The sequence below is a fragment of the Pseudomonas gingeri genome (assembly GCF_013386165.1).
In the GTDB taxonomy this organism is placed as follows: Bacteria; Pseudomonadota; Gammaproteobacteria; order Pseudomonadales; family Pseudomonadaceae; genus Aquipseudomonas; species Aquipseudomonas gingeri_C.
Map to the genome: position 1 here is coordinate 410014 of NZ_JACAOS010000003.1, position 114986 is coordinate 524999.

At 60.5% G+C, this 114986-nt stretch carries 100 protein-coding genes, 2 pseudogenes and 1 riboswitch (2 of these 103 only partly in view); of the genes and pseudogenes, 55 read left to right on the forward strand and 47 right to left on the reverse strand.

What is annotated here, in order from left to right:
* Positions 1–6473, forward strand: partial view of an amino acid adenylation domain-containing protein gene (locus tag HX866_RS06310; protein ID WP_371319222.1) — the 3' portion only. The gene continues 11305 nt to the left of window position 1, outside the view; 6473 of the gene's 17778 nt are visible here — the last part of the coding sequence; its start codon lies off the left edge, out of view; its stop codon occupies positions 6471–6473.
* Between the two features lie 78 nt (positions 6474–6551).
* On the opposite strand, the gene HX866_RS06315 is transcribed toward HX866_RS06310, so the two are convergent.
* A complete protein-coding gene (locus HX866_RS06315) occupies positions 6552–7601 on the reverse strand; it encodes a LacI family DNA-binding transcriptional regulator (RefSeq protein ID WP_177091922.1) in 1050 nt (349 codons plus the stop codon).
* A 183-nt stretch (positions 7602–7784) separates the two neighbouring features.
* On the opposite strand from HX866_RS06315, the gene HX866_RS06320 reads away from it, so the two are divergent.
* The 5 genes from HX866_RS06320 (at position 7785) to tauA (ending at position 12580) form a co-directional block, all read left to right on the forward strand.
* Positions 7785–8882: a fatty acid desaturase family protein gene (locus HX866_RS06320; RefSeq protein WP_177125970.1), complete on the forward strand. Its 1098-nt coding sequence runs from the start codon at positions 7785–7787 to the stop codon at positions 8880–8882.
* Between the two features lie 42 nt (positions 8883–8924).
* Positions 8925–9245: a MocE family 2Fe-2S type ferredoxin gene (locus HX866_RS06325; RefSeq protein WP_177091924.1), complete on the forward strand. Its 321-nt coding sequence runs from the start codon at positions 8925–8927 to the stop codon at positions 9243–9245.
* 18 nt (positions 9246–9263) lie between these two features.
* Positions 9264–10505 (forward strand): NAD(P)/FAD-dependent oxidoreductase, encoded by a 1242-nt coding sequence (locus tag HX866_RS06330; RefSeq protein ID WP_177138563.1) that lies wholly within the window; start codon positions 9264–9266, stop codon positions 10503–10505.
* A 1-nt stretch (position 10506) separates the two neighbouring features.
* A complete protein-coding gene (locus tag HX866_RS06335; protein ID WP_177138565.1) occupies positions 10507–11367 on the forward strand; it encodes a sugar phosphate isomerase/epimerase family protein in 861 nt (286 codons plus the stop codon).
* Positions 11368–11593: 226 nt separating this feature from the next.
* Positions 11594–12580 carry a taurine ABC transporter substrate-binding protein gene (gene tauA / locus HX866_RS06340; RefSeq protein ID WP_177138566.1) on the forward strand — a complete coding sequence of 329 codons (987 nt, stop codon included), beginning with the start codon at positions 11594–11596 and terminating at the stop codon, positions 12578–12580.
* A 27-nt stretch (positions 12581–12607) separates the two neighbouring features.
* On the opposite strand, the gene HX866_RS06345 is transcribed toward tauA, so the two are convergent.
* Positions 12608–13105, reverse strand: a complete 498-nt coding sequence (locus HX866_RS06345; RefSeq protein ID WP_371319223.1) for a MarR family winged helix-turn-helix transcriptional regulator — start codon at positions 13103–13105, stop codon at positions 12608–12610.
* Positions 13106–13160: 55 nt separating this feature from the next.
* On the opposite strand from HX866_RS06345, the gene HX866_RS06350 reads away from it, so the two are divergent.
* Positions 13161–14666: an FAD-dependent oxidoreductase gene (locus HX866_RS06350; RefSeq protein ID WP_177102328.1), complete on the forward strand. Its 1506-nt coding sequence runs from the start codon at positions 13161–13163 to the stop codon at positions 14664–14666.
* A gap of 64 nt (positions 14667–14730) precedes the next feature.
* Here HX866_RS06350 and antC read toward each other — a convergent pair whose 3' ends face one another.
* The 3 genes from antC to antA are packed head-to-tail and all read right to left on the reverse strand — an operon-like array spanning position 14731 to position 17678.
* Entirely contained in the window at positions 14731–15762 is a 1032-nt protein-coding gene (antC, locus tag HX866_RS06355) for an anthranilate 1,2-dioxygenase electron transfer component AntC (protein WP_177138568.1), read from the reverse strand.
* Between the two features lie 18 nt (positions 15763–15780).
* Positions 15781–16272: an anthranilate 1,2-dioxygenase small subunit gene (antB, locus tag HX866_RS06360; RefSeq protein WP_177102324.1), complete on the reverse strand. Its 492-nt coding sequence runs from the start codon at positions 16270–16272 to the stop codon at positions 15781–15783.
* Between the two features lie 2 nt (positions 16273–16274).
* A complete protein-coding gene (gene antA, locus HX866_RS06365) occupies positions 16275–17678 on the reverse strand; it encodes an anthranilate 1,2-dioxygenase large subunit (protein WP_177138570.1) in 1404 nt (467 codons plus the stop codon).
* Positions 17679–17945: 267 nt separating this feature from the next.
* On the opposite strand from antA, the gene HX866_RS06370 reads away from it, so the two are divergent.
* Positions 17946–18956 carry an AraC family transcriptional regulator gene (locus HX866_RS06370; RefSeq protein WP_177091932.1) on the forward strand — a complete coding sequence of 337 codons (1011 nt, stop codon included), beginning with the start codon at positions 17946–17948 and terminating at the stop codon, positions 18954–18956.
* Between the two features lie 16 nt (positions 18957–18972).
* Here HX866_RS06370 and HX866_RS06375 read toward each other — a convergent pair whose 3' ends face one another.
* Positions 18973–19326 (reverse strand): DUF1640 domain-containing protein, encoded by a 354-nt coding sequence (locus HX866_RS06375; protein ID WP_177125975.1) that lies wholly within the window; start codon positions 19324–19326, stop codon positions 18973–18975.
* 339 nt (positions 19327–19665) lie between these two features.
* On the opposite strand from HX866_RS06375, the gene HX866_RS06380 reads away from it, so the two are divergent.
* Complete coding sequence (locus HX866_RS06380; protein ID WP_177102318.1) at positions 19666–20721, forward strand: HoxN/HupN/NixA family nickel/cobalt transporter; 1056 nt, start codon at positions 19666–19668, stop codon at positions 20719–20721.
* A 12-nt stretch (positions 20722–20733) separates the two neighbouring features.
* Here the strand turns inward: HX866_RS06380 and HX866_RS06385 are convergent, their stop codons facing one another.
* The 3 genes from HX866_RS06385 to HX866_RS06395 are packed head-to-tail and all read right to left on the reverse strand — an operon-like array spanning position 20734 to position 23304.
* Complete coding sequence (locus HX866_RS06385; RefSeq protein ID WP_177125976.1) at positions 20734–21948, reverse strand: pyridoxal phosphate-dependent aminotransferase; 1215 nt, start codon at positions 21946–21948, stop codon at positions 20734–20736.
* Between the two features lie 28 nt (positions 21949–21976).
* The gene (locus HX866_RS06390) at positions 21977–22639 is read right to left on the reverse strand and encodes an RraA family protein (protein WP_177102314.1); all 663 of its coding nucleotides are present in this window, start codon (positions 22637–22639) and stop codon (positions 21977–21979) included.
* Positions 22636–23304: an RraA family protein gene (locus HX866_RS06395; protein ID WP_177091936.1), complete on the reverse strand. Its 669-nt coding sequence runs from the start codon at positions 23302–23304 to the stop codon at positions 22636–22638. Before HX866_RS06395 ends, HX866_RS06390 begins: the two co-directional genes overlap by 4 nt.
* A gap of 105 nt (positions 23305–23409) precedes the next feature.
* Here HX866_RS06395 and HX866_RS06400 point away from each other — a divergent pair, with 105 nt between their 5' ends.
* Positions 23410–24303, forward strand: a complete 894-nt coding sequence (locus HX866_RS06400; RefSeq protein ID WP_177091937.1) for a LysR family transcriptional regulator — start codon at positions 23410–23412, stop codon at positions 24301–24303.
* Positions 24304–24452: 149 nt separating this feature from the next.
* Entirely contained in the window at positions 24453–25292 is an 840-nt protein-coding gene (locus HX866_RS06405) for an alpha/beta fold hydrolase (RefSeq protein ID WP_177138572.1), read from the forward strand.
* Positions 25293–25369: 77 nt separating this feature from the next.
* On the opposite strand, the gene HX866_RS06410 is transcribed toward HX866_RS06405, so the two are convergent.
* The 3 genes from HX866_RS06410 to HX866_RS06420 are packed head-to-tail and all read right to left on the reverse strand — an operon-like array spanning position 25370 to position 26987.
* Positions 25370–26080, reverse strand: a complete 711-nt coding sequence (locus tag HX866_RS06410; RefSeq protein WP_177091939.1) for an SDR family NAD(P)-dependent oxidoreductase — start codon at positions 26078–26080, stop codon at positions 25370–25372.
* Positions 26081–26124: 44 nt separating this feature from the next.
* Positions 26125–26775: a DsbA family oxidoreductase gene (locus tag HX866_RS06415; protein ID WP_177102310.1), complete on the reverse strand. Its 651-nt coding sequence runs from the start codon at positions 26773–26775 to the stop codon at positions 26125–26127.
* Positions 26772–26987 (reverse strand): tautomerase family protein, encoded by a 216-nt coding sequence (locus HX866_RS06420; RefSeq protein WP_177091941.1) that lies wholly within the window; start codon positions 26985–26987, stop codon positions 26772–26774. Before HX866_RS06420 ends, HX866_RS06415 begins: the two co-directional genes overlap by 4 nt.
* Positions 26988–27188: 201 nt before the next feature.
* Here HX866_RS06420 and HX866_RS06425 point away from each other — a divergent pair, with 201 nt between their 5' ends.
* The 3 genes from HX866_RS06425 to HX866_RS06435 all read left to right on the forward strand — a co-directional run bounded on the left by HX866_RS06425 (position 27189) and on the right by HX866_RS06435 (position 30958).
* Positions 27189–29078: a sensor histidine kinase gene (locus HX866_RS06425; RefSeq protein ID WP_177138574.1), complete on the forward strand. Its 1890-nt coding sequence runs from the start codon at positions 27189–27191 to the stop codon at positions 29076–29078.
* A gap of 192 nt (positions 29079–29270) precedes the next feature.
* Positions 29271–30509 (forward strand): porin, encoded by a 1239-nt coding sequence (locus HX866_RS06430; protein ID WP_177091943.1) that lies wholly within the window; start codon positions 29271–29273, stop codon positions 30507–30509.
* Positions 30510–30520: 11 nt separating this feature from the next.
* A complete protein-coding gene (locus HX866_RS06435) occupies positions 30521–30958 on the forward strand; it encodes a substrate-binding domain-containing protein (protein WP_177102696.1) in 438 nt (145 codons plus the stop codon).
* 4 nt (positions 30959–30962) lie between these two features.
* On the opposite strand, the gene HX866_RS06440 is transcribed toward HX866_RS06435, so the two are convergent.
* Complete coding sequence (locus tag HX866_RS06440; RefSeq protein ID WP_177138576.1) at positions 30963–33335, reverse strand: bifunctional diguanylate cyclase/phosphodiesterase; 2373 nt, start codon at positions 33333–33335, stop codon at positions 30963–30965.
* A 468-nt stretch (positions 33336–33803) separates the two neighbouring features.
* Between HX866_RS06440 and HX866_RS06445 the strand changes: the two genes are divergently transcribed.
* The gene (locus tag HX866_RS06445; protein WP_177138578.1) at positions 33804–34754 is read left to right on the forward strand and encodes a hypothetical protein; all 951 of its coding nucleotides are present in this window, start codon (positions 33804–33806) and stop codon (positions 34752–34754) included.
* A 164-nt stretch (positions 34755–34918) separates the two neighbouring features.
* Here HX866_RS06445 and HX866_RS06450 read toward each other — a convergent pair whose 3' ends face one another.
* The 4 genes from HX866_RS06450 to HX866_RS06465 form a co-directional block, all read right to left on the reverse strand.
* Positions 34919–35968 (reverse strand): hypothetical protein, encoded by a 1050-nt coding sequence (locus HX866_RS06450; protein ID WP_177138580.1) that lies wholly within the window; start codon positions 35966–35968, stop codon positions 34919–34921.
* 327 nt (positions 35969–36295) lie between these two features.
* Positions 36296–37951: a HEPN domain-containing protein gene (locus HX866_RS06455; RefSeq protein WP_177138583.1), complete on the reverse strand. Its 1656-nt coding sequence runs from the start codon at positions 37949–37951 to the stop codon at positions 36296–36298.
* A gap of 529 nt (positions 37952–38480) precedes the next feature.
* Positions 38481–38924 carry a hypothetical protein gene (locus tag HX866_RS06460; RefSeq protein ID WP_177138585.1) on the reverse strand — a complete coding sequence of 148 codons (444 nt, stop codon included), beginning with the start codon at positions 38922–38924 and terminating at the stop codon, positions 38481–38483.
* A 743-nt stretch (positions 38925–39667) separates the two neighbouring features.
* Positions 39668–41125 (reverse strand): amidase, encoded by a 1458-nt coding sequence (locus HX866_RS06465; RefSeq protein ID WP_177138587.1) that lies wholly within the window; start codon positions 41123–41125, stop codon positions 39668–39670.
* Positions 41126–41290: 165 nt separating this feature from the next.
* Between HX866_RS06465 and HX866_RS06470 the strand changes: the two genes are divergently transcribed.
* The gene (locus tag HX866_RS06470) at positions 41291–42181 is read left to right on the forward strand and encodes a LysR substrate-binding domain-containing protein (protein ID WP_177138589.1); all 891 of its coding nucleotides are present in this window, start codon (positions 41291–41293) and stop codon (positions 42179–42181) included.
* Positions 42182–42250: 69 nt separating this feature from the next.
* Here HX866_RS06470 and HX866_RS06475 read toward each other — a convergent pair whose 3' ends face one another.
* Both HX866_RS06475 and HX866_RS06480 read right to left on the reverse strand, forming a co-directional pair.
* The gene (locus HX866_RS06475; RefSeq protein WP_177138590.1) at positions 42251–42715 is read right to left on the reverse strand and encodes a cupin domain-containing protein; all 465 of its coding nucleotides are present in this window, start codon (positions 42713–42715) and stop codon (positions 42251–42253) included.
* 177 nt (positions 42716–42892) lie between these two features.
* Positions 42893–43795 (reverse strand): LysR family transcriptional regulator, encoded by a 903-nt coding sequence (locus HX866_RS06480; protein ID WP_177102286.1) that lies wholly within the window; start codon positions 43793–43795, stop codon positions 42893–42895.
* 117 nt (positions 43796–43912) lie between these two features.
* Here HX866_RS06480 and HX866_RS06485 point away from each other — a divergent pair, with 117 nt between their 5' ends.
* From HX866_RS06485 to HX866_RS06505, 5 genes are read left to right on the forward strand one after another with little or no spacing between them, the layout of a single operon-like run.
* Positions 43913–45103, forward strand: a complete 1191-nt coding sequence (locus HX866_RS06485) for a CaiB/BaiF CoA transferase family protein (protein WP_177138592.1) — start codon at positions 43913–43915, stop codon at positions 45101–45103.
* A 14-nt stretch (positions 45104–45117) separates the two neighbouring features.
* Complete coding sequence (locus tag HX866_RS06490; RefSeq protein ID WP_177091966.1) at positions 45118–46086, forward strand: hydroxymethylglutaryl-CoA lyase; 969 nt, start codon at positions 45118–45120, stop codon at positions 46084–46086.
* Positions 46083–46478 carry a VOC family protein gene (locus HX866_RS06495; protein ID WP_177138594.1) on the forward strand — a complete coding sequence of 132 codons (396 nt, stop codon included), beginning with the start codon at positions 46083–46085 and terminating at the stop codon, positions 46476–46478. The genes HX866_RS06490 and HX866_RS06495 overlap by 4 nt, the downstream gene beginning before the upstream one ends.
* Positions 46475–47416 carry a D-2-hydroxyacid dehydrogenase gene (locus tag HX866_RS06500; RefSeq protein WP_177125890.1) on the forward strand — a complete coding sequence of 314 codons (942 nt, stop codon included), beginning with the start codon at positions 46475–46477 and terminating at the stop codon, positions 47414–47416. The genes HX866_RS06495 and HX866_RS06500 overlap by 4 nt, the downstream gene beginning before the upstream one ends.
* Positions 47417–47447: 31 nt before the next feature.
* On the forward strand, positions 47448–48764 hold the full coding sequence (locus HX866_RS06505; RefSeq protein ID WP_177138596.1) for a dicarboxylate/amino acid:cation symporter: 1317 nt from the start codon (positions 47448–47450) through the stop codon (positions 48762–48764).
* A 31-nt stretch (positions 48765–48795) separates the two neighbouring features.
* Here HX866_RS06505 and HX866_RS06510 read toward each other — a convergent pair whose 3' ends face one another.
* Positions 48796–49143, reverse strand: a complete 348-nt coding sequence (locus HX866_RS06510; protein ID WP_177138598.1) for an antibiotic biosynthesis monooxygenase — start codon at positions 49141–49143, stop codon at positions 48796–48798.
* 155 nt (positions 49144–49298) lie between these two features.
* On the opposite strand from HX866_RS06510, the gene HX866_RS06515 reads away from it, so the two are divergent.
* Both HX866_RS06515 and HX866_RS06520 read left to right on the forward strand, forming a co-directional pair.
* Positions 49299–50153 carry an AraC family transcriptional regulator gene (locus tag HX866_RS06515; protein ID WP_177091971.1) on the forward strand — a complete coding sequence of 285 codons (855 nt, stop codon included), beginning with the start codon at positions 49299–49301 and terminating at the stop codon, positions 50151–50153.
* Positions 50154–50556: 403 nt separating this feature from the next.
* Complete coding sequence (locus tag HX866_RS06520) at positions 50557–52176, forward strand: methyl-accepting chemotaxis protein (protein WP_177091972.1); 1620 nt, start codon at positions 50557–50559, stop codon at positions 52174–52176.
* A 76-nt stretch (positions 52177–52252) separates the two neighbouring features.
* Here the strand turns inward: HX866_RS06520 and HX866_RS06525 are convergent, their stop codons facing one another.
* Positions 52253–54310 (reverse strand): carbon starvation CstA family protein, encoded by a 2058-nt coding sequence (locus tag HX866_RS06525; RefSeq protein WP_177138600.1) that lies wholly within the window; start codon positions 54308–54310, stop codon positions 52253–52255.
* A gap of 162 nt (positions 54311–54472) precedes the next feature.
* Here HX866_RS06525 and HX866_RS06530 point away from each other — a divergent pair, with 162 nt between their 5' ends.
* Complete coding sequence (locus tag HX866_RS06530; protein WP_177138602.1) at positions 54473–55834, forward strand: cache domain-containing protein; 1362 nt, start codon at positions 54473–54475, stop codon at positions 55832–55834.
* A 33-nt stretch (positions 55835–55867) separates the two neighbouring features.
* Positions 55868–56500 (forward strand): response regulator, encoded by a 633-nt coding sequence (locus HX866_RS06535; RefSeq protein ID WP_177091975.1) that lies wholly within the window; start codon positions 55868–55870, stop codon positions 56498–56500.
* A gap of 36 nt (positions 56501–56536) precedes the next feature.
* Here HX866_RS06535 and HX866_RS06540 read toward each other — a convergent pair whose 3' ends face one another.
* On the reverse strand, positions 56537–57445 hold the full coding sequence (locus HX866_RS06540) for a LysR family transcriptional regulator (RefSeq protein ID WP_177091976.1): 909 nt from the start codon (positions 57443–57445) through the stop codon (positions 56537–56539).
* A gap of 101 nt (positions 57446–57546) precedes the next feature.
* On the opposite strand from HX866_RS06540, the gene HX866_RS06545 reads away from it, so the two are divergent.
* From HX866_RS06545 to atzF, 13 genes are all read left to right on the forward strand, one after another.
* Positions 57547–59070, forward strand: a complete 1524-nt coding sequence (locus HX866_RS06545) for an MFS transporter (RefSeq protein WP_177138605.1) — start codon at positions 57547–57549, stop codon at positions 59068–59070.
* Between the two features lie 45 nt (positions 59071–59115).
* Positions 59116–59808: a DUF6875 domain-containing protein gene (locus HX866_RS06550; protein ID WP_177091978.1), complete on the forward strand. Its 693-nt coding sequence runs from the start codon at positions 59116–59118 to the stop codon at positions 59806–59808.
* Between the two features lie 44 nt (positions 59809–59852).
* Complete coding sequence (locus HX866_RS06555; RefSeq protein ID WP_177138607.1) at positions 59853–61250, forward strand: tryptophanase; 1398 nt, start codon at positions 59853–59855, stop codon at positions 61248–61250.
* A 31-nt stretch (positions 61251–61281) separates the two neighbouring features.
* Entirely contained in the window at positions 61282–62535 is a 1254-nt protein-coding gene (locus HX866_RS06560) for an acyl-CoA dehydrogenase family protein (RefSeq protein WP_177138609.1), read from the forward strand.
* Between the two features lie 24 nt (positions 62536–62559).
* A complete protein-coding gene (locus HX866_RS06565) occupies positions 62560–64008 on the forward strand; it encodes a 4-hydroxyphenylacetate 3-hydroxylase family protein (RefSeq protein ID WP_177138611.1) in 1449 nt (482 codons plus the stop codon).
* A 120-nt stretch (positions 64009–64128) separates the two neighbouring features.
* Positions 64129–64926, forward strand: a complete 798-nt coding sequence (locus HX866_RS06570) for an SDR family NAD(P)-dependent oxidoreductase (protein ID WP_177139266.1) — start codon at positions 64129–64131, stop codon at positions 64924–64926.
* A 187-nt stretch (positions 64927–65113) separates the two neighbouring features.
* Positions 65114–65215: riboswitch (guanidine-I (ykkC/yxkD leader) on the forward strand.
* 61 nt (positions 65216–65276) lie between these two features.
* Positions 65277–66359, forward strand: coding sequence for a putative urea ABC transporter substrate-binding protein (locus HX866_RS06575; protein WP_177091982.1), 1083 nt, complete (start codon positions 65277–65279; stop codon positions 66357–66359).
* Positions 66360–66386: 27 nt separating this feature from the next.
* Entirely contained in the window at positions 66387–67202 is an 816-nt protein-coding gene (locus HX866_RS06580) for an ABC transporter permease (RefSeq protein ID WP_177138613.1), read from the forward strand.
* Positions 67199–67963 (forward strand): ABC transporter ATP-binding protein, encoded by a 765-nt coding sequence (locus HX866_RS06585; protein ID WP_177091984.1) that lies wholly within the window; start codon positions 67199–67201, stop codon positions 67961–67963. Before HX866_RS06580 ends, HX866_RS06585 begins: the two co-directional genes overlap by 4 nt.
* Before the next feature lie 25 nt (positions 67964–67988).
* A complete protein-coding gene (locus HX866_RS06590; protein ID WP_371318798.1) occupies positions 67989–68711 on the forward strand; it encodes an urea amidolyase associated protein UAAP1 in 723 nt (240 codons plus the stop codon).
* An 11-nt stretch (positions 68712–68722) separates the two neighbouring features.
* Positions 68723–69352: an urea amidolyase associated protein UAAP2 gene (locus HX866_RS06595; protein WP_177125883.1), complete on the forward strand. Its 630-nt coding sequence runs from the start codon at positions 68723–68725 to the stop codon at positions 69350–69352.
* A 182-nt stretch (positions 69353–69534) separates the two neighbouring features.
* Positions 69535–73194 (forward strand): urea carboxylase, encoded by a 3660-nt coding sequence (uca, locus tag HX866_RS06600; RefSeq protein WP_177138615.1) that lies wholly within the window; start codon positions 69535–69537, stop codon positions 73192–73194.
* A gap of 28 nt (positions 73195–73222) precedes the next feature.
* Entirely contained in the window at positions 73223–75031 is a 1809-nt protein-coding gene (gene atzF / locus HX866_RS06605) for an allophanate hydrolase (protein WP_177138617.1), read from the forward strand.
* A gap of 407 nt (positions 75032–75438) precedes the next feature.
* Here atzF and HX866_RS06610 read toward each other — a convergent pair whose 3' ends face one another.
* Genes HX866_RS06610 through HX866_RS06625 form a run of 4 tightly spaced genes read right to left on the reverse strand, consistent with a single transcriptional unit; the run spans position 75439 to position 78127 of the window.
* Entirely contained in the window at positions 75439–75918 is a 480-nt protein-coding gene (locus HX866_RS06610) for a nuclear transport factor 2 family protein (protein WP_177139268.1), read from the reverse strand.
* Positions 75840–76379: a nuclear transport factor 2 family protein gene (locus HX866_RS06615; RefSeq protein ID WP_177138619.1), complete on the reverse strand. Its 540-nt coding sequence runs from the start codon at positions 76377–76379 to the stop codon at positions 75840–75842. The genes HX866_RS06610 and HX866_RS06615 overlap by 79 nt, the downstream gene beginning before the upstream one ends.
* A gap of 15 nt (positions 76380–76394) precedes the next feature.
* Positions 76395–77231, reverse strand: a complete 837-nt coding sequence (locus HX866_RS06620) for an SDR family NAD(P)-dependent oxidoreductase (protein ID WP_177138621.1) — start codon at positions 77229–77231, stop codon at positions 76395–76397.
* The gene (locus HX866_RS06625; RefSeq protein WP_177091991.1) at positions 77228–78127 is read right to left on the reverse strand and encodes an NAD-dependent epimerase/dehydratase family protein; all 900 of its coding nucleotides are present in this window, start codon (positions 78125–78127) and stop codon (positions 77228–77230) included. The genes HX866_RS06620 and HX866_RS06625 overlap by 4 nt, the downstream gene beginning before the upstream one ends.
* Positions 78128–78348: 221 nt before the next feature.
* Between HX866_RS06625 and HX866_RS06630 the strand changes: the two genes are divergently transcribed.
* The 5 genes and pseudogenes from HX866_RS06630 to pcaQ all read left to right on the forward strand — a co-directional run bounded on the left by HX866_RS06630 (position 78349) and on the right by pcaQ (position 82260).
* Positions 78349–79239 carry a LysR family transcriptional regulator gene (locus tag HX866_RS06630; RefSeq protein ID WP_177138623.1) on the forward strand — a complete coding sequence of 297 codons (891 nt, stop codon included), beginning with the start codon at positions 78349–78351 and terminating at the stop codon, positions 79237–79239.
* 12 nt (positions 79240–79251) lie between these two features.
* Positions 79252–79392 carry a hypothetical protein gene (locus tag HX866_RS06635; RefSeq protein WP_177091993.1) on the forward strand — a complete coding sequence of 47 codons (141 nt, stop codon included), beginning with the start codon at positions 79252–79254 and terminating at the stop codon, positions 79390–79392.
* 63 nt (positions 79393–79455) lie between these two features.
* Positions 79456–80216 (forward strand): annotated as a pseudogene (locus HX866_RS06640) (LLM class flavin-dependent oxidoreductase).
* A gap of 114 nt (positions 80217–80330) precedes the next feature.
* Complete coding sequence (locus HX866_RS06645) at positions 80331–81341, forward strand: 5'-nucleotidase (RefSeq protein WP_177138625.1); 1011 nt, start codon at positions 80331–80333, stop codon at positions 81339–81341.
* Positions 81331–82260 carry a pca operon transcription factor PcaQ gene (gene pcaQ / locus HX866_RS06650; RefSeq protein ID WP_177138627.1) on the forward strand — a complete coding sequence of 310 codons (930 nt, stop codon included), beginning with the start codon at positions 81331–81333 and terminating at the stop codon, positions 82258–82260. The genes HX866_RS06645 and pcaQ overlap by 11 nt, the downstream gene beginning before the upstream one ends.
* A gap of 3 nt (positions 82261–82263) precedes the next feature.
* Here the strand turns inward: pcaQ and HX866_RS06655 are convergent, their stop codons facing one another.
* The 4 genes from HX866_RS06655 to HX866_RS06670 form a co-directional block, all read right to left on the reverse strand.
* Positions 82264–83262 (reverse strand): bile acid:sodium symporter family protein, encoded by a 999-nt coding sequence (locus HX866_RS06655; protein ID WP_177138628.1) that lies wholly within the window; start codon positions 83260–83262, stop codon positions 82264–82266.
* Positions 83263–83352: 90 nt separating this feature from the next.
* Positions 83353–84429, reverse strand: coding sequence for a flavin monoamine oxidase family protein (locus HX866_RS06660; RefSeq protein ID WP_177091997.1), 1077 nt, complete (start codon positions 84427–84429; stop codon positions 83353–83355).
* 84 nt (positions 84430–84513) lie between these two features.
* Positions 84514–84855 carry a carboxymuconolactone decarboxylase family protein gene (locus HX866_RS06665; RefSeq protein WP_177092141.1) on the reverse strand — a complete coding sequence of 114 codons (342 nt, stop codon included), beginning with the start codon at positions 84853–84855 and terminating at the stop codon, positions 84514–84516.
* A gap of 18 nt (positions 84856–84873) precedes the next feature.
* Positions 84874–85647: an SDR family NAD(P)-dependent oxidoreductase gene (locus HX866_RS06670; RefSeq protein WP_177091998.1), complete on the reverse strand. Its 774-nt coding sequence runs from the start codon at positions 85645–85647 to the stop codon at positions 84874–84876.
* 156 nt (positions 85648–85803) lie between these two features.
* Here HX866_RS06670 and gcvA point away from each other — a divergent pair, with 156 nt between their 5' ends.
* Positions 85804–86712, forward strand: coding sequence for a transcriptional regulator GcvA (gcvA, locus tag HX866_RS06675; protein WP_177138630.1), 909 nt, complete (start codon positions 85804–85806; stop codon positions 86710–86712).
* On the opposite strand, the gene HX866_RS06680 is transcribed toward gcvA, so the two are convergent.
* From HX866_RS06680 to HX866_RS06690, 3 genes are all read right to left on the reverse strand, one after another.
* Positions 86692–87339 (reverse strand): cupin domain-containing protein, encoded by a 648-nt coding sequence (locus HX866_RS06680; RefSeq protein ID WP_177125869.1) that lies wholly within the window; start codon positions 87337–87339, stop codon positions 86692–86694. The two genes, gcvA and HX866_RS06680, sit on opposite strands and share 21 nt — an antisense overlap.
* Positions 87340–87342: 3 nt before the next feature.
* Complete coding sequence (locus tag HX866_RS06685) at positions 87343–88086, reverse strand: SDR family oxidoreductase (protein ID WP_177138632.1); 744 nt, start codon at positions 88084–88086, stop codon at positions 87343–87345.
* Positions 88087–88210: 124 nt separating this feature from the next.
* Positions 88211–89293, reverse strand: coding sequence for an alginate lyase family protein (locus HX866_RS06690; protein WP_177138634.1), 1083 nt, complete (start codon positions 89291–89293; stop codon positions 88211–88213).
* 125 nt (positions 89294–89418) lie between these two features.
* On the opposite strand from HX866_RS06690, the gene HX866_RS06695 reads away from it, so the two are divergent.
* Positions 89419–89835, forward strand: a complete 417-nt coding sequence (locus tag HX866_RS06695) for a DUF1801 domain-containing protein (protein WP_218179665.1) — start codon at positions 89419–89421, stop codon at positions 89833–89835.
* Between the two features lie 45 nt (positions 89836–89880).
* Here the strand turns inward: HX866_RS06695 and HX866_RS06700 are convergent, their stop codons facing one another.
* Positions 89881–90507, reverse strand: coding sequence for an isochorismatase family cysteine hydrolase (locus HX866_RS06700; RefSeq protein WP_177138638.1), 627 nt, complete (start codon positions 90505–90507; stop codon positions 89881–89883).
* Positions 90508–90607: 100 nt separating this feature from the next.
* On the opposite strand from HX866_RS06700, the gene HX866_RS06705 reads away from it, so the two are divergent.
* Positions 90608–91102: a winged helix-turn-helix transcriptional regulator gene (locus HX866_RS06705; RefSeq protein WP_177138641.1), complete on the forward strand. Its 495-nt coding sequence runs from the start codon at positions 90608–90610 to the stop codon at positions 91100–91102.
* Here HX866_RS06705 and HX866_RS06710 read toward each other — a convergent pair.
* Complete coding sequence (locus HX866_RS06710; protein ID WP_177138643.1) at positions 91057–92322, reverse strand: MFS transporter; 1266 nt, start codon at positions 92320–92322, stop codon at positions 91057–91059. The two genes, HX866_RS06705 and HX866_RS06710, sit on opposite strands and share 46 nt — an antisense overlap.
* 73 nt (positions 92323–92395) lie before the next feature.
* On the opposite strand from HX866_RS06710, the gene HX866_RS06715 reads away from it, so the two are divergent.
* Entirely contained in the window at positions 92396–93088 is a 693-nt protein-coding gene (locus HX866_RS06715) for an ArsR/SmtB family transcription factor (protein ID WP_177092007.1), read from the forward strand.
* Positions 93089–93096: 8 nt separating this feature from the next.
* Here the strand turns inward: HX866_RS06715 and HX866_RS06720 are convergent, their stop codons facing one another.
* On the reverse strand, positions 93097–93816 hold the full coding sequence (locus HX866_RS06720; RefSeq protein WP_177092008.1) for a CerR family C-terminal domain-containing protein: 720 nt from the start codon (positions 93814–93816) through the stop codon (positions 93097–93099).
* 99 nt (positions 93817–93915) lie between these two features.
* On the opposite strand from HX866_RS06720, the gene HX866_RS06725 reads away from it, so the two are divergent.
* The 3 genes from HX866_RS06725 to HX866_RS06735 are packed head-to-tail and all read left to right on the forward strand — an operon-like array spanning position 93916 to position 98022.
* A complete protein-coding gene (locus tag HX866_RS06725; protein WP_177092009.1) occupies positions 93916–95022 on the forward strand; it encodes an HlyD family secretion protein in 1107 nt (368 codons plus the stop codon).
* A complete protein-coding gene (locus HX866_RS06730; RefSeq protein ID WP_177138645.1) occupies positions 95015–96601 on the forward strand; it encodes an MDR family MFS transporter in 1587 nt (528 codons plus the stop codon). Before HX866_RS06725 ends, HX866_RS06730 begins: the two co-directional genes overlap by 8 nt.
* Positions 96598–98022, forward strand: coding sequence for an efflux transporter outer membrane subunit (locus HX866_RS06735; protein WP_177138647.1), 1425 nt, complete (start codon positions 96598–96600; stop codon positions 98020–98022). The genes HX866_RS06730 and HX866_RS06735 overlap by 4 nt, the downstream gene beginning before the upstream one ends.
* A gap of 65 nt (positions 98023–98087) precedes the next feature.
* Here the strand turns inward: HX866_RS06735 and HX866_RS06740 are convergent.
* From HX866_RS06740 to baeS, 5 genes and pseudogenes are all read right to left on the reverse strand, one after another.
* A pseudogene (locus tag HX866_RS06740) lies at positions 98088–98309 on the reverse strand (Lrp/AsnC ligand binding domain-containing protein); the annotation flags it as partial.
* A 7-nt stretch (positions 98310–98316) separates the two neighbouring features.
* Positions 98317–99768: a YncE family protein gene (locus HX866_RS06745; protein ID WP_177138649.1), complete on the reverse strand. Its 1452-nt coding sequence runs from the start codon at positions 99766–99768 to the stop codon at positions 98317–98319.
* A gap of 51 nt (positions 99769–99819) precedes the next feature.
* Positions 99820–100248: a DUF305 domain-containing protein gene (locus HX866_RS06750; protein WP_177102219.1), complete on the reverse strand. Its 429-nt coding sequence runs from the start codon at positions 100246–100248 to the stop codon at positions 99820–99822.
* Positions 100249–100367: 119 nt separating this feature from the next.
* Positions 100368–101042, reverse strand: a complete 675-nt coding sequence (locus HX866_RS06755; protein ID WP_177138651.1) for a response regulator — start codon at positions 101040–101042, stop codon at positions 100368–100370.
* Between the two features lie 2 nt (positions 101043–101044).
* Complete coding sequence (baeS, locus tag HX866_RS06760) at positions 101045–102463, reverse strand: sensor histidine kinase efflux regulator BaeS (protein WP_177092015.1); 1419 nt, start codon at positions 102461–102463, stop codon at positions 101045–101047.
* A 113-nt stretch (positions 102464–102576) separates the two neighbouring features.
* On the opposite strand from baeS, the gene HX866_RS06765 reads away from it, so the two are divergent.
* The 4 genes from HX866_RS06765 (at position 102577) to HX866_RS06780 (ending at position 108620) form a co-directional block, all read left to right on the forward strand.
* Positions 102577–103767 carry an efflux RND transporter periplasmic adaptor subunit gene (locus HX866_RS06765; protein ID WP_177138653.1) on the forward strand — a complete coding sequence of 397 codons (1191 nt, stop codon included), beginning with the start codon at positions 102577–102579 and terminating at the stop codon, positions 103765–103767.
* A 2-nt stretch (positions 103768–103769) separates the two neighbouring features.
* A complete protein-coding gene (locus tag HX866_RS06770) occupies positions 103770–106910 on the forward strand; it encodes an efflux RND transporter permease subunit (RefSeq protein ID WP_177138655.1) in 3141 nt (1046 codons plus the stop codon).
* Positions 106907–108301: an efflux transporter outer membrane subunit gene (locus HX866_RS06775; RefSeq protein ID WP_177138657.1), complete on the forward strand. Its 1395-nt coding sequence runs from the start codon at positions 106907–106909 to the stop codon at positions 108299–108301. Before HX866_RS06770 ends, HX866_RS06775 begins: the two co-directional genes overlap by 4 nt.
* A gap of 100 nt (positions 108302–108401) precedes the next feature.
* The gene (locus tag HX866_RS06780) at positions 108402–108620 is read left to right on the forward strand and encodes a PLD nuclease N-terminal domain-containing protein (RefSeq protein ID WP_177138659.1); all 219 of its coding nucleotides are present in this window, start codon (positions 108402–108404) and stop codon (positions 108618–108620) included.
* Positions 108621–108768: 148 nt separating this feature from the next.
* On the opposite strand, the gene HX866_RS06785 is transcribed toward HX866_RS06780, so the two are convergent.
* The 3 genes from HX866_RS06785 to HX866_RS06795 all read right to left on the reverse strand — a co-directional run bounded on the left by HX866_RS06785 (position 108769) and on the right by HX866_RS06795 (position 111080).
* Positions 108769–109905 (reverse strand): hypothetical protein, encoded by a 1137-nt coding sequence (locus HX866_RS06785; RefSeq protein WP_177138661.1) that lies wholly within the window; start codon positions 109903–109905, stop codon positions 108769–108771.
* Positions 109906–110059: 154 nt separating this feature from the next.
* Positions 110060–110425 (reverse strand): hypothetical protein, encoded by a 366-nt coding sequence (locus tag HX866_RS06790; protein WP_177138663.1) that lies wholly within the window; start codon positions 110423–110425, stop codon positions 110060–110062.
* A gap of 226 nt (positions 110426–110651) precedes the next feature.
* Positions 110652–111080 carry a winged helix-turn-helix transcriptional regulator gene (locus HX866_RS06795; protein ID WP_177102690.1) on the reverse strand — a complete coding sequence of 143 codons (429 nt, stop codon included), beginning with the start codon at positions 111078–111080 and terminating at the stop codon, positions 110652–110654.
* A gap of 113 nt (positions 111081–111193) precedes the next feature.
* Here HX866_RS06795 and HX866_RS06800 point away from each other — a divergent pair, with 113 nt between their 5' ends.
* The gene (locus HX866_RS06800; RefSeq protein ID WP_256261387.1) at positions 111194–111961 is read left to right on the forward strand and encodes an SDR family oxidoreductase; all 768 of its coding nucleotides are present in this window, start codon (positions 111194–111196) and stop codon (positions 111959–111961) included.
* 84 nt (positions 111962–112045) lie between these two features.
* On the opposite strand, the gene HX866_RS06805 is transcribed toward HX866_RS06800, so the two are convergent.
* From HX866_RS06805 to HX866_RS06815, 3 genes are all read right to left on the reverse strand, one after another.
* Positions 112046–112714 (reverse strand): HD domain-containing protein, encoded by a 669-nt coding sequence (locus HX866_RS06805; RefSeq protein WP_177092024.1) that lies wholly within the window; start codon positions 112712–112714, stop codon positions 112046–112048.
* Positions 112715–112743: 29 nt separating this feature from the next.
* Positions 112744–113514, reverse strand: coding sequence for a nuclease-related domain-containing protein (locus HX866_RS06810; protein ID WP_177138669.1), 771 nt, complete (start codon positions 113512–113514; stop codon positions 112744–112746).
* Positions 113515–113895: 381 nt separating this feature from the next.
* Positions 113896–114986, reverse strand: the 3' portion of a protein-coding gene (locus HX866_RS06815; RefSeq protein ID WP_177138674.1) for a protein kinase domain-containing protein. The gene runs 346 nt beyond the window's last position; 1091 of the gene's 1437 nt are visible here — the last part of the coding sequence; the start codon falls outside the window, past its right edge; its stop codon occupies positions 113896–113898.

Genomic DNA, 114986 nt, shown 5'->3' on the forward strand with positions numbered 1-114986 from the left:
CAATCCTCGCCCGGCGCGGCCTGGATACCCTGGTCGGTTTGCTGGCGATTCTCAAGGCCGGTGCCGGTTATGTGCCCATCGATCCCGCTCACCCGGACGAGCGTGTCGTCTACCTGTTGGACGACAGCGCGCCCGTGGCGGTGTTGACCCAGCACGGGTTGCTGGGACGACTACCCGAACTGGCGGTGCCGGTGATCGCCCTCGACCGACCAAGCTGGCGGGAACAGGCGGACAATCCGCAAGTGTCCGGGCTGACACCTGGGCACCTGGCTTACGTCATCTACACCTCCGGTTCCACCGGGCAGCCCAAGGGGGTGATGGTCGAGCATTGCACCCTGGCCAATCTGGTGCATTGGCATTGCCAGGCCTTCGATTTGCGCGCCGGTAGCCACACTGCCAGCGTCGCCGGTTTTGGTTTTGATGCGATGGCCTGGGAGGTCTGGCCAGCCCTGTGTGCCGGAGCCGTGTTGCATCTGCCACCGGCTGAGGTCGGTAACGAACAGATCGACGGATTGCTCGATTGGTGGCTGGCCCAGCCGCTGGACGTGGCCTTCCTGCCGACGCCGGTGGCTGAATACGCCTTCAGTCGTGACTTGCAGCATCCGACCCTGCGTACGCTGCTGATTGGCGGCGATCGTCTGCGCCAGTTCCCTCGCGACCCAGGGTTTACCGTGATCAACAACTACGGCCCGACCGAGGCCACGGTGGTTGCCACCTCGGGCCGGCTGTTGCCGGGCGGGGGGCTGGATATTGGTAAACCGATCGGCAATACCCAGGTTTACTTGCTGGATGAACAGCAGCAACTGGTGCCGTTGGGCGTTGTGGGTGAGTTGTATGTGGCCGGTACCGGCGTGGCCCGGGGTTATCTGAATCGTCCGGAGTTGACGGCTGAGCGTTTCCTGCGTGATCCGTTCAGTGCCGATTCACGGGCGCGGATGTACCGCACCGGCGACCTGGCACGCTGGAACGCCGATGGCACCTTGGACTATCTGGGGCGCAATGACGACCAGGTGAAGATCCGTGGCGTACGTATCGAACTGGGCGAGATCGAAAGCCAACTAAGTCAGCTGTCGAGCATCGAAGAAGCACTGGTGCTGGCCCGCGAAGACGAACCGGGCCAACCCCGACTGGTGGGTTATTTCACCGAACGTGCCGATGTCGCGCCGCTGGCGCTGAGTGAGTTGCGCACGGCGTTGCTGGCGCGGCTGCCGGGTTACATGGTGCCGAGCGCCCTGGTCCGGCTCGATGCCTGGCCGCTGACCGCGAATGGTAAAGTCGATCGCCGTGCCTTGCCCGTCCCTGACTGCGAGGCGTTGTTCACGGCTGAATACCAGGCGCCACAAGGCGAGCTGGAGATTGCCCTGGCCGAGATCTGGAGCGAGTTGCTGCAAGTCGAGCGGGTAGGGCGCCACGACCACTTCTTCGAATTGGGTGGGCATTCCCTGTTGGCCGTGACCCTGGTTGCGCGCATGCGCCGCCTGGGCCTGGAGGTCGATATCCGCGTGCTGTTCGCCCAGCCGACCCTGGCCGCCCTGGCCAGTGCCGTGGGCAGCGGTCCCAAGGTGCAGGTGCCGGCCAACCGGATCGACTCGGATTGTTCGCGCATCACCCCGGACCTGTTGCCGTTGGTGGCGCTGGACCAAAGGGCGATCGACAAGATCGTCGCCAGCGTGCCGGGCGGTGTGGGCAATGTTCAGGATATCTACCCGCTGGGGCCCCTGCAGGCGGGCATCTTCTACCACTACCTGTCATCCGGCGATAGCGATCCTTACCGTCTGCAGGCACGTTTCGCCTTTGCCGACCGCGCTCGCCTGGAGGCTTTCCGCGACGCCTTGCAGCAGGTGATTGTCCGCCACGATGTGTTGCGTACGGCGTTGTGTTGGGAGGGCCTGGAAACACCGGTGCAGGTGGTCTGGCGTCAGGCCCGATTGCCGGTCAGCGAGGTGCCGTTGGAGGCGTTGGACCACGCTGAACCCCTGGATCTGACCCAGGCGCCGCTGCTGCGCCTGGTGCATGCCGATGACCCGGCCAACCGGCGTATCGTCGGCGTGCTGCTGTTCCATCACCTGATCATGGACCATATGGCCCTTGAGCTGTTGAGCCACGAACTGCAAGCCGTGCTGCTCGGCCAGGAGGCGCAACTGCCGGCGCCGGTGCCTTATCGCAACTACATCGCCCAGACCTTGCTGGGGCCGGGCGATACGGCCCACGAAGCGTTTTTCCGCGAACAGTTGGCGGATATCGACGAGCCGACCTTGCCTTATGGCCAGGCGTCATTGCCGGGCGCTGAGGTTCCGGGTGAGGCCCGGCAACGGCTGGATGCGCTTCTGTGCCGGCGTGTTCGCGAGCAATCCCGCAACCTGGGCGTCAGCGCTGCCAGCCTGATGCACCTGGGCTGGGCCCGGGTACTGGGGCAGTTATCCGGGCGCGACCAGGTGGTATTCGGCACCGTGCTCCTTGGCAGGCTGCAGGGTGGCGAAGGGGTGGAGAGGACCCTCGGGGTGTTTATCAATACCTTGCCGCTGCGCATCGACCTGGGCGAGCAGACGGTACGCGACGCGGTGTTGCAGACCCATCAGCGACTGACCGGCCTGCTGACCCACGAGCAGGCGCCGCTGGCCCTGGCCCAGCGTTGCAGCGCCTTGCCGGCGGGTGCGCCCTTGTTCAGCGCGTTGTTCAACTACCGGCATAGTGCTTCGCCTGCTGAAGGGAGCGACAAGGCCGCCGGTGCGGCTTGGCAGGGTATCGAATTGCTGCAGGCCAACGAGCGCAGCAACTATCCGCTGACCCTGAGTGTCGACGACCTGGGCGAAGCGTTCGACCTGACGGCGCTCAGCGCACCGGGCGTCGATGCGCGGCGCGTCTGTGCCTACCTGGCCTGTGCCCTGGAAAGCCTTTTGGACGCATTGGAACAAGCGCCGCAGACCCCGGTCGAGCAACTGGGCATTCTTCCTGGCGTGGAGCAGGCGGAATTGCTGGAGGGCTTCAATCCCCATGGGGTCGAGTACGCGTCGGGGATGACGATCCATCAGCGCATCGAGCAGCAAGCGCTTGAGCGGCCTGATGCCGTGGCGGCACAAGTGGGCGAAGAACGCCTGAGTTATGGCGAACTGAATCGTCGTGCCAATGCCCTGGCCCATCATCTGATCGACCTCGGTGTGCGCCCCGATGACCGTGTGGCGATCCTCGCCCGGCGAGGCCTGGAGACCCTGGTCGGTTTGCTGGCGATCCTCAAGGCCGGAGCCGGTTACGTGCCGATTGACCCGGCACACCCGGATGAGCGGGTCGGCTACCTGCTTGAAGACAGCGCGCCCGTGGCGGTACTGACCCAACACGGATTGTTGGCGCGTTTGCCCGAGTTGGTGGTACCGGTGATCACCCTTGATCGACCTGATTGGGCGACGCCAGCGGACAACCCGAGGGTGCCCGGGCTGACACCGGCACACCTGGCCTATGTCATCTACACCTCAGGCTCCACAGGGCAGCCAAAAGGCGTGATGGTCGAGCACCGCACCCTCAACAATCTGGTGGATTGGCATTGCCAGGCCTTCGACTTGCACGCCGGCAGCCACACCGCCAGCGTCGCCGGTTTTGGTTTCGACGCCATGGCCTGGGAGGTCTGGCCGGCGTTGTGTTCTGGCGCCGTGCTGCATCTGCCGCCGGTCGAGGTTGGTAACGAACAGCTGGATGCGTTGCTCGACTGGTGGCTGGCCCAGCCGCTGGAGGTGGCCTTCCTGCCGACGCCGGTGGCCGAATACGCTTTCAGCCAGGAACGGCAGCACCCGACGCTGCGGACCTTGCTGATTGGTGGCGACCGTCTGCGGCAGTTCAACCGCGACCCGGGTTTTGCCGTGGTCAACAACTACGGCCCGACTGAAACCACGGTGGTGGCCAGCTCCGGATTGATGGATGTTGACGCCGTCCTGCACATCGGTAAACCGGTGACCCACGCCCGACTTTACGTGCTGGACGAACGCCGTGAGCCGGTGCCTTTGGGCGTGCCCGGCGAGTTGTATATCGGCGGTGGCGGGTTGGCTCGCGGCTATTTGAACCGTCCGGAGCTGACTGCCGAGCGCTTCCTCGACGACCCCTTCACCGAGCAGGTCGATGCACGGATGTACCGCACCGGCGACCTGGTGCGCTGGCTGGCCGACGGCACCCTGGAGTACCTGGGGCGCAACGACGACCAGGTGAAGATTCGCGGCATGCGTGTCGAACTGGGCGAGATCGAGCGGCAACTGTCCCTGTGTCCGGGTGTGGCCGAGACGGTCGTCGTCGCCCATAGCCTGGAGCAGGGCGCGATACGTCTGGTGGCGTACTTCACGCGTCAGGACCTCTCGCTCGACGCTGGCACTTTGCGGCAGCAACTGCTGGCACGTTTGCCGGAGTACATGGTGCCGAGTGCTTATGTCGGTCTCGATGCGTTGCCTCTGACCCAGAACGGCAAGGTCGACCGCCGGGCCCTGCCGGTGCGGAATCTGGAGGCTATGGCGACCGCCACCTACCAGGCACCGGCCACGGCGCAGGAAGAACAGGTGGCCGGGCTTTGGGCCACGGTGCTGGAGGTCGAGCGGGTCGGTCGCCACGACAGCTTCTTTGAACTGGGTGGCCATTCCCTGTCGGCGATCCGTCTGGTTAGCCTGATGCAGCAATCCGGGCTGGCGCTGACTTTGGCCGAGTTGTTCCAGCACCCAAGTGTCGCGATGTTGGCGGACTTGCTTGAGCAACGCTCATCAGTACCGGCCCCAGAGCGGGAAGTGGTCACGGTGCGTGCGGGCGGCAGCGAGCCGCCGCTGTTCCTGGTCCATGACTTCACGGGCCTGGACAGCTATTTTCCGGTGCTGGGTATGCATCTGGAGGGCGATTTCCCGATCTATGGCCTGCCGGGTACCCAGCTGGATCAACCACAGCCAAACACCCTGCAAGGTCTGGCGGCACGCCTGGTCGAGCGCATTCGTACCGTGCAAGCCCATGGCCCTTATCGCCTGGCGGGTTGGTCATTCGGTGGGGTATTGGCCTACGAGGTCGCGGCGCAACTGCTGGGCATGGACGAAACGGTGAGCTTCCTGGGCTTGATCGACACCTATGTGCCGCATCTGACCGACCAGGGCAAGGCGCGTTGGCAAGGGCCGGACCTGCTTGAGCGGCAATTGTTGATGCACTGCACCGCGCACTGGAAGACCCAGGGTGCTGCGGGCGTCGCACCGCTGGCCTGCCTGGCGTGGATACAGGGGGGACCGGCGCTGCCGGGCTTCGAGGCGCTGCTGCGACTGTGCCGTGACGAGCAGTTGCTTTATCCGGAACTGGCCCAGGCGACTGACTCGCAACTGCGGCATTACCTCGAACGTGAGGTGGCCCATGGGCACGCCCTGGCTCACTACCGTCTCGAGCCGATCGGCCTGCCGGTGCAGTTGTTCTGTGCGCAGCAACGCGAGCAGGCTCCGGCCGGCACCAGCCCGACCCTGGGTTGGGCCGAGGCCTTGTCGTCCGGGCAGGTGCATTGCGTCAGTGTGCCGGGTGATCACCAGAGCATGATGCAGACACCCCATGTGCAGGTGCTGGGCCAGTCCATCAGCCAGGTATTGAGCCGCGAAGGGAACACGTCCGATCCGACGCCCGGGTATCAGCCGTTGCTGGCGATCCAGAGCGGACAGGACGCTCAGGCACCGCTGTTCTGCGTACCGGGTGCTGGCGACAGTGTGACCAGCTTTATCGGCCTGGCCGATGCACTGGGGCACGAATGGCCGGTGTATGGCCTGCAGCCGCGGGGGTTGGACGGCCGCGGCGTTCCCCATAGCCGAGTGGAAGCGGCGGCCGTGTGTCATGTGCGGGCCATCGAGGCGCTGTATCCGCAGGGCCCGCTGCACCTGGTTGGACATTCCTTCGGTGGCTGGGTTGCGCATGCCATGGCGGTGATGTTCGAGGCGCGAGGGCGAGAAGTCGTTTCAGTGACCTTGATCGACAGCGAAGCGCCCGGTGACGAGGCGCTGTGCGGCAAGCCTTACACCAACACGGAGGTGCTGGAACGATTGATTGAGGCGTTGCAGTTGTCCAGCGGCAAATCGCTTGATCTGGAGCCCCAGGCTTTCGCCGAGGCCGATCACGACCGCCAATTGCATGTGTTGCAGGCGGCCATGGTGCGGGTCGGCCTGTTGCCACCGCGCTTGGCGCCGCAGGCGTTGCAGGGGATTGTCCATACATTCGGCAGCGCCTTGCGCACCCGGTACCGACCGGTCCCGGCCTACACCGGCCGGGTCGGTCTGGTGCGGGTGGCTGACCCGAGCCTGGACGTTGCCGCCAACCAGCGCGAGCACGCGGCCATGGCGGTGGGCTGGCAGCGCTTGTTGCCGCAGTTGGCGTTGTGGGATGGGCCGGGAAACCACTTCAGCATCCTCAAGACGCCCGACGTCTACAGCCTGGCCGCCTGGTGGTATGACGGGCAGGAGGTCGGAACCGAGCAAACCCTGTCCTGATACCTCAAGGGTGGTGGGCGCAAGCATAACCGGCCTTCGGGTCGGTTATCGGGCGTCTGCTCGACCTGAAAAAGCCCGTCAGCTTCGGGCGTTCTCCGAGGTCATGATCTGCAAGGGCACGTGGATCCTCTGGCGCAGCGGATCGAAGTCCGGTTGGGTTTGCAGTGCCACCATCAGTTCGATCAGTTCCTGCCCCAGCAACTGGGGTTGGGAATCGATCACCAGGCTGATCAGGCCTTGCTTCAGTGCTTGTCGCGAACGTTCGGTGGACTCCGGCAGGATGCTGCACAAGGTCGGTGGCCGGGGTTGTTGCGCCAGTGCACTGATGATCCCGTCGCCCCCGCCGCCGACCACGCACAGGCCGCGCAGATCGTCATGGCGCGCCAGCAGGTCGAGGGCGACTTCCTCGGTGAGATCGTTGTTGTCCAGGTTGATCACCGCCTCGAGCATTTTCAGCCCCGGCGCATGCTCTGCCAGATAACTGCGCAGCCCGTCGATACGGGCCTGGTGCCCAAGAAAACGGTGCCCACCGAGCAGGGCGGCGACGCTTCCCCGGTGCGCGCCGCAGGTGTGCGCCACCAGCCAGCCCATGGTGCGTCCCACTGCGTGATTGTCCTGGCCGACATAAGGCTCCTGTGCGGCTTCGTCGATATCCGAGAGCAACGCGACCACTGGTACGCCGGCCGCGCGGATCTGGCTGAGGCACGCGTTGATCAGCGGATGAGCGAAGCTGACCACCGCCAGCCCGTCGCATTGCACCGCCAGTTGTTCGATCTGGGCCACGATGGCTGCGGGGCTGCGGTCGAGGATGTAGTCGAACTGGCAGCTCAGGTTGGCCTCGGGCTGACGTTGCGCCGCAGTACCGATGGCTGTTGCAAGGTTGCCGTAGAAAGCCTGGGCGGTGCCGAGCAGGAGAATGCCGAAACGGTAGCTGGGACGTCGTTCGCGGATGCGTTGGCCAATCAGTCGGGCGGCGAAATAGCCGACGGCCTCGGCCGCCTGGAACACCCGTTCAGCGGTGTGTGGATTGACCGGCGCGCGGGCGTTGAGCACCCGGTCGACGGTGGCGACACTCAGGCCGGCCTGCTCGGCGACCGTAGCGATGGTGGGGCGTACACGCGGGTTCATGACGGGCCTCAAGAGTGCCTTGATAGAAAACTATCAAGCGCTACAGGGACCGGATGATAGCTTGATAGTGAATGGGCGCAAGGGATTGAGGGGGATTTTCCGGCTGCTTATATTTTCCCACAGCGATGTGATCCCACATCCAGGCAAGCGCCAGAAATCACCCTGCTTGCGGAGAATAAGAAGATGCTCGAACCCAGCGCGACCTTTACCCATGCCTCCCGTCCTGCACCCCGTGACTATCGCCTGACCGGCCCCGAAGCCGCTCGTGCGGTGGAAAAGGGCTTGGCCTCGGCCCAATGGTATCAATCGCCGATACCGCGTAAGCGCCTCAAGGAACTGATGCAGCGCCGCGACGGTCCGGCCTTGCGCGACACCGCGATCTGGTTGCTGGCCCTGGCGGCGACGGGGTGGGGCGGATACTGGTTCTGGGGTTCCTACCTGTGCATTCCGTTCTTCTTCGCCTATGGCGTGCTGTACGGTACGGCCGCCAATGCCCGTTGGCACGAAGCCGGGCATGGCACCGCTTTCAAGACCCGCTGGATGAACGATGCGGTCTATCAGTTGGCGAGCTTCATGATCATGTTCGAACCCCATGTCTGGCGCTGGAGCCATGCCCGGCATCACACCGATACCATCGTTGTCGGACGCGATCCCGAGATCGTCGAGCCGCGGCCACCCAGCCTGCCGAAGATGTTCCTCAACCTGTTTGCCCTGCCGCATGCCGGCAAGACGCTGTGCTCGGTGGTGCGGCATGCCCTGGGACGGATGGAGGCCCAGGAGAAGACCTTCATTCCCGAATCCGAGTGGCCCAAGGTCATCGCCTGCGCCCGTATCTGGCTGGTCATCTATGGCCTGGTGGTGGCAACTGCGTTGTCCCTGCACAGTGTGCTGCCCTTGATGTTCATCGGTCTGCCGACCTTGTACGGCGGTTGGCTGTCCTACCTGTTCGGCCTCTCGCAGCACGTGGGCCTGGCCGAGGACACCCTGGATCATCGCAGCAATTGCCGCACGATCCATATGAATCCGTTGCTGCGCTTTCTCTACCTGAACATGAACTATCACCTCGAGCACCACATGTACCCGATGGTGCCGTACCACGCCCTGCCACAGTTGCACGAGGCGATCCGCAACGATTGCCCACCGCCTTACAACAGCCTGCTTGCGGCGTTCAGGGAGATCCTCCCGACGATCTGGCGCCAGCGCAAGGACCCCGGTTATTTCATTCAACGACCTGTCCCACAGCCTGCACAGGCTCCAGCCCGGGACTTGGTCGCCAGCTGATACCGGCACCTTCCTTCATTCAGAACAACAAGAGAGATACTCATGACAGATCAATGGATCGACGTATGCGCCGTGGACGATATCGATGAAGAAGATGTCATCCGCTTCGACCATGCCCAACACAGCTATGCGGTGTACCGTTCGGCCAGCAGCGAGTTTTTCGCCACGGATGGCCTGTGCACCCATGAGTCGATTCACCTGGCCGATGGGCTGGTGATGGCGCATGTCATCGAGTGCCCCAAGCACAATGGGCGTTTCGATTACCGTTCCGGCAAGGCCTTGGGGGCACCGGTGTGTGTCAACCTCAGGACCTACCCGGTGCGGGTCGAGGCGGGTCGGGTGTTGTTGGCGATTGCGCGCTGAACGCACGGAGGCTCAGGCATGAATATTGGCAACGCTCCACTGGTCATCGTCGGCGCCGGGCATGCGGGTGGCCGGGCCGCCTTGACCTTGCGCGCTGAAGGTTACTCCGGCCGCCTGGTCCTGATCGGCGATGAAACCCATCCTCCCTACGAGCGTCCGCCGCTGTCCAAGGGGTTGCTGTCGGGCGCTCAGGCCCTGGCCGATTACAGCCTGAGCGACAGTGCGCAACTGCTTGGGTTGGAGATCGAGCACCTGGCGGGTCGCGCAGTTCAGCACCTGGATACCCAAGGCCATCGATTGCAACTGGCCGACGGTGGCTGGTTGCCCTATAGCCGCCTGCTGCTGGCCACCGGCGGTCGGGCGCGGCGCCTGCCCAACGTACCCGGGCGTTGGCGCAATGTGCTTTACCTGCGGACCCACGATGAAGCTATGGCCCTGCGTGCAGTCCTGGTTCCGGAGACTCGGGTGGTGATTATCGGCGGAGGATTTATCGGGCTTGAAGTCGCGGCCAGCGCCCGGGCGCTTGGCTGCAGCGTGAGCTTGCTCGAAGCCGGTCCACGCCTGGCCGGGCGGGTGCTGCCGCAACGGTTGTCCGATGCCTTGCTGGCGTTGCATCGAGGCCAGGGTGTGGACGTCCATCTGGGGGTGGCGATCGAGGCGGTGGAGGGCGCAGGACAGGCCGAAGCGGTCCGCCTGGCGGATGGCCGGCGGCTGCCCTGTGATCTGCTGCTGGTAGGCATCGGCATGCAACCCAACAGCGAGTTGGCCAGTGCGGCGGGACTTGAGGTCGGACAAGGTATCCGCGTCGATGCGCAGTTGCGCAGCAGCGCGCCGGACATCTATGCCGCAGGGGATGTCTGTGAGTTCCGCTTGCATCCACAGGGGCCTTTTCAGCGCCAGGAGACGTGGCACAACGCCGAGGCCCAGGGCCGTCATGCGGCGCTCAACTTGCTGGGTGCCGAGCAGCCCTTCGAGGTCATTCCCGGTTTCTGGTCCGATCAGTACGACTGGGGACTGCAAACCGTCGGGGTGATTGCCGGCGCCGAACCGAGCGTCAGTCGGCCGCTTCCAGGGGGCGCTTTCCTGTTGTTCTACCTGGATGCCGAGCGGCGTTTGCAGGGCGCCTGTGCCTGGGGACCGGGTAACAGCGGCGCCAGGGACATCAAGTTGTGCGAGCGTCTGATCGCCAGTCGAATCCCCCTTGACGGGCATCTCCTGGCTGATTCCGGCGTACCTCTCAAACCCTTGTTGCGGAGTTGATATGCGTGAATTCCTGGTGTTTCAGTCGATGTGGGCAATGCTTGACCATCGTGGGCAATTCGACCAGCCCCTGGAGGCGCAACTGGAGCGAATTGCCGTCGCCGGCTTTGACGGTGTCACCGATCATTTCTGGGTCGGGCAACACGCGGCGCGCCTGAGCAGTGCTGCCCGGGGGCTGGGTTTGCAGATCGAAGGCCAGGCCTTTCCGCGCACCGTGGATGACCTGGCGGCGACGCTCGATGTCGCTTGTCGCCATGGCTGTCATCACCTCACCTTGCAGGCGGATGTGCGTCCGCGAACCCTGGCCGAGGCGGTTCGGTTGGTCGAGGGCTGGCAGCGCCTGGCCGAACAGGTGGACTTTCCGATTCTGCTGGAAACCCATCGTTATCGGCTGACCAGCGACCTGTTGTTCACGCTGGACCTGCTCGCCGAGATGCCGGACCTCCAGTTGCTGGCTGACCTGTCCCACTATGTCGTCGGCCGCGAACTGCCGGAGCCGGCAACGGTCGAGGACAACCAGCAGATTCAGACGATCCTGCGCCATAGCTGGGGTTTCCATGGGCGGGTCGCCAGTTGCGAGCAGGTCCAGGTGCCCTCGGGATTTGCCCAGCATCGGCCTTGGCTTGAGCTTTTCCTGGGTTGGTGGCGCTATGGGATCGAAGACTGGCTGAGCCGGCCGGACACCCCGGCCAGCTTGTCCTTTACCTGTGAGCTGGGGCCACCGCCTTATGCCATGACGGGCGCCGATGGCCTGGAGATCAGTAACCGCTGGGATGAGGCGCTGATGCTCAAGGAGCGGATACGTCAGGTGTGGAATGACAGTCTCCAGCCTCAGCACAATGCCCGTCGGCTCAACCCGTGAACAGGAGGTGCAGGGTAGGGCGACAGTGAGTTGCCGGTGGGGGGACGTCGGTTTTGAATTCTCTAAGCTAATTCTAAAACGGTATTTAAAATATATCCTTTAGAACGATTAGTCTGGTTTTACCACGCCACCTTGCGGTAACGACCAGACGTTCAGCACCTGTATTGCTTGCGCAGCCGTCCCGCGAAAAGTGGAGTCCCCCTTCAATTCGCAGGTCCATCATCTTATGAATGCCCTATCGTTTAGCCGTAAATTGATCACCCTGTTGGGGGTTGTCGGTATTTCCCTGAGTGCCCACGCGGCTGACTTGACTATCGGCTATATCACCGGCATCGACCCGACCAAGCTGCCCATCGCCGACGGCACGTTTGACAAGGCCATCGGTGAAAAAATCAGCTGGCGTCGCTTCGATGCCGGTCCGGCGGTGATTGCGGCGTTGGCCTCCGGCGACCTGCAGATCGGCAACCTGGGCTCAAGCCCTTTGGCGGCCGCTGCCTCGCGTAAACTGCCTTTGGTAGCCTTTATCGTCACCTCCCAGATCAAAGGCTCCGAGGCCCTGGTGGTCCGCAATGGCAGTGGCATCAACGGTCCTCAGGACCTGATCGGCAAGACCATCGCGACACCGTTCGTTTCGACTTCCCATTACAGCTTGCTGGGTGCGCTCAAGCACTGGAATCTGGACCCGAGCAAAGTGAAGGTGGTCAATTTGTCGCCGGCGGAAATTACCGCTGCCTGGAAACGCGGCGATATCGACGGTGCCTTTACCTGGTCGCCGGCACTGGGGGAAATTCGTAAAACCGGGACGATCCTCACCGATGCCGGTGAAGTATCGAAGTGGGGCTCGCCCACCTTCGAAGTCTGGGTCGCACGCAAGGACTTCGCCGAAAAACACCCGGAGATCCTGAAGAAGTTCACCCAGGTGAGCCTGGCCGCGATTGCTGATTACAACGCCCACAAGGCGCAGTGGACCCCTGACTCCGAACAGGTCAAAACCATCGCCCGCTTTACCGGCGCCAATCCGGCCGATATTCCGGAACTGCTGGAAGGCTCGCATTTTCCGGACGCTGCCGAGCAGAAATCCCCGGAGCTGTTGGGCGGTGGTACGGTTAAAGCCGTGGCACAAACCGCTGAGTTCCTGAAGGAGCAGGGCAAGATCGAGAGCGTGCTGCCGGACTACTCGCCTTATGTCAGCGACAAGTACATCGCGGAGTAAGCACGCTGTCGTTGACCATTACCTCGATCATCCGACGTTCACCTGGTCAGTTGCACCATCATCCTTGATGTCGTCAGCAAACTTGCGCATCAGGCGCACCAGGTCTGCCACATCCTGGTCCTCCCATTTTGCAAAAATGGCCTGCCCGAGCCTTTCACGGGCTTCATCGATCCGATCGGTCATCACCTTGCCTTTCTCGGTGATGACCGCTTCACGGACGCGACGATCATTCGCGTTCGCCTTGCGGTCGACCAGGGCAAGACTTTCCAGTTTCGCCACCTGCCGACTCACCGTGGTGTAGTCGCGTCCCACGCGATCAGCCAACTCGACCACGCCAATAGGGCCTAACCGCTCAACCAGAACCAGCAACGGGAACAGCGCACCCTCTAGGGAGATGCCGGCCTCTCGGACCATCGCTTCGTCGCGTTGAGGGCGGTTCATGATACCCACAATCTCAACCAGCGAGGCGTGAAGCTCGCGAATCTGAAGGTTAATATGTGTATTTTGCACATTTTTTCTTGACACTATTTTCCCTCCGGGATAACACTTATATGTGCAAATTACACATATCGAGGTCGAGATGAAAGTGCAATCTGAAGTGGATGTACTGATTTGCGGTGCGGGGGCGGCCGGTCTGACGTTGGCGATTGACCTGGCACGCAGGGGGATTTCTTTCCGCCTGATCGAGAAGATGGACGCCCCCTTCGGCGGTTCCCGTGGCAAGGGCATTCAACCCAGGACCCAGGAAGTGTTCGAAGACCTCGGCATTCTCGATCGGATCGTCGCGGCGGGCGGGGGATATCCCCTTCAGCGGCACTACCGCGAGGATGGCGGTTATACCGATTCCGATCTTATGGAGCGCAACGAGCCGACGCCGGGCGAGCCCTATCAGTCGCCGCTGATGGTGCCGCAGTTCCTCACCGAAGGCGTGCTGCGCGAGCGTCTGCTCGAACTGGGTCAGCGGCCTGAGTTCGGCTGCGAGCTGGTGGGTTTCGAGCAGGATGCGCAGGGTGTTACGGCGCGTCTTTGCGGCTCGGGCGGTGAACAGAGCCTCCGTGCGCGCTGGCTGGTGGGCACTGATGGCGGTCGCAGTTTTGTGCGTAATACGCTCGGGGTCGATTTTCCGGGCAAGACCCTTGGCGTTCGCGCTGTTGTCGCCGATGTGCTGCTGACGGGTCTTGCACCTGATGCCTGGCACTGCTTCAACGATGGCGACATGCAGCGGCAGATCTTCCTGTGCCCGCTTGCCGGGACCGAGATGTTCCAGATACAGGGGCCGATACCGCTTGATGTCGACGTCGACCTGGGTGCCCAAGGGCTGGAAGCCATGGTGGCTGAGCGCACAGGACGCAACGATATTCACATCCAATCCGTGTCCTGGGCCTCGGCGTACAACATGAACGCACGACTGGCCGATCATTACCGCGTCGGTCGCGTGTTCCTCGTCGGGGATGCCGCGCATATCCATCCGCCAACCGGCGGTCAGGGGCTCAATACCAGCGTGCAGGATGCCTACAACCTGGGCTGGAAGCTTGCGGCGGTCGTGCAGGGGGCGTCCGATGCACTGCTTGATACCTACGAGGAGGAACGTCGGCCGGTGGCGGCAGCGATGCTCGGTCTGTCGACAAGGCTTCTGGATGCCCAGACACAAGGCAACATGCGCCGTGGACGCGAGGTGCAGCAACTCGATATCGGCTATCCCGAATCCTCACTGGCGTTGGCAGCGGCTGTGGCGGTCAACGGCGGCCTGGTTGCCGGCGACCGTGCGCCGGATGCACCCGTGCGCGGGGCTGGCGGACAATCGACCCGGTTGTTCGACGTGTTCCGAGGCGGGCACTGGACGTTGCTGGGTTATGAGGTTGAGCGTGATTCGGTGCAACCACGCCCGGGCCTGCATATCCATACGTTTGGCCCCCATGGCGACCTGTTCGATACGGGAGGCCACTTCCGTGACGCGTATAACCCAGCCGTTGGCGATTGGCTGCTGGTGCGTCCGGACGGCTACATCGGCGCGATGGTCGCGGCCGGGGAGGTGGCGCTGCTGGAGGCCTACCTCGACTGTCGTTTGGCGCGCCTCTGTGCTTGATAGATCGGTACCTTGCCCTGCACTTCGGCGTAGTGCAGGGCCGTCGCTCAGCGCTGACCAGGAATCAGACCCCTGAGTTACTGTCGATGAACTTCTCGTAATACAGATGAAAACCGTCGATACCCTGGTCGCTGAGCCACGTCTTGACCGCTTCTACCATCGGTGGCGGGCCACACAAATAGATGTCGAACGGGTGGGTGTTCATGGCCTGGCGGTCGAAGTGTTCGGGAATTCGTCCAGTCTTGCCTGGCCATTCCGACGACGGCTGGCTGACGACCAGGTGATACTCGAAACCTTCGATCCGGCTTCGATAGTCCGCCAGGCGATTCAGCTCACACAGATCCGTGTGCTGATTGACGCCGTAGAACAACTGCACCGGCTGCTCGCATCCGCCTTTGTCGGCAATCTCGTCGAGCATGCCGAGAAACGCCGACAGGCCCGTGCCGCCCGCCACCATCACCAGCGGTTTGTTGACCTGCCGCAGATAGAAACTGCCCAGCGGGGCCTCGAACTCCAGCGCTTGCCCGGGCTCGCAACGCTCGCGGATAAAGTTGCTCATCACCCCATCCGGTAGCAGCCGGATAAGAAACTGCAACTGGTTGCCAGGGTTGGGGCGGTTGGCGAACGAATAGGAGCGCCAGGCATCGGTGCCAGGCACCTTCAGGCGCGCGTACTGGCCGGGCAGGAAGTCGAGCAGCCGTTCGCTGGAACCGGCATCGACATGCAGGATCGCCGTGGTGCTGGAAACCTGTTCAACCTTGGCGATGACAGCCTGTATACGCTGGGTGGCGCCGGCATTGCACAGGCTTGAATCGAAGTCGAAGTAAAAGGACGCCGCGGACTGCACGCGGGTCTGGCAGGAGAGCATCTTGCCTTGCGCCAGGTCGGTTTCGCTGAACACTTCGTCGTCGACGTAGTCCTGGGTGTACTGGCCGGATTCGCAGCGCCCCTGGCACGTGCCGCAGACGCCCTCGCGACAGTCCAGGGGAATGTTGACGCCGTTGCGCAGGGCCGCGTCGAGCAACAATTCGTTGGCCTTGACCTCGAAAAACGAGGTCTTGCCATCGGCAAAATTGAAAGCCACTTTGTGGTTCATTACCGCGTACTCCGTGACTTACAAATGGTAGAAATCGAGCACTGAATTGATCGTGTCGTTGAGCAGCAGCACATGCTTGCGGGCAATCTTCCAGCTCTCGCCATCGGGCCGCAGGCGGTAGGTGGCGCGGCCGTAGAACTGTTCGGAGGTGGCCATGCGGTAGTACAGCGTCTGCCAGTTGACCTTGACCTCCAGTTCGTCGTTTTCCAGCGCCGCGATGCGAATATTGCTGAGCATGTGCAAGGTGCGCGGCATCGGGATGGTCGAGGCGGCCTTGCCAGTGCGCAAGCGGAATACCCGGTCTTCCAGGCCGCCCCGGTTGGCGTAGTAGATCAGCGACATGCCCTTCTTCGGGTCAGTGGTGTAGACGTGCTCCGAATCCCATTGCGGCAGGTGAAACTCGCTGTCCTCGCTGAACAGGTCGAGGTAGGCGTCCCAGTCCTGGGCATCGCAGAGTTCGGCCTTGCGGTAAAAGAACTGTTCCACACGGTATTGCAGTTGCGAATTCATGGTTACACCTCACGCAGTTGCAGGGGTTGCTCTTCGGCGGCCTTGCGCGCCAGGCCTTCCAGCAGGAAGCGCTGCCAGTTGCTGTGCTGGTTGACGTAGAGCCCTTCGTGGGTGAACTCGGTGCCGGTCAGGGCCGGTTCGATGCCGAGGGTTTCACTGTTGCGGGTCGGGCCCGTGAGCCATTTGTCATGGCCTCGGGAGATATCGCTCCAGCGCTCCAGGCGGGCCTGGAAGCCACGTTGGGCCTCACGGAATTCCACCAGGTCATCGGGGGTGCCGAGGCCGGAGACGTTGAAGAAGTCTTCGAACTGGCGAATACGGTTTTCGCGATCGGCATCCGACTCGCCTTTGACCCCCAGGCAGAAGCTGTGGATCTCGGTCTTGTTCCAGGCCAGCGGCCGTATGATCCGCAGCTGCGAGCTGATCTGGTCGAGAAAGAACATGCTCGGATAGACGTTCAGGTTGCGCAGCCTATGCATCATCCACTCGGCCTTGTCCTGGCCATGTTCCTCCACCAGGCGCGGCATGATGGTGGCGTAGCCAGGGCGCACCGCCGGGTTGGGCATGTCGCTGAACAGCAGGCTGTGACCATTGTGGAAGGAGAACCAGCCGTCGTCGGTCTCGGCGTCGCCGGCGCCGAGCTTGCTGTAGTCCAGGGTGTCGCCCGAGGCGGCGCCTTTTTCGGCGTTGACCTGCTGGCGATGTTGCACCGTGGCGACGTAGTTGTAGTGCACGGTGCTGACGTGATAACCGTCCAGGCCGTTTTCGTTCTGCAGTTTCCAGTTGCCGTCATAGGTGTAGGACGACTTGCCAGGCAGCACTTCCAGTTCGCCGGTGGCCGATTGCGCCACCATCATGTCGAAGAACACCTTGGCGTCGCCCAGGTAGTCTTGCAGGCTGTCGCTGCCATCGACGTCGAGGCTGACGAAGACAAACCCCTTGTAGCTTTCGATACGGGCTTTTTTCAGTCCACGGGTAGCCTTGTCGAAATCCTCGGGGTATTCACCCGGCGCCTTGACCTTGACCAGGCGGCCGTCGCTTTTGTAGCACCAGGCGTGGAAAGGGCAGGTGAAGGTCGACTGGTTACCCTTGCCGACGCGGGTCAAGGTCGTGCCGCGGTGCTGGCAGGCATTGATCAGGGCGTTGAGGCGGCCTTCGCCGTCACGGGTGATGATCAGTGGCTGGCGACCAGCACGCAGGGTCATGAAGTCGTGCTTGTTGGCGATTTCGCTTTCGTGACAGGCGTAGATCCAGTTCTTCTCGAAGATCAGTTCCATCTCGAGATCGAACAGTTCAGGTTCGGTGAACATTTCCCGGGCGATACGGTAGATGCCCTCCACCGGACGGAAGTCCAGGCATCCCTGGATGAAGGTCTGCCATTGGGCGACGCTTTTCGAATAGTGCATGAGTCGGTACCTGTTTCATCGGGCGAATCGGTACCGGTATTAAGAGTGGGCGCAGGCTTTCGGTCTATCCGCATAGTTGGCGAAGGTAGTCCGGAAATTTTGTGGCCGGTAATCGCACACTAAATATGAGAAAGAGGGGCGTCTGCTCACGGGGAAACACCCGCCGCCCGCCTATTATGTAAGGATGACTTGGCGCGGGGATTGCTTCTGTACCCGCGAACGTGCCGTCAGAGCGCGTACCGATAACAGCCTTGTTGAGTAACGCCGATGAGTAGCAAATCCGAACATCATTTTCGCGATATCCACGCCGATCGCTTCGATCTGGCAGGGGCGCACTCATGGATGTCGGCGATCTGCGGCCCGCATTTACTCTATGCGAGCAAACCCCACAGCATCCAGTTCCACCACAGTGGCAACGTGCTCAAATCGATGTCGACCACCCTGGGCATCATCGAGTACGGCACCGATGTCACGGTGGGTGTCACCGATGTCGACAGCTTCAACAGCTACAGCCTGAGCCTGCCGTTGAGTGGAGAGCAGGAACTGAGCCGGGGCGGGCTGCTGCTGCGCTCTGATCGTGACCATGGCGTCATCGTTTCACCCAACGAGAGCCAGCAATTGAGCATCACCGGCGATTGCCGCAAGTTGCAGGTGGTGATCACCCGCAGTGCCATGCGCAAGACCCTGGAGGAAATGCTCCAGCGTCCCCTGGACACGGCCCTGCGTTTTGAGCCCGAAATGGATGCGGTGTCCGGGTCTATCGCTTCCTGGTGGCGCACGGTCAAGCATTTCATCGAAGAGATGGAGCGCAGTGAGCTTTACGGTCAGTTGCTGTTCAATCGTGACCTGGAGAGTGCCTTGCTCAAGGGCCTGATCCTGTCCCAGCCGCACAACTATTCCGCTGAGTTGCGCGAGCGCCTGGGGGTGAAACTGCCGCACTACCTGGTTCGCGCCAAGGACTTCATTCATGCAAATGCCCGTGATGCGCTGAACCTTGACGCTATCGAGGCCGCTGCCGGGGTGTCGCGTTTCAAGTTGTTCGAAGACTTCAAGAAGTACTTCGAAATGTCGCCCATGGCTTACTTGAAGAAATATCGCTTGATGGGCGTACGCCAGGAAATCCTCGAGGATCGGTCGGCACACAATATCTCGGTGATCGCCATGGGCTGGGGCTTCAGCCACCTGGGGCGGTTTTCCTGCGAATACCGCAAGTTGTTCGATGAGACGCCGAGCATGACCCTGCAGCGCGTCGATGCCCGGCGCGATCGGCTCCTGTAAGCATCGGCGGCTGAACCTACACCCCGAACAGATTACGAATCAGCGGCGCGGCCACACAGAGGAAGGTCACTCCGATGCTCCATTGCAGAATCCGGATGGAGGAGCGGTGGTCTGCCCGCTGTTCCTTGAGTTCGGCCCTCAGCTCGGCCCCCTGTTCTCGCAGGGCAAATTGCAGGTCTTTTATCGAAGAGCGGAGTTCAATGCCCAGGGTGTTGATGGACTGTGTCAAATGGGTCTCGAGCTGTTTGAGGTCAGCTTTCGATGCAAGGTTTTCCACTTCTGCCTCCCAAGCGTGTACGACCGCTTTGGCTTTTTCGGGGGGAATATGGGTGGTTGTCAGCGCGTCGTAGAACGTAATCGCAAGTGTCATGTCATCTCCTGCTACCTGGGTAGGTGCTGTCAGCGACAGCGGACCAGACCCGATAATCGGCCCAAACCTATTAGATAAGATAGACAGACGCCTCTCTTGATTCTGTAGGTCATGGCCTACAATGTTGAGTGCCAATGCTCCCGTGCACCGGGATGGGGCGATCCGATTGGCCAAACAATTGCATCGTCATGTTTACTACGAGAAGCCGGTTCGACTCCGGCACGGTCGCGCCACTGTATCCGTGGGCCCAGGCAACGCTCTGGGCGCCCGGGAGTCAGACCTCGTAGTGCCACTTTTTTGATCCTGGACGGGACGCATGCTCCCATAAGGTGCAATTTTATGATGCGTCAACTGGCACGAGTCTTCAGTGACTCCAACACCCGGATACGGACCCGGCTCTTTGGTATCTATGGGGTATTGATCGGCATCAATGTGATTGCCTGGGTCTGGGCCCTGCTGGCCTTTCATGATCATCCCGTGCTGCTCGGCACGGCCCTCCTGGCATATGGGTTCGGGTTGCGCCACGCGGTGGATGCCGACCATATCGCCGCCATCGACAACGTTACCCGCAAACTGATGCAGGAAAACAAGCGTCCGGTTTCCGTCGGTTTGTTCTTCTCCCTTGGACACTCTTCCGTGGTGGTGCTGGCCTCCCTTGGCGTTGCAGTGGCGGCTTCGGCGATGCAGGACCGCATGGAGGGCTTCAAGGCCGTGGGCGGGCTGATCGGGACTTCGGTGTCAGCGCTGTTCCTGTTGATCATTGCGCTGATGAACCTGGTCATCCTGCGCTCGATCTACAAATCCTGGCGCCATGTCCGCCAGGGCGGTGCCTACGTCGATGACGACTTCGACCTGCTGCTGGCCAACCGTGGCTTCATGGCGCGGATCTTCCGCCCATTGTTCCGCCTGGTGACCCGCGGCTGGCACATGTATCCCCTGGGTTTTCTGTTCGGGCTGGGCTTTGACACCTCCACGGAAATTGCCCTGCTGGGTATTTCGGCGACCCAGGCCTCCCAGGGCCTGTCGCCCTGGTCGATCATGGTGTTCCCACTGCTGTTCAGTGCCGGTATGTCCCTGGTCGATACCCTGGACGGCCACCTGATGCTGGGCGCTTACGGCTGGGCCTACATGAAGCCCATCCGCAAGATCTACTACAACATGACGATTACCCTGGTGTCGGTCGTGGTCGCTGTGGTCATTGGCAGTATCGAGGCCTTGGGCCTGATCTCGGACCAACTGTCACTCAAGGGGCCCCTATGGGATGCCATCGGCAATCTCAACGATCACTTCGGCACCCTGGGATACATCATCATCGGGATCTTTATCGCCAGTTGGGCCATCTCGGTGCTGTTGTATCGCCTCAAGGGTTTCGACCTGCTTGAAGTCAAACAGTAGGGCTCATCCGACTCAACGCAAGGTGCTGCAAAACCTCTGAATGGCTTCGCAGGCCCGGCCCAAGGCCTCGTCATCCAAGGCATAGGCGATGCGGATGTAGGGCCCCAGCCCAAACGCGCTGCCCGGTACCACGGCCACATCCGCTTCATCAAGCAGGGCATGGGCCAGCTCTTCATCGCTGTGCAGCAATCGCCCGGCGGCGGAGGTGCACCCCATCAGCCCGGCGCAGGAGGCGAATGCATAGAACGCACCGGCCGGGCTCGCACATTCAAGCCCGGGTATGGCGTTCAGCAACGTGACCATCAAATCCCTGCGGCGCTGGAAAACCGCCCGGCTTTCATGGATGAAGTCCTTCGGACCTTCCAGCGCCGCAAGTGCCGCTTGTTGTGAGACCGAACTCGCCCCCGAGGTCTGCTGCCCCTGCAGTTTTTCCATGGCATCGAGCAACCAGCGTGGCCCGGTGGCAAAGCCGATGCGCCAACCGGTCATGGCATAGGCCTTGGACACACCGTTCATGGTCAGGGTGCGCGCTGCCAGGCGCGGTTCCACCTGGGCCAGGGTATGGAACACCTGATTGTCGAAGATCAGGTGTTCATAGATGTCATCGGCCAGGATCAGCACCTGGGGATGGTCCAGCAAGACGTCGGCCAGGGTGCGCAATTCATCCCGGCTGTACACCGCTCCCGTCGGGTTGGACGGCGAGTTGAGGATCAGCCAGCGGGTCCGTGGGGTGATGGCCGCCGCCAGGGCGGCCGCGGTCAGTTTGAACCCCGAGCGTTCATCGCAGGTGACGATCCTCGCTTCACCGCCGCACAGTTGCACCATCTCCGGGTAACTGACCCAGTAGGGCGCGGGCACGATGACCTGGTCACCCTCGTTCAGGGTGGCCGCCAGGGCGTTGTAGATCACCTGTTTGCCGCCATTGCAGATCAAGGTGTCCTGCCAGGTGACGTCGAGCCCGTTCTCGCGGCGGAACTTGGCGGCCACCGCTTCACGCAATGACCGGACCCCGGCGACCTGGGTGTAGCGCGTGTGGCCGTGCTCGATGGCCTGAATGGCCGCCTCACGGATATGTCTGGGCGTATCGAAGTCCGGTTCGCCCGCGCAAAGTGAAATGATGGTTGCGCCTTGTGCCCGTCGCTCCGCCACTCGATCCATGATGCGGTAGGTCGCTGAAGGTTGTGCACTGGCCAGGCGAGCGTTCAGGCGTTGAATATCGGCACTCATGCGCGGCTTCTCCACTGGGTCAGGGTCATCAGACTTTCCTCTGCAGATGGTGGTAACCCAGCACGTCGCGGGCTTCCTTGAGGGTTTTGCCTTGCGCGATCAGGGCTCGGATCTCGGCTTCGACCGTTTCGATCTGGCGGGCACAAGCGGCTACTTCGGCGGCACGGGCGCGGGGCACGATGACCACGCCGTTGGCGTCGGCGACCACGATGTCACGGTCACAGACCCGCACCGTGCCGATGGACACCGGCTGGTTGACCGACTGGACCTGTACGCGGTCCTTGCCGGTGCGCATGAAGCGGCCCTTGCTGAAGATCGGATAGCCGTCGCCCAGTGCCTTGTTCACGTCCCGGCAAACACCGTCGATAACGGTGCCGGCAATTTGTCGTGTACCGGCGTACTGGGTCATGATGTCGCCCCAGACGGTGCAGTCGCTGCGCCCGCCGTTGTCGATGACCACGACGTCGCCGGGGGCCACCTCTTCAATGAAGTCGCCCACGGTGCCAGGTGGCACGCTGGCCGAGACGTACTGCACGGTAAACGCCGGGCCGACGACCACGCCGGGGTAATTGTCCAACGGCATCACGCCGAGGCATTGGCCGGGCAGACCGAGCTTGTCCATGGCATCGGAGACACCCGGGGTGTCCAGGCCTTTGAACAGGGCGAGCAGTTCCTGATCCTCGAGATTCATCGGGTGTGCTCCACGTAGATGGCTTCGAACTGGGTGTCATGCATCACCTCGGCCACCGAGCGGCCGCTGCGCACAGCCTCGACCATGCCGTCCTGGCGCCGGGCGATACGTTCGCCAAGGTCGAGCACTTGCTCGATGTGTGCCTTGGCTACAAACACCGTGCCGCAGTTGTCGGCGATGACATAGTCGTCTTCGCTGACGGCGACGCCGGCCACATCGATGGTCACGGCGGCATCAATCTGCATCACGCGATTACGGGCACTGATCATCGTCACCCCACGGCCGTAGACCGGATAACCAATGGCCTCACTCCCGTCGATATCGCGGCTGAAACCGTCGATCACCGTGCCGCGCACCTGCTTGGCGGACGCGGCATTGGCCAGGATATCGCCCCAGCAGGAAATGCCTTCCAGGCCGCCGGCAATCACCAGCACCCGATCATCGCTGTCGATCTGTTCGACCACCGGGGTGATCAGATGCACGCTGGGCGTCGTATCGGATTTGGCGGCCAGCAGCACGGTGCTGGCCCGACCGACGATTTTCGGGCACTGCCACAACGGGCGGAGCCCGACCGTGGCGCCGGGCAGGCCGAGGAAGTCGAGCGCATCGGACACGGTGTTGGTGTCCAGCGCCGCCAAGCGTTCGAGCAAATTCTGGTGGGTCATGGGGGAGCCCCTGTGGTGACGGAGGCGCCCAGTTTCGGTGAGGCTATTTGATAGGTATATTACTAATCACAGAAGCGTTAGATACGCTGAACCTATGGATTAGCCATGATCAATTTTCGTCTGATTCGTCACCTCTGGTTATTTCTGGCGGTTGCCGAAGAGCAGAATTTCGGCCGCGCCGCCAAGCGTCTGGGGATGTCCCAGCCCCCGCTGAGCGAGCAGATTCAGGTCCTGGAGCAGGCGCTCAAGGTCACGCTTTTCGAGCGCTCGCGACGTGGAGCGAAACTGACCCCGGTCGGCGCCGCGATCCTGCCGGCGGTGCGTAAATTCGCCGAGCAACTGGAACGTCTGGAGCTGGCCGTGGAGGAGGCGGTGGCGGGGCAGTCGGGCCTGCTGACCATCGGGGCGATCTCGACGGCCATGTTTGACGTGCTGCCGGGCCTGATCGAACAACTGAAGCGTGAATACCCGCACTTGACGGTGTCGGTGCGCGAAATCGACAGCGTTGAAGCCGTCCCGGCGCTGGAAGCCGGGGATATCGATCTGGCGTTTGCCCGTCTGGACGGTGATCTGGGGGCGTCGATCCAGTCGCTGCCGTTGACCGAGGACCGTCTGATGGTGGCGTTGCCCAGCGATCACCCTTTGGCTTCGCGTACACGAATCAGTTTGTCGAGTCTGGCCAGCGAACCTTTGGTGATGTTCTCTCGAAAGGTCAGCCCGGTGTATTTCGATAACTTGATCGCCACCTGCCGGGCCAGCGGCTTTTCCCCGCGTGTACTGCATGAAGTACGTTCGGTCGCTTCGCAGATTGCGTTTGTCAGTTGTGGGCAAGGGATCGCGCTCGTACCGGCGTCGCTGAAGAAACTGGCCCCCGACAATGTGGTGTTTCGAGCCCTTAGCCAGAAGCTCAACGTGGTGACCACCGCCGTGGCGTGGAATACCGCTCGTCCCAATCCGTTGGTGGAGGCGTTGGTCGCGCGGTTTCAGGCGAAGGTGTAAGCGCGGAGTGTTTTTGCATTGATAGGTTTGGCGTATGAAAACCATCCTGAATCCGTTATTTACAGAAAGCCGGAACCCCTTGAAATTGCTGCCGGTGCCGTCGGCAATCGATGTCTCGGCGACAACTCTTCATCCAAGGAGCTATTCACGTGTCTTCGCCAGCAACCTTCACTCATACGCAACTTCCGCTGGTGGTCGAGGGTGTTCAACTGAACGTCGCCGCCCTACATCGTGAAGGCACCTTGGCGCCCATCGTATTCCTGCATGGTTTTGGTTCGACCAAGGAAGACTACGCCGACATCGAGCGGCAGGCGGCCTTTGCCGGTCACCCCTTTGTCGCCTACGACGCACCGGGTTGCGGTGAGAGCCAGTGCGCTGACCTGTCGAGGATTTCCATCCCCTTCCTGCTGCAGACGGCTTTACAGGTGCTGGAGCATTTCGACATCGAACGTTTCCATCTGGTCGGTCACTCCATGGGCGGCCTTACCGCGCTGATGCTGGCCCATCAGTTTCCGGAGCGGGTCCTCAGCTTCGTCGATATCGAGGGCAATATTGCCCCGGAGGACTGCTTTCTCAGCCGGCAAATCGTCGACTATCCGGCGGAGGACCCCGAGGTGTTTTTCAGCGCGTTCATCGAACGTACCCGGCAGGCTCCGGCCTATGCCAGTGCGCTGTATTCGGCGAGCTTGCGACACAAGGTGCGGGCCGGCGCGGTGCGGGGGATCTTCCAGTCGATGGTCGATCTTTCCGATAACGCCGACCTGATGGGCAAATTCCTCGGACTGAAATGCCCACGCATGTTCATGTATGGCGAGCAGAACGCATCCCTGTCCTATCTCTTGCCTATCCAGGCCCAAGGCGTGCGCCTGGCACCTATCGAGCAGTGCGGGCACTTTCCGATGTACTCCAATCCGATTGCGATGTGGCGGGAGATTGCCGATTTCCAGAGCGGCGCTCATCTTCCACGGGAGAACGGGCTGGGGGTCTAATCAGTCAACCGATCATCAGGATGCAAAAAAACGCCCCGAACCTTATGGCCCGGGGCGTTTTCATTCAACCGAATGACTTAGTGCCCGGCACTCTGCCCACCATCCACATGCAGGATCTCACCCGTCACAAACCCGGCCGACTCCAGGTAAACAACGGCCTGGACGATATCGCTGATGTCCCCCATCCGCCCAACCGGATGCAAGCTCCCCAATGCCTCATGGGTTTCTTCGGCATGCATCGGCGTCTTGATAATCCCGGGACTCACGGCATTGACCCGAATCCCGCGTTTGGCGTACTCGATCGCCAGGGATTTGGTTGCTGAATTGAGGCCACCCTTGGTCAGCGAGGCCAGCACCGACGGCACACCTTCAATCGCATGATCCACCAGGCTGGTGGTGACATTGACGACATGGCCTTTGCCTTGTTTCTCCATCTCGGTAATCGCCAACTGGGTGATGTAGAAGAAGCCATTCAGGTTCACGGCCAACACGTTGACGTAGTCTTCGTGGGTATAGCCGGTGAAGGGTTTGGCGACGAAGACCCCGGCGTTGTTGATCAGGCTGTCGATGCGACCAAAACGGGCGACACCTTCACGGATAACACGCTCGGCGGTAGCCGGGTCGGCGATGTCACCGGCGACGGTGAGGAGGTCCGGGTCAGTGGACGGCTTGACGGAGCGGGCGGTAGCGACCACCCGATAATCGAGATCACGGTACGCCTTGACCAGCGCCGCGCCGATCCCTTGGGAAGCGCCGGTAATCACAACGACTTTTTTTGCATGGCTCATGATAAAACCTCTATAGACCGATAAGTGGGGTAGGGCGTGATTCATCAAGCGGCGGCGGACGATATTTCCCGCAGCATCTGTTCGTAGTACTCGACCGATTGCGAACCTGAGACCAGGTGACGGCCGTTAAGGATCATGGCCGGCACCGAGTTGATGCCGCGTGCGTGGTAGAAGGCTTCCAGTTCACGCACCTCGTCGGCGAATTCGCCAGAGGCCAGCACTTCACGGGCACGTGCCGCGTCCAGTCCGGCCTCGCTCGCCAAGCGCACCAGGGTTTCGCGGTCGCTCGGGTTCTGGCCGTCGCTGAAATAGGCACGCAGCAGGGCTCTCTTCAGTTCGATCTGTCGTCCTTCCTGCAAGGCCCAGAGCAACAGGCGGTGGGCATCGAAGGTGTTGTAGAAATGGCTGCGCTTCTCCAGGTCGAACTGAAAACCGATGGCCTGGCCGCGGGTCATCAGCATCTGCTTGCCGGCGGCAACTTCCTCGGCGCTGCGGCCGTATTTGCGCATCATGTGCTGGACCGCGTGCTCGCCTTCGGCCGGCATGTCCGGGTTCAGTTCGAAAGGTTTGAAGGTCAACTCGACCGACACTTCACCCGCGAGGTTGGCGATCGCCTGCTCCAGGGCTGTCGCGCCCAGGGCACACCAGGGGCAGACCACATCGGAGATGAAGTCCAGTGTGACCGGCGTGCTCATGACGGGTTCTCCGCCAGTTGCTTGCGGTATTGAGTGGTGCTGATGCCGGCATAACCCCAGTTATCGGTGTCGACTTCTTCGATCACGATATGGGTCAGGTCCGGGCGCTTGTTGAGGACCCGTTGCAGGGTTTCGGTGATTTCGGCAATCACCTGGGCTTTCTGCTCCGAGGTAACGCCATCGCGGGTGATGCGCACGCTGACAAAAGGCATGACCAGTCTCCAATGACCCGTCCATCGGCATGATGGCAGGCAGTGGCGTCAATTTATTAGGTTGTTCATGGTGGATAAATATGGGTTCGAGAACATCATTGGTAACGTGATGTAATGAGTTGGCGGCTCGGCCAGCGGGTTCGTTCAGCCGGTTTGTGATCTATAGTTCTTGAAGTGTTGGAACCGCGCAGGGAGCACCGCATGTCGATCCAACGACCAGATGGACTGAGGTCGGTCCCTACTATCGCCAGGTCGGCGGACGCCATTGCCAAGACCACCCGCAGCTTCTTTCGGCGTGGGCTCGGTCAGGTCAAGGAAGCCTATATCCTGTTTCCTCTGCTGGCCGTTGTGCTGTTGCTGGTTATCTGGGCGACGACGCTGCATTTGATCAACAGTGAACTGGCACGGGCACGGCACGGCGCTGCAACGGCCAGCCTGGAGATCGGTGCCACCTACGAAGCACAGATGCTGCGCGCTGTTCACGAAATCGATCAAACCCTCAAGCTGGTCAAGTACACCTATGAGGCCGAAGGGGAGCGTAATCCCCTGCCCAGGCTCAAAGAGCGGGCCTTGTTGCCGCCCGCCCTGTTATTTGACGTCAGTGTGGCCAATTTGAGCGGCGTGCTGGTGGCGAGCACGCGGCCCAGCGAGACGCCAACCAACGCTGAGCCCGATGAGCAACAAGCACTGTCGCACGACGATACGTTGCTGATCAGTCGTCCCTGGAGAAAGTCGGCGACGGGAGAATGGCGGCTACGCTTCAGCCGTCGGCTCAATGCGGCGGACGGTACGTTCTCCGCGATTGCCCGGGTCGAAGTCGACGCGGCCTATTTCGTCAGCAGTTATGACCCTTCGAAACTCGGCGAGCATGGCGTCCTCGGCCTCCTGGGCACCGATGGGGTTTTCCGGGTACGGCGCACCGGTGAGTTGATTCGGGCCGGTGACGCAGTGGATTACGCCGCGCTGGTTCCGGACTCCGAGGACACCCAGGCGCTGCTGGCGACCGATAGCTGGGACGGCGTGCGGCGCTACACCAGTGCCCGCCAGCTCTATGACCTGCCCCTGGCGGTGATTGTCGGGTTATCCGAAGACGAACAACTGGCCGCAGCCACCGGGCAAGCGCAGATCTATCTGTGGCGGGCCGGCGGTGGCAGTCTGTTGCTGGTGTTGCTGGTCGGCCTGCTGAGCCGGATGAGCTGGCAACTGGCGCAAAGCCGCTTGCGCACGGCCGAAGCCCAGACCCAACTGGTGGCGATTGCGCGTCAGGCCGGCATGGCGGAAATCGCCACCAATGTCCTGCATAACGTGGGGAACGTGCTCAACAGCGTCAACGTCTGCGCCGAAGTGGTGACCCGCAAGCTGCGCACCAGCAAAGCCCTGGGCCTGAGCAAAGCGGTGCAGTTGATGAACGAGCATGCCCTGGATCTGGGCCAGTTCATCTCCCAGGACGCGAAAGGCAAGCTGCTGCCGGGCTATCTGAACCAGCTGGTGGAGGCCTTGGCTGTCGAACAGAAGAGCATGGCCGACGAACTCGAACAGTTGACCAAAAGCATTGATCACATCAAGGAGATTGTCGCAGCGCAGCAATCGTATTCAGGCGTCTCCAGCCTCGCCGAGGCCGTCCAGCTACCGCAACTGATAGAGGATGCGCTGCGCATGAATGCGAGCATTCTCGCTGCCCGCCAGATCACCGTGGTGAGAGAGTTTGCCGAAACGCCTTCGTTGCAACTGGACAAGCACCGCCTGCTGATGATCCTGGTCAACCTGATTAAAAATGCCGGCGGTGCGATGAGTAACCCATCGGATCGCCCGCCGCGGATCACACTGCATACCGAGGTGCTGCCGGAGCAGACCCTGGTCATCAAGGTGATCGACAATGGCGAGGGGATTGCCGAGGAGAACCTGACGCGGATTTTTGCCCACGGCTTCACCACGCGCAAGGGCGGCCATGGCTTCGGGTTGCACAGCTGCATCCTGGCGGCCATGGAGATGGGCGGGGTCTTGAAGGTCCACAGCGAAGGACCGGGACAAGGGGCAATCTTCACCCTGGAACTGCCCCTCAAGGTTTCGACCCCGGCAGCGCTTGCATAAGCCGGGCGTACGGGGGGTTGTCGTCTACAATTTTGCTTGTGGCACCGCTGGATTCCATTGAGCCAACGTTACAAGGAATAGAACGAATGGCCGCAGTCCTCCCCGACAACCGATCAGTCAATGTCGAGACGCTTTCCAGAGCGAAAGCGTATCTGGATGTCTTCGTTTCCCTGATACGGCTGCGTTGACCCCATGACGCCAAAACTCAATACACTGGCCTTGGCAGTGATGGCGTTGTATGCCTCCACCGCCAACGCCGACGACGCCATGATGCCGACGTTTTCGCTGAGCAGTTTCGGCACGGCCGGTATTGTTCACTCCAGCGAGAAAAACGCCGATTTCACCTCCAGCATCTACAAACCCAACGGTGCCGGCCACACCCGTAACTGGGATGCCGATGTCGACAGCCTGATCGGCGCGCAGGTGATCGCCACCTTTACCCCGCAGCTCTCGGCGGTGGTGCAGGTCATCTCCGAGCAGCGTTACGACAACAGCTACAATCCCTCCCTTGAATGGGCGAACTTCAAGTATCAGTTTTCCCCCGATTTCAGCGTGCGTGTCGGGCGCACGGTGCAGCCGGCCTTCCTACTCTCCGACAGTCGCAAAGTGGGTTACACGCTGCCCTGGGTGCGTCCGCCGGGTGAGGTTTATAGCTTGATACCGGTGACCAGCACCGATGGCATGGACCTCAGTTACCGGCTGCACTTTGCTGAACTCACCAACACCGTGCAGGGCAATTTCGGCCAGAGTGGTCCGCGCCTGCCGAATAACACCGGCCGCTCCCTGGCCCGGGATTCGTGGGGCATTTCCAATTTGACCGAATACGGGGCCCTGACCACGCGCCTCACCTATCAGAAGACCCGCTTGACCCTGGAATCGCTCAATTCACTCTTCGATAGCTTCAGAGGCTTCGGCGAGGAGGGCAATGCCATTGCGGATCGCTACGACACCAAGGAAAAACCGTTTGATTTCGTCGGTGCGGGAGTCATCTATGATCCGGGCAAGTGGTTTGTCATGGGCGAGTGGGGGCGTACCGACAGCCATGCAGCCATCGGTACCATCAGCGCCTGGTACGTCAGCGGTGGCTACCGGATTGAGGCGTTCACGCCTTATGTCACCTATGCGCGGTCAAAGACGACCAGCGCAACCTCCACCGCAGGCTTGGACACCTCGACGCTATCACCCAGCTTGGCGGCGACAGCCACAGACCTCAACAGCGCGCTCAATACCGTTCTGGCAGGGAACAGCGGGCAGCAAACCCTGTCGGTCGGCATGCGCTGGGATTTCACCCAGAACATGGATGCGAAGCTGCAGTACGACCGCACGCGGCTGGACCACAACGCCACGGGCCCGCTGACCAATTTGCAGCCGGGCTATGAGCCGGGAGGCTCGTTCAATCTGTTCAGCCTCGCTGTCGATTTTGTTTTCTGATGGCACTGATCATGGGCTTTCTCAAACGTGCCGGTTGCACGGTGGCGGGGTTCGCTTTGTGCATGGGCAGCACGCTCGCCATGGCCGAGGTGGTGGTGGTTGTTGCCGCTACCAGCCCGGTACAGGCGCTGACGCGCAATCAGGTGGCGGACATCTTCCTGGGCAAGACCAATCGCTTTCCCAGCGGCAAACAGGCCATTCCCATCGACCAGACGGAAGGTTCCACAACCCGTGATGAGTTCTATACCACCTTCACCGGCAAGTCGGCCGCACAGCTCAAGGCGCATTGGTCGAAAATCATTTTTACCGGCCGGGGGCAACCGCCGGAAGCGCTGTCCAACAGTGCGGAAGTGAAGAAACGGATTGCCGGGAATCCCGATAGCATCGGCTATATCGAGGCCCGCGAAGTGGATGCCAGCGTCAGGGCGCTACCCCCCGACCCGCCATAAGTCTTTACCTGCCAGGATCGGTGTTGGCCGCCTGCGCCTGGAGCAGTGCGCCGAACTGATCGGCGGGCACCGGCTTGTTGAAGTAGAACCCCTGGAACTCGTCGCAGGCGTTGTCACGCAGGAAGTCGGCCTGTGCCCGGGTTTCTACCCCTTGGGCTACTACCGTCAGGCTGAGAGTTCGGCCCATCGCGATAATAGCCTCGGTCAAGGCTTTGTCTTCCGCCACGCTGGTGACGTCACGGATAAACGAACGATCGATCTTGATCGAGTCGAGTGGAAACTGTTTCAGCGCCGAGAGTGAAGAGTAGCCAATCCCGAAATCGTCGATGGCGATTCGGATCTTCAGTGTTTTCAGGCCGTTCAATACCCGCAGCGCATTTTTGACATCCTGCATGAGCAGGCTCTCGGCAATCTCCAGTTCCAGCAGGCTGGCGTCCATACCGGTTTCTGCCAGTATCGCGGCGAGGTCGATGAGTAAATTGTCATCGACAAACTGACGGGCCGTCAGGTTGACCGCGATTCCCAGATGCGGCAGCCCCTGCTGTTGCCAGGTGATGTTTTGCAGGCAGGCGGTCCTCAGTACCCACCTGCCGATGGGCACGATCAAGCCGGTTTCCTCGGCGACGGGGATAAATTGCATGGGCGCTATCAGCCCCAGGTCCGGGTGTTCCCAGCGCAACAGCGCTTCCATGCCGGTGATCCGACCACTGCCGATATCGCGCTTGGCCTGATAGTGGAGTCGGAACTCGTTACGTTCCAAGGCGTGGCGCAAGCCGAGTTCCAGGGTCAAGCGTTCCAGCGACTCGGCGTTGAGTTTCTCGGAGTAGAACTGGAAGTTGTTTTTACCCTGTTGCTTGGCCTGATACATGGCGATATCGGCGTTTTTTGTCAGTGTCTGTTCGTCCAGGCCGTCCTGCGCATAGAGGCTGATGCCGACACTGGCGGTCACCCGAAACTCTTTGCCGTGAAGGTTGAAAGGCTTGGCAATGGCCGAGAGGATTTTTTGTGCGGTATTCGCCACATACTTGGCCTCGGACAGCTCCGGCAGCAAGACCACGAATTCGTCGCCACCCAGGCGGGCGACGATATCGCTGGCGCGCAGACAGGCCTTGAGGCGCAGCGCGACTTCTTGCAGCAGTTGGTCACCGGCATGGTGGCCCAGCGTATCGTTGATGTGTTTGAAACGGTCGAGGTCCAGGAACAACACTGCCAGTTGTCGATGATAACGGCGCGCTTCACTGATGTTCTGGCTCAACAGTTTGCTGAACAGACTGCGATTGGGCAGCGCCGTGAGGCCGTCGTGATAGGCGAGGTACTCGACACTCTCGGCATAGGCCACTTTGTCTTCGGCGGCGCGCAAGCGACTTTGTGCCAACTGCCAGTTCATGCGGCTCAGCAGGCCGGCCAGGAGCACCAGCAACAGGCTGCCGGCGGCGGCACGCCAGAGGTAAGTCCGCGCTTGCCGGTTCACGGCGGCCAGGCGTTCTTCGGCGGATAATCCGACAATCACCGCCAGGGGAAAATCATAGAGCTGGCGCACGCTGGTGTAGCGTTGCACGCCGTCCCAGGCGTTGGTCGAAAGCCGTGCTTCGGTGTCTTCGTTGTTTGGAGCCAGTGCCGCGTAGTTGACAACATCGCCAGCCAGCACTGAATCCCCGGTACGCCGTGCCCGGAAGATACCGTCGGTTCCCAGCAGGCCGAGTACGCCCTGATCACCGAGTTTCGAGTCGTCATAACTGCTGACGAAATAGGCCGCGTCGACCTCGACCCGGGCAATGCCGGAGAAGGTACCGTCCGTTGCATTGAGGCGACGGCTGAAGCGCAGTCGCCATTCTCCCGTCAGTGGATTTTTCCAGGGGCGACTGATCAGCAGCGTATCGTTGTGCCGCAGTGTTTGCTGTTCATCCGGCTCGGTGATATTGCCCGCCTCGTTGACGCGAGTGCTCGCCACGGGCTCACCGTCCGGGTTGAGCACACTGACATCAAACAACAGGGCCGGAGGCAACAAGGCCCGCTCTTTGAGCTTGGGCAGGGGATTGCGTTCACCCTCGGCCTCATAGGTGTATTTGACCAGCTTGAGGGTTTGATCGATTTCACGAACGGCGCGCAACATCTGTGCTTCGTAGGTGGCGCTGATCTCCAGGCTGGTGGTGGCTGCGCTGCGTTGTGCCCGGGTCTGTTCTATCTTGATGAGGTAGAGGGTGGCCGACCAGATGGCCAGCACCAGCAGGGCAGCCAGCAGCGGGAATGAAATGTAGGCTTCCTTGATCGGCTCCAGAACACGCCGAAAGAGACTGCTGCGGATCTCGGAAAGGGACGCGACGGGCGTTGCGCTATCGGGAATCGATCTCCGTCCATTGGTCCGTTGGATCGACATGCTGTGCTCCCTGCGTTGTACCGACGCCCCGGACCGGCGGGCATTTGCAGGAAACTATAGACCACAAACCGTTGCGGCCTTGCGCTTGGCTGAATAACGGTAGCCTGGGGATTGCTGGGCTCAGTTGGGGGGATTAATGCAGGTTGTTGCAGAACCGCCGAATGGCTTCGCAGGCCTGTCGTAAGGCGTCGTTGTCGAGAACATAGGCGATGCCTCAGGCTCCCATGGGTTGGCCGCCGAAAATTGATGCAATTGTTTGGGGCCAAGTCCCCTGGGTCTTTTGGTGGAGGCTATTCGGTCCTGGAATGAGATGGTGTGGATTAATTGTGAAACGATCCTCATTTCGACAGAGGGCGTCGGTGTAGCTGCTGTCTAGCGGGTGAGTAGCTAGCGCAATGAAGTTCGCCATTTTTGACTCAATCGGGTGATCAAGGCAAAGTGCCAGCTTCCAAACGCTGGGAAATCGACATGGACCGCACAACCTATCTTTACCAGGACGACATCAGGAACTTTGTGACCTGGTTGGTGGCTAACCTACCGACAATGCCGGTACACCTTAAGTTTCGTAAAAGCAGGAATTACGTCCCAGATGGCTTGGATAAGATCGTCACAGGGATTCAAGGCGCTCAGGCTTGTTATCAATGGGCAGGCGATTGGGCAACGGTGAGTGCAACGCTTAAAGGTTTTAGGCAAGCAATACGCCTTTATGCACTAGCTGGCGACGATGCCGAGACTTACACGGTCTGCCGGGAAATCCTAAAGTGGGGAGGCGTCGACAACGCAAGCACCATTAGTTTTCTTGATGAGCGCAAATCTCAGAGAGACTTGGCCGCTTACCTGTTGCGAGTGGAACCACTACTTGTGCTCGACAGAGCCAACCGGCTTTCCGACATTACGGAAGAAAAAGTTCCGGCCTATAATTCAGGGTTGACAAAAATTCATGCTTTGTTCGACACCACCGGCTCTCCTATCTATGACGGTCGTGTAGGTGCGGCAATTGCTACCCTTTACCATCTCTATCGGGAAACCTTGATAGGAACCACTCACCCTCCCGCAGACCATAGGCAGTTTGCCATGGATGCAGGTCAAGGATGTCAAATTCGGGACCCGCGCCTACTTGGGCTAGGATTCGCAGGTACTCCAATACTTCGCCGTCAGAGGCCTGCGGAGTGGGCCCGGCGGCAAGTTCAACTTGGCTGGATTATGCGGGATGTCCTTGATAAATCGCCGAACCTTTTTTCCAACCTTTTGGAAATGAATCAGCGATGCCACTGCTTTGAAGCAGGGCTTTTCATGATGGGGTACGACTTGCGTGCGCTCGTACCTGGAGGGTGGCAGATACCCGAGCCCCGCCAGTTGGTAGCAAAAAGGGAATCGATGAGGAAGTCTGCTGCGAAGCATCGGGCGCGGCCCAAATAACAAGTGCTTTCTTAACAGAGGTACCGTCTTATGGCGACTCCTGTTCGTACTATCAATCGCTCCTGATTTGGTATGACGCTACCCGGCGGCCCCTAGCCACAGAGCATGAGCAGTCTGTCAGAGCCTCACAAGGAAAAATGCAATTCGGAGCACTTAATACCCTGTTATTGGTTCGTGAGGTGCTTATACAGAAGTTCTCGTGCTTCGACTTCTTCCTCCGCTTCCTCTGGAAACGCTCCAGAGATGGCCATTCTTTTCAAATGTTCGACTCTTGGTAGGGGAAAGCCATTGCTCGAACAGTGCTCTGATAACCAGTGATATGTTGTAATTGTTAGGTGGGTAAGTGGCTCGGTCTGATATTTTGGAGCCACATACGAGGTGCTTATTAATAGCGAGGCTGCGAGCCGGCGACTCATGTCCTGCGTGTATGTCGGGTGTGTCTGTGCAAATAATTTAGCTATATGTTCAACAAGGGAGACAATATACGTCAACAAATAGGGCAGGCGGGAGTAGAGGAAGGCCCACTGTGTTAAAGTCTGGTCTTTTTGCGAGAAAATAAAGTTAATGTTGTATTGTTCTGTTTTTATTGCTTTATGGTCGGTAAATAAATGCATTGCTTTGTTGCATATGCTATCAAAGCTGTCTTGCTCGGCTTTGTCATAACGAAGTTTTGCTATATAATTGGCATTCAGTCGTGAAGTTTCCCCTATGATGTCCAGTACCTTTTGGATGCGACGCGTATGACCATCTATGCCACCTGCATTCTGTGGGCGTAGCTTTGAAGGGTCATCAGCAATCATATTTGCGAATGATTTTTTGTCCGCTACCACCGACTCAAGAAGGTAAAGGCTCTCTTGGAATGGCTTTCTTAGTAGCATATATGCTATGGCGAGCTTGCCCTTTCTAGATGCTTCGAGTGCTTCGAAAATACAGTGAAGCATATCCGATAACACCGCTGGAAAGGCCATGGTGACGAGCACATCAACTTCATCATCCATACGCCCGCTTAGTTTCAGCCACTCAATCAAATCATCAGCTTGATCGAGCGCAGATTTATCCTGCTCGTCATTAAGAGATATGCTAGTAACGAATATTTCCTGCTTCGTTCCTGATGCCAGTAACTGGGCTAATACATCGTGTGCTGCAAAGCAAAATTTGTAGGCTGCGTGAAATTGCTCTGGCAGTACGGTGTTGTCTTCTAATAGTCTTTTCATTCAATATCTCCGTATTTTTCGCCGTGAAGCTATGTGGATGTTGATATTAGTGGTAATTCTACTCGGTAAGTTATCGTTAACTAAACCTGTTTTTTACCTAGAGCATCAGATTTCGGTTGAAGACCACCTAAGAGGAGCGCGCAGCAGGCTGTAGTCGAATTTTGCGTAAAATAAACGTGTCCAATTTTCTGTTAGGAGTATATTCGCAACCATCACCGCAGACAAAGATCAGACCTTTTATTTGTTTTTGCTCAAGCGTTTAGCTGCTAAGTAAGAGTTATTGATATCTGTCTCCTTTGTCGCTGAGATGCGATCAGGGTATCAAATTTATTTATTTGAAATAATAAGTACCCCATAAAGCTCTTTGGTTTCGCCTGCGCACTCGAAATAGGCCATATCAATACTTCTTATCCTTTCTTTTGATATATTAAAAATATCCTCAAATGAGTTTTGCCTCGTTAATTTTTTATTGCGCCAATCCCTGTAAATTTGAGAATATTTTTCTGAGTAATCCAAGACTCTATCTGGGGTTTCGACAAAGCAAGCATGTAATTTTAACGATGCAGTACTTGAAATTTTATCAAATAAGGATTGTGATACCTGAAGAAATGAGTCAGGCTCCACCATTCTCTGAAGATGAATGCTATTCAGCTCTTTGTCGTACCTCAATTCGTTGAGTGTGCCGAATAGGCTTTTTGTAAATGTTTCAACAGTAATGCCAAAATCAACTAGTGCGTGATGTGTTAAAAGTAGCGCTAGTCTTTGGGTTATGGAGTGGATTTTCTCATATGGATGTTTTACTAAGTCAACGTTATCACCGTGGGCGATTGTATCTCTGATTTCTTTTATTTGCTTGAAATCGTCGTTAGATAGGTTGATTATCTTAATGACGTCAGTGTCGGTGTTTTCAATTAGATAGTTATACTTGTCAATAAGGCTCAAGGTTCGCCGCTTTGGTAGCGCGGACTCAATGATTGGCCTGATGTCTGCAAGCTGTTCTGAAGTTGGTGGGTTCCTAATTGCATTCAAAGCCTCAAGTGCAGCGTCAATTTTCTCGATTTTATCATTTGAAGGTCTTATATTGTTCTCTTTGGTTAGCTTGCTGGCATAGCCATCTAGTAAGCTAACATAGCCTAATACTTTATATTCCCAGAAACCCTCATGTCGTTGCATTCCAGCCAGTCGGACCCATTGGGTTTTGCGAAAGCTTGAATTATAATAGCGTTCGAATATAGTTTGCCACGAACCATCGATGGTCGACCTAAATATTAAAGCATTACGCCAAAATGCACCTTCGTCAAAATCTCTGCCATATTTTTTAAATGCGGGGTAATACAGTGGGGCCGAATAGTTGCTCTCGCTTTTTATCCATATATTTGAAATAGAAATAGGGTATGCAATGAGGATTGATAAAAGGCCTGAGAGCTCAAGTGGCTTATTTTTAATGTCGGACAATGAAAATTCACCATCAGATTTCGTAAAAATAAAATTTACATGCTCGTGTATTGTGCGCTCCTCGCGATGTTTACTAATTGAAGAATAAATTTCGCTTTTCAGAGAGAATCTATCACCTTCATTTTCAATGCTGGCTAAGATTTGTGGAGGGGGAGATGACCAAGTCAAGTTGTCACCTGGGCTTCCTTTTACGTATTGGTCGTGCATAAACCAGTCGGAAATATCTGCATATTTTACTACTATTTCGTTAATATTGGATATTATACCTCCGCCCACCATCATACTTGAATGTATGGTGTATTCTTGATAGGTGCAGTTTGTAAGAGTAAACGTTTCGCCGGTTTTTGTTTTGGCCTTTAGATGTGGCTCTCCATCCGGCCTTATAAAGCCCCTCGCTGGGTCAAGGTTGATGCGTGGAAAATTCCCTCCTCCAAAATGTAAAATTCCCGTCCCAAGGGTGCCGTAACCGTCAAGGTATATTTCTACTTCGTGCTCGTATTGCTTTGAAAAATCGATTTCACTATTCATATGGCTTTCGGTTAGTGAGGATGAGATAAGTGTGTTGTGTACTTATAGACTAGATAACACCTAAATTCATCGTCCTCGACGGAAAGTTACGACCAAGGCGTCGCGGGGTTTCAACCTATGAAGCAGAGCGTCGTAAGAAAAAAATGAAACGATTACGCTAGGTTACGCGAGCAGCTAATCTGGTTATCCACTTTCGTGGTCGCCGAAATCATGCCGCGAGTGGCCTGCCCGCGCTGGCTCTTGAAGCGCCCCCAAAAACAACGAATGCGGTACATCAGGCACGACGAAGTGAAGGGCTTTACAGTTTCTGTGTGGCTGAGTGTGGTTTCGACAAGCCCACTCTTGGTCCTCCAACAAAAACGCCATTCATGGTGAGTGGCGCTTTTGTTTGTTCGTGGTTACTTTTCCAGCACGACCAGCGATTTGCCTTTCTGCACGATGTGCGCCGCCGGTTCCGATGCTTCACACATCGCTAATGTGTTTCGCCAAATGGACAACACCCGCAGGGATAAACATAACCTGTTCGACTTCAATCCATCGCTGGGCTGTCCAATGTGGCGGCTACTTGATGAGATGGCGATGCGCCTTCAAGCAGAGCATCCACCACCGCACGCGCCACCTCCACCGAATGCAGCATGCCCCAAAACAGTGCCCGTTCCACTGGGTTGGTATGCAGGCTGATCTCATCGCCATTGAGTTCCGCTGTTTCAAGCAATCGCGAAACATAGGTCAGCGCATCCTGTGCAGTGATGCCCGGTTGGATGGCAAACAGGGTGGGTTTGTACGGCGCTTCAGGGATCACGGGTTTGGAGCAAGTAAACGCGAGGGTATCGAGCAAGCGTGGCGCGTTTGCCGAACTTGGCTCAGACGCGTTGGATAGGGTATCGGTGACCCTGCGCAGGTACAGGTCCCTATCGTCCATGCTGGAAGCATCGCGCATGGCAGGTGGATCGGGGGTGATTTTCTTTGACATGGTGACGCTCCTTCTTAAGTAAGAACGAAGCTCGTCATCCCACGCTGCAAAACGAAAGGTGGCGAGCCATACACAGGTTTGCAGACCGGTAAGAAGGAACCGGCAGGCCGAAGCCTCCTGCGCACAGCTCGCCATAACGCGAGCACAGAAATACCGCTTTCGCGGCGCTGTGCGCCTTCTTAGAGTCCGAGCTGCAAAACCCGTGTCGCTGAATTTGCAGCGACCGTCGAACTGTAGCTCTGGCGTTTGACGCACACAATATTCTCCCACGCCTGAAGTGAGTGGGAAATATCAGTTTTTTTGGAAGGCTATTTCGCGCCTGAATTGAGCGTGCAGCGTGAGCAGGGACACCTGAAGATCCCATGTTGTGGCGAGCGGGTTTGCGCTAATCCCGATCAGTTATGGCGGTTTTGTAGGCGCAGCCGGTCGACGCTCGATTGCTCGCGATGGGCCTGAGAGCGGCGCATTCACCCAGCAAACGCTGCGTTATCGTTAACGTTCATCGCGAGCAAGCTCACTCCTACAGGGGGCCGTATTCGCTTAGCTGATTGGCGCTGGGGCGTGAAGCGGTTCCAAAAACAATGAGTGGGGTACATCCGGTACGACGAAGTGATAGGTTTGCGGCTGCTGCGTAGCTGAGCGTGGCGGTGCGGCGTTCCGACAAACCCACTCGCCACGTAATAACGACCGAGCAGGGCGTGCTGCACCGCTTGCCAATACTCACGGTAATGGCTTGTTCAGCCTTATGCCTCACTCAGCAGGGGCGAAGGATGCCGGGTGAACCAACGGCTTGCCTGCTCGTAAGCATGCGCCAGTTGCAGCACGGCAAAATCCGCCTGGTGCCGGCCAATGATCTGCAGTCCCATCGGCAGGCCATCTGCGTTGAAGCCGGCTTGGACGCTGGCCACCGGGCAACCGGAAAGCGTGCCCGGTACCACTACTTCCATCCAGCGGTGATAGGTGTCCATGGCCACGCCTTCAATGGCCTTCGGCCAAGGGATGTCCTTGTCGAACGGGAACACCTGAGCGCTCGGCAACAGCAGATAGTCGTAGCGTTCGAAGAGCCTGGAAAGCGCGCGGTACCAGTCACTGCGCACCGCCGAGGCGGCAAACACGTCACTGGCCGAGAGTATCAGGCCATTTTCAACCTCCCAGCAGGCTTCCGGTTTCAGTTGTGCGCGCTTTTGCGGGTCGGCATAGGCGGCCCCCAGCGAGCCGGCGATCCTCCAGTGACGCAAGGTCCTCCAACTGCTCCACAACTGTTGCGGGGCAAACTCGGGCTGTACCGGTTCGACCCGGCAACCTAGGCTTTCGAAGTTGGCAAAGGTCTGCTCGCACAGCGAAAGAATGCCGTTTTCCATCGGCAGGTAGCCATTCAAGTCACCCAGCCAGCCCAGGCGGGTGCCTTTGAAATCCCGCTCCAGCGGCGCGGCGAAAACGCTGCCAGATTCGGCGATGGACAACGGCGCCCGGGCATCGGCACCTGCCTGTACCGACAGCAACAGGGCCGCGTCGCGTACGCTGCGGCCCATGGGGCCTTCGTAGCCCATCTGATCGAAAAACAGATCGGCACTGTCGTCAAACGGCACACGGCCCTGAGATGGGCGGAAGCCGAAGACGTTGTTGAAGGCGGCCGGGTTGCGCAACGAACCCATCATGTCGCTGCCGTCAGCCACCGGCACCAGGTGCATGGCCAGCGCCGCCGCCGCGCCACCGCTACTGCCGCCGGCGGTCTTGCGTGGGTCGAAGGCGCAGGCAGTCGCGCCGAACAACGGATTGTAGCTCTGCGAGCCGAGGCCGAACTCCGGGGTGTTGCTCTTGCCAATGATAATGGCGCCAGCGGCTTTGATCCGCTCGACCATGATCCCATCGCGATCAGGGATAAAGTCCTTGTACAGCGGCGAACCCAAGGTGGTGCGAATGCCCTTGGTCAGCGACAGATCCTTGATCGCATGGGGCAGGCCGTGCATCCAGCCGCGGTATTGACCGCGAGTCAGTTCGTTGTCGCGAAGGTCGGCCTGAGCCAGCAGATCTTCGGGGGCTTGCAGGCTGATCAAGGCATTGACCCGAGGGTTGAAGCGTTCGATATGGGCAAGGTAAGCCTGCATCACTTCCCAGCAGGAAACCTGACGCTGGCGAATGTGTTCGGCGAGGTCATGGGCTTGCAGCAGGACCAGTTCATGGAGGTTGTTGGAAGTCATTGCAACGCACCCTTTCAGACGGCTGGAGAAAAGCCCCATTGTTGTAACGGGGCGACTTCTGTTGCTCTGTGGTGGTCCGATTATCAGTAAGCGATTGCGACAGCGAAACTTCAGATTTAGCATAGCTGCTGTTAAATAAACTAATAGCTGAAGGCGCCCGCCACCATGCCTGATCGCCGTTTGCCACCGCTCAATGCCGTGCGTGCCTTCGATGCGGCGGCCCGCCTGGGCAGCTATGTCGAGGCCTCGAAAGCTCTGCACGTGACCCAGCCCGCCATCGGCCGACATGTAAAGCTGCTGGAGGAATGGTTGGGCACGCAGCTGTTCGAGCGTACCTCCCGAGGGGTCACCCTGACGCTGGCGGGGGAGAAGTATCACCGCAAGATTGCCGCGGCGTTGCAGCTTATGATCGACGCCGGTAAGGAGCTGCGGCCCAAGGAGGCCGAGCGCTGGCTGCGCATCATGGTGGTTCCGGGGTTCGCCAAGCGCTGGCTGATGCCACGCATCGAAGCCGTGCGTCACCTGCGGCCAGGTTTGAAGTTCGCCATCGAGCCCAACTCCACTTTTACTGCCGTGGATGGCAAGAGCGCCGACCTCGGGATCGTCTATGGCATGGACGGGCAATACCCCAACTCACGCGCCAGCCTGATCTGCCCCTGGGTATTCCCGGTCTGTACCCCGGCTTACCTGGCCAGTATCGAGCCCATTGGGCTTCCGGCCGACCTGGTGAAACACCACCTGATTCACGTCGACGACGGTGAGTGGTGGAACCTGTGGTTCCGTGCCAATGGTCTGGATATTCACCTCAACGCCGACATGCTCTACATCAACAACGACCATGCTTTGTCGGTGGCGGAGAGTGGGCAGGGTATTGCCCTGGCCAATGAAGTCCTGGTGCGCGATGAGCTCAAGGCCGGCAAGTTGGTGCGGGCGGTCGACGCCCAGGTGCATCTCGAAAGCTATCGGGTGCTGACACCTTCCGCCGAACTGTCGGCGGACGTGGCGTGGTTTATCGAGTGGTTGCAGACGGAGTTGGAAACAGAGTTTGTTGTTTGAGCGGCAAGCGGCCTCTGTCCACCAGCAAAAAAGCCACTCGGTGTCAGTGGCGTTTTTGTTTCTGCCCGGTTACTTCTCCAACACGACCAGCGGTTTGCCTTTCTGCACGATGTAGGTCGCCAGTTCCGAGGCTTCTCCGTCGCCGATGTTTTTCGCCAGATGTGCCACACCCGCCGGGATAAACAGCGAGTCGCCGGCATGCAGCGTTACTGGCGGTTGACCTTCGAGCTGATACTGCATGGTGCCCTTGATGACGTAGGCGACTTCCACCCCAGGATGCGAATGCTTGGGAGCGGCCACGCCGGCGTCGAAATCAACGCGGGTCTGCAGCACTTCGCGCCCTGAGCTGGCGTCGAGGTCCTTTTTCACCAGATCGGTACGATGGAGCCCGGTCTGCCAGTTTTGCATGACCGGCGCGTCGGCAGGTGCCTTGGTCTCTTGTGCTTGAGAAAAGCTCGAGAAGGCAGCGAGTGCCGCAGCAGCAATGGCAAGGCTGAATAGGCCGACGGTGTTGCGAGGAGTAGGGCGGGGCATCATGTTTCTCCTGTTAGTGCATTGGGGCCGCAAATCCGGCAGCCCCATTCAGAGGCCGCCGTGTATCGCGTACATGTCGAGCAGGCCATGGATTTGTATGCGAAGTTGGCTGCGGCCGGCGGGGATACAATCGAATACAAAGCCGTCCGGGCTATAGAGCACTGAGTGGGCCGGATATCAGCTACGCACCCGACTCAGATACTCAAACAACTTGGCCGCCTCCGGGGCCAACTGCGCCGCATCCTTGACCCCGACGAACAAGGTGCGCCGCGCCCAGTCATCGCTCAAATCCACCGCCATCAGCCGGGTCCCGAGCAATTCGCTACGGACGGCCTGCAACGGCAGGATCCCGATCCCCAAGCCGGCTTCGATCATGCGACAGATACCGTCGAAGCTGCTGACCTGAATACGCACCTTGAGGACCTTGCCCGCACTCACGGCCGCATCGGTGATCCGGCTCAGCAGCGAGCTGCCCTGATTGAGCGCCACGTAGTCGAAGCCGAGCGTATCGCTGAAGGAAACACTGCGCTCATGGGCCAGTTCATGGCCGACGGGCACCAGCAGCACCAGGCGGTCGTCACTGTAGGGCCGGGTGTGCAGCCCTTCGGCGGGTACGTTATCGGCAAAAATACCGATATCGGCACGCCCATTTTCCACGGCCTGGATGATCGGTTCGCTGAGGGCTTCTTCCAGCCCGATGCGCACGTGGGGGTTGTCGCGCAGGAACCGCGCCAGGTCATCCGGCAGGAATTGGACCACGGCCGAGGTGTTGGCGAACAGCCGTACATGCCCGCGCACACCGACCGCGTAATCACTGGCATCGGAGGCCATACGGTTCACACCTTCAAGAATGGTCCTGGCGTGCTCGACCATCCCTTGTCCCGCCGCCGTCAGTTCGAGTCCCCGCGGCAACCGAATGAACAACGGACACTGGGTCGTACGCTCCAGCTCGGCCAGGCGCTTGCTGGCCGCCGAAACCGTCATGTTGGCCTTGTCGGCGGCACGGGTCAGGTTGCCGGACTCGGCGGCGAAGATCAGCAGGCGCAAGGACAACAGGTCGAAATGCAGGGGATTGATCATCAAAGAGGTCCGAGGCTTTCCAGTTTGGAAAGGATAGTGGCGGAATTTGAAATTTTCATCTGTTCAATTTGTGCCGATGATTCCTGCCACCAGTACTCGACAGGCACGGGAAACGTCATGGAATTACCTCTGCAAGGTGTCAAGGTCCTAGAGCTCGGGCAACTGATTGCCGGGCCCTTTGCGGCCAAAATGCTCGGTGAGTTTGGCGCCGATGTGATCAAGATCGAGCCGCCCGTCACCGGTGACCCATTGCGTAAATGGCGCTTGCTGCACGACGGGACCTCCGTCTGGTGGGCCGCTCAGTCACGTAACAAACGCTCGCTGACCCTGGATTTACGCCAGGCCGAGGCGCAGCAGGTGGTCCGCCAGCTGGTCAGCGATGCCGATGTGCTGATCGAGAATTTCCGTCCGGGGACCCTGGAAAGCTGGGGGCTGGGTTGGGACACGCTGCACACATTGAATCCCCGGCTGATCATGCTCCGGGTTTCCGGCTACGGTCAGACCGGGCCTTACCGTGACCGTCCCGGCTTCGGCGTGATCGGCGAGGCCATGGGCGGGCTGCGCCATCTCTCCGGCGAGCCTGGACGTACGCCGGTCAGGGTCGGCGTTTCCATTGGCGACTCGTTGTCGGCCTTGCACGGGGTGATCGGGATTCTGCTGGCCCTGCGTCACCGCGAGCAGAACGGCGGGCAAGGGCAGCAGATCGATGTGGCGCTGTACGAGTCTGTGTTCAACATGATGGAAAGCCTGCTGCCCGAATATTCGGTGTTCAACGCCATTCGTGAACCCGCCGGCAGCAGCTTGCCGGGTATCGCCCCGACCAATGCCTATCGTTGCCGCGACGGTGGTTTTGCCTTGATCGCCGGCAATGGTGACAGCATCTACCAACGCCTGATGGAGGTGATCGGTCGCCGTGACCTGGCGAACGACCCTGACCTCGCGCAGAACGATGGCCGCGTGTTGCAGGTCGAGCGTATCGATGCCGCGATTGCCCAGTGGACGGCGCGGCTGGCGCTCGACGAAGTGTTGTCGATCCTGACCGAGGCGCGCATCCCCGCCGGCAAGATCTACAACGCCGCCGACATCGCCCAGGACCCGCATTACCGGGCGCGAGACATGCTGCTCGACAGCCAGCTGGACGACGGCACTGCCGTGACCTTACCCGGCATCGTGCCCAAGCTCGGTAGCACGCCCGGCCGCGTGGTGCGCCCGGCACCGACCCTGGGCCAGCATACCGCCGAGATTCTGGGCGAGCTGGGTATCGACCCTGCGCAGCAGGCCGACTGGCGCCAGCGCGGCATTATCTGAACCGAGGACTATTCATGAAACGTCTTTTCCTGCAGGAAGTCGCCACCCGTGACGGCTTCCAGAACGAAGCACGGTTTATCGAAACCGCCGACAAGATCGCCCTGATCGACCGCCTCAGCCAGTGTGGTTTTGCCAAGATCGAGGTCACCTCGTTCACCTCGCCCAAGGCCATTACCGCGCTGCGCGACGCCGAAGCGGTGATGCACGGCATCCGCCGCAATCCGGCGGTGGAATATACCGTGCTGGTGCCCAATGTGCGCGGCGCCGAACGGGCCCTGGCGTGCAATATCGATGAAGCCAATCTGGTGATGTCGGTCAGCGAACCCCACAACCGCTCCAACCTGCGCATGAGCCGCGAGCAGTCGTTTGCCCAGCTCAGCGAAGTGTTCCGGGTGATCGGCCAGGGGCCGGTGGCGACCAATGTGTCGTTGTCGACGGTCTTCGGCTGCCCGATGCAGGGCGATGTCCCGATGGGCGAGGTGCTGCATTGGGTCGAGCGCTTTGCCGAACTGGGCGCCCGTGGCGTGACCTTGTGCGACACCACCGGCATGGCCTACCCGAGCCAGGTCGAGGCGCTGTCCCGGGCGGTGCGTGAGCGTTTTCCGGCGCTGCAACTGACCCTGCATTTCCACAATACCCGTGGCATGGCCCTGGCCAACGCCCTGGCCGCCATCGACGCCGGTATCGATCGTTTCGACGCCGCCCTCGGTGGCCTCGGCGGTTGTCCTTATGCGCCGGGGGCCAGCGGCAATGTCTGTACCGAAGACCTGCTGCACATGCTGCAGTTGATGGGCTTCGACACCGGGGTCGACCTGGACCGTGTGCTGGCGGCTGCCGCGCAGTTGCCGGGTCTGGTCGGCCATGAGATTCCCAGCCAGATCCTCAAGGCCGGCAAACGCCTGGACCTGCACCCGATTCCCGCCCATGTCGCCAGCCTGGAAAAACAGGTGCTGTCGACCCGAACCCAGGAGCTGCAACCATGATCGACCATCTTGACCACCTGGTGCTGACCACCATCGACCCTGTGGCCGCCGAGGATTTCTATGTGCGGGTCATGGGCATGCAGGTGCAGACCTTCGCCGGCGGGCGCAAGGCGTTCGCCTTCGGCCAGCAGAAAATCAACCTGCATGTGCGCGGTCACGAGTTCGAGCCCAAGGCGCACCTGCCAGTACCGGGGGCGCTGGACCTGTGTTTTATCGCCTCTATCTCCCTGGATCAGGTAATCGCCCACCTGGTCAGTGTCGATTGGCCGATCATCGAAGGCCCGGTGTTGCGCACCGGGGCCACGGGACCGATCCGTTCGGTGTATGTACGTGATCCGGACCTGAACCTGATCGAGATTTCCGAACCCGTCCGGCCGGAGCGTGCAGCATGAGGGTGGTGTTTCTCGACAGTGCCAGCCTGCCGCTGGGTATTGCGCGCCCGGCCTGGGTCACGGACTGGCAGGACCGTTCCGACACTTCGCCCGAACAGGTGGTGAGCGCTGCCCGCCAGGCCGATGTGCTGATTACCAACAAGGTGCGCATCGGCCGAGCCGAACTTGAACAGCTGCCTGAGCTGCGCTTTATCTGCGTCGCGGCCACCGGTTACGACTGTATCGACCTGGTGGCCTGCCGTGATTTTGCCGTGGCGGTGTGCAATGTCCCGGCCTACTCGGCGCAAAGCGTCGCCGAGTCGGTGATCGCCTCGATCTTCGCCTTGCGCCGACAGTTGTTCGCCTACCAGGCCGCCGCGCTGCGGGGCTGGTCGAGTTCGCGGCATTTCTGCGTCCATCGTGCGCCGATCCGGGATGTGCAGGGCAGTGTACTGGGGATCATCGGCAAAGGCGGCATTGGCCAGGCCACGGCGCGTCTGGCCAGCGCCCTGGGCATGCAACTGCTGTATGCCGAACACCGTGGCGTGATCCCGGTGCGCAAGGGCTACCAGGCCTTTGAAACGGTGCTGGCGCAAAGCGATGTGATCTCGTTGCACTGTCCGTTGACCGAGCACACCCGCCACCTGATCGGTGCCGCGGAACTGGCGCAAATGAAACCCGGTGCCGTGCTGATCAATACCGCCCGCGGGCCTTTGGTGGATGAACACGCGGTGCTCGCGGCACTCGACAGTGGCCGCCTCGGCGGCGCAGCCCTCGATGTGCTGAGCCAGGAGCCGCCGGCGGCCGACCACCCCTTGCTCACGGGCCGCCATGCCAACCTGATCGTCACCCCCCATGTCGCCTGGGCCAGCCAGAGCAGCCTGCAACGCCTGGCCGACGGCATCCTCGGCAACCTGCACGGCTACTACTCGGGGAAGCTGATCAACCGCGTGTCGTAACGGCTTCACCCCACAACAAGAAGGTCGACCCATGACAACAATAACAATAGGAAAACCGCGCCCTTCACGGTTGCGCGGCGTGCTCCGCCACCTGTATGTGCAGGTGCTGCTGGCGATTGTGCTAGGCATTCTCTTCGGGCATTTCTACCCTGGCCTCGGTGAAGAAATGAAGCCGTTGGGCGACACCTTTATCAAACTGATCAAGATGCTGATTGCGCCGATCATCTTCTGCACGGTGGTCAGCGGCATTGCCAGTATGCAGAGCCTCAAGCGCATCGGCCGGGTCGGCTTCAAGTCGTTGCTGTACTTCGAAGTGCTGACCACCCTGGCGTTGGTCGTGGGGCTGGTCGGGGTCAACCTGATGCAGCCCGGCGCGGGCATGCATATCAACCCGGCGAGCCTTGATGCCCATGCCGTCGACGGCTACAGCAAGCTGGCCCATGAACAGAGCGTGGTGGGCTTTCTCACCCATATCGTGCCCGGCACCGTGTTCGGCGCTTTTGCCGAGGGCGATATTCTCCAGGTGTTGTTCATTTCCATCCTGTTCGCCTTCGCCTTGCAACTGCTCGGTAGCGCCGGCAAGCCGCTGCTGGAGCTGATCGATCTGGTGGCCCAGGCATTCTTCCGCATGGTTCGGATCGTGATATATGTCTCGCCGCTGGGGGCCTTTGGCGGTATGGCGTTTACGATTGGCAAGTACGGCGTCGGCTCCCTCGGGGCCTATGGCAACCTGCTGATCTGCTACTACGTGACGGCGCTGTTTTTTGTCCTGGTGGTGCTCAACCTGGTGGCGCGGCTGGCGGGCTTCAGCCTGTGGCAGTTTCTCAAGTACATCCGCGATGAGTTGTTTCTGGTACTGGGCACCTCCTCTTCGGAGTCGGCGTTGCCGCGCTTGATGGGCAAGCTCGAACGCCTCGGCTGCGAGAAATCGGTGGTGGGGCTGGTGGTGCCCTCGGGCTACTGTTTCAATCTCGATGGCAGTTGCATCAACATGACGGTACTGGCGATTTTTATCGCCCAGGCGCTGGATATCCCCCTCGACCTCTGGCACCAGGTCACCTTGTTGTTCATCCTGCTGCTCACCTCCAAGGGCGCGGCCAGTATCACCGGCGGGGCGTTTATTACCCTGGCGGCTACCCTCGGCAGCCTGGATGTCATTCCGGCGGCGGGGCTGGTGCTGGTACTGGGGGTCTACCGGTTTATTTCCGAGGGCGGGGCGTTGATCAATGTGATCGGCAACGGTGTCGCCACGCTGTTTATTGCCAAGTGGGAAGGGGCGCTGGACGAAGAGCAACTGGCGGCCGAGTTGCACAAGGGGTGTGCCCGAGAGCCGGAGGTGCAGCCCTGAACGAGTTGTCGCAAGACAACCCCAAGACCGCTCAGTCCACGAAAACTGAGCGGTGTTGGGTTTCTGAAGCGGCTTGCGAGGCGGCTGCACTGAGTACAAAGGTGCCGAACCTGAGGGTGTCGGCCAGTCGCTCCAGGGTGAGTGCGAACAGATCCGCCAGGCACGGCAGGTTGAAATGCGCTTCCATGGTCGCCAGCGCGTTCCAATAGCCGGTCATGATCCAGACGTGAGGACGTGAAGAGCAGCGGGTCAGGCTGTACGACGTGCACCCGGAAAGGTCCTGCAAGGTTTCAACCAATGCGCTCAGTCGCGCTTGCAGGGGCCCTGAACGACTGTCGAGGGTATGGATTTCAACGGTACTGATGGCAACGAGGTGCATGGGATTCACCTGGGTCGGGGGTGGATAGGCTTGTGCGTTCAATAGGATCACCCACACGATACTCAGCCCCCGACTGGACGTCATTGCGAAATATCGCCACACTATTTTTCAAAACGGCCAAATGTTCGTTCAGTATCCGAGGTGCACTTTCCTTGATGCAGATTTCATTCGACTGCCTGGCGGGCTCGCGGGAGGTCGATCAGGTTCCCCGTCCCGTCTATGCCTTGAACGCCTCTCTGGTTTCCGAAGGCTGGGAGCATGCCAAGCACCAGCACCGCAAGGCGCAGTTGCTGTATTCGGTGCGCGGCATCCTCAATTGCGAGGTCGAGGACGGGGTCTGGATCGTGCCGCCGCAATGTGCGGTGTGGATACCGGGCGGCATGTTGCATGCGTCTCGCAGTTCCGGCGAAACGGAGTGCTACTGCCTGTTCATCGAACCTGAGGCCGTCGACAATCTTCCCAAGTTCTGTTGCACCATCGCGGTCTCGCCGCTGCTGCGAGAGCTGATTCTTCGCACGGCAAGTCTTCCTCAACTGTATGCCGAGCAGGGGCGCGACGCCCGCTTGGTCGCGACGTTGCTCGACGAGTTGTGCGCGGCGCCGGTAGAAGACCTGCGCCTGGCCATGCCTCGGGACCGGCGGCTACGGCAACTGGCACAGCGGTTGTTGGCCGAGCCTTCGGCCAAGGTCCCGATGAGTGAATGGGCCACGCGTATCGGCATGAGCGAGCGCAGCATGAGCCGGCTGTTGTTGCAGGAAACCGGCGTGAGCTTCGGTCGCTGGCGCCGGCAGTTGCACATCATCCTTTCTCTGCGTCGCCTGACCCAAGGCGAAAGCGTGCAATCGGTGGCCCTGGACCTGGGCTACGAAAGCTCCAGCGGTTTTGTCACCATGTTCCGCAAGGCGGTCGGCAAGCCACCGGCGCGCTACCTGCTGGAGCGCGTGACCAGCAGCGCGCGGGAAGGGGACTTTGCCAAGGTGCCGGGTATCGTGCTGGGCGCTGATACCTGAGCATCGGTACTACGACGGACAATTTATCGATATTCGCACTTTTATAAAGCGTTATGGGGGACGGTGCGCGCCAGTCTGTGGCAGCAGCGTTGGCGTTCGTCGCTCTCCAGTCACGTGTCTCGACTATCAATAGCGATTGACGCCCCTCGCGCTGGATGCTGGCACAGAGCCTGCAAGGCCTGTATCAGGTTCATCTGGAGTGTATTCCTGTGGACAGGCTCTTCGGTCAATGGCGATCGATAGGTCGAGCAGGGAATGGGCGACATCGCTGAATCAGGTATGGACCTGGTTTCAACACCGAAAAAGAACAGGCAACGGCGCCTGGAACCGCAAGGTTTCAGGCTTTTTTTTTGCATTTTTGACTACGAATAATGTCAGAGGCCTTAATCGGGGAGTATTGGATATGGCCAAGTTAAGCACTGCACAACGTATCGTCATCGGCTTTGCCATTGCGCCGTTGGTACTGACGGGCCTGGTGCTGTATGCCTTGCATGATCTGGCAACGCTCAAGGACCAGTCCATGGTGATCGTCAAGCAGGACTGGCCGAAGATCGATCCGATCATGGTGGTTGCCACCGGTGTGCGGGACAACGCCAGGAACACCCGGGACCTGCTGCTCGACAAGGACAACCAGCAAGCCCAGCAGTCCATCGACAGCACCAAGAAACGTATCAGCCAGGCCCTTGAAACCCTCGAACCCTTGCTTGATTCACCGCAAGGCAAAGCCGCCTATGCCACCCTGAAAAAGCATCGCGAGGCTTATGTTGCTGCGTTCACCCAGGTGCAGGTGTTGATCAAGCAAGGCGCGCCGGATGCCGCGATGGCGCAGCTCAAGCAGCAAGTCATCCCCGCCGAACAGCAGGTCTATCAAAGCCTCGACGCCCTGATGGCGCTGCAAGGGCAGATCTTTATCGATCGTGAAAAGTCGGCAGAGGCGCTGTACAGCGATGCGCGCCGGAACATGCTGGGCTTGTTTGTGCTCTGCCTGGTCTCGGTCAGCGCCGCAGCGATCATCGTCACCCGCAGTGTTACCCGGCCCCTGGGTGGCGAACCCGATGCCGCTGCGCGGGTGCTGAGTCAGATTGCCCAGGGTGATCTGACGATTCACGTGCCGGTGAAGGCCAATGCTGAAGGGAGCGTGATGATGAACATGCACCAGATGCAGCAAAATCTGAACAGCATGGTCAAGCGCATCGCGGCATCGGTCGATCAGGTGGCCGGTTCGTCCGAACAACTGAGCGCGGTCAGCAGCCAGACCCGTGGCAGCTTGCAGTTGCAGGGCCAGGAAATCGAGCAGGCTGCGGCGGCGGTCAATCAGATGACCGCCGCTGTCGATGAGGTCGCCCGCAATGCCGTCAGCACCAGCGAGGCGTCGAGGATTTCCGAGCAAACCGCCCAGCGCGGCCGTGAGCAGGTCCAGGAAACGGTAGCCTCGATCGGGGCGCTGGCCGACGGCATGACCGATACCTCACAGCGTATCGAGCAGTTGGCTGGGCGCGTGCAGGACATCAGCACGGTGCTGGACGTGATTCGCAGCATCGCCGAGCAGACCAATCTGCTGGCCCTCAACGCGGCGATTGAAGCGGCCCGCGCCGGTGATGCCGGACGTGGTTTTGCGGTGGTTGCCGATGAGGTGCGGGCGTTGGCCCATCGCACTCAGGTCTCGACCCGGGAAATCGAGCAGATGATTGGCAATGTGCGCCAGGATACCGGGCAGGCGGTGAGCGCCATGCACAGCAGCAGTCAGTTGGTGCAGGCGACCCTGGAAGTCGCGCAACGCTCCGGTGAAGCACTGGAGGAGATCACCCGGTCGATCTCGCAGATCAACGAACGCAACCTGATGATCGCCAGCGCCACCGAGGAGCAGGCCTTGGTCGCACGTGAGGTGGATCGCAATCTGGTGGGCATTCGTAATCTGTCCGAGCAGGTTTCGCAGGGGGCGCAACAGACTCATACGGCAGGTCTGGAGTTGGCACAGATGGCCGGGACCCTGCACCAGACCGTGGCGCGCTTTAAAATCTAGGCCCCCTGGGCTGGAACGAAAAAGGCTCCGTATCTGGCGATACGGAGCCTTTTTTATCTACGTGGGCAACTCTCGATTACGCCTCCGGAATAGCCTGGAACGGCGACTCCTTATCCGTGCGCTCCTTGCTGCCCCAGGCCGCGACACCGACCTTGATGGCATAGAACAGGATGCTGAAGACCACGAACAGGAACAACGCTGTCAGCGTGGCGTTGGTGTAGGCGTTGAAGATCACGTGCTGCATCTGGGTGATGTCCTTGGCCGGGGCGATCACCTGGCCGGCTTCCAGCGCGACGCTGTATTTCTTCGCCAGGGCAAGGAAACCGATGGCCGGGTTGGCGTCGAACAGCTTGATAAAGCCGGCCATGGTGGTGCAGATCAGCAGCCAGGCGGCGGGCAGCAAGGTCACCCAGATGTAGCGCTGGCGCTTCATCTTGATCAGCACGACCGTGCCGAGCATCAGCGCGATACCGGCCAGCATCTGGTTGGAGATGCCGAACAGCGGCCACAAGGTGTTGATGCCACCCAGCGGGTCGATCACGCCTTGATACAGCAGGTAACCCCACATGGCCACGCACCCGGCGGTGGCGATCAGGTTGGCGGTCCAGGATTCGGTGCGCTTGAGTGCCGGAACGAATGAGCCGAGCAGGTCCTGCAGCATGAAACGCCCGGCACGGGTGCCGGCATCCACCGCCGTCAGGATAAACAGCGCTTCGAACAGGATCGCGAAGTGGTACCAGAACGCCATGGTGTTCTCACCCGGCAGGACATGGTGGAGGATCTGCGCAATACCGACCGCCAGGGTCGGCGCACCGCCGGCACGGGCCAGCACGGTGGTTTCGCCGATGTCCTTGGCCACGGCCAGCAGGGCATCTGGCGTGATCGCGAAACCCCAACTGCTGACGGTCTGGGCCACGGTCACTGCATCAGCGCCCACCACGGCCGCCGGACTGTTCATGGCGAAGTACACGCCCGGATCGATGACCGAGGCGGCGACCATCGCCATGATGGCGACGAAGGATTCCATCAACATGCCGCCATAACCGATATAGCGGGCATGACCTTCGCTGGCCAGCAGCTTGGGCGTGGTTCCGGAGGCGATCAAGGCGTGGAAGCCGGAGACCGCACCGCAGGCGATGGTGATGAACAGGAACGGGAACAGGCCACCTTTCCAGACCGGACCGGTGCCGTCGACGAACTGAGTCAGCGCCGGCATTTTCAGCACGGGCATGGTGATCAGGATGCCGATTGCCAGGGCCATGATGGTGCCGATCTTGAGGAAGGTCGACAGGTAGTCACGGGGCGCCAGGATCAGCCACACCGGCAGGACCGCGGCGACGAAGCCGTAGCCGATCAGCATCCAGGTGATTTGCAGGCCGGTGAAGGTGAAGGCCTTGGCCCAGACCGGATCAGCGGCAATCTGCCCGCCGAGCCAGATCGAACCGAGCAGCAGAAGCACGCCGACAATGGAGATTTCACCGATGCGGCCCGGGCGGATGTAGCGCATGTAGATGCCCATGAACATCGCGATCGGGATGGTCGCCATCACCGTGAAGATGCCCCATGGGCTCTCGGCCAGGGCCTTGACCACGATCAGCGCCAGCACCGCGAGGATGATGATCATGATCAGGAAGCAGCCGAACAGGGCGATGGTCCCCGGCACGCGGCCCATTTCTTCACGGACCATGTCACCCAGGGAGCGACCGTTGCGCCGGGTGGACATGAACAGGACCATGAAGTCCTGCACGGCACCGGCCAGCACCACGCCGGCGATCAGCCAGAGTGTACCGGGCAGATAGCCCATCTGCGCCGCCAGCACCGGCCCGACCAGCGGCCCCGCGCCGGCAATGGCCGCGAAGTGGTGACCGAAAAGAATGTGTTTGTTGGTCGGCACATAGTCCAGGCCATCATTGTTGATGACGGCGGGAGTGGCGCGATTGGCATCGAGCTGCATCACCTGGTTGGCGATAAACAGGCTGTAGTAGCGGTAGGCGACGAGGTAGATAGCGACTGCGGCGACGACGATCCAGAGGGCGTTGATGGCTTCGCCGCGGCGCAGGGCCACGACACTTAGCGCAAAAGCTCCCAGGACGGCCACGGCAAACCAGGCGAGGTGTTTAGCCAGACGGTTCATTGCGTGTCTCCTGCCAACAGCCGGTAGACTGTGGCGGTAATTTTTATAATTGTGTCCGCGGTGCGGAGCTGGCCCAATATCCGTGGATACCGTCAACAAAAGTATCCGCACGACTACGTACGCGGTGTCTACGTAGTTCTACTGAGAGTCCTGGAAGTCGCCATGCAGCTCAAGCACAAAATCGTCGCCCTGGGGATCTTGCCCCTGGTGTTGGCCATCGCCGTCATCTGCGCGCTGGTGATTTCCCTGAACCGCCAGCTGGGCGATCAGCAGGCGCAACTGATCGAAGACAGCATCCTCGCCAGCAAGCGCGCCGAGTTGAAGAACTATGTGGAAATGGCGCAAAGCCTGATTGCGCCACTGTATGACGACGGCAAGGGTGACGAGCATGCCCGGCAAGAGGTCCTGGAAGAGCTGCGCAAGCTCAGCTTCGGGATCAATGGCTACTTTTTCGTATATGACCGCCAGGGCCGCAGCCTGATGCACTCGCGCCAGTCGGAACTGGTGGGGCAATACCTGTGGGACATGAAGGACCCCCACGGTCTGCCGGTGATCCAGGCCTTGCTGAAAAGCGCCGAGTCCGGTGAAGGCTTCCAGCGTTACGCCTGGAACAAGCCCTCTACTGGCCAGGTGACCGACAAGCTCGCCTATGTCGTGATGCTCGACCACTGGGGCTGGATGCTCGGTACCGGCATCTACCTCGAGGACGTCGAACGGGCCACCCAACAGGCCCGTGACGAAGTGGCCCACGGCATTCGCAAGACCATGCTGGCCATTGCCGCCGTGGCCCTGGTGGCCGTGCTGCTGGTCTTTGCCGGCGGCATGACCCTGAACGTCAGCGAGCATCGCCTCGCCGACCGCAAGCTCCAGCGCCTGACCCAACGCATTGTCAGTTTGCAGGAGGAAGAGCGATCACGGGTTTCCCGCGAGTTGCACGACGGCATCAGCCAGGTGCTGGTGTCCATCAAGTTCCAGTTCGAGTTGGCCAGTCATGTGCTCGAGAAGGGGCAGGACAGGGGACTGGGCATCTTGAGGGAAGCGGTCGAACGCCTGGGGGAGGCGATTGGCGAGGTGCGCAGCCTGTCCCATGACTTGCGTTCGTCGCTGCTCGACACCTTGGGCCTGCCGGCGGCCATCGGTCAGCTCGCCGCCGAGTTCGAGCAGCGCAGCGGGCTGGTGGTGGCCTATGAGAACAATGATTTCGATTGCCAGTGGCCCGACGGGCTGGCGGTGTCGTTGTTTCGCATTGTCCAGGAGGGCCTGACCAATATCGAACGGCATGCCGGGGCCAGCCATGTCTCGATTACCTTGCACGGCTCCGAGCAGTCTGTCCGGCTGACGGTGATCGATGACGGTGGCGGTTTCAACGTGACCCAGGTGGAGCGTCGTCACTCGGGCATCGGCCTGCGCAATATCCGCGAACGGGTCGAGCATTTTGGCGGACGCCTCGAACTGACCTCCGCGCCAGGAAGAAGTGTACTGGATGTGCTGCTGCCGCTTAAAATCGCCGCTGCCAAATACTGACTCAGTCGACAACAACAAGAGCGAACGCCCCTGATGAACCAGCTCTATCCGATCCGCGTCGCCCTGGTTGACGATCACTCCCTGGTCCGGGACGGGATCAAGGCCTTGCTGTCGGTCATGCCGCCCCTGGAAGTGGTGGGAGAGGCCGAGAATGGCGCCGAAGCGATCGAGATGGTGCGGCGCTGCCAGCCGGACCTGCTGCTGGTGGACATCAGCCTGAAGGACATGAACGGCCTGGAGCTGACCCGAGCCTTGAGCAAGGAGTATCCGTTGCTCAAGATTCTGGTGCTGAGCATGTACGACAACTATGAGTACGTGAGTGAATCGGTGCGTGCCGGTGCCAGCGGATATGTACTGAAGAATTCACCGTCGCGGGAAATCCTCGCGGCCATTGAAGCCATCGTCAGCGGCGGGACCTTCTACAGCGCCGCGATTGCCCAGAAGCTGATTGCCGACAAGACCAGCGACAACGAGCTGACGCCGCGGGAAAGCCAGGTGCTGTGCAAAATGGTCCAGGGCATGAACAACAAGGAAATGGCCCGCGAGCTGGATATCAGCGTGCGCACGGTGGAGACCCACCGGCTGAGCATCCGCCGCAAACTCAATATCGACAAGCCTGCGGCCCTGCTCAAATACGCGATGGATCATGGACTGATTTCGCCTTGATCTGTGCTTGTGCCAGCGGCGGGTGCAACCGGGCTGTCAGTGGTTGACCAGCTCATTGCTCCAGCATTGCGCGATCCAGTCGCCCAGCGCCCTGACCCGTTTAGGCTCGTAGCGCGCCTCCAGCCTCAGCAGGTGCACCGGCAGCGCCATCAGCGACCAATCCGGGAGCAGTTCGATCAGCGCACCTGAAGCGATCCCTTCGTTGAACAGCCAACGCGGCCCGGGGTGGATTCCGGCACCGTCGCTGACGGCCTGCTCGATGGCACCGACATTATTCAGGTGGAAGACGCCGTTCAGCTCGACGGAGACCTCTCGGCCTTGTTTGCTCATCTTGAGGCGAGTCCGGTTTCGCTCCCGCCCGAGGGAGTAGAGGATGGCCCGGTGCGACACCAGGTCCTCGGGGGTGCTCGGCATGCCATGGAGGGCGATGTAGCCACGGCTCGCGCAGAGCACGTTGGGCATCTCGCCGATCCGCCTGGCGACCAGGTCGGTGGTCGGCAGTTCGCCGACGCGCATCGCCAGGTCCATGGCCTCGGCTTTCAGGTCGATACGGTGGTCGGACAGCACCAGGTCAATCAGCACCTGAGGGTGGCGTCGCTGAAAGGCGGTCAGCCACTTGGTCAGGAAGCGTTCGCCAAAATTCACCGGCGCGGTCATGCGGATCACCCCGGCGATTTTCGGTGAGCGCGAGTCGAGGTCGGCGAGCACGCCTTCCATTTCCGCCACGAGCGGCTTCATTTGCTCGTACGCCCGGCTACCGGCGTCCGTCAGCGTGACCATTCGGGTGGAGCGGTTCAGCAGGCGGACTTCAACTCTTTTTTCCAGGGCGCTGAGCCGCCGGCTGACCGATGACGGCTCCAGATTGAGGTCCTCCGCTGCGCGGGAAAGGCTGCCGCGTTCGACGATGCGGAAAAACAGCCGCCACAGTGAAATGTCATCATTCATGCACTTATTGCAACTCACTTTTGATTTGGCGGTCATGTCATTGCATATATCACTTCAATACCATCCGTTTGTCCACTCGTCAGACAAGCTGAAGCCACGGAATGCCCAGACAAAACGATACATCACGCCGCTACCTTGTTCTGTTCGCGGTCTGTGCGGCGGGCCTGATCCTCCCCTTGGAATACACCGGACCGGCCATGGCGCTTGCCGCCATCGGCGCGGATCTGGGCGGCGACGCAATCGCGTTGGCCTGGGTCGTCAATGCCTTCGCCCTGAGCTTCGGCAGCGCGATCATGGCCGCCGGCACGCTGGCCGATCTCTACGGACGCAAACGGATGTTCTGCTGGGGGATTGGCAGTTTCACCGTGCTGTCGATCATTGTCAGCTTTGCCCAGGACGTGGTGTTCCTGGACCTGATGCGAGGCGCACAGGGGATTGCCGCCGCCCTGACCATGGCCGGTGGTTCGGCCACGCTGGCGCAGGAGTTCGAGGGGCATGCGCGGACCAAGGCCTACGGCCTGCTCGGTACCGCATTTGGCCTGGGTCTGGCGTTTGGGCCGGTGATTTCCGGAGCGCTGGTCGAGTGCTTCCATTGGCGTGCGATCTTCGGCCTGGGGGCGGTGTTCGGTGCGCTGGCCTGGATCATCGCCGCACCACGGATGATCGAAAGCCGTGACCCCGAGGCCAGGCACCTGGACTGGGGCGGTGTCATCACGTTCAGTGCGATGTTGCTGTTCCTGACCTTCGGCATCATGCAAGTGCCACAGCATGGCTGGGCCAGCGTCACGGTCATCGTCCTGTTGGCGGTCGCGCTACTCCTGTTACTGATCTTCATCCGTGTGGAGCGTCGGCAGCAGCGCCCGATGCTGGACCTCTCGCTGTTCGGCAACCGGCGTTTCGTCGGCGTGCAGTTGCTGCCGATCGCCACCGCGTTGTGCTTCATCGTGCTGTTGATCCTGCTGCCCTTGCGGTTTATCGGGGTCGAAAGAATGAGCGCCGGGGAGGCGGGGCTGCTGATGATGGCGCTGTCGCTGCCCATGCTGGTGGTGCCTTTTCTGGCGGCGCTGGTGGCCCGCCATGTGGCCGCGGCCGATCTCTGTTTTGTCGGCTTGCTGCTGGCCGGTGTCGGGCTTGCCGTGTTGGCGAATGTCGCCGTTGGCTCAAGCTGGCAAAGCTTCGCATTGCCCATGTTGCTGATCGGGATTGGCTCCGGCTTACCCTGGGGGCTGATGGACGACCTCTCGATCAAGGTCGTGTCCGTGGAGCGCGCCGGCATGGCGACCGGGATCTTTACCACCATGCGTGCCTGCGGCGAAGCGGTGTGCGTGGCGGCGGCGCTGGCCATGCTCAACAGCTTTCTGCAATTGCGGTTTGTCGGCGAGATTTCGCGGCAAGCCGCGTCGGCAGCGGCCAATTATCTCGCTACCGGGGACCTGGCCGGCGCGGCAAGCGCCGTATCGCCTATAGAACTTCCGGCACTGTTTGAATACTACAGCGGCGCCTTTTCTTCACTGGTCTATGGCCTGGCCGGGCTGACGTTGGCGGCGGCGATAGTCAGTCGCTGGGCGCTCAGCCAGCGCCCCCCGGCGATTTCGACCAGCAGGGCGCACCGTGCCGGGCAATGAGCCGCGACGGACAAGGGATCTATAAGGCAATTATAAGGAAGCGTCATGATGGAACGTGACAGCAGCACCGGCCAGCCGCTCAAGCTCATTGCGATTGCAAAGGCCCTGGAAAACGATACTGACGCCTGTTCAGTGGAAATGTCCGAAATCGCTCGCTGGTGCGTGAGCTACCTGTGCAATCCGCATCCGGAGTTGGGGCGCGCAGGGGCGGTATGCCCATGGACAGGGCCTTCCATGAAACGGGAGACTTTCTGGCTTGTCGACATCGTTGTCGGCGGTCGCAGCGACGAGGCGGTTTGCTCTGACCTGCGAGGTCTGATTGCGGCCTTCAAGGGCCGTGACCCCGCCGAAGGCAATGCCAGTCAGTTCAAGACCATTGTCGGGGTGCTGCACGGCCTCGACGACCCGGCCAGGGTCAACCATTACCATTCATTGTTGAAACTCGACTTCCTCGAGTCCGGCCTGATGCTCGGTGAGTTCTACTCGCATTGTCAGAAACCCGGCTTACGCAACGATGACTTCAAACCACTACGTTCACTCACGCCATTACTGGTGGTGCGGGAGATGGTCGAGCTGGATATCGCCTTCCTGGCGGACCAGCCCAAATTTGTCGAGGCCTACCTGAATACTCACGGCTCCCGGGCCAAGGTCGGCATCAATTCGGTCTTGCATCAGGCCGACCGCCTTAGCCTTAGTGCAGAACAGATGGACGTGTTACGGCGCATCGTTGCCGGCTGACGCCCAGACAAAACAATGATATCCACTAGCATGGAGGCTTTTAAATGGCTGTTCGCATTCCAGAACCGTTCCGGATCAAGATGGTTGAACCGCTCAAGCGGACAACCCGGGCCTATCGTCAGGAAGCCCTGCAGCAGGCCGGGCTCAACCCGTTCCTGCTGCGCGCCGAGGACGTCTTCATCGATTTACTCACCGACAGCGGTACCGGGTCGATGAGCGATCGGCAATGGAGCGCGATGATGAGTGCCGACGAGTCCTATGCCGGCAGCAAGAGCTTCTTTCGCCTTAGCGAAACCGTCGAGCGGCTCTTCGGCTTTCCCTACACCATCCCCGTGCATCAGGGGCGAGGGGCTGAACAGATTCTCTTTCCCTGCCTCGTTGAGCGGGCCCGGGAACGCGGTGCCAGCGCGCCGATATTTGTGTCGAATCACCACTTTGACACGACCAAGGCCCATGTCGAGATGGCCGGCGCGATGGTCAAGAACCTGATCTGCCCGGCGGCCCTGGACACTGCGCGACATGACGACTGGAAAGGCAACTTCGACCTCGAAGCCCTGGCCTCTGAAATCGAATTGAGCGGTGCTCAGCAGATTGCCGCCGTGGTGATCACCATCACCTGCAACAGTGTGGGTGGGCAGCCGGTGGCGATGGACAATATTCGTGATGCGGCTTCGATGGCGCGGCAACACGGTATTCCGGTAGTGATCGATGCCGCACGGTTTTCGGAGAATGCGTATTTCATCAAGACCCGCGATGCCCGCTACAAAGACCACTCGATCCTGCAAATCGTCTGGGAAATGTTCCAGCACGCCGATGCCTTCACCATGTCCGCCAAAAAGGACGCCATGGTCAATATTGGCGGGCTTTGCTGTTTCAAGAGCGACCAGGCGCTTTTCCGTGCGGCGCAGTTGCGCTGCGTGCCCATGGAAGGCTTCATTACCTACGGTGGGCTGGCCGGCCGCGATCTGGATGCGATGGCGGTGGGGCTTGAGGAGGCTTGCAATGAGGATCACCTGACCAGCCGGATCGGCCAGGTGACCTACCTGGCCGAGCGTCTGCGGTCGGCGGGTGTGCCGATCCAGACACCGGTCGGCGGGCATGCGGTGTTCGTCGATGCCGGCAAGATCCGTCCGGATGTGGCGCCCCACCATTTCCCGGCACAGATGCTGTGCAACGCGCTTTACCTGGAGAGTGGCGTGCGTGCCACGGAGATCGGTTCATTGATGATGGGGCGCCACCCGGTCACCCGGGAGCAGGAGCCGGCGCTGTTCGAGCTGATGCGCCTGACCATTCCGCGCCGAACCTATACCGACAATCATATGGATTTCGTTGCCGACTCCTTGATCGAGGTCATCCAGAGGGCCGCCACGTTGCGACCGCTGGACTTCGACTACGAGCCCCCGGTCTTGCGCCAATTCACTGCCCGTTTCCGGGAAGTCTGATCCGCTACCGTTCCGTCATCAGGATGATCCCATGGGCCAACATCATACCCATCTGGCGGCCGCCGTTCCGGTGCCTGCTGAAACCGTTCAAGCGTTTCTGGCGCTCGCCAGGGAACTGCGTACCCAACTGCGCGACAACCAGGAACTGTGTGACGCGCAAGGTACGTACAGCCCGCAGTTGCATGAGTTTTTCATCGAGCATGGGTTCTACAAATTGCTGCAGCCCAAGCGCTACGGTGGGCTCGAGTTCGACCTCGGCGACTTTTACCAGATCATGATCGAGGTCTCCCGAGGGCACCCGGCCCTGGGTTGGAACCTTACATTGGGGGCGGCACATAGCCTGACGTTCGCCGCGCATTGGCCGCAGGCGGTCCAGGACGAGATTTTTGGCGTTGACGGGCATTTCGTTGCGCCTCATCGGGCGTTTCCGAGTGGTCATTGCGTCAAGGTGCCGGGCGGTTATCGGGTCAGCGGTACGTTCAACTACTGCACCGGCATCACCTATTCGACGCACGCGATTATCACCGTTGTCGATGGGTCGGCAGAGCAGGGGGCGCCAGCGCTGAATTGCCTCGTGCCGCGTTCGAGCTACACCATTGTCGATGATTGGGGCGGCAGCGAGACACTGGGTATGCGTGCCAGCGGCTCGAACAGCATCTGCCTCGATGACGTGTTTGTCCCCGACAGAATGGCGACTCCGTTCGTGGGCTTTTTTGCCAACCAGGACGTCAGTGACGGTACGGCGGGAACCCGCTTGCATGGGAATCCACTGTATCTCGGTTACCTCATGCTGCCTTACCACGCCAATTTGCTCGCGCCCATTATCGGCGCTGCGCGGGCGGCGCTTGACGAGTACAAACGCATCATCGAGGTCAGCCCTTTGCCGTTCTCACCCGGCCAGTCCAGGTCCCAGGACGCCAATTACCAGCGGGCCTACGGCCAGGCGCTGGTACAGACCGACGCGGCCGAGGCGATCCTGTTGCACGTGTGCGCACAGCATAAAGCGCTGGCTGAGCGCTGGCGTCAAACCGGCGAGCCGATTTCCATCAGTGAAAACTTGCGGGCCTGGGGCACGTTACAGCAGGCCGGTCGGCAAGCGTGCGAGGCGGTCGAATTGCTGTTTCGCACCGCAGGTACTTCCCAGGCCCGTAGCCAGGCCAAGCTGTTGCGTTATTTCAGTGACATTCAGATGTACCGGGGGCACGTGGGCGCGCAGTGGGAAACGTTTTCCACCTATGTCGCCAGAGCCGAACTTGGCCTTCCCGTTGGTTTTCTTCAACTCTAAAAAACGCAATGCATGGAGCGTTCAATGTCACGGACAGGCAAACAGTACCTGGAGGCCATTGCCGATGGTCGCGCAGTGTTTATCAACGGCGAGTGCTCGACCGACCACTCCCGGCATCCGGCGTTTGAAGCCACGATCCGTTCGGTCGCCGGGTTGTATGACTACCAGGCGGCGAACTCTGACGTCATGACCTTCAAGACCCCTTCCGGCAAAAGCGTCAACCGGGCTTGGCAACTGCCCACCAGCATAGAGCTGTTGATTGCCCGGGCGGACGCGGCGTATGCCTGGGCACAGCAGAGCATGGGCTGGTTGGGCCGAAGCCCGGACCACGTGTCGGCGGCCTTGAGCGGCATGATGACCCACATTGAAGTCTTCGAGGCCTACGCCCCCGATCGGGCCAAGGCCCTGAAGAACTATTTCGAATACGCCCGGGAGCGCGACCTCTACCTCACCTACACCATCGTCAACCCACAAGGCGACCGCTCCAAGAGCCCGGGTGAGCACGACCGCAATCTCTATCACACGTTGGGAGTGGTAAAGGAAACCGACGCCGGGATCATCGTGCGCGGTGCCAAGATGCTGGGCACCGGTGCAGTCCTCGCCGATGAATTGCTGGTCGGGGTACAGAACCCGCTCAAAGCGGGCGTGGATGAACGCTACGCCTTGTCCTTCGCGATCCCCTTGAATGCCCCCGGGATCAAGATCCTGTCCCGTGCCTCCTATGCAGAAGGCAAGAACTCGTTCGACCATCCGCTCAGCAGCCGTTTCGACGAAAATGATGCGCTGATTTACTTCGACGACGTGCTGGTGCCCTGGGAGCGGGTGTTTGTCTATCAAGACACGGCCATGTGCCGGCAGCAGTTCCATGGCACTGCCGCAGAGGTGTTGATGGACACGCAGAGCATGGCCCGCCTGACCGCCAAATTGCATTTTCTGGCGGGTCTGGCCCACAGGATGACGCAGGTGACGGGGGTCAACGAGTTTCCCGCCGTACGGGAGATCCTTGCAGAGTTGGCGTGCAATGCGACCATGATCGAGGGGCTGTTCAGAGGCCTGGTGGCGAACTCGACAGCGCACCTGGGGTTCCATATCCCGGACAAGAAGCAGTTGTACATGTGTCAGGCCGTGGCGCAGGTCGTTTACCCGAAAGTGCTGGAGTCGATCCGCAAGCTGGCCGGGGGAGGGGTCATCATGCTGCCGTCGCATGTCTCGGACTTGAATAATCCAGAGACGCTCGCCTTGATCGAGAAGACGCAGTACTCGACAACGGCACAGCCACTTGAGCGGGTGCAGTTGATGAAGCTGGTCTGGGATGCGGTCGGGTCTGAATTTGCCTCACGGCACCTGCAATACGAGATGTTCTACTCTGGCCCGCATTTCGTTGCGCTCTCACGGGTATACGCTGAGTACGACTGGGACAGTGCACGAGCGATGGCTTCACCCTTGATGGTGGGCAGTGCGTTTACCATGTAAGACCTTTAAGGACTCAAGTATTGCTCATTACGTCTTGGACGGTCCGAGCATGACGATCTAGCATCTGTTCAACGGTCACAGTCGCTGACCCTTGAAGATCAAGAGGAATCGTCCATGAGCATGAAAATCGATCTGACCGGAAAACTCGCCATCGTCAGCGGCAGCACCGCCGGCATCGGCCTGGGCATCAGCAAGGCGTTGGCCGAATCCGGGGCGACGGTGGTGGTCATCGGTCGCGATACCGCCAAGGTCGAACAGGCCCTGGCGACGATCCGCCAACGTGTGCCGGGCGCTCAACTGCGTGGCCTGACGGCGGACCTGGGGACTGCCGAAGGTGCCGAGAAATTGTTTCGCGCCGAGCCCCGGGCGGACATCCTGGTGAACAACCTCGGGATCTTCAACGCGGTGGATTTCTTCGACACCCCGGACAGCGAGTGGGCGCGTTTTTATGAGATCAACGTGATCTCCGGTGTGCGCCTGGCGCGGCATTATGTGCCGGGCATGGTCAGCCAGGGCTGGGGGCGGGTGATTTTCCTGTCCTCCGAATCCGGGATCGCCATTCCGGCGGACATGCTCAATTACGGCGTGACCAAAAGCGCCAACCTGGCGGTGTCCCACGGCCTGGCCAAACGCCTGGCGGGCACCGGGGTGACCGTCAACGCGATCCTGCCGGGGCCGACCTTTACCGATGGCCTGGAGCAGATGCTCAAGGACGCCACTGACGAGTCCGGCCGCAGCGCCCGGGAAGAAGCCGACGCCTTTGTGCGCAAGGCCCGGCCCACCTCGATCATTCAGCGGGTGGCGGATGTCGAGGAGGTTGCCAACCTGGTGGCCTATATCGCTTCGCCGCTGTCCTCGGCCACCACCGGCGCGGCCCTGCGGGTCGACGGCGGCGTGGTCGACAGCATGGCGATCTGAGCCCGACCGAAGCTGTTGCCGATGCCCTGCCTCAGTGCGTAATCGCACCCGAATGAGGCGCGTAGCCTGCGTCGCAACCGCCGAAACCAGCGCCGATCCTTATGGCGCAAGGCCTGGCCAGACTTGGCACGGCTCTCGCTTAATCGATTGCGTGCAGGAGTCAAAACGGTTCGCGGCACCACAATTTGCAATAGCTGACTAGGGTTCCGGCTCGCCTCGTGCGAGTGGCTGGTCCGAGAGTTGGCGACCTCCAGTAGAGGTTACACGGCGGGATAAAAGCCCGGGAGACAGGACACCAGTGGTGTCACGTGACTCCCGGCCGCCCACTTTTTCCTACTGGAGGTTGTTCCATGAAGAGCCCTGTCAAAAAATCCCGCCTGCTTCCCCTGTTGGCTGCCGGTCTCGCCGCCGCCTTGAGCCTCTCGGCACACGCCGCCGCGCCGAAACAACACTTCAACGTCTGCTGGACCATTTATGCCGGTTGGATGCCCTGGGAGTTCGCGGGCACCCAGGGCATTGTCGATAAATGGGCGAAGAAGTACGGCATCACCATTGATGTCACCCAGCTCAACGACTACGTCGAATCGATCAACCAATACACCGCCGGCCAGTTCGATGGCTGCACCATGACCAACATGGACGCCCTGACCATCCCGGCGGCCGGTGGCCTGGACAGCACCGCGCTGATCGTCAGCGACTTTTCCAACGGCAACGACGGCATCGTCCTCAAGGGCGAGGGCAAGACCCTGGCCGATCTCAAGGGCATGAACGTCAACCTGGTGCAGTTCTCGGTCTCGCACTACCTGCTGGCCCGTGGTCTGGAACAGGCCAAGCTGACGGAGAAAGACCTGAAGGTGGTCAACACATCGGATGCCGATATCGCCGCCGCCTTCAACACCGATGAGGTCAAGAGCGTCACCACCTGGAACCCGATGCTGGCGGAAATCAAGGCCAAGCCGGGTGTGACCGAGGTGTTCGACTCCAGCCAGATCCCCGGCGAGATCATGGACATGATGGTGGTCAACACCCAGACCCTGAAGGACAACCCGGCACTGGGCAAGGCCCTGACCGGCGCCTGGTTCGAAGTGGTGGCGCTGATGAATGCGAAAAATGCCGCCAGCACCGCGGCCCTGGAACACATGGCCAAGGCCTCGGGGACGGACCTGGCCAACTTCCAGTCGCAACTGGACACCACCAAGCTGTTCGCCACCCCGAAGGAAGCGCTGGAATTCGCCAACAGCCCGAAACTGCCGGCGACCATGGACAAGGTCGCGAGCTTTTCCTTCGCCCACGGCCTGCTCGGCGACGGGGCGAAAAGCGCGGGCACCGTGGGTATCGCCTTCGCCAAGGACGTCAGCACCGGCGACAAGGGCAATATCAAATTGCGCTTCGACCCCAGCTACGTGCAGATGGCTGCCGACGGCAAGCTGTAAACCCGTTCCCGTGCAAAGGTCATTGCCATGCGTCTGATAAACCGCCGTCCGGACCGCGCCAGCCGCCTGGTCCTGGTGATCCTGCCGTTCGCCTTGTTGCTGTTTGCCTACTTCATGGGCTCGGCTACCCGACTGACGGAAAACCCCAACGACAAGCTGTTGCCCAGCGCGGTGCAAATGAGCGATGCGGTCAAGCGCATGGCCTTTACCGAGGACCCGCGTACCGGCGGTTATCTGTTCTGGCAGGACAGCGCGTCGAGCCTGCAACGGCTGGCGATTGGCTTGGGGATCAGCGCGTTGCTGGGGCTGTGCCTGGGCATCGCCTCGGGGATCGTGCCGCTGTTCGGGGCGCCGCTATCGCCGTTGTTGACGGTGCTGTCGATGGTGCCGCCCCTGGCTGTTTTACCGATCCTGTTCATCGTGTTCGGCCTGGGTGAACTGTCGAAAGTGATGTTGATCGTGATCGGCATCACCCCGGTCCTGGCGCGGGACCTGGAGCAGCGGGCCAGGGAAATCCCGCTGGAACTGCTGATCAAGGCACAGACCCTGGGCGCGTCGACCTGGACCCTGATTGTGCGGGTGATCCTGCCGCAATTGCTGCCACGCCTGCTGATTGCCTTGCGCCTGGTGCTGGGGTCGGCGTGGTTGTTCCTGATCGCGGCCGAGGCCATCGCATCCACCGACGGCCTGGGTTTCCGGATCTTCCTGGTGCGGCGTTATCTGGCCATGGACGTGATCCTGCCGTACGTGGTCTGGATCACCCTGCTGGCCTGGCTGATGGACTGGGGCCTCAAGGCCCTGACCCGACGCGTGTTCCCCTGGTATGAAGGGGCCCGCGCATGAGCTTCATTTCGGTGAACAACGTCTGGCAGCAATACGCCGACCAGGTGGTGCTGGAAGGCCTGAACCTGAGCGTCAATGAAGGCGAATTCTGCACCCTGGTGGGGGCTTCGGGCTGCGGCAAGTCGACGTTCCTGCGCCTGTTGCTGGGACAGGAGAGCCCCAGCCGCGGGCAGATCCTTCTGGATGGCCAGCCCCTGGTGGGCGAACCGGACTCCAGTCGGGGCGTGGTGTTCCAGCGCTACTCGGTGTTCCCCCATCTGTCGGTGCTGGACAACGTGGCGCTGGGGCTGGAGTTGCCACGCTCGGCAGTGTTCGGGCGCTTGTTCGGCGCCGCCAAGCGCCAGGCCCGGGAGCAGGCGGCCGTGCTGCTGGACAAGGTCGGCCTCGGCCACTCGCTGGACAAGTACCCGACGCAGTTGTCGGGCGGCATGCAGCAACGCCTGGCGATTGCCCAGGCGCTGATCATGAAGCCCCGGGTGCTGCTGCTCGACGAACCTTTCGGTGCACTGGATCCCGGCATTCGCAAGGACATGCACGGCCTGCTGCTGGAGCTCTGGCGCGAGACGCAACTGACTGTGTTCATGGTCACCCATGACCTGTCCGAGGGCTTCAACCTCGGCACGCGCCTGTTGGTGTTCGACAAGGTTCGTCACGACCCGCACGCCCCCGCAGCCTATGGCGCCCGCATTACCTACGACATTCCCCTCAACAGCGATCGCCGCGCGACTCGCGGCGTACTCGATCTGCTGCAAACGGCTTGAAGGAAGCTTCTACATGAGTGACTCAATGATCCCCCTGTCTTCAACGGTGCCTTTCTGGGAAGAAGTCCTGCCTGGCGGCGGCCACCGTTCGTTTGTCCTCAAGCGCGGCCAGTTGTTGCGCCTGACCGACACCCGTGGTGGCGCCAATGTCAGCCTGATGCTGCTCAACGCCAACGAAAAAACCGAGCGCCTGAACCTGCCCGACAGTCTCAAATGCCAACACACCGCCAAGCTCACCCGTGGCCACTGCCTGTACTCGGACATGGGGCGGGTGCTGGCGGCGATCACCGCCGATACCTGCGGCTGGAGCGACAGCCTCGGCGGTGTGCTGTGTGCTGAAGAGGCCGCGCAAAAGTACGGCCAGGGCCGCTATCAGGAACTGCGCAACGGCTTTTTCCGCAACGGCACCGACAACCTGTTGGTGGAGCTGGGCAAGTGGGGCCTGGGCCTGCCCGACCTGCTGATGACCCTGAACCTGTTCAGTCGGGTCGACGTCGACCAGGACGGTCGTTTGCACTTCGTCGCCAACCACTCCAAGGCCGGCGACTACATCGAGTTGTACGCGCCGATGGACACCCTGGTGGTGCTGACCGCGCTACAACACCCGATGGACCCCGACTCGCAGTACGCGCCCAAGCCGCTCAAGCTCGCCTGGCGGCACGCCGATGCCAGCGTCGCCGAGCACTGCCGCACCTCGCGCCCGGAAAACGAGCGCGGCTTTATCAACACTGACCGCCTGTTCGCCTGAGGAGCGTCGCCATGACCCTGACTGCCAGACACCCTGAAACCGCGATCTACAACACGACCATCCCGGCCGGCGAGCCCTTTCTCAAGGAGGTCAAGGCCGGGCAGACCCTGCGCATCCTCGACCTTGAGGGTAACCAGGCCGTCGACACGTTGTTCTACAGCCTGGCCAACCCCCACGAACGTTATGACGTGCAGCGCACCCTGCGACGGCAGAACAACGTGTACCTGAGCACCGGCAGCGTGCTGTATTCCAACCTGGGCAAGCCGATGCTGACCCTTGTCGAGGACACTTGCGGGCGCCACGACACCCTCGGCGGCGCCTGTGCCCAGGAGAGCAATACGGTGCGTTATGCCCTGGAAAAAAGGCATATGCACAGTTGCCGCGACAACTACCTGAGGGCTTGCGTCCACGACGGGCGCCTGGGCAAGGGCGATATCGGGCCGAACATCAACTTCTTCATGAACGTGCCGGTCACCGCCGACGGTGGATTGACCTTCGAAGACGGTATTTCAGCACCTGGAAAATACGTCGAGTTGCGCGCGGAAATGGATGTGATCGTGCTGATTTCCAACTGCCCGCAACTGAATAATCCGTGCAACGCCTACAACCCGACCCCCGCGCAGTTTTTGATATGGGACTGACCATGAAATCTTTTCGTCGCTGGCTGTTCAACCTGTGCCAAAGCCGTTCCGGGCAATGCCTGAAACGCCGCTGAGACCCAGTCCCAGACACAACGGACGACCGTTGTGCACCTCGTTCAATAGCGGGACGGCCCGCTTCCCAGGAGGAAACCGAGCAGCCCTCGGTTTCCGGGGTTTATGCCATGTTCGACACACTACTGATTGCCAACCGTGGCGCCATTGCCTGCCGTATCCTGCGTACTTTGCGCACGTTGCGAGTCCGCGGCGTGGCGGTCTATTCAGAGGCCGATGCCGCCAGCCTGCACCTGCTGCAAGCCGACGAGGCCCACAGCCTCGGGGAGGGCGGCGCGGCCGGGACGTACCTGGCGGTGGACAAGATCCTCGCCATCGCCAAGGCCAGTGGCGCCAAGGCGATCCATCCCGGCTACGGCTTCCTCTCTGAAAACGCCGCCTTTGCCCAATCCTGCGAAGACGCGGGGATCGCCTTTGTCGGCCCGACGCCGGAGCAACTGCGGGTGTTCGGCCTCAAGCACACCGCCCGTGCGCTGGCCAAGCAGCACGCGGTGCCGTTGCTCCAAGGCACCGAACTGCTCGATAGCCTGGGCGAGGCCCTCGACGCCGCCGAGTCGATCGGTTATCCGGTGATGCTCAAAAGTACTGCCGGTGGTGGCGGCATTGGCATGCGCGTCTGCCGCAGCCGCAACGAACTGAGTGAAGCGTTCGAGGCGGTGAAACGCCTCGGCCAGAACAATTTCAGCGATGCCGGTGTGTTTATCGAGCAGTACATCCAGTGCGCCCGGCATCTGGAAGTGCAGGTGTTCGGGGACGGTAAGGGCGAAGTGATCGCCCTCGGTGTGCGCGATTGCTCGGTGCAGCGGCGCAATCAGAAGGTTCTCGAAGAAACCCCGGCCCCGAACCTGCCCACTGGCATGGCCGATGAATTGTGCGCGGCGGCGATCAAGTTGGCCAAGGCCGTCAATTACCGCAGTGCCGGCACGGTCGAGTTTGTGTTCGACAGTGACGACCAGCGTTTCTATTTCCTTGAAGTGAATACCCGCCTGCAGGTTGAACACGGCGTCACCGAACAGGTGTGGGGCGTCGACCTGGTGAGCTGGATGGTGCAACTGGCGGCGGGTGATCTGCCACCGCTCGGGCTGTTGTGCGAAGGCTTGCAGGCAAACGGGCACGCGATCCAGGCACGGCTGTATGCCGAAGATCCTGGCCGGGATTTCCAGCCCAGTCCTGGTTTGCTCACCGCTGTGGACTTTCCGGTCGCCGATGGCAAGACCTTGCGCATCGACACCTGGGTTGAAGCCGGCTGCGAGATTCCGCCGTTCTTCGATCCGATGATTGCCAAGCTGATCAGTTGGGCACCGAGCCGCAAACAAGCCAGCGCCGGGCTGGCACAGGCACTGGGCCAGAGCCGGCTGTATGGCGTGGAGACCAATCGCGATTACCTGCGGCAGATCATCGTCGATCAGCCGTTCGCCAGTGGCCGGCCGTGGACCCGCTGCCTGGAGGGTCTGGTCTACCGTGCGGAGACGTTCGAAGTGCTGAGCGCTGGCACCCAGACCAGCGTGCAGGACTATCCCGGGCGCCTCGGTTACTGGGCCGTCGGTGTGCCACCGTCCGGGGCGATGGACAGTCGGGCCTTGCGCCTGGGCAATCGTCTGCTGGGAAACACCGAGGGCAGTGCCGCGCTGGAAATCACCATGAGCGGCCCGTTGCTGCGATTCAACACCGATGCGGTCGTGGCGGTCACGGGGGCGGATATTGCGCTGCTCCTGGACGGCGAACCTCAGGCCATGAATACCGCCATTCTGGTGCTGGCAGGTTCGACTTTGTCCCTGGGCACCATGGCCGGCGCGGGCGCGCGCAGTTACCTGTGCCTGCGCGGTGGCTTGGTGGTGCCGGATTACCTGGGCAGCAAAAGCACCTTCACCCTCGGCCAGTTCGGTGGCCATGGCGGTCGAGCCTTGCGTGCGGGCGACGTGCTGCACATGGCGCCGCTGACGGATCGTAGCGTCGGTCAGCGGGTAGCGTCGGCGCAGTTGGCGGACTTGCCGGCGGTGCGCCGGATCCGGGTGATTTATGGTCCCCATGCTGCCCCGGAATACTTCACCCCAGGTTATATCGAAACCTTCTTTGCGACCCATTGGGAAGTGCATTTCAACTCCAGCCGCACCGGCGTGCGCCTGATCGGGCCGAAGCCGGAGTGGGTACGTGCCGATGGGGGCGAGGCCGGCTTGCACCCGTCCAATATCCACGACAATCCCTATGCCATCGGCGCGGTGGATTTCACCGGCGACATGCCGGTCATCCTCGGTCCCGACGGGCCGAGCCTGGGGGGCTTCGTGTGCCCGGTGACCACCATCGAGGCCGACCTGTGGCAGTTGGGCCAACTCAAGGCGGGGGACAGGGTGCAGTTTTTCCCCGTCAGTATCGAAACCGCCCGCGCACTCTTCGCCGAGGAATCACCACCCACCTGTAGGAGCGAGCTTGCTCGCGATGACGGATTGTCAGCCGCCAGGGATGTATTGAATGTACCGGCCTCATCGCGAGCAAGCTCGCTCCTACAGGGGGGCGCGTTGATTTCGCCGGTTGTGCTGGATGTGGGGCAGGGCGATAGGCGCCTGGTGGCGCGCTTGTCGGGCGATACCCATCTGCTGCTGGAGATCGGCGCCGCGGAACTGGACCTGGTCCTGCGTTTCCGTGGCCATGCCTTGATGCAGGCGCTGGAGGCCAAGGCCCTGCACGGCGTGATCGACCTGACCCCGGGGATTCGTTCGCTGCAGGTGCACTACCAGCCCGAGCAACTGCCCCTGGCAGACCTGCTGGACATTGTTGTCGGAGCGTGGGGCGCGGTATGTGCCAGCCAGGACCTGCAAGTACCGTCGCGGATCGTGCACTTGCCGTTGTCCTGGGATGACCCGGCCTGTCAGCTGGCCATCGAGAAATACATGACCACCGTGCGCAAGGACGCGCCCTGGTGCCCGAGTAACCTGGAATTCATCCGCCGCATCAACGACCTGCCCAACCTCGATGAAGTACAGCGCACGGTGTTCGACGCCAGCTATCTGGTGATGGGCCTCGGCGACGTCTACCTCGGTGCCCCTGTGGCCACGCCACTCGATCCGCGCCATCGCCTGGTGACCACCAAATACAATCCGGCCCGAACCTGGACCGCCGAAAACTCGGTCGGTATCGGCGGCGCTTACCTCTGTGTGTACGGCATGGAAGGGCCGGGTGGTTACCAGTTCGTCGGCCGCACCCTGCAAATGTGGAACCGTTACCGCGAAGTCGCGGCATTCGACGGCAAGCCGTGGCTGTTGCGCTTCTTCGATCAGATCCGTTTCTACCCGGTCAGCGCCGACGACCTGTTGCGTATCCGCCGTGACTTTCCGTTGGGCCGCTTCGAACTGAAGATCGAACACAGCACGTTGAACCTGGCCGACTATCAGGACTTTCTGGCTCGTGAAGCCGACGGTATCGCGGCGTTTCGCGCTCAGCAACAAAACGCCTTCAGTGCCGAGCGCGAGCGCTGGATCGCCAGTGGCCAGGCGAATTTCGACAGCGAGGAGGCGGCTGCCCCCGTCACCGATGAGGCCCCCCTCGATGCCGGGCTGCACGGCGTCGACAGCCATATCGCCGGCAATCTCTGGCAGGTCCAGGTCGAGGTCGGCCAACGGGTCGGGGTCGGCGATGCCCTGGTGATCCTGGAGTCGATGAAGATGGAAATCCCCTTGCTGGCACCGCTCGCCGGTACCGTGCGCGAAGTGCGGGTGCGGCCGGGCTCGGCGGTGCGCGCCGGCCAGCGGGTCGTGGTGCTGGAAGCGGACTGAGTCGTTTAATCTTTGAAGGAATTCCCCCATGACAGCTATCGTTTTGCATGACCTGCGCCTTGACCAGGTCCGCGCCGCTTACCAGGCCGGCACCCAAACCCCGCGCCAGTTGATCCTGGCCCTGCGGGACAAAGCCGCCGCGCTGAACCCCGACTACCACCTGTTCATTCATCTGCTCAGCGTCGCCGAGCTGGAACCCTATCTGCTCGCGCTGGAAGGTCGTCGAATCGAGGACCTGCCGTTGTATGGCGTGCCGTTCGCGATCAAGGACAATATCGACCTGGCGGGCATTCCCACCACCGCAGCCTGCCCGGCGTTCGCCTATACCGCCCAGTGTTCGGCGACGATTGTCGAGCAACTGATCGCGCTTGGCGCGATCCCCCTGGGCAAGACCAACCTCGATCAGTTCGCCACCGGTTTGAACGGCACCCGCTCACCCTACGGCGCCTGCCGCAACAGCGTGCTGAAGGACTACCCGGCGGGCGGCTCCAGCGCCGGTTCGTCCTTGGCGGTGGCGCTGGGTGTCGCCAGTTTCGCCCTTGGCACCGATACGGCGGGCTCGGGGCGGGTACCGGCGGCGCTGAACAATCTGGTGGGCATGAAAGCCAGCAAGGGCTTGATCTCCACCGCCGGTGTAGTACCCGCATGCCGGACCCTGGACTGCGTGACCACCTTTACCGCCACGGCGCGCGAAGCCAGTCAGTTGCTCGGCCTGACCGCCAGGCTTGACCCGCGTGACCAGTACAGCCGCCGCAACCCGTTGTGGAACGATGCGTCGGCATTCGGCGCACCGCAGCCGTTTCGTTTCGGCGTGCCGCGTCCCGAGGACCTGGAGTTCTTCGGCTGTGAGCAAGGTCCGTCATTGTTCGATGAAGCCATCCGGCGCCTGGTCGCACTGGGCGGCGAAGCGGTGCCTCTGGATCTGTCACCTTTCCTTGAAGCCGCGCGCCTGCTGTACGACGGCCCGTGGGTCGCCGAACGCTACAGCGTTGCCGGGGCGCTGATGGAGAGCCGCCCGGAGGCGGTGTTGCCGGTGATCCGTGCCGTGCTGGCCAAGGCTCCGGCGGTCGATGGGGTGCAGACCTTCCGCGCGCAATACCGTCTGCAAGCGCTCAAGGCGCTGTGCGACAAGGCGCTGGAAAATCTCGACTGTGTGTTGACCCCGTCGATCCCGCGCCCGGTGACCCTCGCCGAACTGAACGCCGAGCCGGTGCTGTGCAATTCTCAACTGGGCTACTACACCAACTTCATGAACCTGCTGGACTACGCCGCCGTCGCGGTGCCCAGCGCATTCATGGCCGACGGCCTGCCGTGGGGCGTGACCCTGTTTGGGCGGGTGTTCACCGATCAGTACCTGCTCAGCCTGGCCGATGCCCTGCAACGGCAGAGCGACTTGCCGCTGATCGGCGCTCATGAGCCAGGCCTGGCGGTGCCCGCGACCGTCGCGCGCAATGACAGGGTCAGGCTGGTGGTCTGCGGCGCGCATCTGGAGGGCCTGGCGCTGAATTGGCAACTCAAGCAACGCGGCGGGCGCCTGCTGGAAACGACCCACAGTTCTGCCGATTATCAGCTCTACGCCCTGCTGGGTGGCCCGCCCTTACGGCCAGGCATGGTCCGTGTCCCGCAGGACGGCGTGGCCATTGCGGTGGAAGTCTGGGAACTACCGAGCAGTGAGCTGGGCTCGTTCCTCAGCGGCATTCCCGCGCCATTGGGGCTGGGCAAGGTGCAACTGGCGGACGGCCGTTGGGAAAGCGGTTTTATCTGTGAGCCCTATGGCCTGGAAGGGGCCACGCCGATCAGCCACCTGGGGGGCTGGCGCGCCTTTCTGAAGGCCTGATGGAAGACCGGGTGGTGAACGTTCCGCCCTGGTATCGGAAGACTCGACTGCCGGATCGATCATCGCCCTGATGCCATCGATCCTGGCCGTATAACAGGTGAGTGCCAGGCGTGGGGCACTCACTCGTTCGGATCCCCGGTTGTGTTTTGTATGGTCGGTCGGCAATCCGAACAAATTTTTGACGACCAGCCCGTTTGTCACGACAATCCCGTCCATATGCGCAGCTCAATGCCTGCGCCAACCTAACGAAGTCGTTTTTTACCGTGAGTATGACCCCGCTGAAGACATTGTGTTTCTAGAAATTGAGTGGAGCAGATTGTTGTGATGGATGACGCAGGAGGAGGGGGCTGCAGGTCATCAGAGATGTCCCTCATCACCCTCCGTTAAGCCATAGTCGCTATAGCCGCTTACCTCGTCACGGCCCCGTGGCTCGAGACCTGCTTCCATTGGCCGTCTGTTTTGACGAAGGTGTCCGTGGCGATGATGGCGTGCGCACGGAGCTCACCCATGATCAGCATGTCGTAGGTGCCCTTGTAGGTGGCGATGGCCGTATTGCCGTAGACGCGGACCTTGAGTTCGGAAAGCTGCTCGCTGTTGGCCTTGAAGTGGGCGGGGTTGCCCATCAGCCCCACGATCTGGGCTTTGGTGTAGAAGGTTCCATCGCTGTCGCCCCGGGTCCAATCCTCTGCCAGGACCTTCTGATAAAAAGCCGCATCGCCGGCCAGGTCGGCTTTGACGGCATCATTTTCCAGCTGCGCGATGGTGCTGGCGACGCCAGCGGCAGTAGGGGTTTGCGCTTGGGCTTCACTCAGCCCTGCGAACAGGGCAATGGCAAGATAGAGACCTGGGCGCAGGGCGCGCCCAGGCCCGAACCTCCGTGGGCCAATAGCTCACTGCCGGCTACCGGCTTCCAGTGGGCCAGCGGGGTCAGGTAGTGCAGCTCAAAGCGACGCTCGACGAAGGCCCAACGCCCCTCGCGGCGCTCCAGTCGATCATGGTAGAGGCCGCTGATCTGCGTTGGTCCCATGTCGACATGGGTCACCAGGCAATCGACCGCGACTTTCGCCGTAGCTTTATCACCGTCCAGATCAATCAAGGTGTTGGCCATCCAATGGTGCATGTGGGGCATCTGCGACCAGTTGTGATGGGCGGATTCTACAATCGCCTCAATCCCTTCGAAGTTGCCGAATGCCTCGCCCAGGGCCAGTAGTGCACCCGGATGCCAGATGCTGCGCAGCAGCGCCTCATCATGGCTGTCGAAGGCATGGCCGTATTCGGCGACCAGGCGCTGGATCGCCAGCTCGCTCTCGAGGGTGTCCAGGCGTATTTCGAGGTCTTGTGTGCTCATGGGTTTGCTTCCTCATCAGGGTTGAAAGTCGGTGCTGATGCTCAATGCGCGCCAGCGCTTGGTTTCTTCGCTCACGGTGTGCAGCTTGTCCTTAACGACCTTGAGCGCGTCGGCTCCGGCGATAAAACGCAAGGGCGGCTGGTCGTCGTTGACCAGTTGCACCAGTGCCGCGCCCAGGCGATCGGGGTCTCCGCTCTGTTGATGGTTACGAGCCGCGAACACGGCTTGAGCGCGGTTGCGGTAGGCGTTGTAATCGTCAATCTGGCCGCTGCCGAGTTTCAGCGAGCGGCTGTCGAGAAAGTCGGTCCGAAAGGCCCCCGGCTCGACGATGGTCAGTTGAATACCGAATTCAGCGATTTCCAGGGCCAGGGACTCGGAAAAGCCTTCGATGGCGAACTTGCTCGCCGAATACATCGAGGCACCGGCGACACCTTTGAAACCGCCGTTGGACGACATATTGATGACATGCCCCGCGCGTTGTCGGCGCAGGACCGGCAGCACGGCCCGGGTGACATTGAAGGTGCCGAGCACGTTGGTGGCGAACTGGCGTTCGATGGCTTCGGCTTCGACCTCTTCAAAGGGGCCGAATTGGCCATAACCCGCGTTGTTGACCAGAACATCGATGCGATCGAAGTGCGCCAGGGCCGCCGTGACGGCAGAATGCGCCTGGGCCTGCTGGCGGATATCCAGCGCTGCGATCAGCACCTGTGCGCCATAACCTGCATACGCGGCGTCCAGCCGTTCGAGGTCAAGGTCGGTCGCGACCACTCGATCACCGGCCGCCAAGGCCGCGCGGGCGACACCGGCACCGATGCCACTGGCGCAGCCGGTGATAAACCAGACTTTGCTCATCGTGGCATGTCCTCTTCGATCCATTTCAAGGCCGAGTCGAAGCGTGGCACCCAGCCTAATTCCTGGCGTGCCCGTTTGGCCCGGACCCGGCTGTTGGTGCCAAAGGTGTAGTGGGCGTGCAGGTGTCCCCAGCGTTTGGCCGCTTCTGCGACCGTCCAGAATTGCACCGGGCCCAGCCCCAGTCGAAGGGCAATCGAGCGGCCAATTTCGAGGAACGAGGCCTCGCTGTTTTCCGCGAAGTAGAAAGCCCCGCCCGGAGCCTTTTGCAGGGCCAGCAGGTACAGTTCGGCGATGTCGAGCACGTGGACGTTGGACCAGCGATTGACGCCGCTGCCGACGATGCGCACCACGCCGCTTTCACGGGCCTGCTGCACCAGCCAGGGGATTTGTACGCTTTCGGTGTGCACGCCGGTGCCGGTGCCATAGATATTGCTCGGGCAGATGACCACCGCCCGGATGTCTTTCCCGGCACTCGCCAGGACCTTCAACTCGATGTCACGGCGTGGCTGTTTCGACTCGGCGACGACGAATGGCGTGTCTTCGTCGAAGATCTGCGGATTGACGACCACGCCTTGGGCGTCATCGCCAATGACACTCGAACCGCTGGTGTGCAGGAAGGGTTTGCCAGATCCTTGCAGGGCCTCGATGAAGGCTTCGACAGCCGGCAAGTGATCGCTGTCGGCGGTGTGGATGACGCCCTGTGAGGCCTGTGCTTCACGGGTAAGCAGGACGACATCATCCAGGCTGCCGACCACCGGATCGATACCCCGCGCCTTGACCTGGCGGGCTTTTTCCTCGTCGCGTACCAGACCACGGACGCTGTAGCCGGCCTCGATCAATCGCATCGCCACGGTACCACCGACGTAACCGTTTGCGCCGGTTAGAAATATGCTCATTGCTGCCTCTTCGTCTGATGATGGGTTGCTGAGCGGCTTTGCGCTCGGACAGGACCAATCTATCGATCATCCAGGCGGCTATTAAGTAGGGTAGGGGTTACCTTATAAGTGACAGGTGAGTCATCAATTCTGCGGGGGCGCTGAGCTTGTCCCAGCCAGACGCCAGTGGCATGCTGATGAAACGTTCGGCAAGGACTCACTTGTCATCAGCGAGGAACTTCATGGAAAGCTTGAGCGCCATCGGTGTGTTTGTGCAGACGGCGCAAGCGGGCAGCTTCGTCGCCTCGGGTAGGTCCCTGGGAATCTCGGCTTCGGCGGTGAGTAAGAGCATCTCGCGGCTGGAGGCGAAACTGGCGGTCAGGTTGTTTCATCGCAGCACCCGCAACATCACCTTGACCGCTGAAGGCGCAAGATTCCTTGAGCGTTGCCGTCGGGTGATGGCTGAATTGGAAGCGGCGGGGGAGGAATTGCAACAGACGTCCGCGACGCCCAGCGGCAGCTTGCGGGTCAGCCTGCCGATGATTGGCAAACACTTCCTGCCTGTTTTTGCCGAGTTTCAGCGACGTTATCCGGAAATCCAGCTTGATCTGGATTTCACCGATCGGCTGGTTGATGTGATCACTGAGGGGCTCGACGCTGTTGTGCGTAGCGGTACACCCAAGGACTCCAGCCTTTCAGCGCGTTGTCTGGGCAGTTACCGCATGATTGCGGTCGGTGCCCCGGCGTATTTTTCGATTCATGGCACGCCCATTCGTCCAGTTGATCTGCTCAATCACACCTGCATTCATTTCCGTTTTCCGCAAACGGGCAAGCTGCAGACGTGGGCCATCCGTGAGAGTCCGACGGATGCCGAAATCAGCTTGCCGCGCTCGATCATCTGCAACTCGGTCGAAGGGCGGATATGTTTTGCCCTGCAAGGGCTGGGCATTACCTATGCCGCGGATTTCATGGTGCGCGAGGCGCTGAAGGCCGGTGAGCTGGCGACGGTTTTAGAGCAATACAGCAATGAAACCAGCACCTTCAACCTGCTCTGGCCGTCTGGCAAACAGGTGACCCCCAAGTTGCGTGCGCTGATCGATTTTCTCAGCGCACACGTGCCTTTTCTGGCCTGAAGGGGCCGCCAGATGGACGAGATACAACGTCTACGCCAAGGTGCCTCCGGGCTGCTCCTGGTTCAATTTGCGTTGCAGGTCGCGTTGGAACGGGTCTTTACCGAGAAACTGACCCTTGAGCGGCTGGCCAATAGCATAAGCCAGCACGTTTGATTATTGGACAGGCAAACTCCGTCCGGTCGATGCTCGGGAATCTTCTCGACGATGGAGTTCCCCATGAGTGCACGACGCCAACTCAAACTTGGCGCCTTCATGCGTCCGGTCAGCATCCACACCGGCGCTTGGCGTTACCCTGGCGCGTTTCCCGATGCCAACTTCAACTTCGCCCATCTCAAGCGTTTTGCCCAGACCCTGGAGCGCGCCCGGTTCGATGCGTTTTTCATGGCCGATCACCTGGCCTTGCTCAATATGCCCATCGAAGCCTTGAAGCGCAGCCATACCGCCACCTCGTTCGAACCCTTCACGTTGTTGTCCGCCCTCAGCCAGGCCACTGAACATATCGGCCTGGTGGCGACGGCCTCGACCACCTACGACGAGCCGTTTCATATCGCCCGCCGGTTCGCCTCCCTGGATCACTTGAGCAACGGCCGCGCCGGCTGGAATATCGTCACCACCGCCAACCCCGACGCGGCCCGGAACTTTGGCCTGAAACAGGCCTATTCCCACGATGAGCGTTATGCCCGGGCGCGGGAGTTCTACAATTGGCCCAGCGCCTCGGCGGTTATGCCGGTCTGTCATTCGTCGGGACGGCCCGCAGTATTGCCGATGAGATGGAGCAATGGCTGGAGACCGAGGGCAGTGATGGGTTCAACATCATGTTCCCGTGGTTGCCGGGCGGGCTGGACGATTTCGTTGCCAAGGTGGTTCCCGAGTTGCAGGACCGTGGCATTTTCCGACGGGAATATGAGGGGGTAACCTTGCGCGAAAACCTCGGATTGCCGCGGCCGGAGAATCGCTTTTTTGCCCCGGCGTCATGATCAGCCTGTGGCGGATTGAAGGCGCAGGTTGATTTCGTCATACCCGTGACTGAGTGATTGAGGGCAGCGGCCAGGGTTGCTGATAGGATGCCGCCATGACAACGGAGAATTGTGATGCCCTATGAGTTGGATAACCGCCTGGTGATTGGCGTGGCGTCGAGTGCTGTTTTTGATCTCAGTGCTTCGGATGCGGTGTTCAAGCGCCAGGGTGAGGAGGAGTATCGAAGATTTCAGGAGCAGAAGCTGGACGAGCCGCTGCCCAAGGGGATTGCCTATCCTTTTATCAAGCGTTTGCTGTCCCTGAATGATTTGAGTGCCGATCCGGAGGATCCCTTGGTGGAAGTGGTCCTGTTGTCCAAGAATGACCCGGACACGGGGCTGCGGGTGATGCGAACCATCGATCACTATGGGCTGGGGATGACCCGGGCGATCTTCATGCAGGGCAAGTCTCCTTATGAATACATCCCGGCGTTGAACATTGCGTTGTTTCTCTCCGCTGACAAGGCCGACGTGGAGGCGGCCATCGAGGCCGGGTATCCGGCAGGGCAGGTCATGGATTCAAAGTCCGATGATGACGAGAAAGACGATACCCTCAGGATCGCCTTCGACTTCGATGGTGTCCTGGCGGGGGATGAGTCCGAATCGGTGATGCAGGCGTCTGGACTGGAGAGCTTTCACGCCCATGAAGTGAAAAATGTGGCGCAGCCCCACAACCCGGGTCCGCTCAAGGAGTTCTTTGTTCGTATCGCCAAGATTCAGTCCGAGGAAGAGAAATACAAGGCGCTGAACGCGGGCTACAAGAACCGCCTGAGGGTTTCCATTGTGACCGCCCGCAGTGCGCCATCCCATGAACGGGCGCTGAATACGCTGAAGAGTTGGGGCGTCATGGCCAATGACGCCTTTTTCCTCGGAGGCATCGAGAAGGGCAGAGTGCTCGCGGTATTGAAACCGCACATCTTCTTCGATGACCAGTCGGGCCACTTGAAGGCGGCCAGCGCGGTGGTGCCTTCCGTGCATATCCCGTTCGGTGTCACCAACCAGCCGAAGTTGCCGGTCACGGCCAATCTCGTTGAAGCGACTGAGCTGGAAACTGACTTGAAGGTTGCGGATACCGGTGAACATTGATACCCGAATCAAATTCCGTCATTTGGTGTGTTTTCTCGAGGTGGCACGACAAGGCAGCCTGGCGCGCGCCTCGGACAAGTTGGCAATCAGCCAGCCGGCACTTTCCAAGACCCTCAAGGAACTGGAAACCCTGCTGGCTACCCGTCTGTTTGTGCGCAGCAAAACCGGGGCCGCCCTGACTGAGGCCGGGGTGGCCTTTTTGCGTTATGCCGGGCCCAGCGTCCAGTCGCTGCGCGAAGGCGTCAACAGCCTGCGCTCTGGCGAGCACGAGCCCATCACGGCGCGGCTGGGCGTCCTGTCCACGGTGGAAAGCCTGCTGGTGCCCGAAGTGGTCTGTCGCCTGCACGCCCGCCATCCCGCACTGGTGGTGAGTGTCGTGACGGGGCCGAGCGCTTATCTGCTGTCGCGTTTGCGGGTGGGTGAGCTGGATCTGGTGGTCGGGCGCATGACTGACAGCCCACAGATTCTTGGCCTGACCTTCGAACATCTGTACAGCGAGTCCATGACCCTGGTGGTGCGCCGCGATCACCCGTTGCTGGCGGAGAGTCAGGTGGACAAGAACCTGGAAGCCTATCCGTTGGTACTGCCGCTGTCGGGAACCACCATTCGCAAGTTTGCCGACAGCCTGTTCGTGCAACACGGCATCACCCCCTCGCGCCAGCGACTGGAAACCTTGTCCTTGACCCTGAGCCGACGCTACGTGCAGTGCAGCGATGCCATTTGGGTCGCGCCATTCGATGCGGTCAGGCAGGACCTGGGCGGCGGCGAGTTGGTGGAACTGGAGCTGGGAATCCGCGAGCCGGGCGGCTCGGTGGGGCTGTGCAGCAACCCTTCACTGCCCATCTCCCTGGCGGCGCAGTGGTGCGTCGATGTCTTGCGTGAAGTGGGCGTGGAATATCGCGAAGGGCAGTATCCGTAATAGTTAAGGATCGACCTGACCCATCAGTTCAGCCACCGACTCCTGGCGTTTTGCATAACGCTGTGCCAGTACCGCGCAGACCATCAGCTGAATCTGGTGGAACAGCATCAGCGGCAGAATCAGCACGCCGATGGTGCTGCCGGCGAACAACACCTGGGCCATGGGCACGCCGGTTGCCAGGCTTTTCTTAGAGCCGCAGAAGAGGATGGTGATGCGGTCTTCCTGGTCGAAGCCAAAGGCTTTGCCCAGCACGGTGGCCGCCAGCAATACCAGTGCGAGTATCACGCCGCAGACCACCACCAGGCCGCCCAGGTCCCAGAGCGGGATCTGATGCCAGAGACCTTCGTTCACCGCTTCGCTGAAGGCGCTGTAGACCACCAGCAGAATCGAGCCCTGGTCAACGAACTTCAGCCAGGCCTTGTTGCGGCCCACCCAGGCGCCGATCCAGCGCCGGGCGATCTGCCCGACAATGAACGGCAGCAACAGTTGCACGCTGATCTTCAGGATTGCATCGAGGGTCGAGCCGCCGCTGCCGTGAACATCCAGCAGCAAGGTCACCAGCAAGGGTGTGAGGAAGATGCCGAACAGGCTGGATGCCGCCGCGCTGCAAATAGCCGCCGGCACATTGCCCCGGGCCAGGGAGGTGAAGGCGATCGCCGATTGCACCGTGGCCGGCAGGGCGCAGAGGTAGAGCATGCCCATATACAGCTTGTCGCCGATCAGCGGCGAGAGCAGCGGCTTGAGCGCGACACCCAGCAGCGGGAACAGCACGAAGGTCAGGCCGAACACCAGCAGGTGCAGGCGCCAGTGACCGGCGCCGGCGATGATCGACTCGCGCGACAGCTTGGCGCCGTGGAGGAAGAACAGCAGGGCAATGGCGATATTGGTCAGCCAGCTGAAACCGACGGCGACTTGACCGCTGGCGGGCAGGAAGCTGGCGAGAATCACCACGCTGACCAGCGTCAGAGTGAAGTTGTCGGGCAAGAAACGAGGGCGGGTCATCAGGCACGTCATCCAGAAGCAAAAAACAGTAGGTGGACTTTAGCCTGTCTACCGATTGCCGACTAACGCCAATAAGTCCATGAATGTCGCCTAAAGGACATAACGCATCGCCCAATCGGCCGCTTCGAGCGCGCCTTCCATGTAGCCCTGGTGTTCCAGGGCGGCTTCGGTGCCGGAAATGATCAGCCGCTCGGACCAATGGCCTAGCAGCGGGCGTGGGTGGTGGGTGCGTCCATGTTCCGGCGGGTTCAGCAGGTCGGCATCGGTTGCGGTGAGTCCGTCGGCTGCCCAATCCTTGAGATAGTGCGCAACCGGCGCCCCGGCTTTTGCGCCGAACAGGCGGACCATTTGCTGGCGACAGGCTTCCAGCAGGCTGGCTTCATCCAGTTGCTTGCGCGCTGCAGCCGGGATGCCGACAAACCCGAACAAGGCCGCGTTGCCCTGTGCGTGGGAGGTATCGTGGATTTCCACCAGCGGGCCGACATGACTCTGCGCCATGCCCGACAGCCCCTCATCTCGCCAGAAGGCCTGGCCGTACAAGGCTACATATTTGGCGTGCGGCGCCATCCAGGTCGGGGTTTTCATCCAGCCCTGGCGTGTCTGCGCATCCACCACCGGTTCAAACACGATGTCCTGGGCCAGCAGGCGTAGGGGCATCGCGCTGATTACCTGGGAGAAACGCTGTTCATTGAGTGCCTGATGGGGACCGAATGTCTGTAATGCGATACCGGATGCGGTCGATTGCACCGTACTGATCCGGCTATCGAGGACAATCCGCTCGGGCGGCAAGCGTTGGGCCAAGGCCTCGATCAACTGCTCGACACCGCCGTCGATCCGTACCGAGGTATTGCCCGAGACAAAACCACGCACGCGTTTGGCCGGCTCCTGGAGCGAGCGCTCGATCAGCATGGCGCCGTCGTTGTACTGGTCAAAGGTCGTGAGCTCGAGTTCCTCTACCAGGGCAGCGATCCGTGGCTGGAAGTCCGGCCACATCCACGCCGGGCCGAGGTCATGCCGAGGGCCTGGACCGGGGGTGGAAAAAATCCGCCCACCGAGCCGATCACGGGCTTCGATCACCACGTAGTCGATGTTCCTGCGCGATAACCGATAAGCCGTATAGAGGCCGCTCAGGCCGCCGCCGATGATCGCTACTCTGCCGCTGTTCATGGTCACGCTCCGGGTCAAAAAGCCAGAAAACCCGCAGGGCCCCAGAAGTTCAGGGCGATGCGGGTGTGTTGCAGTGGGCTGCCGTCAGTTTTGTTCGAGCGCCGCGTAGGCGTCCAGAACCCGGGCGGAGTAGGTGACCGCCGCGCCGGCATTCAGGGCGATGGCGACACCCAGGGCTTCGGCGATTTCCTCACGGGAAGCGCCGTGTTTGGCCGCTGCCTTGGTGTGCACCGCGATGCAACCGTCGCAGCGGGTGGTGACTGCCACGGCCAGGGCGATCAGCTCGTGGGTCTTGGCATCCAGGTGGCCGGTTTTCGCACCTGCGCCATCCATCACTTGCAGGCCACGGACGGTGTCGGGTGACAGTTTGGCCAAGTCACCGACCCGGCCCAGCAGTGTTTCGCGGTATTCGTTCCAATCCAGCATCATGCGCTCTCCCTTGATTCAGATACGGCCGGCAGTAACGCCACCATCGACTGGCAACACGGTGCCGGTGATCCACGAAGCCTGTTCCGAGGCCATGAACAGGATGGCCTCGGCTACATCGCCGGGCTGACCGTTGCGACCCAGTGGGTGGAAGGCGTTGAAGGTTGGCAAGACCGCCTTGACCTGTTCGTTGTCCATGAAGGTGTTGTACACCGGCGTCTCCACCACGGCCGGGGCGACGGTGTTGATGCGGATATTCGACGACGCCAGCTCGATCGCCAGGTTACGGGTCAGGGCATGAACGCCGGCGTTGGCTGCCGAATAGGCCGCCGACGGTGTTGCGCCGATGGCTTGCAGGGCCCACAGCGAACCGGTCTGCACGATGACGCCGCCGCCGCGTTGCAGCATGGCTTTGGCCGCGGCCTGGGCCATGAAGAATTTGCCCTTGAGGATGATGTCGACGAAACCGTCGTATTCCTGCTCGTCCAGTTCCAGGAAAGGTTTTGGGTTAAACACGCCGGCATTGTTGATCAGAATGTCGACGCCACCGAACTCGGCGCTGGCCAGTTCGACCAGGGCTTTGGCCGTGGCGGGCTTGGCGATATCGGCCGCGAGGAAGCGCACGTGTTGGCCGGTAGGGTCGATCTGCGCGGCGGCTTTTTCCAGTTTCGCCGCGTCACGGCCGCTGATGACCACGCTGGCGCCTTCGGCCACCAGACGTTGCGCCACTTCCTTGCCGATACCTGAACCGCCGCCGGTAACGATGGCGACCTTGGAAGAAAATCTTTTCATGTTTTTGCCCTGTGCTGAGTGGATGAAATAGCCTGAGCGGTTCTACTCTTGAGTCTGTGTTGCTGTAGCAACTCGGCTTGAGTGCTATTCTTCGCTTTGCCAACAAGGCTCACAAATCAGAAGTTTTTTTCATTCATTAAAGAAAATCTTTAGCAGATGACCACGCCTACCTATCTCAACGCGCTGCGGGCATTCGAAGCGGCTGCCCGGCACCAAAGCTTTTCGGCGGCAGCCGCAGAGCTTCATGTCACTTCCGCGGCCGTCGGACAGCAGGTGCGCACGCTGGAAGCCTGGCTGGGGGTTGCGTTGTTCAATCGCGCTTCGAGTGGTTCGGCACGGCTGGTGCTGACTGATGTCGCACGCAAGGCGCTGCCGGATATTCGTGAGGGCTTCGAGCGTTTGAGCGTCGGCCTGGCGCGCTTGAAGGAGGGTTCGCTGAGTACCGGTCTGACGGTGACGGTGAGCCCGGCGTTTGCCGCCAAGTGGCTGTTGCCGCGGATCGAGCGTTTCCAGCAGGCCTATCCACAGACCGACGTGTTGCTGGACACCAACCTCAGGCCCGTGGACTTTATCGCCGAAGGCATGGATATCGGCGTGCGTTATGGTGCGGGGCGCTGGCCGGGGTTGACCGCGATCAAATTGATGGACGAGGAGATGTATCCGGTGTGCGCCCCCGGCTATTCGCTGCTGAAGGCTGGGAGACTACCGGTCAGGCGCCTGGCCGAGGCGACGCTGATCCATGACCTGTCGATGGCCGGCGATCCGGCTTACCCGACGTGGCGAACCTGGCTGGATGCCTCGGGCTACGGCGATATCCAGGCGGAGCACGGGCTGCGTATCAACAACTCGGCGGCCGTGCTGCAAGCGGCCATCGATGGCCAGGGCCTGGCCCTTGGGCGCAGCGTGATGTTGCGCGAGGACCTGGCGGCGGGGCGGCTGATCCGCCCCTTTGGTGAGGCCAGTCACCCGTTGTCGTTTGCCTATTACATCGTCTATCGACCGGAAGTGGCCGAGCTGGCGAAGATCCAGGCCTTCCGCGACTGGCTACTTGGGCAGGCGGGTTGAGTCAGGGGCGTGGGTCTGCTTGATCCACACGCTTGCGCCGGCGTCACCAACGCTGACCCGCAAAGGCATGCCGCCCGGCAGACGCAGCCAGGCGTGGGCCTGTAGCGTATCGCCGCTTTCCATCAGTGAGCCCGACAGCACCAGCAGTTCAACCCCGGCTTCATTCTCCACGGTTATCGCCGTGCTGGCGGCCCAGGTCTGCAGGCTCACTTCCTCGTTGCGGTTGCTGAACAACAATCGGTGGGCCGATGGCGGGCTCGGGTAGGCCACCCAGTCCAGGGTGTCGCCCGCGGCAAACTGTTGCAGTCGCACGAAGATCACGCAGCCGGAAGCCGAGGCGGGCGCATGCTGGCTGCCCGGCGGATTTCGCACGTAAGTGCCCGCCGGGTAGAGGCCGCGTTCATCCTCGAAGGTGCCTTCGAGGACCAGGAACTCCTCGCCGCCCGGATGGGCGTGCGGTGTGAAACGGCTGCCCGGCGCATAACGCACCAGCGAGGTGGCCCGTGCCTGTTCCTCGCCCTGACGGTAGAGCATGCGTCGTTCGACACCGGGTACCGGCGACGGCCGCCAGGGTTGCTGCGCACCCTGGACCAGGGTGCGGCGGCTGTGATCGCTGTTCAGTTCCATGGGTTACAACTCCGCTCGGCCGCCGTCCACGACGATTTCGGCACCGAGCATGTAGCGTGAACGGTCGCTCGCCAGGAAGCACACCGTCTCGGCGATTTCTTCCGGCAGCCCCATCCGACCGACAGGCACCTGGCTGCCGACCTTTGCCGCATAGGCGGCGAACTGTTCCTCGGTTTGCCCGGGCTGACGATGCAGCGGGGTTTCGATGGAGCCCGGGCTGACGGCATTCACCCGTATCTGCTGCTCCAACAACTCGGCGGACAAGGTGCGGGCAAAGGAGCGGACCGCGGCCTTGGATGCCGACAACAACGAGCGCCCCGGTGCGCCGATCTGATTGAGCCACGAGGTGTTGAGAATGATCGCGCTGCCCTTGGGCATCAGCGGCACCAATGCCTGCACGGTGAAATAGACGCCTTTGACGTTGACCCCCAGCAGTTGATCGATCATTGCCTCGTCGGTACTGGCGAGTGGTGTGCCATAGGCGACCCCTGCGTTGGCGAACAGGATGTCCAGGTGACCGAAAGCGTATTCGATCTGCTCACGTACGGCCTGCATATCCGTCTTGAGCCGAACATCGGCGCGGAGGGCGATGGCGCCTTTGCCCAGGGATTCGAGCGCCGCCTGCAAGCGCTCCGGGTCCTGGCCTGTGATGGCAACCCGGGCGCCGTAGGCGAGCATCAGGCGGGCGGTGGCCAGACCGATGCCTGACGAGCCGCCGGTGATCAGTGCGGTTTTACCTTTGAGCATGCCGATAACCTCGAGGATCAGTGGGGTTCGGTGCCAAGGGTGACGCTCGCGCAGGGGGCTGACGAGGCAGATATTCCTTTCTATCCCTAAAGAAAATATTGCCCGTGGCGGGTTTGGCCCGCGCTTATTTCAAATAGCAGGCGCCGATCCAGTCCTGGGGATTCGGGGCCAGTTGTCGGGCCAGTGGCAAGTAACGGGCATCCAGTTGGGCGGCCAGCCAATAGAGTTTGTTGCTGCTTTTCGGCTCCCAGGCGCCGCTATACCCGGCTTCGCCGACGTTGGCGCGGTCGCGGTCAAACTTGACGCTGGTGTGCACGAACTCCTGGTGGCTGCGCTGCCCGCTCGCATAGGGCGTCAACCAGTCGAGTGAGCGGCCCAAGGCGGCGCCAGTGGGCGCGGTATAAGCCAGCCAGTTGCCGCCGATGCCGTAGGGCCTGGCCGCCAGGGCGGCTTGAACCAGTGGCTCCAGGTCGTACACGACGTAGTGCAGTGCATCGCGCTCCCTGAAGTCGAACACCGAGCCATCCGGCAGCAGGTTGTCCGCTACCTGCTGCTGGAACAGCTGGAAGGCCTGCTCCAACATCGCCCGGTCGACCAGCGCGGCGGCGGCCATCGTCACCAGCTTGACGCGATGGCTCTGCCAATTATTGATATTTTTACTACTCTTCGAATCATGGAACTGCCTGATTTGCGCGAGGTAGCCGTTCCCGAGTTGGCGCAGGAAAGCCCGGCTGGCCTCTTGTGTTTCAGGGCGCAGGGCAGTGGCGGTGAGGGTGTAGGCATCGATCAACTGATCGATATTGGTCTCGTCAATCGGGTTGAAATCCGGTTGATAGGTGCGGGTCCAGTTGGCCAGCCCCTCATCGACCTGTCGCAAGTACTGCGGATCGGCGCTTAGACGCCAGGCCAAGGCCGCTTGGCGCAGTACCGGCCAATCCTTTTCCGCCGCGATGCTCTGCTCGCGAATGCCCTGGTTCGGCAGGGTGCCTTCCGTGTGCAGGTGGGGCAGTGCGTGGGTGCCATCGTCGAGATGTCTTTTCGCGGCCGCCAGCAGTTGCTTGGCGGATGGGCTGGTGGCGGCGGGCTGGCAGAGGTTCATGATCTGGGGTGAGGCGGCGACGGTCGAGGCGGCGCTCGAGAATGGGATGACCAGTGTCGCGCAGATGCCCAAGGCCCATGCCGTTGTACCGGGAAAAGCTCGTGACATGCTCTATCTCAACGATTGATAAGTGAAATCAGTGCGGTGCTCAGGGTAGAAAAACTAGCACAGCGTTGCTGCTTTCTTGATGAAACCGGCGAGTGGTAACCGCCATGAAGAGGACCACAACGGTGATGAACAAGGAAACGGAAGACGGCGGGACTGCCGCGCAACTGATCGACGGGAGAATCGCGGAGCTGGCGGATTGGCGTGGTGAGACCCTCGCCCGGATCCGAGCGCTTATCCAGCAGGCCGACCCTGAGGTGGTCGAGGAGTGGAAATGGCGGGGCGTGCCGGTCTGGTCCCATGACGGAATCATCTGCACCGGTGAGACCTACAAGCAGGTGGTGAAGATGACCTTTGCCAAGGGCGCCGCTCTGGAAGATCCCTCAGGTCTTTTCAATTCCAGCCTGGAAGGCAATACCCGACGGGCCATCGATCTCCATGAGGGAGAGCCGGTCGATGAGCAGGCGTTGACCGCGCTGGTTCATGCGGCGGTGGCGCTCAACACCTCGGTACGAGCGTCTGCTCGCCGCAAGCCAGCGGTCTAGGGGGCTACCCGGATCGGCATTGCCGAACCGGGTCGTTAGCGGCCTCTACTGCTGCGTCAGGGTCGCGATCAGCTCATCCGTCGCCACAATCGAGTGGGCAAACGTCGGGCCGTTCAGTTCATGGGCGGCGTGCATCATCTCCGGCTTGAAGGCCGCCGTCGCGTCCCTTACCAGGGTGACGTGATAGCCGAGTTCCGAGGCGTAGCGAGCCGTTGCCTCAATGCAGGTATTGGCCAGCATACCGACGATAATCACATGGGTGATGCCTTTCTGCTTGAGACGAAAGTCCAGGTCGGTATTGGCAAAACCGCTGGAGCCCCAATGTTCCTGGGCGACGATATCGCCCTCCTGGGGCGCGAAGTCGGGGTGCCATTCGCCGCCCCATTCACCGCGTGCAAACTGATGGCCGTGCATGATCTTGCACTGGTTGGGGTTGGGATGGTCCCAGTTTTCGTAGTCGCCTTGCTCCCAGCGACGGTGCGGTACGATAACCACCTGGATGCCCTGGGCGCGGACGGCGCGGTCGAGTGCCCGCAGGTTACCGAGCAGGTCGACCTGCTCGGCGATCGGCTTGATAAAGGGATAGATCTTTCCGTCTTCCGCGAGGAAATCGTTGTAGGGATCGACCAGCAGATAGGCGGTCCTGTCGCGAGGGTAGAGGGCATTCGACATGGCGTTTTCTCCAGGAAATAGTGAGTGATCGGTACCGTGGACTTGCCCAGAAACCTTGTTAGTATGATAATCATAGTTACCGTGAAAGAGGCAAGGCCATATGTCGACAAGCAACAACGCCGCCGAAACCCTGTGCCCGATCCATCGGGCCGAAGCCATCGTGGGCGATCGCTGGACCGTGCTGGTCTTGCGTGAGTTGTTCATGGGTAGCCATCGCTTCGACGAGATCCAGGCGCAGACCGGCGCAACCCCGCAAATGCTCGCCACACGCCTGAAAAACATGGAGGCCGACGGTTTGGTCGACCGTCGCCCGTATAGCGAGCGACCGCTGCGCTACGAGTACCATCTGACCCCGAAAGGAGACGGGTTCTTCTCCGTGGTGCTTGCCCTGCGTGCCTGGGGCGAAACCTGGTGCAAGTCGCCGGAGGAGGGGGTGGCGGTCCGGCTTGTCCATCAGGCTTGTGGCAAACCTGCCGGACTCGGACCGCTTTGCGAGCACTGTGGCGAACTCCTGCACCGTGAAGCGTTGATCAGCGAGCCCAGTTCTGCCTACAGCGCAGAGCGCGCGGCACGGCGTGTATCCGGCAGTCGTTGAGCCGGACGCTTGTTGCCCGCCATCAGGGCCACTATCGCCAGGCCCTGGATTACGGCCGCCAGACCCAGTAGCAAGAGTTCACCATGAGCCCCGCCGGCCAGGGATTTCATCGCACCAAAGAACGCTGGAGCAAACGCGTAGCAGCCCTGGGCGGTGGCGACGATCAGCGTCACCACGCGCTGTGTTTGCTGGCGGGGAAATTCGGCTTGCGCAATGAGCGGCGGCAGGGAGGTGGCGTTGCCGATGCCCGCGCCGAACAGAATGACTCCTAACCACAGCAGATCAGGGAAGGTGCCGAGGCCGGTCATGAGCAGGCAGCCGAGTAGTTGGCTGCCATAGCTCAGACAGGAGACGGTGCGCCGGTTGGCGTTCGGCGGCATCAACCCACCGACCAGGAACCTGCCGGCAATGGCGCTCGCCGTCGCCAGGCCCATTGCCAGGCCGGCCTGTTCTTTCGTGAGGTGATCGACCAGCAACAGGAACAAGTGGGTAATCAGCCCGATCTGGGCAAACAGCCCCAGCGACATGGCTGCCGCCAGTGTCACGAACTGACGGTTGCGCCATAGCGAGGTCGTCGGTTGACTCGCAGAGACGGCCGGCTGGTCAGGTGCTTGATCAGCGCCGTCGGCATATTGCCCGAGGTCTCCAGGCCGAACCTTGAAGACCTTGATCGATAAGATGGCAATCGTCGCAATCGACACCAGGCCTACTCCCAGCGCGGCCTGGGTGAAGCCGATCCGGTCGATCAAATACACCCACGCAGATGAAAAGATCACCCCGCCAATGCTGGCGCCGTTATAGGCCATCGCCAGGGCAGCCGGGCGCTTGGCGAAAAACCATGGGGAAATCAGCGCGTTGACGGCGGCGGCGCCCATGGTCACCCAGCCCAATCCGCTGAGTGTGGCCGCGAGGAACAGCTGGTAGGGCTGATCGGCCACCGACCATCCATACACGCCGACGCCGAGCAGGATCGATCCCAGCACGGTGGTGCGCGCAAGGCCCAGGCGCTTGTACAAGGTCGGGAGGTTCACCACCACCAGGGTGCCCGCGAGAAAGTGCAGGGTGACGGCGGCCGAGCACAAGGGCAGCGACCAGCCTGTTCGTTGAATCACCGCGTAGAGAAATATCGGCGGCCCGTAGAAACCGATCCCCCAGCCGAATACCGCCATCACGAACGTCGCCGCCACGACCTTTCGGCCAAAAAAACTCGATTGCTTCATGGGTGAATCCCTTCAAGTGGTTTGGCACCAGTATGATGATGACAAACAGGGATACTTCGGGAGAGCGTGAACTATGGATGTTGAAGCCGCTGATCTTTCCTTGGCCGCAGTGGCCGGTGCGATTGCCGATCCGGCGCGCTCGCGGATGCTCTGCAGCCTGCTGGACGGCCACGCGCGTACGGCCACCGAACTCGCCGCCGTAGCGGATATTGGCGCGTCCACCGCCAGCGGTCATTTTTTGCGTTTGCGTGAGCAGGGGCTGGTGGAGATGCTGGTCCAGGGGCGGCATCGCTACTACCGATTGGCCAACCCCCAGGTAGCGCAGGCGCTGGAGGCCTTGTTATCGCTCACCGATCGCCGCGTGACAGCCTTTCAGCCCAGCACGCCTTCGGCCTTGAAGCAGGCCAGAACTTGCTATGACCATATCGCCGGGGAAATCGCGGTCAAACTGCACGACGCCCTGTTGCAAGCGAGCTGGATTGAAGAGCAGGGCAAGGACTATGTCCTCACGGAAAAGGGCAGCGCCGCGTTGTCGCGATTGGGAATCGATATCGACACCCTCTCGCGTCAGCGCCGGCGCCTGGCCTATCCCTGCATGGACTGGAGCGAGCGCTCACCACATATCGGCGGTGCGCTGGGCGCGGCCCTTCTGGAACTGCTGCTCAAACGCGGCTGGGTGAGTCGTCATCTCGATTCCAGGGCCCTGACGTTGACGCCCAAAGGTGCGAAGAGCCTGGCAACCGCGTTTGGCTTACAGGCGCGTTGAAGGCATCACTACACCGTTCCAGCACCCGCCGCATCGCGCTCACTGACCAGTGCCAGCAGCGTCAGGCGATTCTGTGAAAGCATCACATTACGCACGGTTTCCATGCGTTGCTGATCGATGGTGTCCCAGCCCAGCGCCCGCAGAACGGGGGCGCGCTTCACGCGAAAGACGATGCTCTGGCTGTTGAGGGCCATCGTCCGGATGATGGTGGCTTCGTCATTGGTGGGCCGCCCCGTCAGGCGCCCGACGATGCTGCGGGTGACGTGGGACAGACGCTGATTCAGGCCTTGCTCCATCAACGTGGCGGCGGACGGCGGGCCCAGGCCGGCTTGCTCGCAGGCCATGAAGCGGCGCCAGTCGGCCGATTGCGGCGTCTCGAGAATGAACGACAGGAAGACGCCGAGAATGTCCAGGTAACGCTCGATCAAGGTCCGGTCATCAGTGCCGGGATCTTCCAGCGCCGCTTCAGCGGCTGACACTTCATCTGTCAGTTGCGCCCAGAGCTGCGCGAGGATGTGCTCGACGCAGGCCAGGTAAACCCCTTCCTTGTTGTCGAAATAGTATTGCAGCGCCGGGGCATTGACCCCCGCGGCCGTCGCGATCTGGCGCGTCGAGGCGCTCTCGAAACCATGGGTGGCGAACTGGTCCACGGCGGCCTCGATAATCCGCAGGCGAGTGTCTTCGCCGCGCTGGTAGCCGCCTTCCTTTGCTGGTCGATGTCGTGCCATGGATAAGCCTGAAAAAAGAATGCCCGAACAAATTATATCACTTGACATAAATTCGCCATCGCCGCATTTTTTACCAACTGGAATACTTTGGAGTGCGGCATGTCCGTCGATCAACCTATCGGTCAGCACGGTCGCCTTGAGCCCGTGGCTGAAAACAAGCTTTCCGAGCGCCGTGGCAAGCCGCCGCGAGCCCTGATCGGGGTCGGCGTTGTCGCGCTCCTGGCGCTGATCGGCTGGGGTGCGCATTGGTGGTTCAGTGGGCGTTTCATTGAGACCACCGACGACGCCTACCTGCAGGCCGACAGCATGACCGTGGCACCCAAGGTCGGGGGTTACGTCGCCGAAGTGCTGGTCAGTGACAACGAAACCGTGAGCGTCGGCCAGCCGCTGGTGCGCCTCGATGGGCGCAAGTATCAAGCGGCGCTGGACGAGGCCCAGGCCAGCGTGACCTCACGCCAGGCCGATGTGGCCAGGGCCGAGGCCGAACTGGTGGAGCAGGGCGCCAGCATTGCTCAGGTTCGGGCCCAGTTGGACGGTGCCAATGCCGACTTGCGCCACGCCCAGTCCCAGGTCAAACGTTATGGACCACTGGCCCGTTCCGGGGCTGAGACCGAAGAGCATCTGGCTGACCTGAATAATCAACTGGCCCAGGCCAGCACGGGCCTGGCCGCGCATCAAGCCGCCTTGCGGGCGGCAGAAACCCGTATCGGTACACTCAAGGCGCAGTTGCAGCAGACCCAGGCGCAACTGGCGGTGGCCCAGGCCAGCGCCCGGCAATCGCAACTGGACCTGGACGACACCACGGTGATCAGCACCCTGGCCGGCCGGGTCGCCGATCGCAGCGTGCGGGTCGGTCAGTTCACCCAGCCCGGTACACGTCTGCTGACCGTGGTACCGGTGCAGGCGCTCTACCTGACGGCCAACTTCAAGGAAACCCAGATTCACCATATGCAAGCCGGCCAGGCGGTCACGATTCACGTCGACGCATTGGGCAGTGAAGACCTGGCGGGGCATATCGACAGCCTCTCGCCCGGTACCGGTTCGCAGTTCGCGCTGTTGCCGGCACAGAACGCCACCGGCAACTTCACCAAGATCGTCCAGCGGGTGCCGGTGCGTATCCAGCTCGATGTGCCTGAGTCGGCGCGCGGCGTGCTGATGCCGGGCTTGTCGGTGACCGTTGATGTGGACACCCGCCACCATGGCTAACGCCGCGACGGTGACGGCCGCTCAGGAACCGGCGAAAGAGGCCAATGCTTCAGCGACCGACTGGATCGCCGTCGCGGCCGGGTCCCTCGGCGCCTTGCTGGCGACGCTGGACATCTCCATCACCAACTCGGCCTTGCCACAGATCCAGGGGCAGATCGGCGCCTCGGGCACGGAGGGCACCTGGATCGCCACGGGCTACCTGATGTCGGAGATCGTCATGATCCCGCTGGCGGCCTGGCTGACCCGGGTCTTCGGCTTGCGTCGGTTCCTGATGGGCACGGCGATGGCCTTCACACTGTTTTCGTTTTTCTGCGGCATGTCCAGCAGCCTCACCGGCATGATCCTGGCGCGCGTCGGCCAGGGCTTTGCCGGTGGCGCGATGATACCCACGGCGCAGACCATCATCGGCACGCGCTTGCCGCGGCACCAGATGGCAATCGGCATGTCGATGTTCGGCCTGACCGTCTTGCTCGGGCCCTTGATGGGGCCGGTGCTGGGCGGCTGGTTGACCGAGAACGCCAGTTGGCGCTGGTGCTTTTTCCTCAACCTACCCATCAGCCTGGCGTTGATCGCCTTGCTCTGGACCGGTATCCGTCCGGAAAAAGCCAACCTTCAGCAATTTATCAAGGCGGACTGGGTCGGCATTCTCGGGCTGGCCCTGGGCTTGAGTTCGTTGACGGTGATCCTGGAAGAGGGTCAGCGTGAACACTGGTTCGAGTCCTCGATGATTGTCGGTTTGAGCCTGCTGATGACGCTGGGGTTTATCCTCATCGCCGTGGGTCAGTTCACGGCCCGCCAGCCCATTATCAAGCTCAGCCTGATGCGCAATCCGCGCTACGCCAGCGTGATCCTGATCGTGTCGACGGTGGGGGCGGCCATCTATGGGATCTCCTACCTGTTGCCGCAGTTTCTCAACAGTGTTGCCGGTTACAACGCCCAGCAGTCCGGTTCGATCATGCTGCTGTCGGGTATACCGGCTTTCATGATGATGCCGATCCTGCCGCGGCTGATGCAGCGCTATGACAGCCGCTGGCTGGTGGGCACCGGGCTGGTGCTGTTCGTGATCAGTTGCATGATGAGCCTGAACCTGACCGTCGACAGTGTCGGCCATGATTTCGATGCCTCGCAGCTGGTGCGTGGGTTCGCCCAGATCCTGGCGATGATGCCGCTCAACCAGATCACCATGGCCGCCGTCCAGGCCCATGAAAAAGGTGAGGCGGCGGGGCTCTACAACATGTCGCGCAATATCGGTGGCTCCATCGGCCTGGCCCTGACCGGCGTGCTGATCGATCGGCGCAGCAGCTATCACGATGCGCTGATTCGTGAGTCGCTGACGGCCAACAGCACCTTGGGCCAGGACCATATGGCGGCCCAGACGGCGTCCTTCATGAGCCAGACCGGTGACCAGGCCCTGGCGCAATTGCAGACGGTCGGCCAGTTGAGTCGCGACATTGCCCTGCAAGCCTCGGTCATGACCTTCACCGATTGTTTCTACCTGTTGGGGATTGCCTTGGCAGTGTGTATTCCCTTGGCCCTGTTACTCAAGAAACCGACCCTTTCGGTGAGCCCAGCACGATGATCGACAGAACCTTGATTTCAGCCCTGATCGTGGGCTTGCTCGCCGGTTGCACCGTCGGCCCCGATTACCACGGCGCGCCGGCAGTGGCCGAGAAGACCGTCGCGGCCGGACGTTTTGCCCACGCCGATCCAGCTGCCGTCAGCAGCCCGGCCGTCGCCCATTGGTGGCATGGATTGGGTGATGCGCAACTCGACAGCCTGGTGGAAACCGCGCTGCACGACAGCTCGGACATCCGCGTGGCCCAGGCGCGCCTGCGCCAGGCCCGGGCTGGGTTGCACGGCCAACAGGCTGCCGAGCTTCCCAAATTGAGTGCCAACGCCACCGCGATTCGCATGCGTTCCCCCGACCTTTCCAGTCTGACGGGGCAGCAGAGTGGTGGCGGTCGTGGGCCGTTGTCGCTGTACGTGAGTGACTTCGACGCGAGTTGGGAAGTGGACATGTTTGGCGGTACCCGCCGCGCCATCGAAGCGGCTTCTGCCAGTGCTGATGCCTCGGCCGAGAGCCTGGCCGATGCCCAGGTACAACTGGCTGCCGAAGTGGTGCAGGCCTATGTCGGCTTGCGTGACCAGCAAACCCGTCTGGCCCTGATTGACGCCTCGGCCAACCTGGAAGCCCAGGTGGTCGACCTGACTCAGCAGCGCCGCAGTCGCGGCGTGGCTTCGCAATTGCAGTTGGAGCAAGTCACCACCCAATGGCAGACCACCCGTGCCCAGCGCCTGCCATTACAGGCCCAGGTCATCGAATCGCTGGACCAACTGGCGGTGCTTTGTGACCTGGAGCCGGGTGAGCTGGACAGCCGACTCGGTCAACCGCGCGCGCTGCCGAGTGTCCCCGCGAGCGTGCCGATTGCTGATCCGGCGGCGCTGATCAAATCCCGACCGGACATTCGTGCCGCCGAGCGTCAACTGGCCTCCGCCACCGCACAGGTCGGCGAGAAAAAGGCCGACTGGTTTCCCAAACTGTCGCTGACCGGCGACCTCAGTTTCAGCGCCGCTGCACCTTCGCACCTGGTGCGTACGGACAACGCCACCTGGCTGCTGGTCCCGCGCCTGACCTGGAACGCCCTGGACTTCGGGCGCGTGGCGGCCGATATCGACAGCGCCGAGGGCGGCGTCGACGAAGCCCGGGCCCATTACCGCAGCGTGGTTCTCGGCGCGTTGCGCGATGCCGACGTTGCTCTGGCGCGTTACGGTCATCAGCGTGAAAACGTGGTTCTGCTACGTGATATCGAAGCGTCTTCGGCCCGTGCGGCAAGCCTGACCCGTGAGCGCTACGACGCCGGCACCGCGAGCACCCTGGACTGGCTGAATGCCGAGCGCACCCGCTTTGATGCCGAGCAAAATCGGGTGAGCGGCGACAGTGAATTGCTCAAGGATTTTGCTTCGTTGCACAAGGCGTTGGGGTTGGGGTGGCAGGGGTGAATGTCGCCAGTACGGGTTGTGCAAATTTTGGACGAGCCCTGGCAGAGTGATCCGGGGCCTGACGATCACAGCGCAAGCGCGATCCTGAATAAGCGCTTCATGACGTGGGTGGAACCGAGGTGCAGCACATTGGGCAACGAAGTCAGTTGCTCATCGTAAAGCTGCTGGAGTGCCGGAAGGTCCTTGGCAACCACGTGAAGCATGTAGTCCAGATCGTCGAACAGCCTTTGTGCCTCGACGATCTGCACAATCTCCGGCAATGCCGCCTCGAAATCACCCATGTCCTGGTAACAATTACTTGGACTGAACTTGAATCACCGCGCCCGGCTGATCGATCTTGCCGGCGGCGATGACCAGGTAGCGACGCTGTTCTGGCGCATCACTCTGCACGATCTGCCGGATCGGGCCGATGGTGTTGACGATGGCCGAGCCCGCCGGGTTGCTCATGAAGGCGGCCAGGGGCTGCAAGGTCCCGCTGCCGTCGGGTTTGTCGGCCAGGGCCAGCAGGTAAGGCTGCTTGGGCTCCAGGCCGGTCGCCGCGGCTTGCAAGACCTGGGTCAGGCCCTGGTTGAACAGGGTCACGCTGGTGGCCGGCTGCTCGGCGCTGCTGCCGACGGCGGCCAGGCTCAGGTGCACGGCCTGGCCGGCCAAGCCGAGGGGCTTGAGGTTGTCGGTGCCCGGGCCCCGGGTGACGGCGTTGGGCACATAGGCAATGGCCTGCGGCGCCTGGCCGATCGGAATGGTGGCGATCACCTGGTTGCTCAGGGTGTCGATCACCGCAAAGGCGTCGGCGTTCTCCAGGCCCACATAGACCCGGGTGCCATCGCCGGATGGCCAGATACCGTGGGGCAGGTTGCCGACGGCAATCGTTGCGACCTTGTCAAAGGTATCGGTGCGATAGACCTGCACTTGGTTCAGCCCGCCGACGGTGATGTAGGCGAACGAGCCGTTGGCGTTGTTGACCAGATTGACGTGGTTGGCGATCGGCCCGATGTCCAGGGTCTTGAGCAGCTTGAAGGGCGGGGTGGCCTCGAAGACCTGGGCCTTGCCCACGTCCTTCAAGGTGAACCAGACCTGCTTGCCATCGGCCGATGCGGCGATATTCGGACAGAACGGGCTGGCCTGGGGCACATGGCCGACGATCTTGTGGTCGGCCACGGAGATCACCACGGTCTCCGGGTTGAACGAGGAACAGACGTAACCGTATTTGCCGTCCGGGGAAAAAATCTGCATGCCGGGACCGGCCGGGGTCTTGATCCGGGTTTTCTCCTGGTAGGTCTTGGCATCGAGCACGGAGACGTAGTCTTCACCGCGCACGGTGACCCAGACTTCCTTGCCGTTGGGGGTGAAGAACGCTTCGTGGGGCGCACGACCGACATAGGTCTTGTGCTTGACGGTATTGGTTTCGGTGTCGATGAACGACACCGAGTTGGTGCCGATCGAGACGGCTGCCAGGGTCTTGTGGTCGGGAGAGAAACCGAGACCGTGCACCAGCACTTCGCCGCGATACAGCGGGCTGAGGTTACCGGGCTGCGGATCGCCGAGGGCAATCACGCCGAGCAGTTTGTTATCGACCGGGTCCGTCACCGACACGGTATTGGAGAACTGCTCCGAGGCGTACAGGCGATCCTGGTGCGAGATCGGAATATCCTTGGCGGACGCTTTGCCGGGAATCTGCCCGGCAAAGCTGGCACTGGACAGCAGTGCCAGGGTGAGCAATGCAAGGGAATAGTTCGGGAACTTCATCGCAATATCCTTCTTTTTGTAAAGTCAGGGCGGGCGTTTCGAGCGTTATGCTCAGGGCTGTGTAGCCGGTGGAATCTGGGTTGGGGCGGCGGTGGAAGGTGGCAGCGGGGCGCCGATGGCCAATTGCATGGCGGCAATTTCCTGCTGCTGCTCGACGATGATTTCCTGGGCCAGCCGCTTGAGTTGCTCGTTGTGCCCGTACTTGAGCATGGTCAGGGCCATGTCGATGGCGCCTTGATGGTGGGCGCTCATCATGGTGACGAAGTCGCGGTCGACGTCGCCGGTGGGCGGGGTGTCCATACCGGCCATCATTTTTTCCATGGCGGTCGCGTTTTCCTGGATAAACGCAGTTTCCATGGCGGGAGTGGTCGTGGCTGTGGCGTGTTCATGGCCTTCATGGGCCATGGCCGATGCCATGGGGCCCGCCAGGACCAGCAATGCAAGGCCGCAGCGGGCTGCCCGGGAGCTGAATACGTGCATGAAGTATTCCTTTTGGCTGAGTGCGTTCAAAGGGTAGACGCAGGCCGAAAAGGTTTATTCCAGGCAGGGGTATTATTTAGTGAGGGAGGGTAGGTTTTTCAGTCCGGTGACAGTGGGTTTCAGAACTCCAGCTTGTAACCGACGCCATACAGCGACTGCACCGGGTCTTCCTGCGGGCAGGCTTGGGCCAGTTTGCGCCGTAGATTGCGGATATGGCTGTCGACCGTGCGGTCGGTCACGACCCGGTGATCGGAGTAGAGCTTGTCGAGCAACTGGTCGCGGGAGAAGACCCGGCCCGGAGAGCCGGCCAGTGTGCTGAGCAGACGCAGTTCCACGGGGGTCAGGTCCAGTGCGATGCCGTCGAATGAGGCGCTGTAGCGGGCTTCGTCGATCTGCAGCCGTGTCGGGGCCGAGGCGACCAGTTGCGGGCTGCGCCGCAGGATGGCCTTGACCCGGGCGACCACCTCCCGGGGACTGAAGGGTTTGCAGATGTAGTCGTCGGCACCCAGGTCCAGCCCCAGCAGACGGTCCACTTCTTCGACCCGGGCAGTGATCATGATGATCGGCACCGCGCTGAAACTGCGCAGTTCCTGGCACACTTCAAGGCCGTTACGCCCCGGCAGCATCAGGTCGAGCAGGATCAGTCGTGGTTCGCTGGCGCGCACTGCGGGCACCACCTTCAACCCGTTGTCCAGACATTCGCTGGGATAGCCGGCGGCCGTCAGGTAGTCGCGCATCAGCGCCGCCAGCTTGGGCTCGTCTTCGACAATCAGGATCGGTTGGTCATTGTCCATGCTCAGGCATCCCGTGGCAGGTGCAGGCTAAGCCAGAGGCCGCCCAGGGGGGAGTGATCGGCGCTCAGGCGGCCGCCGTGGGCCAGTGCGATGCTCTGACAGATCGCCAGCCCCAGCCCGGCACCCCCGCTGGCACGATTGCGCGAGGCCTCGCTGCGGTAGAAACGCTCGAACAGTCGCGGCAATTGTTGCGTCTCGACGCCAGGGCTGGAGTCGAGGAAGTCTATCCGCAGGCTTTTACCCTCGGGCGCCGCACGGATGATCAGCGCGCCGGCGACATCGGTGTAACGCACGCTGTTTTCCAGCAAGTTGCTGAACAATTGTTGCAGGCGCTTGGGGTCGGCCTCCACGCGCAGGACCTGGGCGGGCAGTTCCAGGGTTACCTGCAATTGGCGTGCGGCACAGCGCTCCTGATACATCGCCACGCACTCTTCGAGGAGAGCGTTGAGGTTGCACTCGACCTTGCGGTAGGTAAGAGCGCCGACATCCGCCAGCGACAGTTCGTAAAGATCGTCCACCAGTTTGCTGAGCATGCCGACTTCGCCCAGTAGCGACTTCATCGAACCCTGGTCGAGGGTGCGTACACCGTCCTCGATTGCCTCCAGTTCGCCACGCAACACCGACAGCGGGGTCCGCAGTTCGTGGGAGACATCGGCCATGAACTCGCGGCGCATCTGCTCATTGCGCTCCAGGGTATAGGCCAGTTGGTTGAAGTCCCGGGCCAATTGGCCGACTTCGTCATTGGAGGACACCGCCACCCGGTTGCTGTACTCCCCGGCAGCCAGCCGGTGGGTCGCCGCGGCCACGCGCTTGACCGGGTCGAGCAGGGTGCGGGCGATCCACCAGGCGATCAGCATCGCCAGCAACAGCGAAAACGCCCCCATGACCAGGCTGGCGCGCAATTGGTACTGCTGGAAACGCTCGCCGCCGGCCTCGGTCACGCTCTGGAAGGGGGATACCGCCAGCCAGCCGACGGTTTTCCCGGCGACCTCGATCGGGCGCAGCAGGGCATCGTCACCAATGGCCGGATAGCCGATCACCAAGCGTTTTTGCTGGTCCAGCAGGGCCAGACGAAACACCGCACCGGTCAGGTCGGAGGTGGGCGGCGTTTTCAGTTGACGGGTCTCAAGCTCATCTTTCTGCTCCGGACGCATCATTTCGAACCAGCGTTGTGGCTGGTCGCGAATGACCTCCCAACTGCCTTCCCGCTCATAGAGGGCAACCAGACGCGGCAATACCGGTTCCATGCGTTGCAGGGCTTGTTCATTGAGGTAGCCGAGAAAACCGCGGCCAAAGCTCCAGCCCGTGGCCAGTCCCATGCTCAGGATGACAAACAGCACGCTGGCCAGGACGGCAATAAACAGCTTGGTGGAGATGCTCAGTTTCATGGGCTCGGGAAAGTCGGCGAAGGACCCGCCCATTTAGGCCTTGGCGCCGCGAAGATTCAAGGTCGGCGGCCAATCTTCAATTTTCCTGCACATTTGCCTCGCAGCATGGCGCCTGACTCCCGCCATCCCGTCTTGTAGAGGCCGTCATGTCAACCAAACTGCTCGCCAAATTGCTGGTGACCGCCGCGTTCGTTCTGTCCGTCGTCGTACTGGGCCTGTTGAGTGGCTGCTCGCCGGCCACCTCCGCGCCCGTTGCCGAGGTGCCCAAGGTCTCGGTGATCACCGTGCAACCGCAAACCCAGACCCTGACCACTGAACTTGCCGGGCGTACCCAGGCCTTTATGGTGGCCGAGATCCGGCCCCAGGTCGGCGGTATCGTCCAGCAGCGGCTGTTTGTCGAAGGTGCCGAGGTCAAGGCCGGGCAGGCCTTGTATCAACTGGATGCGGCTTCCTACAAGGCGGCACTGGCACAGACCCAGGCGACCCTGTCCAAGGCCCGCGCCACCTTGAAGTCGGCCCAGGCCACCGCGACCCGCGATGTTCAGTTGGCCAGGATCGATGCCATCAGCCAGCAGGACAAGGAGGATGCCCAGGCCAGCCTGCTGACGGCCCAGGCCGAGGTGCAAGTGGCCCAGGCCGACGTCGAGACGGCGCGCATCAACCTGGCCTACACCCGCATCGGCTCGCCCATAAGCGGGCGCATCGAGACGTCCACCGTGACCCCCGGCGCCCTGGTGGTGGCCAGCCAGGACACGGCGTTGACCACGGTGCAGCAACTGGACCCGATCTATGTCGATGTCACCCAGTCCACCACCGAGTTGCTGCGCCTCAAGCGCGACCTGGCCAATGGCACGCTGCAAGGTAACGAGCAGGGCGAGGCGCGTATCAGCCTCAAGCTCGACGATGGCAGCACCTACGCCCATGAAGGGCGCTTGAAGTTCAGCGGGGTCAGCGTCAACCAGGGCACCGGCACCGTGACTCTGCGTGCCGAGTTCGCGAACCCGGAACGGGTGTTGTTGCCGGGCATGTATGTCCGCGCCGTGCTGGAGCAGGCCCGGGACACGCAGGCGATTTTGCTGCCGCAGCAGGCGGTGACCCGCAGCGCCAGCGGTGTGACCTCGGTGCTGCTGGTGGTCAACGGCAAGGTCGAGCAACGGGTGCTGACCATCGACCGTGCCGTGGGTAACCAGTGGTGGGTGAGCGCCGGCCTGAATGCCGGTGACCAGGTGATTGTCGAGGGCGGGCAGAAGGTCCGGGTTGGCAGCGCCGTGCTGGCGCAGGGTGACGGTAGCCGCACCGTCCAAACAGCGCACAGCGCTACTGCGCAGGAGGGTTGAACATGGCGAGTTTCTTTATCGACCGACCGATCTTTGCCTGGGTCATCGCCATCGTCATCATGCTGGGCGGCGCCTTGTCCATCAGCCACCTGCCGCTGGAGCAGTACCCGGACATTGCGCCGCCGACCGTGCGCATCTCCGCCACCTACACCGGTGCCTCGGCCAAGACGGTAGAGGACTCGGTGACCCAGGTCATCGAGCAGCAGATGAAGGGCCTGGACAACCTGACCTACATGTCGGCCTCCAGCAGCTCGGCGGGCAGTGCCAGCATCAACCTGACCTTCAGCGCCGGCACCGACCCGGACGTGGCGCAGATGCAGGTGCAGAACAAACTGCAGCAGGCCGAATCACGCCTGCCGACTTCGGTGCAGAGCGAAGGCCTGACGGTGACCAAGGGTGGTTCGGATTTCCTGATGATCGTCGCCCTGGCCTCGGCCAACGACGCCGTCACCGGCACCCAGATCGGCGACTACATTTCCAGCACCTTGCTCGACTCGATCAGCCGCATCGACGGCGTCGGCGATGTGCAGACACTGGGTTCGGGCTACGCCATGCGCATCTGGCTGGACCCGGCCAAGCTGGAAAAATACGCGCTGATGCCCTCGGATGTCAGCAGCGCCCTGGAGGCGCAGAACACCGAAGTCTCTGTCGGCCAGTTGGGGGCTTTGCCGGCGGTTGCGGGACAGCAGCTCAACGCCACCATCAGCGCCCGTAGCAAGCTGCAAACGGCTGAAGCGTTTCGCAACGTGGTGGTCAAGTCTTCCAGCGATGGCGCCGTGGTCCTGCTCGGCGATGTGGCGCGGGTCGAACTGGGCAGCGACAGCTATGACGTGAATTCGGCCCTCAACGGCAAGCCGGCGGCCGCCATGGGCGTGCAGTTGGCCGCCGGTGCCAACGCCTTGAGCGTGGGCAAGGCGGTCAAGGCCAGGCTCAAGGCGCTGGAACCGTTCTACCCCGCGCAAATGCAGCTCAAGAACGTGATCGCCTACGACACCACGCCCTTTGTCAGCCTGTCCATCGAAGAGGTGGTCAAGTCCCTGGGCGAGGCCATTGTCCTGGTGGTGCTGATCATGTTCCTGTTCCTGCAGAACCTGCGGGCCACGCTGATTCCGGCGATTACCGTGCCGGTGGTGCTGTTGGGGACATTCGGCGTGCTGGCGCTGTGTGGCTACTCGATCAACACCCTGACGATGTTCGCCATGGTCCTGGCCATCGGCCTGTTGGTGGACGACGCCATTGTGGTGGTGGAAAACGTCGAACGGGTCATGGCCGAGCAGGGGCTGTCGGCCCTGGCGGCGACGCGCCAGTCCATGGCGGAGATCACCAGTGCGCTGATCGGCATTGCCCTGGTGCTCAGTGCGGTGTTTATTCCCATGGCCTTTTTTGGCGGCTCTACCGGGATCATCTACCGACAGTTCTCGGTGGCGGTGGTCTCGGCCATGCTGCTCTCGGTGCTGGTGGCCATGACCCTGACCCCGGCCTTGTGCGCGACCTTGCTCAAGCCGTCCGACAGTCATGGTGCACGGGGTGGGTTCTTCGGTTGGTTCAATCGCAACTTTGAACGCAGCGCCGAGCGTTACCAGGGCGCGGTGGTGCGTGTGCTGCAGCACGGCGGGCGCAGTTGGCTGATGTATGGGCTGATCTTGCTGGCCACGGCCGCCGGTTACGCCAGCTTGCCGACCTCATTCCTGCCGGACGAAGACCAGGGCATGCTGATCGCGCAGGTCCAGCTGCCAGTGGGCGCCACCGACAGTCGGACCCAGGCGGCGGTGAAGCAGTTCGAAGACTATATGCTGGCGCAACCGGAAGTCGACGCGCTGATCAGCATCACCGGCCTGGGCATGGGCGGCAATGCCCAGAACACCGGGCGGGCGTTTATCAAACTCAAGGACTGGAGCGAGCGTGGCGGGCCAGGCCAGGATGCGGCGGCCATTGCCCAGCGGGCGACCCTGGCCCTGGCCAGCGTGCGGGATGCCAATGTGTTTGTCATGCAGCCACCGGCGGTGCGCGGGCTGGGGCAGAGTTCGGGGTTCGACCTGCAACTCAAGGACCTCGGCGGTGTCGGGCATGACGCCCTGGTGGCGGCTCGCGAGCGGTTTATCGAGCTGGCAAAGCAAGACCCGCGTCTGCAAGGGGTGCGCAGCAATGGTCTGGACGATACGCCTCAGCTCAAGGTCAGTATCGACGACCGCAAGGCCGGGGCCCTGAGCCTGAGCACCAGCGATATCAACGCCACCTTGTCCACGGCCTTGGGCGGCACCTACGTCAATGACTTCCTCAACCAGGGCCGGGTGAAGAAAGTCTATGTGCAGGGTGAGGCATCGGCACGGATGCAGGCGGCGGACCTGGACCACTGGTTCGTGCGCAACAGCAACGCCGAGATGGTGCCGTTTTCCTCCTTTGCCAGCAGCGCCTGGAGCTATGGCTCGCCGCTGTTGGAGCGCTACAACGGCAGCGCGTCCCTGGAGGTGGTCGGCGATCCGGCACCGGGGGTGAGTTCCGGCGTGGCCATGGACGCGGTGGAGGCGATCATCAAGCAATTGCCTGAAGGCATCGGCTACGAATGGACCGGCCAGTCCTACCAACTGCGGCTGTCCGGTTCCCAGGCGCCCTTGCTCTACGGGATCTCGATACTGTTCGTGTTTCTTTGCCTGGCGGCATTGTATGAGAGCTGGTCGGTGCCGTTTTCGGTGATGCTCGTGGTGCCGTTGGGTGTGGTCGGGGCGGTTCTGGCGACCCGCTTCGGCGGATTGAGCAATGACGTCTACTTCCAGGTGGGACTGCTGACCACCGTGGGCCTGGCGGCCAAGAACGCGATTCTGATCGTCGAGTTTGCCAAGCATCTGCAGGAGCAGGGCAGCAGCTTGCGTGACGCGACCCTGATTGCCGTGCGGCAACGCTTGCGGCCGATCCTGATGACCTCGTTGGCCTTCATGTTCGGCGTGTTACCCCTGGCCTTGAGCAGCGGCGCGGGCTCGGCCGGGCGCCAGGCCATCGGCACCGGCGTGCTGGGCGGCATGTTCAGCGCGACGCTGCTGGGGATCTTCTTTGTCCCGCTGTTCTTTGTGCAGATACGCCGCCGCTTTGGCCGCGCGCCTAGCTCTGGCATCTCCCTGCAAACTGCCCCGACAGGTGACCTATGATCAAGTTTCATTGGCCTGTGCTGGCCGTTGTGGCGCTGCTGGGCGGCTGCGTCAACCTGGCACCGCAATACCAGCGCCCCGAGGCGCCGGTCGCCGGGCAATGGCTACCGACGACGAGCGCGCCGGCGGGAACGGTGGCGGCCGATCTCCAGTGGCAACAGTTCTTCACCGACCAGCGCTTGTCGCAGTTGCAGAGCCTGGCCCTGGCCAACAACCGCGACCTGCGGCTGGCCACCTTGAACATCGAAAAGGCCCAGGCCGAGTACCGCATCCAGCGGGCGGCGGCGTTCCCCAGTCTAGCTGCCAGCGCCAGCGGTACCCACAGCCGCACGCCGGCTTCGCTGTCCAGCGGGGTGGCGACTACCAGTCACGAATACAGCGCGCAGCTGGGCCTGAGCAGCTACGAGCTGGACCTCTTTGGCCGGGTGCAGAATCTCCAGGATGAAGCACTGGAAGCCTACCTGGCGTTGACCGAGACCCGGCGCAGCACCCAGATCAGCCTGGTGGCCGAGGTGGCGACGGCCTGGCAGACCCTGGCGGCGGACAATGAGCATCTGCAACTGGCGCGGCAGACGCTACGCAGTCAGCAGGCGACCTATGAGCTGACCCGCAGCAGCCATGCCCTGGGCGGTTCGTCCGGGCTGGCCCTGGCCCAGGCGCAAACCACCGTGGAGTCGGCCCGGGGTGATGTGGCGGTGTACGCCAGCCAGATCCTCCAGGATCGCAACGCCCTGCGTTTGCTGGTGGGCAGTGATATTCCGGATGCACTGCTGCCCGGCGATAGCCTGCAATCGGCGGCGCAATTGGTCCAGGTACCGGCGGAACTGCCGTCGAGCCTGCTGCAGCGCCGTCCCGATGTGCTGGCCGCCGAACATACCCTCAAGTCGGCCAACATCGATATCGGTGCGGCGCGGGCGGCGTTCTTTCCCAGCATCAGCCTGACGGCCAGCGCCGGTTCCGCGAGCGCGGCCTTGTCGGGTCTGTTCAAGGGCGGCAGCGGCGCCTGGAGTTTTGCCCCGAGCGTCAGCCTGCCGCTGTTCAACGGCGGCAGCAATCGTGCCACCCTGGATGCGGCAAAGGTTGAGCGCGAGATCCAGGTCCAGACGTACCAACAAACCTTGCAGAGCGCATTCAAGGAAGTGGCCGACGCCCTGGCGGTGCGCAGCACCCTGGATGAACGGCTGGCGGCCCAGCAGGCATTGACCGACGCCAGTCGCAAAAGCTTCGAATTAAGCGATGCGCTGTATCGTGGCGGTTCACAAAGCTACCTCGAAGCCCTGGATGCCCAGCGTACGTTCTACAGCGCCCAACAGGACCTGATTACCCTGCGCCTGGCGGAACAGAGCAATCGCGTGAGTTTGTACAAGGTGTTGGGTGGTGGTTGGAATTGAGGGGGGATTGAGGCGAGCCGGTGAGTGCGTACAACCGGGAAAATTTAATGAACCCTCGCGAACACCCCCCGCCTAACGCAGGACACACGGGAGGAAAACCATGCAAATTGAATATGTCTGGATCACCCTGGCGGTGGTGTTGTTACTGGTTGAACTATGGGCCATCAGGAGCGTGCTCAAGAGCGGGCGCAGCGCCAGTACCAAGGGGATGTGGATCGTTGTGCTTATCTACGTTCCGCTATTTGGGCTGTTACTGTGGTCCTTTATTGGTCCCAAGGAGCCGGGTCGTGAAGCGCCTGTTACTCGGCGTCATATGTGATCATGCAGCCGCCAGGAGGGCGTGGGACGTAGTAGTTCCACGGCCGCAAAACCTGTCACTTCGTCCTGCCTGATGTACCGTATTTGTTGTTTTGGGGATAACTTTGCGACCCAACGCGTGCAAACCCTGGGTGTTTGCAGGTTGAATTTCAGCTTTTAATAAGGTTGTTTATGAATTTCAGTCCAAAAGAAGGGCAATCGTACTTTACGATATTGTTGTTTGACTTGTATTCTTCTAGAAGTGAGTTTTCATATATGTCTGCCACAATTCCCCATGTTCTGAATGAAATTAAATTGCTTTTTTCTAGCATGAATTCCTTTAGTTTCCACCACGGTGATGAGCCCTCTGGGAATGGGTTGGCAATATCATCAAGGAAATGGTCGCTGTTTGAAAGAGCCTTGATTGTTGAGTAAGTGTTTCCTGTCGACTCCCAGTCGCGGATGATGTTGAAGAGGGTGTTTGAGATCTTGCTTTCGATATTCACTTCGTGGAGTTGAAATTTTTCAAATGGATTTATATCAAGATAAGTAATGCTGTATCTAGCAGCAGTATTTTTCCGAAGATCACGCCATAAAAATGCAAAGCCATGAGAATTTATTTCGCTTGATTTTCGGATAAGTCTCTCGAAAGAAGATTTTATTTGTTCTAGATGAATGTCGAGGCCCTCGATTTCCCCGTTGTTATATATGTTGTTTGCATATATGCATAGCTGAAGCCCGGAAAAGCTTTTTTTGTGGAAATTCAAATTTAAATTTCTATTGAATAACGATGCGGGAGGAAAACATTCGAGTTCTAAAGGATCGTCAGATTTTGGCTTTAGGCACAGTATTTTTCGTTTGTGCCAAAATATTTCGTTGAATAAGTAATTTTTTAGAAGGGTTGGCCAGTGGTTTGATATTATTACACAAATAATATCGCCATTCGATATCATTGGAAAATGTGCCTTTACAGCGTTTGTGTAAGCTCCGATTTCGGTTCCTGACTCTCTTGTAGGTTTCGAGGAGTTTTTTATTTCGACAATAACAAAGGTTTCCATTCCTGGGTCGTAGAGTAGGAAGTCAGGTTTCAAACATTCTGAAGGGAATAAGGAAATGTTTTCGTCTTCGCTGACTAGTACGGTTTCTTTTATGCAGTTAAGACAGTATTCGTATGATTCAATTATACAGTTTTCTTCTAGGGTTTTATTCTTTTCAAAGCGAGGAGGCTCAATTAGCTCCCCGAAACCACTGAAATTTCTAGCGTGTGCTCCTATAGCGGCTTGCATCTTTTTTTCGTTTTCAAACATTGTCGATCTCTCGGTTTAATTAAAGGTTCTCTTTTTTGGAAGGGCTTCGATATATATTCATGTCTAATTGTTATGATTTGCCTGCCTTGGGAATGACTCTCGAATCACTTGGTTGTGCTTGTTTTCGGGCTCATACAATGTGTTAGTTGGCATGTTAACCCTCAAACTCGACATAGCTAGACTCCCCACCTCCAGTCGCACCCGACAACCAACCCCATACGAAGCTCAGCGTGGTGCACCCTGCGTGATCAACGCCCACCGTGCTACGAGACCAGCCGGCAAGAATCTCACCCTCCGTAGTCAAGCAGTGATAAAGCAACTCAATGGTATCGACACCTGTCGCGCGCCCGATTTGATGACCCATGCGGATCCGACCGCCTTGGTAAGTGCCCGAAATGGCATTTTCGTCGACATGGTAATGAAATACCGTACCTGAACCGGATAGCCCGTGGGAGTTGTCCGCTACCATAAACCGGTGGTTGTTCAAGCGCTCGCTCATTTGAGAAGAAAGGGTTTCCATCACTGTCGCATCCTTTAAGTCGAGAGGTTCCATTCCATCCTTCGGTTATCCGAGATGCTCGGATATAACCAAACGCGAGAGTCATAGGATGAAAATAATGTGTACCCAGTGCGGGCGTCTATTGGTTTTCTAAGCATTTTTCAAAGCGAACATCACCTTCTGGCAAATTCTCCACGGGCTTCCAGCCGAGGCTTCGATACAAGCGCACGCACGCGCGCGCCTCGCCCTACGGCTTTCGGTCGAAGTGATCGCGTGCGCTTTCCACCGCATCAAGGTTGTTTGCGGCCCATACCCAGACCCCGCAAAACGCCGCACCCAAGGTGATACCCAGCGTGGTCAACTGATACTCGACCTTGGGTGGAACGACCGGATACACGGTGCGCAGCACAAGCCCATCACGCTCCATTGCCCTCAGGGTCTGAGTCAGCATTTTCTGGCTGATGCCCTCAATCAGTTCGCCAAGGCGCGTAAAACGTAGCGTTCCTTTATCGGCCAGGATTTCGAGAATCAGCATGGTCCACTTGTCGGCCACGCGTCCGATGAGATCGGTGACCAGCGATGCGATACGCGGATCGAGATCGATCGGTGGTTTCTGGCTAGCGTAGAACCGTGCGGCTGCAATTTCTTCGTCTGTGAACGCTGAGAAGCTTTTCATCCCCATCACTCTCTTTTTGGTGCGTATAGAACTTTTCGGTGCCTTCTTCCTATTGGAAAGTATATCCAGCAGGCTAAGAATGTGTTCGATAAATGTGGAGTGCCATTGTGAAGATGATTGATCGTACGGTGTTGATTACGGGCGGGACGAGCGGCATAGGCTTTGAGCTCGCCAAACAGCTGATCGCGCTCGGGAACACGGTGATCGTGACGGGGCGGGATATGGAAAAGCTCGAAACGGCAAAGCGATCATTGCCCGCAATCCATATCTTCCAGAGTGACGTCAGCGATCCTGCCAGTATCCGTTTGCTCCATGAGGCGGTATCGCTCCAATTTGCAATGCTGGACACATTGATCAATAACGCGGGAACCATGCGCAATCTCAAAGCCTATCGGGATGTCGAGTTGACGGATCTGACCCGCGAAATCGGGACCAATCTGAATGGGCCGATATGGATGATTCAACAATTTCTTCCTCTGCTGCAGAAGCAGAAAAACAGCCTGATCGTGAATGTTTCATCAGGATTGGCATTCGTTCCGTATCCCGCGGCGCCGATATACAGCGCCTCAAAAGCGGCGATCCACGCCTACACGAGGTGTTTGCGCGCGCAACTGGATGGCTCCAACGTGTCCGTGGTTGAGCTTGCGCCGCCAGGCACCGAGACCCCCTTGTTCCGGGGGGAGTTTGCGCAGGAAATGAAAGGCGAAAAGGGCATGGATGTGAGGATTTTGGTGAAGCGTGCCATTGCAGGGATAGAAGCGGGAAAACTCGAGGTTCGTCCTGGCTTGAGCAACCTGTTGAAAATCGCCAGTCGAGTCGCGCCGAATTTCATGTTCAGGCAGTTGACTCGATTCAGCCAACTAATGCCCTCTACTGTGTAACGAGTCATGAAAACGGAGATATCGGCTTCAACGTTGTTGTCGCGTAATGGGACGATGATTGGGTTTCCCTCACGGCCGCGTTCTTTAGGCGAGATAAGCCTCGGCGGCCCCGGTTTCATCCATGAACTCATTTAAAAAACGCTCCAGGCGCTGGTGCCTGATCGCGGCAATTCGTGCGCCTTCCGCTGTTTGGAAACCGGAGGCCAGCTTGAGCAGCTTGGTGTGGAAATGCTCAATGGCAAAGCGCTTGTCCTGATACTCCCGGTTCGACGCGGTCGGGTTGGTAAAATCGTATAACGCCGATCCCATGCGTCCGGCAATGTAGAAACACCGCGCCACCCCCACGGCCCCTATCGCGTCCAGCCTGTCGCTGTCCTGAAGTATCTTGGCTTCGACAGTAGTGGGTTCGAAACCGGCGGAGAAGCTGTGGGTCTTTACAGCGTGGGCGACGGCAAGAATCCTTGATTCCGACCAGCCCATGCCGACCAGAATGGATGAGGCTTTCTGCGCTGAAAGCGTCGAGGCCTGAGCCCGGAGTGGTGAATTTTTTTCGACGGCAACACAGTCGTGCAGGAGCGTGGCCGCCAGAAGGATTTCGAGGTCGCCGCCCTCTATTTTTTGAAGGGCTTTGGCGTTGGTCCAGACACGATGGATATGCGAGAGGTCGTGGGAGCCATCTTCACTGCCTTCGGGAAGGTAGGCCATCAATGTCGTGGCAAGGCTCTGATAGGGGAAAAACGGTTGGTCCATCATTAATCGTTCAGCTCCTATTCGAAGGTCAGTTACAGGTCTTGCGTCATCCGGCACTTGGGATACACCGAGCATCCCCAGAATTCCTTTCCCGCCCTCGGGCCCGACTTCCGAGCGCGAACCACCATGGCGTTACCACATTTCGGGCACTGCCGTTCGGCTGTTGGATCACTGCGACGCTTGAGGTTTCGCATATGTTCATTGTGAGTTGCACGGGATGGCGGGCGCCGGCCGGCCTGCAGGGCAAGCATAAGTGCATCGACGTTCGCCTCGCTGAATACCCTTTTCTGGAATGACTTGATGTAGCGGATAAAGCCAAGGCCTTGGGTCACGTTGGCAGGCATCTGTGTCTTGAAGGTGCTGCCGCCGATGAAGGTAATGACCGATTGCAGGTGTTCAAGGTTGAGGCCAAGGGTGGCTTCCAGTGCCTTGAGGTGTTTGTAGTTTTGATGCAGAGGGTTCTGAAACTTGAACGTGCGTTTGTAGAGTTTCTGCGTCCACTGGGGCTGGTGCTCACTGCCAAAGATCCAGCCGCTCATATTCTTCGTTTCCAGCACAAATATACCGTAAGGCGAGAGGAACACGTGGTCGATCTGCGTGGTGCCGTCGGGCGTGTTCAGGGTGACGTTGTGCAGGCGCCGGTAGGTCTGTTTATCCAGTTGCCAGTAGGCGAACAGACGCACCATGAGTTCGCCGATATGACCTTTGGCCCAGCGCGTCTTGAGCAGGGTGATCAGCAGTAACAGCGGAACAAACCAGCCAAACGTGGCCCAGAGCTGGGGGATGAGAGGGGTGAAGTCCATTTCTTGCCTTCAGCGATGTTCGAGATGTCTGGATGTTACCGAAAGTCAGTCTTGGTGGCCGAAATTAATGCGCGCTCAGCTTGAGGCAAGTGGACGCAGGGCATGCCAATTACATTTTTGCGCGTGCAGACATGAACCGAAGCTCGGATTCGCTCAGGCTACACAGAGGACGTTCAATGAGATCAATCAGGCTGTGCCTGGGGTGCCACGACCGATGCAGTTGTATTACCACTTCTGGCCTGTGCTGCGACATTTGGTCAACTTCTCTTTTGCTTTACGGATTGTCCTTCTCGTATCCTGAGTTCGGCCCCTATCGATTGCCAGGTCGGGGGCCGCCTCCAAGGTTAGGGCATGGTTGCGGACTCGTCGAAAGAATTGGGATTATGGCTGGGAATTTTTTTGTATGTACTTTCGAAATTCTTTTTCGGTCATTTTATTATGTCTAGCATCATATGTGCTGGTGTCACCATTGTAGGCGGATCGGGTGCTGAAAAAAACAAATGACCCCTTAAGATAGCGCCCTATTGACCTAGGGGATTCGGGCAGCGGTTCATCATGGTATTCCATTTTTTCTAATGTTGAATAGGAAATATATTTTCCAGGTCCTAACTCCATAAGGTCCTCTCGGATTCCATCTTCACTCAAGGCTTCTTTAATGCCTGTGGGCTTTAGGGTGTCAACCTCCAGCCTGAAGTAAGTCCAACTGGTATCATGGCCAAAGGATTCATATGTTAGCTTTTTGGGTCTAAGTATTTCTGCCGTACCATCCCCGATTAGCAGTTCAATCATGCGTTCTTCCGTCGTTCGACGGACCCCGGTAATGGTGTTTCCACCACCTGTCGGGTAAAACATATGGTTGAGTGCAGGGACCTTTGCGATTTCAGAAAGTACCGCACAAATAATATCGATTTCGGTCCATGTCGTCCGTGCCGGCGCCCCTAGCGGAAACAATTTTTGCGTCAGCTCTGTCCATTCGGTAAGGTTTCGGGTATGGAAATTCTCAATAATTGCTAACCATTCTTGGAGCCTCTTGGCTGCCAACGCAATAGGCGGTCGAAGAGACGGATCAGTATCCGTGCATTCGTATAAAAGACGATCTAATGTTGTGGTATATATGTCAGGAAGATAAGTTTTTAGCGCCAGTTCAGGTGAAGCCGAATTGTACTGGCCATCAAAACCCAGCTCTTTTCCCGTTAGGGCGATCCACAAGGATTTGGCAAAAGAGTAGACATCTGCAGCCAACCCATCGGCCCTCGAAGCGTGTCGCCTCATCTCAGGGGCCATCGTGAATTTTGCACCTACATCTCGTTTAGGCGGGGTAATATTTTCCCGTTCTGGATACTTAACCAATCCAAAGTCAGACAGGCATAATCGATTTTTAAAATATAAAAAATTTGCTGGTTTTATATCTCGATGAGATATTGAATTTTGGTGTGGTGTGTCAATTGTTAAGGCTAACTCAATAAAATCCT

Excerpts from the sequence above, each read along its gene's own strand:
- HX866_RS06755 (WP_177138651.1), bottom strand. The coding sequence starts at position 101,042 with ATGGACAATGACCAACCGATCCTGATTGTCGAAGACGAGCCCAAGCTG.
- HX866_RS06775 (WP_177138657.1), top strand. The coding sequence starts at position 106,907 with ATGATCAAGTTTCATTGGCCTGTGCTGGCCGTTGTGGCGCTGCTGGGC.
- HX866_RS06490 (WP_177091966.1), top strand. The coding sequence starts at position 45,118 with ATGAAACGTCTTTTCCTGCAGGAAGTCGCCACCCGTGACGGCTTCCAG.
- HX866_RS06685 (WP_177138632.1), bottom strand. The coding sequence starts at position 88,086 with ATGCTCAAAGGTAAAACCGCACTGATCACCGGCGGCTCGTCAGGCATC.
- HX866_RS06690 (WP_177138634.1), bottom strand. The coding sequence starts at position 89,293 with ATGTCACGAGCTTTTCCCGGTACAACGGCATGGGCCTTGGGCATCTGC.
- HX866_RS06585 (WP_177091984.1), top strand. The coding sequence starts at position 67,199 with ATGAGCTTCATTTCGGTGAACAACGTCTGGCAGCAATACGCCGACCAG.
- HX866_RS06635 (WP_177091993.1), top strand. The coding sequence starts at position 79,252 with ATGGACGAGATACAACGTCTACGCCAAGGTGCCTCCGGGCTGCTCCTG.
- atzF (WP_177138617.1), top strand. The coding sequence starts at position 73,223 with ATGACAGCTATCGTTTTGCATGACCTGCGCCTTGACCAGGTCCGCGCC.
- HX866_RS06425 (WP_177138574.1), top strand. The coding sequence starts at position 27,189 with ATGTCGATCCAACGACCAGATGGACTGAGGTCGGTCCCTACTATCGCC.
- HX866_RS06375 (WP_177125975.1), bottom strand. The coding sequence starts at position 19,326 with ATGACACTTGCGATTACGTTCTACGACGCGCTGACAACCACCCATATT.
- HX866_RS06680 (WP_177125869.1), bottom strand. The coding sequence starts at position 87,339 with ATGGAACTGAACAGCGATCACAGCCGCCGCACCCTGGTCCAGGGTGCG.
- HX866_RS06750 (WP_177102219.1), bottom strand. The coding sequence starts at position 100,248 with ATGCACGTATTCAGCTCCCGGGCAGCCCGCTGCGGCCTTGCATTGCTG.
- HX866_RS06720 (WP_177092008.1), bottom strand. The coding sequence starts at position 93,816 with ATGGCACGACATCGACCAGCAAAGGAAGGCGGCTACCAGCGCGGCGAA.
- HX866_RS06440 (WP_177138576.1), bottom strand. The coding sequence starts at position 33,335 with ATGTCGATCCAACGGACCAATGGACGGAGATCGATTCCCGATAGCGCA.
- HX866_RS06780 (WP_177138659.1), top strand. The coding sequence starts at position 108,402 with ATGCAAATTGAATATGTCTGGATCACCCTGGCGGTGGTGTTGTTACTG.
- HX866_RS06415 (WP_177102310.1), bottom strand. The coding sequence starts at position 26,775 with ATGAGCACGCCGGTCACACTGGACTTCATCTCCGATGTGGTCTGCCCC.
- HX866_RS06510 (WP_177138598.1), bottom strand. The coding sequence starts at position 49,143 with ATGCACCTCGTTGCCATCAGTACCGTTGAAATCCATACCCTCGACAGT.
- HX866_RS06620 (WP_177138621.1), bottom strand. The coding sequence starts at position 77,231 with ATGAGCAAAGTCTGGTTTATCACCGGCTGCGCCAGTGGCATCGGTGCC.
- HX866_RS06565 (WP_177138611.1), top strand. The coding sequence starts at position 62,560 with ATGTCACGGACAGGCAAACAGTACCTGGAGGCCATTGCCGATGGTCGC.
- HX866_RS06450 (WP_177138580.1), bottom strand. The coding sequence starts at position 35,968 with ATGAAAAGACTATTAGAAGACAACACCGTACTGCCAGAGCAATTTCAC.
- HX866_RS06785 (WP_177138661.1), bottom strand. The coding sequence starts at position 109,905 with ATGTTTGAAAACGAAAAAAAGATGCAAGCCGCTATAGGAGCACACGCT.
- HX866_RS06665 (WP_177092141.1), bottom strand. The coding sequence starts at position 84,855 with ATGCTGGATTGGAACGAATACCGCGAAACACTGCTGGGCCGGGTCGGT.
- HX866_RS06810 (WP_177138669.1), bottom strand. The coding sequence starts at position 113,514 with ATGGACTTCACCCCTCTCATCCCCCAGCTCTGGGCCACGTTTGGCTGG.
- HX866_RS06330 (WP_177138563.1), top strand. The coding sequence starts at position 9,264 with ATGAATATTGGCAACGCTCCACTGGTCATCGTCGGCGCCGGGCATGCG.
- HX866_RS06380 (WP_177102318.1), top strand. The coding sequence starts at position 19,666 with ATGATGCGTCAACTGGCACGAGTCTTCAGTGACTCCAACACCCGGATA.
- HX866_RS06550 (WP_177091978.1), top strand. The coding sequence starts at position 59,116 with ATGATGGAACGTGACAGCAGCACCGGCCAGCCGCTCAAGCTCATTGCG.
- HX866_RS06655 (WP_177138628.1), bottom strand. The coding sequence starts at position 83,262 with ATGACCCGCCCTCGTTTCTTGCCCGACAACTTCACTCTGACGCTGGTC.
- HX866_RS06430 (WP_177091943.1), top strand. The coding sequence starts at position 29,271 with ATGACGCCAAAACTCAATACACTGGCCTTGGCAGTGATGGCGTTGTAT.
- HX866_RS06805 (WP_177092024.1), bottom strand. The coding sequence starts at position 112,714 with ATGATGGACCAACCGTTTTTCCCCTATCAGAGCCTTGCCACGACATTG.
- antA (WP_177138570.1), bottom strand. The coding sequence starts at position 17,678 with ATGCACTATTCGAAAAGCGTCGCCCAATGGCAGACCTTCATCCAGGGA.
- HX866_RS06560 (WP_177138609.1), top strand. The coding sequence starts at position 61,282 with ATGGGCCAACATCATACCCATCTGGCGGCCGCCGTTCCGGTGCCTGCT.
- HX866_RS06570 (WP_177139266.1), top strand. The coding sequence starts at position 64,129 with ATGAAAATCGATCTGACCGGAAAACTCGCCATCGTCAGCGGCAGCACC.
- HX866_RS06465 (WP_177138587.1), bottom strand. The coding sequence starts at position 41,125 with ATGACTTCCAACAACCTCCATGAACTGGTCCTGCTGCAAGCCCATGAC.
- HX866_RS06645 (WP_177138625.1), top strand. The coding sequence starts at position 80,331 with ATGCCCTATGAGTTGGATAACCGCCTGGTGATTGGCGTGGCGTCGAGT.
- HX866_RS06580 (WP_177138613.1), top strand. The coding sequence starts at position 66,387 with ATGCGTCTGATAAACCGCCGTCCGGACCGCGCCAGCCGCCTGGTCCTG.
- HX866_RS06625 (WP_177091991.1), bottom strand. The coding sequence starts at position 78,127 with ATGAGCATATTTCTAACCGGCGCAAACGGTTACGTCGGTGGTACCGTG.
- HX866_RS06630 (WP_177138623.1), top strand. The coding sequence starts at position 78,349 with ATGGAAAGCTTGAGCGCCATCGGTGTGTTTGTGCAGACGGCGCAAGCG.
- HX866_RS06715 (WP_177092007.1), top strand. The coding sequence starts at position 92,396 with ATGGATGTTGAAGCCGCTGATCTTTCCTTGGCCGCAGTGGCCGGTGCG.
- HX866_RS06525 (WP_177138600.1), bottom strand. The coding sequence starts at position 54,310 with ATGAACCGTCTGGCTAAACACCTCGCCTGGTTTGCCGTGGCCGTCCTG.
- HX866_RS06735 (WP_177138647.1), top strand. The coding sequence starts at position 96,598 with ATGATCGACAGAACCTTGATTTCAGCCCTGATCGTGGGCTTGCTCGCC.
- HX866_RS06475 (WP_177138590.1), bottom strand. The coding sequence starts at position 42,715 with ATGCCCCGCCCTACTCCTCGCAACACCGTCGGCCTATTCAGCCTTGCC.
- antB (WP_177102324.1), bottom strand. The coding sequence starts at position 16,272 with ATGAATTCGCAACTGCAATACCGTGTGGAACAGTTCTTTTACCGCAAG.
- baeS (WP_177092015.1), bottom strand. The coding sequence starts at position 102,463 with ATGGGCGGGTCCTTCGCCGACTTTCCCGAGCCCATGAAACTGAGCATC.
- HX866_RS06325 (WP_177091924.1), top strand. The coding sequence starts at position 8,925 with ATGACAGATCAATGGATCGACGTATGCGCCGTGGACGATATCGATGAA.
- HX866_RS06420 (WP_177091941.1), bottom strand. The coding sequence starts at position 26,987 with ATGCCTTTTGTCAGCGTGCGCATCACCCGCGATGGCGTTACCTCGGAG.
- HX866_RS06695 (WP_218179665.1), top strand. The coding sequence starts at position 89,419 with ATGAACAAGGAAACGGAAGACGGCGGGACTGCCGCGCAACTGATCGAC.
- HX866_RS06460 (WP_177138585.1), bottom strand. The coding sequence starts at position 38,924 with ATGTCAAAGAAAATCACCCCCGATCCACCTGCCATGCGCGATGCTTCC.
- HX866_RS06535 (WP_177091975.1), top strand. The coding sequence starts at position 55,868 with ATGAACCAGCTCTATCCGATCCGCGTCGCCCTGGTTGACGATCACTCC.
- HX866_RS06400 (WP_177091937.1), top strand. The coding sequence starts at position 23,410 with ATGATCAATTTTCGTCTGATTCGTCACCTCTGGTTATTTCTGGCGGTT.
- HX866_RS06520 (WP_177091972.1), top strand. The coding sequence starts at position 50,557 with ATGGCCAAGTTAAGCACTGCACAACGTATCGTCATCGGCTTTGCCATT.
- HX866_RS06795 (WP_177102690.1), bottom strand. The coding sequence starts at position 111,080 with ATGAAAAGCTTCTCAGCGTTCACAGACGAAGAAATTGCAGCCGCACGG.
- HX866_RS06530 (WP_177138602.1), top strand. The coding sequence starts at position 54,473 with ATGCAGCTCAAGCACAAAATCGTCGCCCTGGGGATCTTGCCCCTGGTG.
- HX866_RS06710 (WP_177138643.1), bottom strand. The coding sequence starts at position 92,322 with ATGAAGCAATCGAGTTTTTTTGGCCGAAAGGTCGTGGCGGCGACGTTC.
- HX866_RS06320 (WP_177125970.1), top strand. The coding sequence starts at position 7,785 with ATGCTCGAACCCAGCGCGACCTTTACCCATGCCTCCCGTCCTGCACCC.
- HX866_RS06435 (WP_177102696.1), top strand. The coding sequence starts at position 30,521 with ATGGGCTTTCTCAAACGTGCCGGTTGCACGGTGGCGGGGTTCGCTTTG.
- HX866_RS06745 (WP_177138649.1), bottom strand. The coding sequence starts at position 99,768 with ATGAAGTTCCCGAACTATTCCCTTGCATTGCTCACCCTGGCACTGCTG.
- HX866_RS06470 (WP_177138589.1), top strand. The coding sequence starts at position 41,291 with ATGCCTGATCGCCGTTTGCCACCGCTCAATGCCGTGCGTGCCTTCGAT.
- HX866_RS06725 (WP_177092009.1), top strand. The coding sequence starts at position 93,916 with ATGTCCGTCGATCAACCTATCGGTCAGCACGGTCGCCTTGAGCCCGTG.
- HX866_RS06765 (WP_177138653.1), top strand. The coding sequence starts at position 102,577 with ATGTCAACCAAACTGCTCGCCAAATTGCTGGTGACCGCCGCGTTCGTT.
- HX866_RS06335 (WP_177138565.1), top strand. The coding sequence starts at position 10,507 with ATGCGTGAATTCCTGGTGTTTCAGTCGATGTGGGCAATGCTTGACCAT.
- HX866_RS06660 (WP_177091997.1), bottom strand. The coding sequence starts at position 84,429 with ATGAACAGCGGCAGAGTAGCGATCATCGGCGGCGGCCTGAGCGGCCTC.
- HX866_RS06555 (WP_177138607.1), top strand. The coding sequence starts at position 59,853 with ATGGCTGTTCGCATTCCAGAACCGTTCCGGATCAAGATGGTTGAACCG.
- HX866_RS06455 (WP_177138583.1), bottom strand. The coding sequence starts at position 37,951 with ATGAATAGTGAAATCGATTTTTCAAAGCAATACGAGCACGAAGTAGAA.
- HX866_RS06410 (WP_177091939.1), bottom strand. The coding sequence starts at position 26,080 with ATGAGCCATGCAAAAAAAGTCGTTGTGATTACCGGCGCTTCCCAAGGG.
- HX866_RS06590 (WP_371318798.1), top strand. The coding sequence starts at position 67,989 with ATGATCCCCCTGTCTTCAACGGTGCCTTTCTGGGAAGAAGTCCTGCCT.
- HX866_RS06670 (WP_177091998.1), bottom strand. The coding sequence starts at position 85,647 with ATGAAAAGATTTTCTTCCAAGGTCGCCATCGTTACCGGCGGCGGTTCA.
- HX866_RS06350 (WP_177102328.1), top strand. The coding sequence starts at position 13,161 with ATGAAAGTGCAATCTGAAGTGGATGTACTGATTTGCGGTGCGGGGGCG.
- HX866_RS06485 (WP_177138592.1), top strand. The coding sequence starts at position 43,913 with ATGGAATTACCTCTGCAAGGTGTCAAGGTCCTAGAGCTCGGGCAACTG.
- HX866_RS06730 (WP_177138645.1), top strand. The coding sequence starts at position 95,015 with ATGGCTAACGCCGCGACGGTGACGGCCGCTCAGGAACCGGCGAAAGAG.
- antC (WP_177138568.1), bottom strand. The coding sequence starts at position 15,762 with ATGAACCACAAAGTGGCTTTCAATTTTGCCGATGGCAAGACCTCGTTT.
- tauA (WP_177138566.1), top strand. The coding sequence starts at position 11,594 with ATGAATGCCCTATCGTTTAGCCGTAAATTGATCACCCTGTTGGGGGTT.
- HX866_RS06445 (WP_177138578.1), top strand. The coding sequence starts at position 33,804 with ATGGACCGCACAACCTATCTTTACCAGGACGACATCAGGAACTTTGTG.
- HX866_RS06540 (WP_177091976.1), bottom strand. The coding sequence starts at position 57,445 with ATGAATGATGACATTTCACTGTGGCGGCTGTTTTTCCGCATCGTCGAA.
- HX866_RS06495 (WP_177138594.1), top strand. The coding sequence starts at position 46,083 with ATGATCGACCATCTTGACCACCTGGTGCTGACCACCATCGACCCTGTG.
- uca (WP_177138615.1), top strand. The coding sequence starts at position 69,535 with ATGTTCGACACACTACTGATTGCCAACCGTGGCGCCATTGCCTGCCGT.
- HX866_RS06390 (WP_177102314.1), bottom strand. The coding sequence starts at position 22,639 with ATGAATCTCGAGGATCAGGAACTGCTCGCCCTGTTCAAAGGCCTGGAC.
- HX866_RS06315 (WP_177091922.1), bottom strand. The coding sequence starts at position 7,601 with ATGAACCCGCGTGTACGCCCCACCATCGCTACGGTCGCCGAGCAGGCC.
- HX866_RS06385 (WP_177125976.1), bottom strand. The coding sequence starts at position 21,948 with ATGAGTGCCGATATTCAACGCCTGAACGCTCGCCTGGCCAGTGCACAA.
- HX866_RS06480 (WP_177102286.1), bottom strand. The coding sequence starts at position 43,795 with ATGATCAATCCCCTGCATTTCGACCTGTTGTCCTTGCGCCTGCTGATC.
- HX866_RS06790 (WP_177138663.1), bottom strand. The coding sequence starts at position 110,425 with ATGGAAACCCTTTCTTCTCAAATGAGCGAGCGCTTGAACAACCACCGG.
- HX866_RS06515 (WP_177091971.1), top strand. The coding sequence starts at position 49,299 with ATGCAGATTTCATTCGACTGCCTGGCGGGCTCGCGGGAGGTCGATCAG.
- HX866_RS06800 (WP_256261387.1), top strand. The coding sequence starts at position 111,194 with ATGATTGATCGTACGGTGTTGATTACGGGCGGGACGAGCGGCATAGGC.
- HX866_RS06615 (WP_177138619.1), bottom strand. The coding sequence starts at position 76,379 with ATGAGCACACAAGACCTCGAAATACGCCTGGACACCCTCGAGAGCGAG.
- HX866_RS06595 (WP_177125883.1), top strand. The coding sequence starts at position 68,723 with ATGACCCTGACTGCCAGACACCCTGAAACCGCGATCTACAACACGACC.
- HX866_RS06500 (WP_177125890.1), top strand. The coding sequence starts at position 46,475 with ATGAGGGTGGTGTTTCTCGACAGTGCCAGCCTGCCGCTGGGTATTGCG.
- HX866_RS06370 (WP_177091932.1), top strand. The coding sequence starts at position 17,946 with ATGAGTAGCAAATCCGAACATCATTTTCGCGATATCCACGCCGATCGC.
- HX866_RS06545 (WP_177138605.1), top strand. The coding sequence starts at position 57,547 with ATGCCCAGACAAAACGATACATCACGCCGCTACCTTGTTCTGTTCGCG.
- HX866_RS06700 (WP_177138638.1), bottom strand. The coding sequence starts at position 90,507 with ATGTCGAATGCCCTCTACCCTCGCGACAGGACCGCCTATCTGCTGGTC.
- gcvA (WP_177138630.1), top strand. The coding sequence starts at position 85,804 with ATGACCACGCCTACCTATCTCAACGCGCTGCGGGCATTCGAAGCGGCT.
- HX866_RS06770 (WP_177138655.1), top strand. The coding sequence starts at position 103,770 with ATGGCGAGTTTCTTTATCGACCGACCGATCTTTGCCTGGGTCATCGCC.
- HX866_RS06395 (WP_177091936.1), bottom strand. The coding sequence starts at position 23,304 with ATGACCCACCAGAATTTGCTCGAACGCTTGGCGGCGCTGGACACCAAC.
- HX866_RS06705 (WP_177138641.1), top strand. The coding sequence starts at position 90,608 with ATGTCGACAAGCAACAACGCCGCCGAAACCCTGTGCCCGATCCATCGG.
- HX866_RS06575 (WP_177091982.1), top strand. The coding sequence starts at position 65,277 with ATGAAGAGCCCTGTCAAAAAATCCCGCCTGCTTCCCCTGTTGGCTGCC.
- HX866_RS06505 (WP_177138596.1), top strand. The coding sequence starts at position 47,448 with ATGACAACAATAACAATAGGAAAACCGCGCCCTTCACGGTTGCGCGGC.